This is a genomic window from Micromonospora sp. MGP-C2, assembly GCF_057766525.1.
Window position 1 is genome coordinate 1,017,434 of record NZ_JBYMEN010000002.1, and the last position, 115,343, is coordinate 1,132,776.

Here is a 115,343-nt window from a genome sequence, read left to right on the forward strand (position 1 = left end):
GTCGAGGTGGTGCTGGTCCCGTACGTGCCGCCGACGGCCCGCCCCGGTGGCCGGCTGCCGGTGGCGGTGCTGCGTGAGCACGAGGTGCCCGAGGCGCGGCGTCGGGTCGAGGCGGACCTGGAGGAACGCCGGATGGTCGGGATCCGGTCCCGGGCGACCTGGGCGCGCTTCAAGGCCGTGTCGGTACGGGCCCGGGTGGTGGTCCGGCGCGAGGAGGACGTGGACGCGGTCCGCAGCCGGATCCACGACCGGCTGCACCAGACGTTGAGCCCGCTGCCGACCGCGCTCAACCCGACCGGCTGGCCGTTCGGGGAGCCGCTGCGGGCGTCCAACGTCTACCGGCTGTTGGAGCACGCCGAGCCGGGCGTGCGCTACGTCGAGTCGGTGCGGTTCGTGGTCGACGAGGCGCCCGACGCGGAGGTGCGCGCCCTCGCCGTCGACCAGTACCAGCCCCGCACCTGGTACGCCGGTCGCGGCCCGGTGCTGTTCCGTTCCAGCAACGGCGGCGCGGGGTGGGAGCCGGCCGGCCGCTTCGACGGCGAGACGGTGCTGCGGGTGGCGCCCGCGCCCGCGCCGGTGCGGCCGGGCATCGTCGCGCGCCCCGGCTCGGTGGCCGTGGTGACGCTGCGCGCGTCCGGTGGCTCCCGGGTGCACCTGAGCACCGATCTGGGCGAGACCTGGTCGCTGCTCACCGACCTGGACTCGCGGATCTCCGACGTGGCCTGGCTGGACCGCGACGGCGCGGGCGCGCTGCTGGTGGCCACCGACACCGGCCTGTACGAGGTGTCGTTGCTGCCCGGCGCGGTGCCGTTGCAGATCCTGGTCGACCCGTCGGACGCCGACCGGGGGTTCTACGCGGTGCGCGCGTTCGTCTCGGAGCGCGGCGCGCCGGGTGTGGCGGTGGCGGCGCAGGCCAGTTTCGGGGTCTACCTGTCGACAGCGGGTGGCCGACCCGGCAGCTTCACCCACGTCGGTCTGTCCAACGTGGACAACCGGGTCCTCGCCGTGCAGTACGACGGCCCGGCGACCCTGCTGTGGAGCGGCGCCGGCGAGCCGGACCCGAAGAAGCCCGGCCAGGGCTGCCACCGCACCCGGCTGTTCGAGTCCGACGTGAAGTGGCAGAGCATGCAGGCCGGCTGGATCGGCGGCACCTGCCGGGACCTGGCGTTCGCCGGGCCACTGGCGGTGGCGGCCACGCAGAGCGGCGGGGTGCTGCGGTTGGACACCCTGGCCGCGCAGCCGCAGTGGCAGTCGGTGTCGGTCAACTGCGGGCTGCCGCTGCGCGACCGGACCCGCTTCGTACCCGTCGACGCCATCGCCGTGAGCGGTCCGACGGCCGGCGGCGCGGCCGGCGGGCCCGGTGCGGCGGAACGGCTGATCCTGGCCGGCGGCGAACGCGGCGTCTATCGCAGCGCCGGGGCCGTCGACTGGACGCCCAGCGCCAACCAGGCCACCGCCGACGTGGTGACCGTCCCGGATACCTGGCTGCTCTGCTCCGGCGAGCACGACATCGAGGTGGTGCGCCAGGATGCGACGCTCGGCGATTGAACGGCTGCTGCCCGCCGCCTACCAGCGGGCCTGTGTGCCCGGCAGCGTGCTCTGGACGCTGCTGGACGTGATGGAGGCGCTGCACGCCCCGGACGAGGCGATCCTCGCCGAGGTGGACGCCCTGTTCGACCCGTACCGGGCGCCGGACGGGCTGGTCGTGCGCCTGACGCGGTGGGTGGCGATGGACCACGTGGTGGCCTCGCCCCGGCCGGACACCCCCCTGCCGCTGCCCGTGGGTCGGCTGCGTGACCTGGTGGCCAACGCCGCTCTGCTGGCCCGGTGGCGCGGCACCCCGTACGGAATGCGCAGAGCCCTCGAGCTGGCCACCGGGTTGCCGGGCTTCGCGATCGACGAACCCGACGAGCAGCCCTTCCACGTCGTGGTGCGGGTGCCGGCGGCCGCCGCCGGCCAGCTCACCGTGATCACCCGCATCGTCGAGGCGGAGAAGCCCGCCTCGACCACCGTCGAGATCGTTCTCGAAGAGGAGTCGTCATGACCACCGAGTGGGCGGTCGTCGCCGCCGCCGAGCAGTTCACCCTCGACCCGCGCAACAGCGGCGAGCTGACATTCACCGTCTCCAACCCGGGCACCGCACCGGACACAGTGGTGTTCGACGTGGCCCCCGGCGACGGCTCCCAGCGGGCGTGGTTCACCGTCGCCGAGCCGCAGCGGGTGGTCCCCGGGCAGGGTTCGGTGTCGTTCCTGGTCAAGCTCGCCGTGCCCACCGGCACCCCACCCCGGCGCTACGACATGACCGGCTTCGCGTACTCGGCGAACACCGCGCCGGAGGAGAGCTCCCGCTCCAGCGGTCGGGTCACCTACGAAGTGCGGGCGGTCGCGCCGCCACGGCGTACCCCGTGGTTGTGGATCGTCGCGGCGGTGGCGCTGGTGCTGGTGGTGGTGACAGTGGGGGTCGTCCTGCTGACCCGTGACGGCGAGCCGGCCCCCGGCGAGCCGCGGGTGGTCACCGTCGAGGCGGAGAGCCTGGTGGACGCCGCGGTGCTCAAGTCGCCGCAGAACAGCAAGGCGGCAGTGGGCGCGCAGCCCAACTGCTGCGGGGTGACCTGGTCCGGCGACAAGCAGCTGTTCTTCACGGGGCTGGCGATCGGCGATCAGGTCACCGTGACGGTGCAGATCCCGGCCGACGGCACCTGGCGGTTCGCGACGGTACGGACAACTGCCCCCGATTACGCCAACACCGTCTTCACCATCGACGGCAACCAGGTCGGCGACACGTTCCTCGGCTTCACACCGAAGGTGCAGAAGACGGAGTTCCTGGACGTCGGAACGGTCCGGCTGGCCAGGGGGCCGCACCAGGTCACGCTGCTGGTGGTCGGCAAGACACAGGGCACGAACTTCTACTTCGCCGGGGTGGACACGATCCGGTTCACCGAGGTCGTGGCGCAGGCCGTGACGCGATGAGCGGCCGGCAGAAGGCGCTGCTGGCGCTGTTCGCCGTCCTGCTGGTGGCGTTGTTCGTGGTCGCGGTCGGCGCGGGCGGTGGCGACCGGGGTGACCCGGGCGCCCGGCACGGGTTGGTCGACCGGTTGGGTGCGCTGGGCGCCGAGCGTGCCTCGGTGGACCCGGCCACGGTCAGCGCCGACTGTCTTGCCGAGGTTGGCCGGCTGGTCTTCTCCGGCGGTTGCGTGCTGCGGGTCGCCGACCCGGGCGGGTTACGCACCCTGGTGCTGCGTAGCGCGGCGCGGTTCACTGTCGTCGCGCCCGCACCCGGCGACGCCGACCTGACCATCCGCGACGAGGTGGAGCCGGCACCGGACGGCACCGGTGCGGTGGCGAAGGTCGCCGTGGACCAGGCCACCGAGGTCGGTGTGCGCTGTCCCGGCCTGGGTTCCTGCACGGTCGTCGTGGCCGCATCCTGACCGGCTCGTTCCGATTCGAGAGGAGGCCGCCGTGGGTGACCTGCGCAAGCCGTTCCTGCTGCTGGCCATGCTCGCCATCGTCCTGGCGATCGGCGTGGAGCTGGGCGCCGGGCTGCTGCTCGGCGGCGCCGACGCCGGCGCGGCCCTCGCGGACAGCGCCGGAGCGTTGGACGTCGAACTCGACGACGTGTCCGGGGTCAGCGAGCCGTCCGGTCGGGGCACCGGCTATCTCGCGTTGATCGACGCGGTGGCGGTCTGGAGCACCGGGCTGTTCTGCCTGGCGCTGCTTCTGCCCGAACGCGTCCAGGGCCGGGTGCAGGGCGTCGCCGGCCTGATCTTCTCGATCATCCTGATCATCGTCGGGCTGGTCGCGCTGGTCATCGCGTTCGTCGAGCTGACGATCATGGTGTCGCTGTTCCTGGCCGCTCCGTTCGGCACACTGGCGTACCTGGCCCTGTGGGGGTTCTTCCCGGTCGGCGAGGCGTCGGTGCTGCTCGGGCTGGTGCTGCTGCTCAAGCTCGTCTGGGCCGGGCTGCTGGTGGCAGCCCAGCCGCGATTCCTGCAGAACATGGGTCTCGTCCTGCTGATCCTCACCACACTGCTGTGCACTGTCGTGCTGGAGTTCCTGCACAACCTGGTGCCGGTGATCCTGGTCAGCATCGTCGACGACGTGGCGGCACTGGTCTTCGCGATCATCGCGATCATCTGGGGGCTGGTGCTGCTGATCGGCTCGATCCCGGCGATCGTCAAGGCCATCCGGGTCACCGCCGCCCTGCCAGCCCGCGCCGCCACCGCCCGCCCCTCGCCCCGTTGATCATGAAGTTGTTGCCCTGACACGCCGGGCGGAGTGGCAACAACTTCATGGTCAACGCGCGGTGTTGGCGAGGGCCGCGGCCTGGGCGCGGTTGAGGAGGCCGTCGGCGACCACCACCGCGTGCCGGCCTCGACGGTCGGTGCCGGCCGCGACGGTGACCGGCTCGTCGAACGCGAACGCCACCCCCACACCCGGGTACATGGCGGTCCGCGTGAACCACCGGTCGCCGTCGCCGAGACCGGTGAAGACCAGGGTGTACGCCCCACCGTCCGGCCCGGTGCCGAACAGCGCGACCCAGGGCTCGGCGGAGCCGTTGACCGCCTCCTCCCCCGTCGCCGTGGCGCTGAACACCGACGCCGGGGCGGCCGAGACCGCCCGCCAGAAGAACCCGCCGTATCCGGCCCCGCCGGGGCGGCCGTTGGTGGCCGGGCTACCCAGTCGCACGTCCTGCCACGCCGGGGCACTCAGCGTGTAGTCCACCTCCAGCCGCCAAGCCGACACACCGTCGCTCGGGCCACCGGTGCTCGGCCCGTCGCCGCTCGGGTCAGCGCCGCTCGGCCCCTCGCTGGTCAGCGGGATGGCACCGGTCAGCGCTACCGCGGTGAGCTGGCGGTGTTCGGTGAGCAGCACCGCGCCGTGCGGGTCGCGCCACTCCAGCCGGTGGGCCAGCCGGTCGGCGGCCCGCTCCGACCAGCGGACGTGCGCGATCCGCCCGTGGTCGTCGCGCCAGGTGTAGCCGACGTCGCGCATGTAGGTGCGTCCACCCCAGAGGTTGGTGCCGTTGACGTCCTGCACGGCCAGGGAGGCCCCGAGGTGCCACACGTGGTCGGCGGGCAGCGCGTCGGTGACCACCGTGCCGCCCAGGGTGCGTACCGGGTGCAGGTACGGCCGGGGCCCGTGCCGCGCGTCCAACGCCGGGTCGAGCACGTACCGGGCCACCTCCGTCCCACCGACCAGCAGCCCGATCTGCTCGTCGGTCGTGGTGGCGTCGGCGGGCCCGGTGGCCCGGGCCGGACGATCGGCGGTCATGGCAGCTCCGGGTGGGCGGGAACCGGTGCGGCGCCCGTCGCGAACCGCTGGCGGCCGGCGACGGCGTGCAGGGCGGCCACTGTGTAACCGGCGAGGATCGGCACCGCGACCGGGGTGACCAGCACCGCGAGCAACCCGGCCAACGCGGTGACGCCGGTGAGCGCGGCCCAGCGGGTGGGCGCGTCGAGGCAGGCGCGGGCGGCGGACCGGGCCGCCGCCCGCCACCGCCCGCCCCCGTTGCCGCCCACCTCGACCACGACCAACCCGGCGTACCCGGCCAGGCCGGCCGCGACCAGTGCCGTCACCAGCAGCGCCACCGGGCCGCCCGGCACCCGACCGGTGGCCAGTGCCGCCAGGTCGGCGGCGAGGAGCCCGGCCACGGTGAGCGCGAGCAGACTGACCGGCGCGCCGGGCAGCACCGAGCGCCCGAACCGACGCACTGTCGTCCGCGCCGACGGCCAACTGCCGGTACGCGTCCAGTCGTGCACCGCCGCGCTGGCCGTGCCGACCGCCGCCGCGGCGGTGACCAGTGGAACCGCCGCCAGCACCAGCAGGATGCCGAGCAGCGCCAGGTCGGCGGCGTCGCGGGCGACGTCGCGCCAGTCCCGCCGCTCGCCGGCCTCCTCGGGTTCAGCCCTTGATGCCACTGGTGTTGATCCCCTCGACGAGCATTCGCTGGAACGCGACGAAGAACAGGAAGACCGGCAGCAGCGACAGCACCGACATGGCGAACATCGGCCCCACCGCGCTCTGGCTGGTCGAGTCGATGAACAGCGTCAACGCGACCGGCACCGTGTAGTCCTCCAGTTGGGACAGGAAGACCAACTGCCGGAAGAAGTCGTTCCAGGTCCAGATGAACGAGAAGATCGCCGTGGTGACCAGCGCCGGGCGGCTCAGCGGCAGGATGATGTGCCGGAAGATGCCGTACGGGCCGGCGCCGTCGATCCGGGCCGCCTCGTCCAACTCGCGCGGGACACCGCGCATGAACTGCACCATCAGGAAGACGAAGAACGCCTCGGTGGCCAGGAACTGCGGGATGAGCAGTGGCAGGTAGGGCCAGTCGCCGCCGACCAGTCCCAACGTCCGGAACAGGATGTACTGCGGCACGATCAGGACGTGCTGCGGCAGCAGCAGCGTGCCGATCATCACGGCGAACCACATGCCGCGCAGTCGGAACCGCAGCCGCGCGAAGGCGTACGCGGCCAGCAGGCAGGAGAGCCCGTTGCCGACCACGGTGAGCAGGCTGACCATCACGCTGTTGAGGAAGAACCGGCCGAAGCTGACGTCGAAGTTGGACCACCCGGCGGTGTAGTTGCCCGGGGTGAACCGCTCGGGCAGCAGCCCGAGGTTGTTGACGATCTCCTCCTGGGACTTCACCGAGGTCCCGATCATCCAGAACAGCGGGTAGAGCACCACGGCGACGATCGCCACCAGGATGAGCAGCCGCAGCACCGGCCGGCCGCCAGGCTTTCGGCGCGCGTTCGGCGGCGTTGTGGTCGGCGCCGCGCTCGTCGGGGTCACCGTCACCATCACCGGTCCTCGCCGTCGGAGTAGTGCACCCAGAACCGTCCGGTGCTGAAGAAGATCGCGGTGATCACCGCGATGGCGAGCAGGAACACCCAGGCCATCGCCGAGGCGTAGCCCATGTCGAGCTCGGTGAAGCCGGTGATGTAGAGGTTGAGCGTGTACATCAGGGTGGAGTCGACCGGGCCGCCGGTGCCGTTGCTGAGCACGAACGCCGCGGTGAAGCCCTGGAAGCCGTTGATGGTCTCCAGCACCAGGTTGAAGAAGATCACCGGGGAGAGCATCGGCAGGGTGACGTTGCGGAACTGGCGGAACCGGCCGGCGCCGTCGACGGAGGCAGCCTCGTACAGCTCGGTGGGCACCTGCTTGAGCCCGGCCAGGAAGATCACCATCGGTGCGCCGAACTGCCAGATGGCCAGCACCATCAACGTCTCAAGGGCCCAGTCCGGGTCGTTGACCCACGGCTTGCCCTGGATGCCGAAGAGGCTCAGCAGCGAGTTGAACGCGCCGTCGCGGTTGAACATGTTGACCCAGACGATGGCCAACGCGACGCTGCCGCCGAGCAGCGACGGCAGGTAGAACAGCCCGCGGAACAGGCCCACGCCGCGCCAGGCGCGGTTGAGCAGCAGCGCCACACCGAGCGCCGCGGCCAGCTTCAGCGGCACGGCGATCAGCGCGAAGGTCAGTGTCACCCGCACCGCGTGCCAGTACGACGGGTCGGCGGTGAACATCCGTTCGTAGTTGGCCAGCCCCACCCACTGGACCTCGGAGAAGGGGGTGAGGATGTCGTAGTTGGTGAAGCTCAGGTACAGCGACAGCAGCATGGGGACCGCCGTGACACCCATCAAGCCGATGAGCCACGGCGACAGGAAGACGTACCCCGCCAGACCTTCGCTGTGCCGGAAGCGCCCGGGCCCACGCCTTGCGGTGTGGGCCCGAACGGATCCGGGGCCGCGTCGGGTCGGGTCGGGCGCCGTGGTCAACGCCACGAACAGCTCCTCTCCTAGCCTGGTGAGGCGGTCAGGCGATGGCGGACTTGCACGCCTCGATGAACTGGGCGGCGGCCTCGGCGGGGGTGGCCCGGCCGTACTGTGCGTTCTCGGCGGCCTTGATCAGCTCGGACTTGACCTTGCTGTGCCCCTTGATCGGCACCTGCGGCGACTTGCCGAACTTCTGGGTCAGCTCCGCCTCCACGGCGATCGACTGCTTCATCGCCGGGTCGGTGGTGTCGTCGCTGACCACCCGGCGCAGGTCCAGGTTGGACGGCAGGCCGCGGTCGGTGCCGAGCAGCTTGACCGCCTCCTGGTCGTTGTTCAGGAAGTTGATCACGTCGACCGCGACGTCCTTGTTCTTGCTGCCCTTGAACACCGACCAGTACATCGAGGCCCGGGCCCACTGCGCGCTGGGGTCACCGGGGTAGGCGATCACGCCCAGCTCGTCCTTGGTGTTCTTCTTCAGGTCCGGCATCTGGTTGGCCCACACCCAGGAGGTGGCCGACTTGCCGGTGACCACCAACTGCTTGGTGACATCGCTGGAGTTGCCCTCGTGGATGACGTCGGCGCTCGGCGTGGCCTTGCGGTCCCGGGCGCCCTTCCACAGGTCGAACCACCTGGTCACGTCCTCGGCGGTGAAGCCCAGCTCGGAGCCCTTGTAGAGGTCCTTGCCCTGCTGCCGGAGCCAGACCCAGAACGCCTTGTAGTCGGCGCTCGGGTCCTGCGTGCCGGGCACCTTGGTCTTGGCGGTGACCTGCTCGGCCCAGGCGATGTGCTCCTCCCACGACATTCCGGTGGTGGGCTCGGGCAGGTTGTTCCTGGTCAGCAGCGTCTTGTTGTAGACCAGGCCCTGGGTGTTCTCCCCGGCGGCCAGACCGGCGAGCTTGCCGTCGACCACGCCGTACTGCCAGAGGCTCTCGGGGAACTTGGAGGTGTCCAGCTTTCCGGACTTCTGGTACGAGGTCAGGTCGAGCGTGGTGTTGCGGGACGCGTACTCGGCCAGGTAGTTGTCGTCGATCTGGAACAGGTCCGGCGGGTTGCCGCCGGCGGTGAGTGTGGCCAGCTTGTCGAAGTAGCCCTGGTTGGCCTGCCAGGTCTTCTCGAACGTCACGTTCGGGTGCTTCCTGGTGTAGAGCGCGAGGGCGTCCTCGGTCAGCTTGGCCCGGGCGTCGCCGCCCCACCAGAAGATGGAGAGCTTGACCGGGGCGTTCGGGTCGGCCGCGCCGCCGCCGTCGTCGTCTCCGCAGGCGGCGGCTCCGAACATCAGCGGCGCGGCGACAGTCACGGCGAGCAGGCCGCGCAGCAGGCGCCGCCGAGGCAGCGCGGTACGGTGATTGCGCCCGGCAGGCGCGTTAGTGGTGGGGGGCGTTGCGGGGTGCATGTGCGCTCACTCCTCGGCATTAGGAGGCGACGGCGTCACCGGTGGCCGCGGTCGGGATGCCCGGGCCCGCAGGGCAATGCGGGTCCGGGCCAGGCGGCGCGGCCAGGGGACGTGCCGGCCGGGCGTACGGGCCCGGGCCGGTCGAGTCGCGGATGACCAGGTCGGTCTGGAGCATTACCTGTGCGGTGGTACGACGGACGCCGAGCGCCGTGCCGGCACCGAGCCCCCGCGCGCCGCGCGGTGATTCGGTGTCCTGTTGCAGCAGCATGTCGACGGCCGTCCGGCCGGCGGCCCCGGTGGGTGTGGCCACCGTCGTCAGTTTGGGGCGGGTGAGCCGGCTCAGGGCGATGTCGTCGACCCCGACGACGCTCACCTCCTGCGGCACCCGCACCCCGAGCGCGTCCAGCCCCTCGATGAGGCCGATCGCCATCAGGTCGTTGTAGGCGAGCACGGCCGACACACCGCTGCGCCGCACCTGCTCGGCGATGGCGGAGCCGCCGGTCTCGGTGGGCGCGTTCGGGCCGAGCACTGTCAGCTCCGCACCACCCGCCCGGGCGGCCGTGCCGGCGGCGCGGCGCATCTCCCGGTTGGTCCACGAGCTGCGCGGGCCACCGAGCAACGCGATGCTGCGGTGCCCCAGGCCGATCAGGTGCTCGATCGCCGCCCGGGCACCCTGGCCGACGTCCATCAGCACGCAGGGCAGACCGGTCACCTGTCGGTTGACGACCACCAGCGGCACCTCACGGCTGAGCTGTTCGATCAGGCTGTTGCTCATCCGAGGACTGCACAGCAGCACCCCGTCCACCTGCTTGGCAAGCGCGTGGACCAGCTCCTCCTCGACGGTCGGATCCTCGTTGGTGTCGGCCACGAAGACGTGGTAGTCGCGGTGCCGGGCCTGGCTCTCCGCCGCCTTGATCAGTGGCGGGAAGAACGGGTTCGCGATGTCCGCGATGATCAGCCCGATGTTGTGCGTACGCCCGGTGATCAGCGCCCGGGCGGCCCGGTTGGGCCGGTAGCCCAGATCCTCCGCGCAGGCCAGCACCCGGACCCGGGTCTCCGGGTTGACCAGGTGCGGAGCGGAGAAGGTGCGGGACACGGTGGAGATGTGCACACCGGACGCCCGAGCGACGTCCCGGATGGTGACTGGCACGGCGGCCCCTTCGTCCGATGTGGTGGTGGTCACGTGGGTGTGGCCATTAATGCAAACGGTTGCGCCAGTGTCAACGGTGGATGGTTACGGCTTTGTTGCACCCACACTCCCCTTGGTGACTTGCTGCCCCGCAAACACGGATATTTGCCGCCGATTGCGTCACCCTCGTTGACGCAATCGGATCGATCGTGATTACTTCACTGCAAACGTTTGCAGGATCACCGGGGAGGCGACCGCATGTCACCGAGAGTCGACGGCCGGGTCCGGTACGCCGTCGTGGGCACCGGCGCCCGGGCGGAGATGTTCGTCCGCGCCCTGGTGCTCGACCACGCCGACACCACCGAGCTGGTCGCGTTCGCCGACGTCAACCAGGCCCGGATGGACGCGCACAACCGCTGGCTGGCCGAGCTGAGCCACCGCCCGGTGCCCACGTACCCGGCCGGTGACTTCGCGGCCATGCTGGACTCCGAGCGCGTCGACGTCGTCCTGGTCACCAGCGTGGACGTCACCCACGACGAGTACGTGGTGACCGCGCTGCGCGCCGGGCGGGAGGTCGTCACCGAGAAGCCGATGACCGTGGACGCGCCGCGCTGCCGGCGCATCCTGGACGCGGTCACCGAGACCGGCGGTCGGGTGACTGTCGCGTTCAACTACCGCTACAACCCGCTGCACGAACAGGTCCGCCGGCTGCTCGCCGAGGGCGCGGTCGGCGAGATCGGCTCGGTGCACTTCGAGTGGCTGCTCGACGTACGCCACGGCGCCGACTACTTCCGCCGCTGGCACCGCGACAAGGCCACCTCCGGCGGGCTGATGGTGCACAAGGCCAGCCACCACTTCGACCTGGTCAACTGGTGGCTGGCCGCCACCCCCGTCGAGGTGTATGCGGCCGGCCGGCTGTTCTTCTACGGCGAGGACGGCCGCCGGCACGGCTACGCCCGCGACTACGACCGGGCACACGGCTCCCCCGCCGCCGTCGACGACCCGTTCGCGCTGCGACTCGACGCCCACCCCCGGCTGCGTGAGCTGTACCTCGACGCCGAGGCCGAGGACGGCTACCAGCGCGACCGCAACGTCTTCGCCCCCGGAGTCAGCATCGAGGACGACATGGCGGTGCTCGCCCGCTACTCCACCGGCGCCACGATGACCTACCACCTCACCGCCTACGCGCCCTGGGAGGGTTACCGGGTGATGGTCAACGGCAGCCGGGGCCGGCTGGAGCTGGAGGTCACCGAGAACGACTTCGTCGACCGGGGCACCGCCGGTGCCGTGAAGGGCGCCGCCCTGCACGGCACCGAGGCGCCGGCCGAGGGCGGTGGTGCGACCCTCACCCTGCGCCCGTTCTGGCAACCGCCCCGACAGATCCCCGTCGAGGGTCGCAGCCGGCACGGCCACGGTGGCGCGGACGCCCGGATGACCGCTGTGCTCTTCGGGGGTCAACCCGACCCCCTGGAGCGCGCCGCGACCGCCGACGACGGCGCGTTGGCCCTGCTCACCGGCCTGGCGGCCAACCGGTCCTTCGAGACCGGTCAGCCGGTCCGGGTCGCCGACCTGCTCACCCCCCGCTGACCTGGAGACGAGGAGCCCTTCCCCGTGCCGACGTTCGACCACAACGACCTGCTCCTGCCGCCCGAACCGGGCCAGCGCGCGCTGGCCCGGGAGCTGTACGCCCTCGCAGCGGAGCAGCCCATCATCTCGCCGCACGGGCACGTCGACCCGGCCCTGCTGGCCGAGGACCGACCCTTCCCGGACCCGGCGCAGCTGCTCATCGTGCCCGACCACTACCTGACCCGGATGCTGCTCAGTCAGGGCGTACCCCCGTCGGACCTGGGTGTGCCCACCCGGGACGGCAGCCCGGTGGAGACCGACGGGCGGGTGATCTGGCGACGCTTCGCCGCGCACTGGCACCTGTTCCGGGGCACCCCCTCGCGGCTCTGGCTGGAGCAGACCTTCCGCACCGTGTTCGGGGTGCACACCCCGCTCGGCCCGGCCACCGCCGACACCCTCTACGACGAGATCGCGGCCCGGCTCGCCGAACCGGACTTCCGGCCCCGGGCGCTGTTCGAGCGGTTCAACATCGAGGTGCTCGCCACCACCGAGTCGCCGCTGGACGACCTCGGCCAGCACGCCAAGCTCGCCGCCGACGGCTGGGGCGGGCCGGGCGGCCGGGTCGTCACCACCTTCCGCCCGGACGACGTGGTGGACATGGAGTTCGACGGGTGGTCGACCAACGTGGAACGGCTCGGTGAGCGGGCCGGCGAGGACACCGGCACGTACGCCGGTTACCTGGCCGCGCTGCGCGCCCGGCGCGCCGCGTTCATCGCCGCCGGCGCGACGTCCTCCGACCACGGCCATCCCACCGCGCGGACGCTGGACCTGACGCCGGCCGAGGCCGAGCGGCTGTACGACCGGGGCCGGCGCGGCGAGGCCGACGCCGCCGACGCCGAGGCGTTCCGGGCGCACATGCTTGTGGAGTTCGCCCGGATGTCACTCGACGACGGCCTGGTCATGCAGCTGCACCCCGGCGCGGTGCGCAACCACAACCGTTGGCTGCACGCCCGGCACGGCCGCGACGTCGGCGGCGACATCCCGCAGGCCACCGAGTACGTACACGCGCTCGCCCCGCTGCTGGAGCGCTACGGCAACGACCCGCGGCTGCGGGTGGTGCTCTACACCCTCGACGAGGACACCTTCACCCGGGAGCTGGCGCCCCTCGCGGGCGGGTATGCCGCGCTGCTGCTCGGCGCGCCCTGGTGGTTCCTGGACTCCCCCGAGGTGCTGCGCCGGTTCCGGGAGACGGTCACCGAAACCGCGGGCTTCTACAACACCACCGGGTTCGTCGACGACACCCGGGCGTTCTGCTCCATCCCGGTACGCCACGACGTCGCACGTCGGGTCGACGCCGGCTTCCTGGCCCGGCTGGTCGCCGAGCACCGGCTGCCGATGGACGAGGCCGCCGAGACCATCGTCGACCTGGCGTACCGGCTGCCCAAGCGGGTCTTCAACTTCGGAAAGGCCGACCAGTGACGGTGACCATCACCTCCGTCGAGGTGCACGACGTGCGGTTCCCGACCGCCGCTCGGGGCGACGGCTCCGACGCGATCAACCGGGGCGACTACTCGGCGACGTACGTGGAGCTGGGCACCGACGCCGGCCCGACAGGCGCGGGGTTCACCTTCACCAACGGCCGGGGCAACGAGATCACCTGCGCGGCGGTCCGCGCGCTCGCCCACCACGTGCGGGGGCGCACGATCGAGGAGATCACGGCCGAGCCGGTCGCGTTCTGGCGCTCGCTCAGCGCCGACGTGCAGCTGCGCTGGCTGGGCCCGGAGAAGGGCGTCATCCACATGGCGACCGGGGCGCTGGTCAACGCGGTGTGGGACCTGCGGGCCACGTTGGCCGGCAAGCCGATGTGGCGGTTCCTCGCCGAGCTGCCCACCGACGAGCTCGTGGCCAGCGTCGACTTCCGGCACATCACCGACGCGATCACCCCGGACGAGGCGGCGGCCATCCTCGACAAGGGATTAATCGGAGGGGATGGCCGGCTCGCGGAACTCAAGCAGAGTGGTTTCGCTTCGTATACCACTTCGGTCGGCTGGCTCGGCTACCCCGACGACAAGGTGCGGGCGCTGACCCGGCAGGCGTACCAGGACGGCTGGCGGGCGATGAAGATGAAGGTCGGCGGCCCGCTCGCCGACGACCTGCGGCGGGCCCGGATCATCCGGGAGGAGATCGGCCCGGACGCGCTGCTGATGATGGACGCCAACCAGGTCTGGGACGTCGACGAGGCGATCACCGCGATGGCCACGCTGGCCGAGGTCGACCCGTACTGGATCGAGGAGCCCACCCACGCCGACGACATCCTCGGCCATGCCCGGATCGCCCGGGCGGTGACCGAGCTGACCGGCGGCCGGTGCCGGGTGGCCACCGGTGAGGTGGCCGCCAACCGGGTGATCTTCAAGCAGTTGTTGCAGGCCGACGCGATCGGCGTGATGCAGATCGACGCCTGCCGGGTCGGCGGCGTCAACGAGGTCCTCGCCGAGCTGCTGCTGGCGGCGAAGTTCGGGGTGCCGGTCTGCCCGCACGCCGGCGGTGTGGGCCTCTGCGAGTACGTCCAGCACCTGGCGATCTTCGACTACCTGCGGGTGGGCACCGGCCTGGACGGTCGGATGGTCGAGTACGTCGACCACCTGCACGAGCACTTCGTCGATCCGGTCCGGACCCGCGGTGGCCGCTACCTGCTGCCCGAGCGACCGGGATACAGCGCCACCATGAAGCCGGCCTCGATCGCCGAGTTCCGCTTCCCGGACGGCCCGGCATGGCGGTGACCGTCGGCGCCTCCCGGCTCGGCCTGGGCATGCTGCGCCACCTGCCCGCCGAGGCCCGCCCCCTGATCCGGCCGGGCACCGTGCCGACAGGCATCGTGCACCTGGGCCTGGGGGCGTTCCACCGGGCACACCAGGCCGTCTTCACCGAGGCGGCGGTCGGCGCGGCCGGCGGCGACTGGGGCATCATGGCCGTCGCCCCCCGCAGCACCGCGATGGTCGAGGCGATCGCCGCCCAGGACAACCTGTTCAGCGTCAGCACCCTCTCCGCCGCAGGCAGCGCCACCCGGGTGGTGGGCGCCCTGAGCGGCGTACGGCACGCTCCCCGCGACCCGGACGCCGTGGTGGCGTTGCTCGCCGACCCGGCGGTACGCGTGGTGACCCTGACCGTCACCGAGAAGGCGTACCAACTCGACCCGGTGACCGGCGAGCTGTCCCCGGACCCGGCGCTCGCCGCGGACCTGGCCGGCGGCCGACCACCGACCACGGTGCCGGGGCTGCTGCTGCGCGGGCTGGCCGCGCGGGCCGCCGCGGACGCCGGGCCGGTGGCACTGGTGAGCTGCGACAACCTCCCGGCCAACGGCCGGCGACTGCGCGGAATGCTCGACCAGGCGGTCGGGCGTGCCGACGGGTTGCCCGCCGGGCTGGTCGAGTGGGTGGCCGCGAACGTCACCTGCCCGGGGACGATGGTTGACCGGATCGTGCCGGCCAGCACCCCGGAGACGATCGAGGCGGCACGCCGGGTGCTTGGCGTGACCGACCTGGCCGCGGTCGCCGCCGAACCGTACGCGCAGTGGGTGATCGAGGACGACTTCCCCGGCGGACGGCCCGGCTGGGAGCACGCCGGGGCGGTGCTCACCGACGACGCCGGCCCGTGGGAGCGGCTGAAGCTGCGCACCCTCAACGGCGTGCACTCGGCCATCGCGTACCTGGGTGCGCTGGCCGGTCGGGAGACCATCGCCGAGGCGCTGGAGATCCCGCACCTGGCCGACGTGCTGCGCCGGCTGATCGCCGAGGACGTCGCGGCCAGCTTCACGCCGCCGGACGGGGTCCGGGTGGTCGACTACGGCGAGCAGGTCCTCGCCCGGTTCGGCAACCCGGCAATCCACCACCGCACCCTCCAGGTCGCGTTGGACGGCTCGCAGAAGCTGCCGCAACGCGTCCTGCACACCATCGCCGACCTGCGCGCGGCCGGCCGGTCCGCGCGCTGGGGCGCGCTGGTCGTGGCGTCCTGGTTGCGCTTCGCGCTGGGGTACGCCGACGACGGGCACCCGTTGCCGTTCCAGGACCCCCTCGCCGGGCCGATCCGCGCCGCGCTGGACGCCGGTGCGCAGAGCCCGGCGGGTGCCGTCGACGCGCTCTTCGCGCTGCGCGAGGTCATCCCGGTCGAGGTAGCCGAGGACGACGAGGTCCGCGCCGACGTGATCGCCTGGTTGACCGCGCTGGAACGACACGGCGTCGAGGCCACACTGGCCGGTGCCCGGTGAACGGGCCGACACCGGCCGGTCGGTGGTGAGCGCTGTGACGCCGCCCCGGGTGGCGGTGATCGGGGCGAACGGGCACGGTCGGTGGCACCGGCGGGTGATCGCCCCGCTGCACGCCGCCGGCCGGTTGCGGCTGGTCGCCCTGGTCGACGTCCGACCGGTGGAGGACGACCCGGCGGCGCCGGTGCCGCCCGGGGTCGAGGTGTTCACCGACCACCGGGCGATGCTCGCCGCCACCCGGCCGGAGGTGGTGGTGATCTGCACGCCGCCGCACACCCACCTGGCGATCGCCCGGGACGCCCTGGCCACCGGCGCGGACCTGCTGTTGGAGAAACCGCCGGTGTTGTCGCTGGCCGAGCACGAGGAGCTGACCTGGGCGCTGACCGCCGCCGGCCGGGTGGCGCAGGTCGGCTTCCAGGCGCTCGGCTCGGCGGCCCTGACCGCGCTGACCGACGCGCTGGCGGCGGGCCGGCTGGGCACGGTCACCGGCATCTCCACCGTCGCCGCGTGGCAACGGCCGGACGCCTACTACGCCCGCTCCTCGTGGGCCGGTCGGCGAAGCCTCGACGGCCGGCCGGTGCTGGACGGCGCGCTGGCCAATCCGCTCGCGCACGCGGTGATGCAGTGCCTGGCGGTCGCCGAGGCGCTCGGTGGGGCGACGCCCTGGCCGGTGGCGATCGAGGTGGAACGCTACCGGGTCCGCCCGATCGAGGTGGAGGACACCGCCGTGCTGCGGGTCCTGTTCCGCGCCGGTCCGCCGGTGCTGGTGGCGGTGACCCTGGCCGCCGAGGAGTTCGTGGCGGGTGAGGTGGTGGTGACCGGCACGGCGGGTCAGGCGGTGCTGGAGTACCCGACGGACCGCTTGCGGCTGCCCGGGGACGTGGTGACCCGCCGCGTCCCGGGGCGGGTGGGGTTGCTGGAGAACCTGCTGGCGCACCGGGACGACCCGGCGGCGGTGCCGCTTATCGCGCCGCTGGCCCGCACCGCGCCGTTCACCGCGCTGCTGGACGCGCTGCGGGTCGCCCCCGAGCCCCGGCTGCTCGACGGCGACCTGGTGACCGTCGTCGGTGAGGGCGGGGACCGGGTACGCCACCTGCGGGGCGTGGTCGACGTGCTGCGTCGGGCGGCCGAGCGGGGGGCGCTTCCGAGCGAACTGGCGGTGCCGTGGGCGGCGGCGGCGTACCGCGCCGAGTTGACCGGATAGGGGGCCCACGGCAACCGGAGTGCAGACATCGCCCGCACGCGGGGCGGTCACATCGGACACATCCCCGAATATCCGACTGCCCACCACCACCACCAGCGAATGGGAAGAGTCGATGCGCAGAATCCTCACCGGCGTTACGGTGATCGCCCTCCTGCTCGGTCCCAGCCCGGCCGCCGCCGCTGCGCGCCCCGACACCCCGGCCACCGACGGGCTCTCCTGGCTGGCCGGCCATCTCGGACGGCAGACCCTGCCCGAGCGGGACGGCTGGGCGGCCGAGGGCACCGGCACCACCGGCGGTTCGACGGCCGCTCCCGACCGGACCCGGGTGGTGCACAGCCGGGCCGAGCTGGTCGCCGCCCTGGGCGGTGACAACGCCAGCAACGCCACCGACGCCACGCCGAAGCTCATCTACGTCGACGGCGCCATCGACGGTTTCGAAGGGCCGGAGGGCACCGCGCTGAGCTGCGCCGACCTGGCCGACCCGGCGTACCGGTTGGACGCCTACCTGGCCGCGTACGACCCGGCGGTGTGGGGACGGGTGCCCCCGAGCGGGCCACTGGAAGAGGCCCGGGTGCGTTCGGTGACCAACCAGACCCGGCAGACCCAGATCAACGTCGGCCCGAACACGACGATCGTCGGGCTGCGCGGCGCCCGCCTGACCGGGCTCACCCTCATGATCGACCGGGCGTCGAACGTCATCGTCCGCAACCTGACCCTCGTCGACGCCCGGGACTGCTTCCCCGCCTGGTCACCGACCGACGGCGAGGCCGGCAACTGGAACAGCCAGTACGACCAGATCTCGGTACGCCGCAGCGAGAACGTCTGGGTCGACCACAACACCTTCACCGACGGCGACAACCCGGACAGCGCCCAACCCGTCTACTTCGGACGGCCCTACCAGGTGCACGACGGGTCACTGGACGTCACGCACACCGCCAGCCTCGTCACCGCCTCGTGGAACCGCTTCACCGGGCGGGACAAGCTGCTGCTGATCGGCTCGTCCAACACTGTCGGCCCGGACGTGGGCCGGTTGAAGGTCACTCTGCACCACAACCTCTTCGACGGCGTCCTGCAACGGCTGCCCCGGGTGCGCTTCGGTCAGGTCGACATCTACAACAACCACTACCGGCTCGGCGGGGACGACTTCCAGTACGCGCTGGGCGTCGGTGTCCAGTCGGCGATCTACGCGCAGAACAACTTCTTCACACTGGACGCGCCGGTCGACCCGGCCGACCTGCTCTACGACTGGGGCGGCACCGCGCTGACCGAGCGGGGTTCCTGGGTGCGCCAGAGCGGCAGCCCGGCCCGGCCGGTCGACCTGCTGGCGGCGTACAACGCGACCCATGACCCGGACCTGGCCGCCGACGCGGGCTGGACGCCCACCCTGCGCCGCGACCCCGTCCTGCCGGCACCACTGGTCCCCCTCCTGGTGGGCCCCCTCGCCGGTGCCGACCGGCTGCCGATCTGACGGGCTCGGCGCGCCCGCAACTCGCGGTCGGGTCGGCGACGTAGGGGCCCATCGATGTGGTGAAGATCGGCTATAAGTGACGCATGGACTTCCCGCCGCACCTGGGCAGCATGCCGATGCACGCGATCACCGAGATCCACGGCGAACCGGGCCTGCTGGAACGCTTCCGGTTGGAGGTCCAGCAGTTCGACGACGACGACCGGGAGCGGCTGAACGCCGCGCTGGACCTCGCCGCCGAGTTGCACCGCGACGACCGGCGGGTCCGCGAGCCGTACCTGAATCACCTGCTGCGGGTGGCGATCCGGTTGATGCACCACTACCAGGTGCGCGACGTGGAGGTGATCGTCGCCGGCCTGCTGCACGACGCGGTGGAGGACCACCCGGCCGAGCTGGCCGGCGGTGAGCCGGGAGCCGACCCGACCGCTGCGGCGCTGGTCGCGCTCGCCGCGCGGTTCGGGCCGCGGGTGGCCACCCTGGTCGCCGCCGTCACCAACCCGGGGTACGACCCGGAGCGGGACCGCAACGCGCAGTACCGGGAGCACCTGGCGGTCAGCCTGGACCGGGAGCCCTGGGCCCGGGTGATCAAGGTGTCGGACTTCACCGACAACGGCGTGGGGGTGATCCACACGGTCGGGCCGAAGGTCGTCTCGTCGGCCCGGAAGTACCGGCCGCTGGTGCCGCTCTTCCGGGACCTTATCGGCCGGCCGGACACCCCGTTGTCGCCGGCGGTGAAGCGGCACATCTTCGGCCAGCTCGACCTTGCCGAGGAGCGGTTCAGCGCCATCCTCGACCAGCCCGCCCCGAACTGACGGCCCGCTCCCGAGCTGACCGCCGCCTCTGAGCTGACGGTTGCCGCATCACCCGACCGGGTTCCGCGACAAGTTCTCGGATCTTCGGCGAACCTCTCGCATTACGGTGAGTTTGCACCAGATGAGAGGCATCAGCCCTCTTGGTCCCGATTTCTGGTGTGACCCCGATCGAGAGGATTCGGACCATGCGCGACCTTTCTCGTCGTGATCTGCTCAAGGCGACGGCCGTCGGCGCCGGAGCGGTCGCTCTTCCAAGCGTGATCGCCGGCAGCTCGGCGATCGCGGCCGACGGTCCCGGGTCGTCTCCCGGCGCCACGTACCCGCCGGCGGAACTGACCGGGCGCATCGTCCGCCCCCAGAACCCGAACTACGCGGAGGCCAGCCTCGGCTGGGACGAGCTGTTCGTGCGCTACCCCCTGGTCATCGTGTTCGCCCAGGAGACCCACGACGTGGTCAACGCCCTCACCTGGGCGCGGCAACACGACGTCGCACTGCGGGTACGCAGCGGTCGCCACAGCCTCGAAGGCTGGTCGAACGTCGACAACGGCATCGTGATCGACGTCAGCGAGCTGAAGGACGTCCACATCGACGCCGCCGCTCGCGTGGCGAAGCTCGGCGCGGGGCTCAACCAGTCGGAGGCGATCACCGCACTCGGGGAGTACGACTTCGCGGCGACGACCGGAACGGAGGGGACCGTCGGCCTGTCCGGCGCGACCCTCGGCGGTGGCTTCGGGTTCCTCACCCGCTATCTCGGCATGGCCTGCGACAACCTGATCGGCGCGGAGATCGTCGTCGCGGCCGGCGCCAACGGCGCGAAGGTGCTCGAGGTGGACCCGTGGAATTACCCGGACCTGCTCTGGGCCCTGCGCGGCGCCGGAAACGGCAACTTCGGGATCGTCACGTCGCTGACCTACAAGGTGGCCCCGCTGAAGAGCGTCGCCTACCTTCAGGCGACCTGGCCGGGCCTCGACAACCTGCACGAGGTCTTCGAAAACTGGCAGCGCACCGCGCCCTTCAGCGACCCCCGCCTCGGCACCCAGGTCGAGGTGCACCCGAACGAGATCCTGCTGTTCGCGGTGCTCGCCGAGGGATCGGAGGCCGAGACGAGGAAACTGCTGGAGCCCATCCTCTCGATCGGCGACCCCGAGGTCACAGTCCAGATCGGCGGCTGGAGCGAGACCTACTCCGGCTTCCAGATCCCGAGCGACGAAGAGCCGGCGAAGTGGAAGTTCTTCTCGCAGTTCACCAGGGAGCCCTTCCCGGCGAAGGCGATCAGTATCGTCCGCGAGTTCATGGAGAACTCCCCGTCGCCGGACAGCAACTTCTTCACCCAGGCCTTCGGGTCCGGAGCCCAACGACAGGAACCCTTCGGCGGCGCGGCCTTCCCGCACCGCGACGCGCTCTTCTACTCCGAGCCCGGCGCGGGCTGGGGCACCCGCGGCGAGCCCGACAGCGATGACGCCATCACCCCGATCGCCCAGACCTGGATCGCCGAGTTCAGCCAGGCGCTGCGGCCCTACGTGGACGGCGCCTACGTCAACGTGCCGAACATCGGCATGGCGGAGTGGGAGGAGGCCTACTGGGGCCGCAACTTCCCACGGCTGCGCAAGATCAAGGCAAAGTACGACCCGCACAACGTCTTCCAGTACGAGCAGAGCATCCCGCCCGCGACGCACTGACCAACCTGACCGGTCAGACCAGCCGGACTGGTAAGACCAGCCGGACTGGCCTGACCAGCGACGCGCGAGGCACACCACCCGCTCGGCTGGATCTCCTCCCACCCCACCCACCCCAGCCGCCCCCTTTGCTCTGCACCCATGGACGCACCACTTACAGACCGTGAGCGTCGCCTCCGTGGGTGCAGAGCAAAGGACGGATGTCCGGGGCGCCGGGAGGCCGGCGTGGGCGGAGTCTGGGCTGGTGGGACGCCGGCATGGGCCCTGCGGCCGGCCGGTCACGGAAAGGGGACGGTCACCCTGGGTGCAGGCCGGCGCGAACAAGACGCTCGAGCCACGGGGTCGGTGCGACCCCCAACTCGCGGCCCAGGTCGGCGCGGAACAGCTCGAACCGCCGTACCGCCTCGTTGATGTTGCGCTCCGCCAGGTGCACCGCGATCAGCGTGCGGGTGGCGCTCTCCCGCAGCGGTTCCAACTGCACAGCGGTCAACGCCACCTGCACCGCCTCGCTGTACCGGCCCTGCGAGGTGAGCCGCTCGGCGAGCGCCTCCAACGCGTACAGCTGGGTCTGGCGCAACCGTTCCCGCTCGGTCAGCACCCAGTCGTCGTACCAGCCGGGCAGCAGCTCACCGGTCGCCAGCGCCGGCACACCGGGGCCGACGTCGACAGGTGACCCGCCGGCCAGCAGGGCGGTGGCCGCCGCACCCAGGGTGGCCACGTCGCTGGTCACCCCGGCGGCCAGGGCCAGCCGGTCGTCCTCGTCCACCAGGGGGTCGGGAGTCACCCGGTGCAGCCGCCAGAGCATCGTGCGCAGGTTGGCCCGGGCCCGGTCCTCGTGCGAGCCGGGCCAGAGCGTGCCGGCGGCCTCCGAGCGGGCACACCGCTGGCGTACGCCGAGGTAGGCCAGCAGCCGGCGGGCGCCCTGCGGCACCGTCACCACCCGCCCGTCGCGTTCCAACCCGAACCCACCGAGCAGCCGCAACGCGTACCGGGGAGGCCGCCCCGCCTCGATCTCGGGTGCCGCGGTGCGAAGGTCGTGCGTAACCTCGTGAACAGCCATTCCTGCGCCTCTCGCACCCGATCGCCCCGTGGGACTTCACGGTCGGGTGTGGACGATCGCCGCGCCAGCGCAGTGTCGTCACACCGACCCGGCGAGCGGCGTGGATCAACCGTTCGCCGGATCCGGCACCGACCGTTCAGCGCAGCTTGCTCAGCGTCCGGGCGTACCCGGTCCACTCCGCGGCGTCGCCGACGTTCGCGCGCACCTGTGCCTCCTTCATGATGGCGAGCACCTGCTCGGTCGGAGCCTCGGCCAACTTGCCGAGCGTGCTGATCCCGGCGCGGGCCAGCGCCGCCCGGGCCTTGGTCGGCACCCCGCTGAGCATGGCGATGTCGGCGTCGCCGACGTTCTCCAACTCACCCTCGATGCCGAGCGCGGCGGCGACCGCCGACTGGGCGCCAACGGTGGTCCGGACGATCACCGCCTCCCGCTCGCTCACCTCGCCGAGCATCGCGTCCACGCTCGGGTAGCTGGTGTCCGCCGGCAGCACCTTGAGCACGTCGCGGATCAGCCGACCGTCGGCCACCTCCTCCTCGCCGAACGCGCGGATGAACTCCGACAACTTCACCTCACGCGGGAAGCGCTGCCGGACGTCACCGTTCTCGGCGGCGTACCGCTGCAGGTAGGCCGCGCCCCGGACCTTCGGCCCGACGACCACGTCGACGCCGAGGGTCTCCACGGCGGGCAGCACGATGGTGCCGGCCTTGGTCTGCCAGATGCTGACCTTCTTGTCCATGAACATCGTGGTGCCCATGTACTTGCCGAAGTCCAGCGCGCCGATGTAGTTGGGGATCTGCTCGATCGCGTACGGGCCCGGGCTGACCTTGTTCTCGTGCACCGTCGAGTGCAGCCGGTTGATCTCCGCGCGGATCTCGTCGAGCAGCCGCCGCAGGCTGACCCGCATCGCCGCCATGCAGGAAAACGCCTTGGCCAGGTCGGTGCCCAGATGGTCCAGGTCGTGTTCGATGCGGTGGAACCGCTCGTTGAAGCCCTGCTCCCCCGGGGTCTGCCCGGCCTGCACCACGTCCTCGCCGTCGACCCAGTCGCTGTGGGCGAAGGTGCGCGCGAACGGCGGCGGCGCGCAGCCCGGCTCCACGGCGGGGAACGACTCGGCGTAGCTGAACACCCGCTTCGCGGTGCCCACGTTCTCGTAGATCCAGGATGAGACCAGCACACTGGCGTCCGAGGCCGGAATGCCGTGCTTGGTGAACGCCTCGTACAGCTCGGTGACGGTCACCCCGTCGTAATTGATCTCGCTCGCCATTGTGGTGTCCCTCTCAGAGCTGGTCGTACACGCCGCGGTGCCGGCGCTGCTGGAAGGTGCGGAAGGTCCGGGCCACCGTCGGGCGCAGCGGCTCGGCGGTGCCGTCGGCGTCGAGGTCGACGTGGTCGCGGCGGATGCCGAACGTGTTGATCTCCACGCCGAGCGGGCAGACCCGGGTCAGCGCGTTCATCAGGCGCTCGTACTGCGCCAGGGTCAACGTCACCCCGTCGGGCAGCTCCACCCGGAACTCGTACGGGTCGGTTCGGCCGGTCCGCACGTAGGAGAGCGCCACCACGGCGACCAACCCGGCGTGGGTGGGCCGCAGCGCGGTCCGCGCGCCGACCGCCTTGATCTCCGCGGTGCCGCCGCCGAGCCCCACGGTGTACCAGCGGAACCCGGTGGCCCGGCGCTCGGCCAGGTTCAGCCCGGCCTGCGGCAGCCCGATCACGCTGCACACCAGCAGGATCCGGTTGCCCGTCTCGACCAGCGGCAGCGCGGCGGCGAGGTGCTGCTCGCGCAGCAGCCCGACCAGGCGGGCCAGCCGGTCGCCGGCAGCCGGCTGGCCGGCGATCAGCGCGCTGGCCAGCGCGGCCGGCAGCTCGATGGTCTCCACCAGCTCGTCGGGGAGGCGGTTCAGCGCGGCGACCACCGGGGCCGGGTCCCGTACCGCGGGAAGACCCGCGGCGGCCAGCACCTGGTCCACCGGCTGCCCGGCCGGCCGGATCGGCACCGCCGCCCACCGGGTCCGGGCCGCCGCGTCGGTCAGCGGCGTCCACGCCGGCTCCCCCGCGCCGGTCCAGGCCGACGCGGCGGCGACCAGACCGGCGAGGAGCAGCGCGTTGCCGCCCGGGTCGCCCGGCGCGTGGAACTGCGCCTCGACCGGCGTGTCGGCCCCGACCGCGGCGCTCAGCGGCGCGGTCACCGCCAGCCCTCGGGTGGGCAGGTGCGACAGATACATCCTGGTGGTGCTGACCCGGTGCGTCGTCGGCAACCCGCACACCCGCCACAACCAGGCCAGCTCCCCGTCGGCTGCCACAGTGGGCACGCCCTGCGCACGGGCGGCGGCGATCAGCGCCTCGGCGGTCCGGTCGGCGGTGACCGCCCGACCGGTGTCCAGCACCCGGTTGCGCAGGTCGGTGGCCTGCGCGGGGGTCGGCCAGCTCACGTCGACGCCGAGGCCCAGCTCGTAGCGGCTGCCACCGGCGTCGTCCTGGGCCCGGGTCACCTGCCAGACGATGGACGAGCCGAGCGCCCGGCAGACCCGACCGGCCCGGTCCAGGGCGGCGGCCAGCGGCGGTGCGACGCCGTGCGCGCTGTCGAAGGCGTACGACTGGCGCAGGCTGGCCCGCAGCGCGGTGACCTCGGCCAGCCGACTGGCCGGCAACGCCCGGCCGGCGTGCACTGTGTTGTTCGGCGGGGTGTTCGCGGGCAGCACCAGCCGGTCGCGGCGCAGTTGCGCGAGGAAGTTCGTGCGGTGCTGCGGATCGCCGGCGGCCACCAGGCGGATCGCCACCGCGAACCGGTCGTCGTCCTCGCGCACTGTGAACCGCGCGCCGCCGGGCAGGTCGGCGAAGAGCCCGGTGTTCGGGTCGGTGTCCGTGCCGGGCCCGTTGAGCAGCCGGCGCACCGCACCAGGGGTGGGCAGCAGGAACCGCCGGTAGAGACCGAGCCGATGGGCGTACGCGGCGTCCGGCTCGCGGGCCGGCGGGGCCAGCCGGCGGGCGTACACCTCACCGGAGGCCGGCTCGTGCACCAGCTCGTCGACGAAGCGGGCCACCCCGACGTCCGCGCCGATCCGGTCCAGCGCGTCGCGCCGGGCGTGCGCGAGGGTCCGGTACGCGTGCACCTCCCGGGCCGCGCGGCGCAGCCGGTGCTTCTCGTACGACATCAGGTAGAGCAGCCGGCCCAGGTTGCCCTCCAGCACGGCCAGCTCGACCAGCCCGGTGAGCGCGGCACCGGTGACCGCCGTGGTGGCGGCGCCGTCGATGGCCCGCTCGGCCGTCACGGCGACGGGGAACGACGCGACCAACGGCTCGTCGGCGGTGTCCGGGGCGTACGCCGGCACCGACGCCCCGGCGGCCGACCAGGGCGCGAAGACCACCGGCGGCAGCACCCGCTGGCCCGCGCCGCCCTGGTCCACAGTGACGGTCACCCGTACGGTCTCCTCGGCCAGGTCGCGGCGCAGCACGACGGTGAGCAGCGGGTGGCGGCTGGTCCAGTCCACGACGGCGGCGCCGGTGCCGGCCAGTGGCACCACGACCCGCCGGACGGTGCCCGGGTACGGGCCTTCCAGCTGGTCGACGAGGTTACGTTCGACGGACGGGTCGGCGCCGTCCACGGGTACCCGGATGTCGGTCATCGGTCCCCCGCTCAGACGATCCGGAACGGCCGGGGGTCGTCCCGGTCGACGTAGACGGGCACCTGGTTCGCGGCGAGCACCGCGTTGTCGCCGACCGGCAGGCGCTGCACCCCGTCGCCGGTGGGCGCGCTGCCGGTCACCACCACCGCCGAGTCGGCCGGGAAGCGGACCAGCCGCAGTGCGCGGACGTCCGCGACGCCCGGCTCGTTCATCAGCGTCCAGATCACCTCGGCGGCGCGGACCGGCTCGCCGAAGGGCAGCTCGTCGACGTAGCGGCGCAACCGGGCGTGCAGGCGGGCCCGCAGTTCGGTGGCCGCTGTGGACGCGTTCACCGTCTCCTTCGAGCCGGTGGGCAGGGGCAGGCCCCGGATCACCAGGTCGGCCTCGACACCGATGCCCACCTCGTCGGCACGGTCCACGGAGGCGAAGATGCCCACCGGGCGCAGGTCCTCGATGACCGACTCGACGGCGGCGTGCAGCCCGTCGGGGCCGTCCCAGATGGCCGCGGCGGTGGGCGCGACCAGCACCGTGACGTAGTACGGGTTGCCGAGGTCGCGTTCGGTGCTGAAGACCCGCTCGATGAAGTTGAAGTTGCCGAAGATGGACTGGTTGAGGTCCAGCCCGCCCCGACCGTCGAAGACCTGCACCTGACGTACGCCGGGCACTGTCGCCACGGCCAGACCGATCGCCTCGGCCGTCCAGATGGAGCGGGGCGCGGCCAGCAGCAGCTGCCGGTAGCGCGCGTCGGGGACCTGCTGTTCGCCCCCGGTCAGCGCGACGGTGTGGGTGATCTCCACCAGTTCCTTGCCGGCGGCCTGCTCGGCGTCGTCCAGGTCGGCCAGCAGGGTGTCGGCCCGGTTCCAGCGGTCGATCTTCTGGCTGGATTGCGCGGGGTCGAGGTTGTGCGCCGGGCCGGGGTAGAACGCGGCGACGGCCGGCACCCGTTCGCCCACGGCGGCGGAGAGCACCACCGTCTCGTCCAGTGCCACGTGGTGCCCGCCGGGTGTGGACAGCCGCGCTCCCCGGGGCAGTGTGAGCTGGGTGCGCCCGGTGGGCAGGGCGGCCTTCAGCTTCAGCTTCACCGTGCCCTTCGCCGGCAGGTACGGGCGGGGTATGCCGAGTTCCTCGCCGAGGCGGGTCAACGCGTCGGCGGTCGCCGACACCACGTACGAGTTGTCGTAGACGGCACCGAGCGCCGCCCACAGCCGGGCGTCCTCCAGCGCGGCCAGTTCCAGGACCTTTCGGAGCACCGCTCCGCTGGTCAGGTCGATGTCGTCGCCGAAGAGCAGCCGGGCGGTGGCCAGCTTCTCGGCGAGCAACCGGGCGAAGGACTTCGGCACGAAGCCGCTCTCGACGATGCCGAAGCCGGTCGAGCCGGTGGCCCGCAGCGCGGCGGCGTCGACGGCCAGGACGTCGGCCAGCTCGGCCGGGAGGGTGGGATCAGACACTGGGCAGCTCCCCGAGATGCACCGAGAGCCGGTCGTCGGTGATGGTTTCGAACTGGACCTGCACCTGGAGGGTGCGGGACGCGCGCAGCGCGGCCTTCGCCGCGTCGTCGGTGCCGTTCGCGCCGAGTCGACCGTCGTCGAGGTTCACGTCGACGATCTTGCGGACGCGGGGGTCTCGGTCGAGCAGCGTGATGATGCCGATGCGCACCTGCTCGCGGATCAGGTTCGGCTCGATCTGCTCGGCGAGGGCGTTGAGACCGTCGAAGCCGAAGGTGGCGTCGAAGACGTTCGAGCCGCGCAGGGTGGTCAGGGCCACCGCGAGGCTCTGGGCCACGTTGTCGGTGCCGGCGACGAGGGCCAGCACCCGGCCGTCCGGGCCGTCGTCGAAGACGATGTCGCGGGCCAGATCCACGCCGGGCATGGTGGGTTCGAAGGTGAGGCCCCAGCCGAGGTAGCGGCGCTGGGCGGCCTGCCGTTCCCGCTCGGTCCGGTCCATCTCAGACCGCCTTCAGCTTGCTCTGCCCGGCGCTGGCGGACAGCCCGGGGCTGGAGCCGTCGGTGGCGCCGCTGAGTGAGTCCAGGGCCACTGCGAGGTTGCCGACCTTGAGCTTGCCGGCGGCTCCGGTCGCCGAGGTCACCGTGCTGCACGGCTTGGTGGAGTTGCTGGTGGTGATGGTGCACCCTGACACCGACTTGCCACTGATGCCGTCCAGCCGGACCACCGGCGCGTGGCTGACAGTCAGCTTGCCCTGCCCGGCCGGGGTGACCTTCCCCTGGTTGGGGCAGTGCACGTTGCTCGACGTGGTGAGCACGAAAGCCATGTCGCTCTCCTCAGTGGACGTTCATCGCGTTGCTGACCTGGACGTCGACGTCGTCGGCGGCGATGTTGACGGTGCCGCCGCTGATGTTCACCGCGCCGTTGCCGGCGTCCAGGTCGATCTGGGTGGCGGTGATGGTGATGGAGCCGTCCTGCTTCATCACGATCGACGACCCGCCGGCGGCGTGCTCGATGGTGATGCTGTCGGCCTCGTCGGCGCGGGCCGGGCGCTGGCCGCGCCCCTGGAGTTGGGCCCGGCCCACCCGCACGGTCAGCTCACCCAGCTCGATGACCCGGTTGCCGTCGCCGTCGGTGAGGTCGTGCGCCACCTTGCCGTCGTGGTCGGCCGGCACCACCGTGTCGCCGACCGACGAGCGACTGTTGGTGGCCACCCCGACCGGCAGGGACAGCCACCAGTCCCCCGGCTGGGAGACCGGGGCGTGCCCGGTGGGCCAGAGCGCGCCCACCTCCACCGGGTCGTCCGGAGCGCCGTTGCGGTAGGCCAGCGCCACCCGGGTGCCCGGGTAGCGGGGCAGGATGAGCCCGCAGCCACCCCAGGCGAACGGGGTCAGGTAGGTCACCCCGGGCAGCGGCGCGGGCTGTTCCCGGCGTACCGGAAGGCGGCGGGCGCCGTTGGGGCGGCCGTCCGGGCGGGCCAGCCCCTCCCACACCGTCTCGGTCTGCGCCGGCGGTTCGACCGCGCCGGTGGCGTTGGTGGCCGCCGCGCGTACCTCGCCGATCTCCAGGCCACGCGTCTCGCCCCGGGCCGCGCGGGCCGCCCGTCGCACCGCCTCGGCGGCGGCCACCCCGGGCGACGACGCCGGGCCCGCCGGCTCGGCCGCGCCCACTCCGGAGGCGTCACTCCAGCTGTCCCAGGCCTGGGCGCCCGAGGTGACCTCGACGCCCTGCACCACGGTGACGAAACCGGCGGTACGCGACAGGGTGTGCCGCGCCGCGCTGAGGTAGAGCAGCTTCGCCCCAGCGCCCAACTCCCCGGTCGACGGGGCGAACGGGGCCGCGAACGAGCCGAGCAGTGCCGCTCCGACGCTGCCCAGCGTGGTGGCCTCGTCCACCGCCGGCGGGTCGAAGCGCACCAGGTCGCCGGGCTTCAGGTCGGGGCGGCCCTTGAGGGTCAGCGTCCACGCCCGACGGCGCGGCGCGGCGGTGCCGCCGGCCTCGGTGGCCGCGTACGGGTCGGTGTCCTGGCTGCCGTTCTCGGTGCAGGCGAGGAGGCCGGTGGCGAGGGTGAGCGGCTTGGGCTCCCCCTCCGGGTAGGGGATCGGCCGCTTGCCGACGTGCACGGTGCCGTCCCGGATCAGCAGCATCCCCCGCCCGTACGCGTTGAGCGACTGCTGCAACGCGCCGCCGATCCGCTCCAGCGCGGCGCGGTGGAGCAGCCCGGCGCCGAAGGCGACCCGCTCGTCGCCGGCCGCCTCGGTGGCGCCCCTGGTCATCGTGCCGTCCGGGTTCGCGCCCCAGGTGGCGATGTCCACTCTGGTCCGCTCGGCGACGGCCCGGATCGCGGCGCTGAAGTTCGCCGCCTCGAACCGCTCGGCGACCCGCTGACCCAGCCGGGCGTACGCCTGCTCGACGAGGGTCAGCTCGGTGTCGTACGTCCGCTCGCCGGTGAGCCGGCGTACCTTCGTCACCCGCAGCACGGCGACCAGCGCCTGGGTCAGCTCGGCCGGGGTCGGCCCGGCGTTGACGCCGACCAGGTTGGTGAAGAAGGCGCCGACCGAGGTGTTGGCGTCGCGCCAGTACAGGTGCAGTTTCGCCACCAGCGGTGGTTGGCCCTCGGCGGTGCGCAACAGGGCGAAGTGCTCGTCGATCAGCCCCTGCACGGTGATCGTGTACGCGCCGGGGCCCAGCCCGTCGGGCAGCGCGGCGTCGATGGCCGCGTAGTAGTCGGCGCTGGACAGTGTGAGCGCCGCGTCCTGGCTCAGCCCGGTCGGGGTCTCCCGGTGGAAGGTCAGGGTCCAACCGGCGTCGTTGCCGACCGCGCCTTGGCGGACCTGACCGGTCTGGAACGGCGTGAGCGTCATCGCAGCACCCTCCGCAGCTTCTTGTCGAGCAGATAGCGGTAGCGCAGCCGGCCGGGGCCCAGCTCGGATTCGACGCGCTGGGCGGGTGGGCGGCGACGCCAGACGAACTCGTTGATCGGTGGCGGCCCGAACTGGTCCGCCGCGCGGTCGGCGCGCCGCCAGGCCAGCGCGATGGACGAGCCGTAGTCGCCGGAGCCGCGTACCGTCCCGGCGTGCAGCAGCCAGCCGAGCACCACCACCTCGACGACGATCGGGGTGGACCCGGCGGCGACCGCCGGGCCGGCGTCGGGGCAGACCCGGCGCAGACCGGCGGCGAGCGGCACCGAGCCGAGGATCCGGGTGCCCTGACGGACCACCAGTCGCAGCGGCACCCGCCCGACCAGCGCCGGTGGCGGGGGCACGGCCGGGGGCGCGGGCCGGGGCGCCAGGTCGTCGGCGGAGGTGCTGACCACCGCGAGGGGGTCGGTGTTCAGCCACTGCCGGGCCAGGCCCGTGGGCAGGATCAGCACCGCGTGGACACCGGCGCCCAGCTCGACGCGGTGCGGGAGGCCGGCGGTGAGGCTCTGCCGCACCTCGGTGAACCCGTCGGGCACCTCGACAGGTGTCTCCGGCAGCAGATAGCGGTCGATCGGGAACGGTGGCATCAGTTGCCCAACCCGTCGGCGAGCGCGCCGACTCCGATGCTGGCCACGTCGAGCAGCTTGCCGAGCAGGCTGGGACGGGGCACGTGGACGAGGGTGATGGTGGTGTCCAGGACGTCGCGGCGGGCGGCGGACGCGTTGAAGGTCAGCGACTGCACCTGCATGTCGGTGCGGATGGTCATCGAGGTGACCAGGATCAGTCCACCGAACTTCCCCCCGGAGTACGCGGCGAGGGCGGTGCCGCGTTTGCTCGCCTCGGCCATCGTCTCCAGGGCGAACTTCCAGGCGTAGCGTTCCGCGCCGACGAGGACCCCGGTCAGGGTGATGGTGTCGTCGTGGGTGGCCACGATGGCCTTGTGCGCGGTGGAGCCGATCGGCGGCAGGTGGTAGGTCTGCGCGAGGGAGATGGCGGTGACGGCCCAGAGCGGGATCGGCAGCACCCCGTCGCTGATGATCGCCGACGGCACCGTGCCGTACCGCATGAAGCTGCTGGTGATGGCCATGCTCAGCGCCCTCCGATGGGTGGCAGCGGCACCGGCGTACCGGTGGGTTCGACGGCCAGGCCCAGGGCGCGCAGCGCCTGGGTGATCTCGCGGACCTCGCCGGCGGCGCTGGTGACGCGCAGCCGCAGCCGGCGGTCCTCCAGTGCCCGGCTGATCCGCGCGGGCCGGGTGGACGCGGAGCCGCGCCGGTTGATCCGGTCGATCTCGGCTGCGGCGTCCTCCATCCGGGAGATCGCGTCGAGGATCCGCGGGTCGGGGGTGAAACCGGGGTCGTCGCGTTGCAGCCGGGCGATGGCGTCGCGGAAGTCGGAGGCGTCGCGGCGCAGGTTGGTGACGAGGTTGTCGGTGAGCGCGCTGACTCCGCTGACACTCCTGGCCCGGTGCGACTTGTCGTCGATCAGCCACACCCAGCCGTCGTGGCCGATGCCGACCAGGTCGGTGCCGGCGACCTTGACGTTGGCGTCGGGGCCCTTGAGGAACAGCTCGATGCTGCTCAGCGAGAACGCGGCGCCGTACTCGCCGAGCACGCCCCGCCCGTAGGTGACCATGTCGTGGCGCAGGTAGGCGCGGAAGCCGGGGCCGTCGTCGGGGCGGCCGCCCCGGTCGCGGAAGCGTCGCCACAGGGTCGCCAGGGCCTCCGGGTTGTGCACGGCCAACTGCTGGGTGAGCCAGATGTCGCCGCTGGCCACCACCGCGCGCAGCTCCGGGTCGGCGATGCGGGCCAGGGCCTCGGTGAGCCGGGCGTCGTTCATGTGCAGGCCCTTGGAGCGGGCCTTGCCGAGTTCACCCACTGCGGTCCGCAGTCGGGCGACGTCGTCGGGGGTGAACCGGCCGCCGAGCCGGGTCTCCAGGTCCGTGACGGCGGCCCGGCTGCCGCTCTCGGTTTCGGCGGCCACCGCCCGCCACAGCGCCTCCGGTTCCAGCTCGGCGGCGCGGCGCAACGCGGCCTGCTGGTCCGCCGGCATGGCCCGGAACGCGTCCTGGACCACTGCGGCGGGCTCGACGTGCCAGCCGGCCGCACTGGTACCGCCGGCGACCTCGAACTCGCGCAGCAGCGAGTCGGCGTACTGGGCTGCGTCGTCGGCCAGCCGCAGCGGCGCGTCCCCGACGATGCCCTCGCGCGGGCGGCTCAGTTCGCGCATCTCGGTGTTGAGCTGGTCGAAGCGCTCGCCGAGCGTCTCCAGCCGCACCCCCTCGGGCAGGGTGCCGCCCTCCAGCACGTGGTCGAGGATCGCGGCGATGTTGTCGCGCAGCACGGCGATGCGTTCCAGCCGGTTGAGCGCGTTGTTCAGGTGCAGGTCGCCGACGTCGTCGACGACGCGGCGGATGAGGTGCTCCAGCAGCCGCCGGGAACGCACGTCGCCGGCCTCGCTGTGCGCGGCGATGGTTCGCATGAAGCGTTGCAGTCGTGGGTTGGCGTCGGCGGCGGCGTGCACGGCGGCGGCGTCGAGGAACCGGCCGGCACGGAACCGGCGTGGCCCGGTCACGGCCGCACCACCGGGACGCGCGGACCCGCGGCGGTGCCACCGGGCTGTGAGTCCAACACCATGAGGATGAACCGGGCGCCCTCCGGGCCACCGACAGCGCCGCTGAGCATCGCCTCGCGCTCCACGTACGCGAGCACCGGCTCCATCAGCTTCTGCACCACCCGTTCCAGCACCTCGTTGAGCAGGATCTCGGTGAGGAACCCCTGAAGCAGGTCACGGGACGCGGCTTCGACGATCTGCCGGGTGACCCGGCGTACCACGTACCCTCGGGCGGTGCGCAGCCCGGCGCGGACACCGAAGCGCAGGGCGACCCGGCCTCCGCGCACGGCCGCGCCGCCGATGGTGCCGGCCTCCGGGATCAGCGACAACGCCATTCCGAGGTACGCGGCGAACAGCTCGACCTCAACCTCGGTGCGGGTGAGCACCAGCTCCGGGTCGAGCATCGAGGAGTAGAGGCGCTCGCGCTGGTGTGCGTGTGCCACGTCGACGGCGGCGACGGCCACCCCGACCACGAAGCCCAGCGGCGGGCAGAGCAGCGACAGCGCGATGATCCCCACCATGACGCCGAACGCGCTCAGCGCCTCCCGGCCCAGCTCGGTGTGGAACAGGCTGTCGACACCGGTGGCGTAGTAGAGGTTGCCGCCGAAGAACTCGCCGATCTGCTGGTGGGTGACCAGGTGGATGCCCTGCAGCGCGAACTGTCCTCCGGGGATGGTGGCCGACGGGATGTGCTCGCTGATCCGGCTGGACCGGAACGCGAAGCGGGCGTCGGTGCGGGCACGGCCGAGCATCTCGGTGTTGTTGCGCCGCATGTCCTGCAGCACCCGCCACAGCTCGTCGCGGATCGCCGACCGGTTGCCGGCGAAGCGGGCCAGCACGTCGGGCAGGTCGGTGATCTGCTTGACCAGCGGGTCGATGCCCTCGGCCTCGCCGCGTTGGATGACCAGCGCCTGCTCGATCTCGGCGAGGGTCCAGAGCACCGCGTGCGAGTCGCGGATCCGGGTGGTGCCGTCACGTTCGACGATCTCGCCGGCCGCGCCGGGACTGCTCAGCGCGGCCTCGGTGGCGAGGAACGCGCTGGAGATGGCGCGGGCGGCCCCGTACCAGGCGGTGGACGGGTTGGCCATGGACACCGTGGCGAGGGTGCCGCCGCCGAGGTCGGTGTGTTCGGCCGTCCACCGGGCGGCCTCGTGGCGGCGCAGCCGCTCGCGCAGGCCCTGGAGTTCGGCGTAGTCGGTGAGCTGGGAGACGATCAACCGCTCGAAGATCGGCGCGTACCTGTCGAAGTGGGTGATCCGCGCCTCGATGCCAGTACGCGAGCTGAGCAGCAGTTGCACGAGCATCGCCTGGCTGCCGACGACGAAGAGCTGCCCGACGGCGTCCTTGACCGCGCCGCTGAGCGCCTGGACGAAGTGCAGGTTCCAGGACGCGGACGTGTCGATCCAGCCGCCCTGGATGCGGGCGAAGTGCTCGGGTTGGCTGTAGCGGCGCATCACCAATTGGGCGAGGTGATCCAGGCGGGGCACGACCCCGGCCAGGTGGCGAAGGAACTGCACGGCGGGCGAGGCGACCGGCCGGAAGTCCAGCGGGCCGAGCCCTCCGGAGCCCTGTGGCACGGGTCGGGTGAACGCCTCGCGCTCCGAGGCGCCGACCAGCTGGCTGATCGCCGCGGCCCGGCCGCGCAGCACGGCGGCGGCCTGGAGGCAGAAGTTCGCCGGGTAGCGGCAGGCCTCGCCCATCTGGAGCCGGAACGCGATGTCGTCCATCAGCCGGCGCAGTTCGTCGCCGTCCGGGCCGAGCGCGGCCAGCTCCGGTTCGCCGTTGAACGGGGCGCAGGCCCGCATCTCGGAGTGTTCGCCGGTGACGGCCGGAAACCGTCGACCCTCGGCGCCGGGCGGGGCGCTGGGGCTGCTCGGGTCGAAGACGAACCCGCCCCGGCGGGCCCCGCCGCTGCCGTCCCCACCAGTGCCACCGCCGTCCGGCCCGGTGCCGGTGCCGGTGGGATCGCCCGGGCCACTGCCGGTTCCCGCGCCGGTGCCACCGCCCGCGCCCGTTGCGCCGCCCACGCCGGAGCCGCTACCGGTGCCCGTCCCCGAGCCGGTGCCGTCGCCGATGCCGCCACCGGGGGGTGCCTTCGGATCCGGTGGCGCCGCCGGTCGCTGCTCGACACTGATCGGCAGGAGGTTGGCGGTGCCGGTCCAGTGCAGCGTCTTGTCGGTCTCCTCGGTGCCCACCAGCAGCAGCGAGACCCCACCGATACTGATCACCACGAGGCAGGTGGGCACCGCGCCGCCCACCGAGGCGAGGATCGCGTCGACCCGCCGGGTCACCTCGGCGTCGACGGCTCGCTCGATCTGCGCCTGGTACTCGTCCACACTGGTGGTTTCGCCGCGCGGCTGGGCGGTCCGCAACCGCTGCCGGATGTCGGCACTGAGCTCCTCGTCCACCATCGCGACCAGGGCGCTCCGGTCGGCGACCAGCCGCCGCTGCACCGTGCCGGGCTGCGGGCTGGGCACCCGCTCCTCCACCTCGAAGTGCGGCTGCGGAGCGGCCCGGAACACCGTCTCGCCGAACCGCTCGAACGTGAGGACCGACCACGGGGTGGTGTTCACCATGACGACCCAGACCGGGCGACCGTCCGAGCCGACCACCCGGGCGATCACACCCTGCGGTGTGCCCGACGGCAGGCCGCCGTGCTGACGTACCGCCTCACGGCCCAGCTCGGCGAAGTGGCTGGCCAGGTACGTGACCGGCCGTAGCAGCCACTGGTAGGTCACCGACGGCGGCTCGTCGCCGTCCACCGGCACCTCGGCGGCGTCCCCACCGTCGTCGTAGGACGGCACCCGGTAGACGGCCAGCAGGTGACGCATCCGCTGCGGGTCGAACACCTCGGCTGCCGGTCGGCTCAGCGGCGCGGCCACCCCGGCCGGAAGCCCCGGATCCAGCCGCGCCGCCGTGATCACCTCGTCGATGCGCCGGCGCAGCCGGGCCTCGAAGGCCCGCCGGTCGTCCGGGGACACCCGCTCGCCGCCCGCGCCGGTCCAGCGGAACTCCGGCGCGTTGGGGCGTACCTCCAGGTAGCCGCCGCGGGGCGCGACCACCTCGCGGCGGGAGCGTTCCAGCGCGCGGGCCAGGGCCGCGCCGAGCGCGTCGGTCACCGCCGCCGGCCGCTCGGTCACCGACCGGGCGTCCAGCCGGATCCGCACCGGGACGTGCACCGAGATGGCCACCGTCAGACCTGCCCGTCCAAGTGGTCGGCGAGGCGGGCCAGCGCGAGGTCGGCGAGCGCGTCGGCGTCGACCGCGCCGCCGGCCACGACCACCTCGATCTCCACCGGGAAGTGGTACGCGATGACAGCGCGGTCGTCCTCGGCCACCTGCGCGGCCTCCGCCTCGCTGCCGGCCGCCGGCAGCACCAACTCACCCGCGTGCACCAGGGCCAGCCCGGTACGGGTGACCCGGGCGGCACGGCCAGCACCGGTCGTCATCTGCTACCTCCGGTTGATCGTTGGCGGGCTGTCACGTCCTGCCCGGTCAGGGCAGCACGGACTGGTCGCCGGTCTTCGGGTCGACGGTGGCGGCCAGGCTGAAGCCACTGAAGGTCGCGGCCGGGGCGCCGGAGATGGTGGCGGTGGTCGGCGTGGCGCTGGTGATCATGCAGTCGCGCAGGACGAAGGACGAGAACGCCCAGTCGTCGCCGGTGTGCTCCAGCAGCGCGATGTCGAACAGGTCACCGTCGAGGGCCAGCTTGGTGAGCCGGCCGGCGACGTCCCCGATCGCCTTGACGGTCATCGTGAAGTTCATCGACACCGGCGCGTGGATGACACCCATGTGGGTGACCTCGCACGAGTGCAGGGCCTCGACGTTGAGCGAGAAGGATGGGCTGAACGAGTCGATGGGGCTGATCAGCACCGTCTCGGTGCCCTTGGTGTACTGCACCGCGAGGCGGGTCTTCCACTCCATGGTCTGGTTCCTCCGGGTCAGAACTTGGCCACGAGCGTGACCAGCAGGCGGCTCACGGCCGGGCCGTACGTGACGGTGACGACCAGGTCGACGGTGCGGTCGGCCCGGGCGGCGGTGACGATCGAGGTGTCGGTGGCGGTACGCGCGACCTCGGGGATGGTGAGGATGTCCAGCACCGGGATCTCGATGCGGTAGTCGTCGATCACCGACTGCCGCTTGAGTGGGCCGAGGATGCCGTCGACCTGGGTCTTCAGCAGCGTCATGCCCGGCTTGGTGATCCGTGCGTCGCCGACCAGCCCGATCAGGCCGGCGCGCAGCATGAACTCGATCGCATCGAGGGTGCGCACCAGGTCGACGTGCAGCAGGCTCGCGTCGGAGGTGAACAGGCGCCCGTCGGCGAAGTGCAGGCTCTCCCCGGTGATCAGCGTCGGGTCGATGATCGGCGTGAGGTTGGCCTCGGACAGGCCCTTGATCTCAGCCGGGCTGTACTGCTTGGCCACCGGGATGGCGACCCCGCGGATCTTCTTCAGCACGATGCTGTGGTGCACGGGCAGCCCGGCCACGGCGGCCATCGCGGCGGTGGCCGCGTCACCGTCCGCGCCCCGGGCGGCGATCATCACCATCCGGCTGGTGCTGCTCTTGAGCGGGTTCGCGGCTGTCGTGATGTCCGCGACGTAGGTGGGGCCCTTCTCGGTGGCCGGGTTGACCATGGCGAACCCGAGCCGCCGTTGTCCGGCCGCGGACATCGTCTCCACGTGCGCCTTGAGCGCGTGCAACCCGGTGGGGGCGCCCGCACCGGCGGGGTTGCCGACGCCCGACTCGTTGGCCAGCGACACCATGGTCACGTCGTCGGCGGCCTCCAGACCTCCGAGCGCGGCGGCGTAGTCGTCGCCGGCGACCTTGACGCCGTACACCTTGGCCGGGCGCGGGTCCTGCAGGAACGCCAACTCCAGGGAGTTGTAGAGGGCGTTGCGCACCACGTTGCCGGCCTGCCGGCGGGCGAAGTTGGTGACCGCGTCGTCGAGAGTCTCGATCCGGACCGGCGTGTTCGCCGGCGCCGAGCCGCCGTCGGCCGTGGCCGGCGCCTTACCCACCACGGCGATGACGCCCGGTGAGCGCTGGGCCAGCGGCGCCGGTGGCGGCACGATCCGGACCTCGATGAACGGGAATGCTGCTGTCGGTGCCACGGGTCCTCCCGGACGAAGTTGCTGCTGCGGTCTGGGGTCTCAGGTCGTCACGGCGGCGAGGCCGATGCCGCTGCGGGCGAGCCACTGGCCGGCCCGGGCGAACCGGGCGGCCCGCTTCTGTGCGTCGGTGCCGGTGTCGCCGCCGGGCCAGCCGTCGTCGTCGAACGTCTCGACGGGGACCACCCAGACGGCGACCACCCGATGTCGTCGCCGGACGTCGTCCGGTGCGGGCACGTCCAGGCCCAGCTCCTCGGCGCGGGCCCGCACCAGGCGGGTCTCGACGAGCAGGTCGGCCAGGGAGAAGCCCTGGTCGCGGATCAGCACGGCGGCGGCGAACGGCAGCGGACGCGGGGTCGGTGGGGCGGCTGGCGGCGCCGCGTAGCGCAGCTTCACCGTGGCCCCCGCGGCCTGCCCGCGCATCCGCGTCACCAGGTCGCCGGCGTTCGCCGCGCCGACACCCGCGAGCAACCGGTCCAGGTGCGCGTCGGTGAACGCGGCCGGCTGATGCAACCCGGCCCGAAGGCGGGCCACCAGCCGGCTCCGGCGCTCGGTCTCCAGTTGCGCCGGGTCGGCCGGCAACGCGCCCAGGTCGGCGACGATCTGCGGATCCACGTCGAAGGCGGGCACCGCCACGTCGAGGTCCTCGACCCGGTCCCGGGCGGCGCTGGTCCGCACCACCAGGCTGCCCCGCCACAACGCGTCGATCCGCAGCGCCGCACCGCCGAGCCCGTGCAGGCGCACCCGCAGCTCGGTGCGGGTGGTGCCACCGGAGCCCAGCCACTCCCCCTCGGCCACCGTGACGGGAGCGGCGGCGAAGCCGAGGGTCAGCTCGTCGAAGACCGCCGCGTACGGTGGCGCGACCGGCATCGCCTCGGTGTCGTACGCGGCCTCGACCAGGTGAGCCAGCGACGCGTCATCGAAGAGCGCGGCGCGCGTGCCCGGATCGGCCAACCGCACCAGCACCCCGTCGACGAAGTCCACCGCACGGCCTCCCCGCTGCCCGCGCCGGTGCACAGTGCCCGGCTCGGCACGAGGATCGCGAAGGGCCCGTCACCGGACCGTCACCGCCACCGTCACCGTTGCCCGCCGCCGCCGCGACTGTCGGAAACTGAGCACCCGCACAGCTCTCCGCAGCCCCTGCCGCCCGTCCTCAACGGCGGCAGGGCGCGGCGCGGCCGGAGGCGGTCCTGCTCATGAGCGTGATACCTCACAGTCATATTGATGCCTCACAGTCATCACGCTCACCCGCGCATGCGCCTCCGACTGCCCTCACCCACCGAGAGACACCCTCCGCGCGGGCCGGCTAGCGGTCGGCGGGCGAAGCTCCGTGCAGGACCACACGGAGAGGATGTGGGGCGCTGGTGGCGAGATCGCCGAACACGGCGAGCAGCAGGGCGTACTGACCGGCCGGCTCGTCGACGAGCAACTCTCCGGCGTCAACGACCAGCAGGGTGAGCGGGCCGGCGTCCAGCCGGTCCCGGAGCACGTCGGAGAGGGCGTCCCAGGTGCTCCCCAGGTACGCCGGTAGGCCCAGCGCAACGGCCAACGCGGCGAAGAGCGCGGGCCGGGTTCGAGCTGCTCCACCGGACAGCACCACCGCGCCGGGCAGCTCCGGGACGGCGCCGCGGCAGACGGTCAACCAGTCGGGCAGCCGACCGTCGTCCTCGTCGTACATCAGGTTTCTCCTGGTCTGGCTTGTGCGACGACGCCGGGGGCCGGCCGGACGCAGCCGGCCGGCCCCCGGTCGGTCAGAGCCGGTAGAAGTCGGTGTAGTGGTTGGGTGAGAACCAGGTGACCCCGGTGCTGCGGTTCACCACGATCCGGTACGCGTCCCGGGCGGCGCCCTGGGTACGCGGGTAGACGTCGTACTCGTAGTAGGTGGCGTTGGTCGGCAGTTGACCCTCGTAGTTGTAGAACCGGCCGCCGGCGAAGTTGGATTTGCCGGCGCTCCAGGAATACCAGCCGCGGCTGGTCGGGAAGCCCTTGGCGGACCAACCCGAACGGGCGGCCCGGGCGTCCGCGCAGCGGCTGACGGTGCAGGAGCTGTAGACCGCCGCCGAGGCGGAGTCGGTCGACCGCGGGGCCACCACGGACGGGCCGACCAGCGCGGCGGCGACCATGGCGAGGAGCAGGGCGAGAGTGGTGGTACGCCGGCGGATCGCGCCGAGCGTGGCCAACGGGGACACGAGGGTGGACACAGGCTGCCTCCAGAACCATCCGATCCATCGATTCTTGTCATTGGCGAATCCGAACCAGTCTCACCGATGCCGGCCCTGGGCGACAGCCCTCACCACCCCAACTGCTCCCCAATGCTCGGTGAACCCCGGACGATCCACTGCCCCGCCGAGCGGGAGCGACGCGAGCATCCCGATGCCGACCCGGCACCTGGTCCTCGGCGCGGCGACGGGCATTTCGGTCATCGGTTGTTAGCGTGACATGCGGACCCGTGACCGTGGAGGGGTGCCATGACGGACGCTCCCGAGCAGAGGCCGAGGCCCGCGGATCTGTGGCGGCAGCGGGGCGTCCGTGGGCTGACCATCGCCAGGGACGTGAGTGTCGGGGGCTGGCGGTGGTGGGCGCGGACGTGGGATCGGCTGGTGGCCGCGCTCCGGGACGAGGCACCTGTCGGGGCCGGGGCCGGACCGTCCCCGCCAGGCCCGCTCATCGAACAGCGCGACGCGCCCCGGCTGATCGCGGTCCCCGCTCGGGGGTACGTGTACTCGTTCTACGTCCGCGCCACCTTCGCCTGGTCGTCCCCGGCGAGCCTCCGGGCCGAGGTGCTGAGCTGGTACGTGCGGTACTTCGAGCCGAACGCGATCCAGCGGCTGACCCGTCTCGCCGCCGATGCCGCCCGGAACCTGCCGCCGAACCGGGCAGCGGACCTGGAGGTGGCGTTGCAGCGGGCGCTCGCCGACGACCCCGTCTGGAGCTACAGGCGGGGCGAGGTCGTCATCACCTGCCGACCCGACGCCGCCGTCCGGCTCGACGAGCGGATCCTGCCGGCGCTCAAGCCGCATATCGACCGGCTGGTCAAGCTGGAGTACCAGTTCGACGAACAGCTCCGGCAGGCCAGGTACGCCGAGGAGCTGAGCCGTCGGTGGACAGCGATCCTGAACGAACACGTCGATGAGACAGCTGACCAGGACGTCACCGACGCCCGCGACCACATGCTCACCGCCCAGCAGGACGCCGCACGCTGGATCAACGAACTCCTCAGCCACCACCCCGACCACCCCACCGACCCGGCCCCCTCCCCCTCCATCCCACCCCAACAGACTCGCTCGGCCCCTGATTCATCCCCTTCATGATCACTTGATGGTGGGTGGTGGGTTGCGGCGTTCCTGGGTCAGGTAGCGGGGAGGTATGTCACTCGGGCGGGTTCGGCGAGCACCGCCCGTGCCGCGGGGACATCCGCCAATCGGGCGGCAAGAGTAGCGACAGCGAGGCGCTGCGGCAGGGCAGCACTGAATTTGAGACCGGCAATTGCCTTGTCGGTGACGTCCGGTAGACAGATCCGCTCCACCGCATCTGTCATTGCCGCCCGTATCGTCCGACTGTCGAGGTCCGCCCGCAGCCGGATCGACGCGTCGTCATATCGTTGGGTCGGGTCGGCGAGCTCGCTGAGCGTGGCGATCAACGTGGCATTGGCACGGAAGCCGGCCCAAGTCCACCACCGCACCTCACCGTCATTTTCCCTGGCAACCACCGTGCCTGCGGGATGGATGACAGACATCGCGTCCTCCCGCAGATCGGTCAGTCTCGTCTTCGCCCGGCCGGTCAGGGCAACCGGCGGGTCGGCGCCGAGCAGCACATCACGCATCGCCCGGACCATCCGGTACGACAGCCCCTGGGGGGAACCGCCGGTCATCCAGAGCGCCTTTCCCCCACCCTCGGCCGGCTCGACGAAGCAACGGCGGCGCTTCCAGTCGATGTAGGTGACCCGCCAGCTTCGGCCGGCGAGCAGCAGCAGCCGGGGACCGAGCACCTTTGCGGTCAGCAGCGCGGGATCGGTACGACCGATCTCGGTCCGACCGGAGAGCACGGTGAACTGCGGCGCAGCGGTGAACACCGCCAGCATGTCCATGAAGTGCCGGCGCCCGAAGCGCAGTTCCGCTTCGGGTCCGATAAAAAGCATCCCAGAGTCGGTATCGAGGTAGCCCTGTTCGACGAGATGGCGCACGATCACGTCGGCGGTCTTGTCGAAGGGCGCCAGCCCGTTCCACTCCTGCGGCCAGAGGTGGTCACCGACCCGATGTTGTTGCACCGACAGCGCGAGCATCTGCTGGGCGACGATGTGTCGTGGCTCGGGCGGCGGGACGACGGCTTCGACCCAGCCCTGCGCCCAGAGGTGCAGCAGCCCGGCGGCGTGCAGCAGTCCTTCACCGTCCAATGCGAGGAATAGACAGTTGCGGCTGCTGCCGGGCCGTCGACCAGTCCGGCCGATGCGCTGGAGAAACGCGGCGACGCTGCGCGGCGCATTGATTTGGATGACCCGGTCAAGGTCGCCCACGTCGATGCCGAGTTCGAGGGTGCTGGTGGCGACGATGACGCAGTCCCGCTCCTGCACGAACGCCTCTTCAGCTCGCCGCCGCTCGTCGACCGAGAGTGACGCGTGGGAGAGGAACGTCGTCACGTTGAGCGCACGCAGTCGTTGGCCGAGGTCCTCGACCAGCGCTCGGGAATCGCAGAAGACCAGGCGCTTCTGTCCCTGGTGCAGCGACGCGATGACCTTGGCCGCGTTGTGCACCGATCCCACGTAGTCCAGCTCGACCTCGCCGGCCGGCACGGCCGGCGGCCCGGTGCTCAGCGTCGCGCCCAGGTCGGGCGCGACGACCCGCGCCGCCCGCTGACCCCGGCCCGAGCCCTGCAACCAGCTCAACAGCTCGTCCGGGTTACCGACGGTCGCGGAGAGACCGATTCGCTGTATCGGCCGTCCCGCCACGCGGCCGAGACGTTCGAGAACGGCCAGCAGGTGCCAGCCTCGGTCGTCGCCGGCGAACGCGTGCACCTCGTCCACCACGACCGCCCGGAGCTGGCCGAAGAACGAGTCATGGTCGACCGCGGCGCTGACCAGCATCGACTCCAGCGACTCCGGGGTGGTCAGCAGGACGTCGGGCCGGTCACGGAGGATCGCCCGCCGCCGTCCCATCGTCACGTCGCCGTGCCAGAGCGCCGTCCGGCGGCCGAGCCAGCCGGTGTAGGTCTCCAGTCGAGGCAGCAGATTGTTGAGCAGGGCCTTCAGCGGACAGACGTAGATGAGCGAGGTGCCCGACCAGTTCTCCTGCGCCATCCGGGACAACAGCGGGAACACCGCCGCTTCGGTCTTACCTCCTGCGGTAGGCGCCAGCAGCAGGGCGTCCTCCCCGTCGAGCAGCGGACGCACGGCCGCTTCCTGCAGCGGTCGCAGCGCCGGCCACTGCAGGGAGTTCACCACGTGGTGCAGCACAACCGGATGCAGCAGCTCCGCACCACTCGTCATGATTCGACAAGCCCCTACAGCTCGAGCGCGATCTCGTCGGCGCTGTTCGCGTTGCGCTCGACGTCGGTCATCTCGGTCGTCGACAGGGTCGGGGCGTAGTGCTGCCGGGGATCGAACTCGGGGAACTGGTCCACCCGGTCGAGCACCTCCCCCACCAGTTTCTTGAGGAACAGGCGCGGTGCCACCCCCACCTTGCCGCCCAACCCGCCGGCGACCGCACGGGCCAGGGCATCGAGGTACGCATCGTCGACCAGCGCGGACACCCGCTCCGGCGCTGCCGATCCGTCCGCGTACAGGTCGCGGACCCGACCGCCCAACTCGACGAGCGAGTCGACGGTGAAACCCGGCAGGCGAATCTGCACCGCGCGCGGGTTGTCGAAGCGCGGATCGGTGGTGAAGTCGACGGCGAGCCGTTGGGCAAGCGGTGCGAGCCGCTGCACGCCCTGCGGGCCGTCGTAGAAGGCCGGGGTGCCCGTGATGATCAGATACAGCCCGGGGAACCGCCCCGAGTGCACCTCGTCGATGAGCTGCCTCAGCGCGTTCAGCGCCTTGTCGCGGGCATCCGACCGGACCCGTTGCAGCGTCTCCACCTCGTCGAGCACCAGCAACAACCCGGGATGCCCGCTGTCACGCAGCACCGCGAGCAGGCCCTGCAGGAAGCTCAGTGCCGCGAAGTGGTCGAGGTCGCCACGGACGCCGGCGACCCGCCGAGCGGCGGCGGCAACGTGCGGCTGTCCGCCGAGCCAGGCGAGCACAGCGTCAGCGGTGGCCGAGTCGCCCAGTGCGGTGGCGGCGCGGTAGCCGCGAAGCGCCGCGGCGAAGGCGGGGGCGCTTCGGCTGACCGTTGCGAGGCGCTGGTCGAGCAGGCCCTCAACCGCTCGGTCGAGGGCGGAGGTGTCATCGGGCGCGACGTCCCCCGCTGCCAGGACGTCTTCTTCCAACGCGTAGAACCATCCGTCCACCACCGGTCGCAGGGCACTGGCCGAGAACGTCGAGGTGGTGAGCCGCTCGGTGAGTCGGCGGTAGACCGTCTCGAGCTTGTGCAGCGGCGTCTCGTTCTCCGAGACCTGCACCTCCGCGGTCGCGAGGTTGGCGCGTTTCGCCCGCTCGGTGATCCACCGGGTGAAGAACGTCTTTCCGGATCCGTACTCACCACGGACCGCCTTGAAGACGGAGCCGCCGGCGGCGACGGTGTCCAGGTCCGCCCCGATCGCGGCGCCGAACCGGTCCAGCCCCACGGCGAAGAGATCCAGTCCGGCCGACGGCACCGCACCTCGCCGTAGTGCGTCGACCACCTCACGCCGGCGGGCCGGGCTCACCGCACTCACGAAGACCCTCCGGGCAGCCGAAACTGCTCCCGCAGCAGGGGGATGTCCAGCCGGACGGTCCGGTTGTTGTCGGTCAGGGACAGCACCGGGTAGTTATCCACGTTGAAGATCCGCTGCAGGGTGGTGGCGAATCCGGTGGCGCGAGCCGGCACCTCGCCGGCCCGCTGGGCCAGCACGGCCACCGGCAGCACGCCCTTGGCGTCCAGCAGCGCCCGCAGCGCCGCCTGAATCTTCTTGACCTCCAACCGGCGCGGGGTCAGGCCGTGCTGCGCCTCGAACAGCTCGGTGGCGAGCAACGCGTCCACCAGGTCACCGTCGCCAGCAGCCGGTGCCGCTGCGGACGCCGTGGTGCTTTCGGGTACGTCGAACAGCGCCTCGCCTGCGGCTGCGGGCGCCTTCCGGCGTGCCTTCGGTACGGGCGTCTGCCGCGCCGGAGCCACCGGCACCGGCGCGGCAGTCGTCGGCTCCCACCAGTCCGGCCGGCGCTCCTCGACGGCTGCCCAGCCGACCGGCGGCTCGGTCACGTTGGGCAGCAGGTAGGCCAGCAACGGAATGGTCACCTCGGCGAGCGAGGCGCCGCCGTGGTAGCCGGCCTTGCTCGGGCGGTACCGCAGCAGTGGATCCCACAACGCGATGATGCGGTTGCCGTCCGCGACGACGCGGGGGCCGGTCAGCTCGATCTCGCCCGGACCGGCGGGCCCTGGGCCGGTGCGGTGCCGCGCGGAGACGGCGTCGAGCGCCTTGACGTGCTCGCCGCCCCGCTCAAGCACGTGGCCGTGGTCGCTGGTGATGACGACCGCCCGCCCGGAGGAACGGGCTTGGTCGAGCAGGCTCCGCAGGAAGCCGAGGTCGTCGAGCTGCCAACCGGCCTCGTTGCCCTCCCGACCGTACGCCAGGGAGTCGTCCACTGTGTTGATCACGACGGCGACGACGGGCGCCGAACCAGACACCGCCTCAGCCAGTCCGCCGGCCAGCACCTCCCCCGCTCCGCCGCGCGCCGGGCCCTTGTGGAAGATCCGGGAGTCCCTGCCCCACCGGCCGTCGGCGAAGAGCCTGATCTCGTGCTCCTGCTTGCCGGCTCGCAGCGCGCCGGCGAAGAGCGACGTACGGGAAACCGCAGTCAGCGTGGGCAGGGCGGCCACGATCCCTCGCCGCCGGCCCGCGCCGGACCCGGCGAGCGGGTCGTACTCCACCCAGTGCGGGGACAGCTGATCGGCCAGTTGCACGGCGACCGCGGCGCTCATGCCGTCGAGCACGACGAGCAGCACCGGCCGGTCCGCGCGGATCAGCGGGTCGATCACCCGCGGAAGCAGGTTCTCCACCGTCAGCAGGCCACCGTCGTTGCCGGGGCCCGCGGTGGCCCAGGCAGCCAGCCGGCCGGCGAAGGCGCCGTCGAGGTCGCGGCGACGTTGCTGCGCCCGCTCATGGATCTCCCGGAACGCGTGCTGCAGCTGCGGGTGGGCCTCCTCGCCGGCCCAGACGTGGTTGAGTGCGAGGTCCACCCAGCCCCATTCGGCGATCTGCCGGTCCACGCCGTCCGCGACACTCTGCGGCGCTGCCACCGCCGTGCCCAACCAGCGGACGAGCCGCTGCGCCATCCTGATGCGGCGGACCCGCTCGGCCTCGGCGTCGGCGAGCCGGTGCCCGGCGAGGTGCTCGACGGCCTGGTCGAGGGCCGGGTCCGCCGGGTCCCGCAAACCGGCGAGCAGCGCCTGGGCGGCGGCGGCGATCCGCCGGGTGAACCCGGTCCGCAGGATCGGGCTGTGGCCGGCGCTGCTGACCGCGTTGAACTGGATGAGCAGTTGCTCGGCGCGGTCGAGGACGGCGTGCCCCTGTCGCTGCACCTCCGGCACCGGTGCGCTGAGCAGCGCGCTGACCACCTGCACGGCGGCCAACGCGAATCCGCGCACGGTAGCATCGTCGTTGAGGTTGCCGAAGTACTGGTCGACGCGCCCCTGGGCGCGTACCGCGTCGGCGCTGTCAGTGCTCCAGAGCGCGTCGCAGACCAGACCCAGGGGCAGGGCTTCCGCGCCATGTCCGGCCGCGATGAGCGCGAACAACGCCTTGGCCGGTCGGCCGAACTGTTCCACCAGCCAACGGCCGAGCCCGTCCCGTTCGGCCTCCCGCAGCAACCCGTACGCCTCGACGGCGCCCGGTTCCGCGCTCCAGCGCAGCAGGGTCGTCACGTCGAGGTCGTCCGGGGCCTCGCCCCGATGATCGAGGCCGAGACGCACCGCGGCGAGGTGCCGCAGGGCGACGTCCCGGGTCAGCACGGAGGTGGTGAGCTTCGGCCAGCCCGCCGGCGGCATCGCGTCGAGCAGCGCCACACCGGCCCACGATTCGCGTTCCAGCGCGCTGTCCGGCACTTGCGCGCCGAACGCGTCGACGACCAGGTCCCACGGCTCGACGGTGATGACCCGCTGCCGGAAGATCCGGCTCCGCACGCCGTGGTGCAGGACTGACTCCGGGACATCGGTGAGCAGGACCAGCACCTCGTCGCCCCGCTCGGCGACGAGGTGCTCCCAGACGGCGAGCGGCGACACGCACGGCACGACCCGGACCGGACGTCCATCGGGCAGCAGCACCATGGGGTCGTGCGGCCACGCCGGTTCGGCCCGCACGACCAGCACCGGGTACGCGTCGCCGTTGCGGTGCCGTTCGAGCTGCTGCGCCACCTTCTGCCGCAGCGCCACCGGGTTGATCCGCAGCGCCTGAGCGGCGGCAGGTGCCTGAGTCACGACACGATTCTCCAGGTCACCTCGATAGTCGCGTCACCCTGGTCAGCGGCGAAGGCGCGCAGTTGCTCCACGGCTCGGTCGAGGTCGCCGGCCGCCACCGAGACACGACCGCTCGGCTTGTCGATCTCGCCCTCTGGAATCCGAGGCGTCTCCTCGTCGAGCGGGCGGCGCGGTTGGACGATTTCGTCCTTGCCCTCGTCACGTCCGGGCACGTAGACGATTTCCGGCTTGCGGGTGGCGCGACGCAACAGTGCGGTCGCGTCGCCCTGGGCGCGGCGCAGGGCCGGGGCGAGTGGCGCGGTCAGCTCGTCAGCCTGCGCCACCCGGCGCAGCTCGGCGAAGATCGCAGCCGCTTCGGCCGCGTGCGGCTCAGGCAGACCAGCCACGATCTCGAAGGTGTCCCAGGGCGCGGCGGCCAACGCCGCCGACACCTGCGAAGCACTGCTGATGCTCCGACCGGTGCGGTCGGCGGGGCCGGCGAGTTCCGCGCGGGCGAGCCGTTCGACCGCCTCCACCGCCGACCGTCCGTTGACCAGCGTCTCCAACAGGTCAGCGGCGGCCCTGGCCGTGGCGAGCCGGCCGGACTCCTGATCGATCTTCAGCCAGCTTGCGTGCTGTTGTAGACGAGCGACCAAGCCGTGAGCGGCTTCACGATGACGAGTCGCACTGGTGACCAGGTCCCGGCCGAACATCGCCACCAGCCGACCCCGCCGCAGGGCGAGCGGCTGAACTCCGAAAACCGCGGCGGACCGGGCACGGGCGATGTCCCAGTCCTCCTCGCCGGGCAGACGCTGCTCGCGCAGCGTGTGATCGGCGGTGATCCTGCCGAGTTCCGGAGCGGGGATCACCTCGCTGCCGTGCAGGTGGAACGCACGGTCGGTCTGCTCGGCGAAGGTCGCCACCACCAGCTGCGCGACGATCGGGTCGAGACCCCGTGGGCTCGGGTCGTCGATCCAGCGCAGGAGGTCGGCCACCCGCAGGTCGCCCGTGATGCCCTCGGCGGCGGCCCGGCGGTGGAAGTGCTGGGTCCACTGCCCCTCGATGACGAACGCCGCCTCGTGCATGGTGCCGAGCTGAAGCGGGTTGGCGATCCGGCGCAGGGTCTGCCGGTTTGCCCGCTCGACCTCGACGCGTCCCTCCGGTGACTCGACGGCCCGCCGGACGTGGTCGAGGACGACCTTGACGTCAGGCAGGCGTACGGCCTCGCCCTTGCGGTCGGGGTCGAAGTCAGGGTGGGCCGGGAACTGCTGGCCGAGCATCTGGTCGCCGATGCTGCGCAGCGCGTCGTTGAAGGTGGCGCCCATGGGCAGCTTCGGCTCCAGGGCGCGGGTGAGCGACTGGAGGTGGTCGTCGAATCCGAGCTGCACGTCGGTGGGCTGCTTGCCGGCCAGCCCGTACGCCTGGCGCAGCACGGCCTGCATCTTGGCCAGCAGCGCGCTGCGCTGGTTGGTCAGCGCGGCGTGCGCCCGGCGCCGGTCGTCGGGGTTGAGGTGCTCGGCGTGGCTGTCGAAGCGCTGCCCTTCGAGCAGCTTGTCGATGATGACGAGCTTGCCCAGCTCGGTGCGGCGTTCGATGGTCAGCGCGGCCGGGATCCAGCAAACGGTGCGAGGGCTCATCCGGCTGGTCAGCTCCTGCACCCGCTGCCGGTCGTCGGCCGGGCCGTGGCTGCCGTCGTCGAACGGGTAGTCGATGATCATCCGCCAGCCGGCCGGGTCGTTCGGGTGGAACGCCTCGTCCCGGATGTCGTGCGGGTCGCGGACGTTGCCGTAGACCAGCTCGACCGTGCGGCGACTCCCCCGCCAGGTCAGCCCCGCCTCGGCGAAGAACGAGTCGCTCCACGGCACGCCGAGCTGCTGCCAGAGCAGCCGCTGGACGATGTGCTTGCGGGCGCCCTCGTTGTCGTAGTGCTTGGCGGTGGCGAGGACGCTGTCGACGTCCACGCCGACCAGCTCCAGCGACACGATCGGGTCGTCGCCCTCGCCGATGCGGATCTCGGCGAACCGGCCGGCCCAGTCGGCGAGCTTCCGGTTGACCTGGGCGACCTCGCCCCCGGGGATCGGGCTGGTGATGCTGCCGTGGTTGAGCGCCGAGAGGCGTCGGGCGGTGAGGTTGCGCAGCGCCGGAACGCTGGGGGCCAAGGCGGCGAGAAGCAGCGTCTTGATCAGCCGGTCGTCGCCGGTGAAGGCCCGAATGCGCCCGGCCATCTCGGTGGGCTGCGCGTCGCCGCGGCGGGCTGCGTCCAGGTCGTCGTCGGTGAGGTCGTACTGGCCGAGCAGGTAGGGGCGGAGCTTCAGGTCGTACAGCTTCTGAGCCATCTCGAACTCGGCCTTGAGCTTCTCGGTGAAGGGCTGGTCGCCGCCGCCGCTGATCACGTCATAAAGGTCGCCGAGCGGGACGAGCTGACCGAGGCGCAGGGTGTCGCGGCGGTCGACCAGCAGCTGCCGCATCAGCTTGAGCGCGGTGCGGGAGCGCTGCAGCGCGCTGGAGACGTGCACCAGCGTGGAGAGGAACGCCGGGCTGAACGGGTACGTCGAGCGGAAGGCGTCGATGTCGGCGCCGCTGCCCGAGTCGGTGCCGAGCAGGGTGTCGAACACCTCCCGGCGTACCTTTGTGGTGGCGTCGAAGGCCCTGCCGATCGCCTCGCCCGCCGTGATGTCGCGGGGTTTGAGCAGCCGGCGGCGGGCGATCTCGGGAAGGTTGCGGTCCTCCAACTTGATCACGTCGAAGCGGCCGCTGGCCAGGTTGAGGGTGTCCTGGTAGCTCAGCTCGTTGGCGCCGGTGACCTCCTCGCCGACAAGTTCGCGCAGGTCGCGCTGCCGGGCGATGAAGCTGACCACCGGGATCGGCCGACGGGTGTCGCCGCCCTCGACGAAGTTGGTGATCTTCTGGATCTCGCGGGAGACGAACTGCTGGTCGCCGATGGAGTTGGCCAACCAGAGGATCAGCTCGTCGAGGAAGAGAATCAGGCCGTGGTAGCCGAGCTCCTTGGCGTGCCGGCTGATCTCGGTCAAACCCCGGTCGAGCGAGACGAACGCCTCAGCGTCCTCCCGGGCGTTGCTGAAGAAGCCCTTGTTCCAGCTGGTCAGCAGGTCGTTTACGAGCTTGCGGCGCAGCTCGTCGGAGTACGCGCCGGCGAACGCCTGGTCCAACCGCTCGGACGTCCAGAAGGTCTCGCTCTCGCCCCACTCGTCCTCGACGTCCCCGCCGGGCAGGCCGTCGATGAACTGCTTGTCACCGATCTTCTCCCGCAGCGAGGCGGCCTGCTCCAGCAGCGAGTCGGTGCGGTGCACGGCCGGGATGGACGCGTCGGGGTGCAGGGCACGCACCCGGTCGACGTAGCCGCCGAGCACCCGCTGCTCGAGCGAGCGGGCGTCGAGGAGGTGGTACGGGACCAGCAGGAACTTGCGGCCGTCCAGCCACACGCTGTGCTTGGCGACCAGCGGGGCCAACTCGTCCCGGCCCCGGGCGGCGGCCTCGCCTCGCAGCAGCGCATGCAGCACCGCCATGAAGTGCGACTTGCCGGAGCCGAAGGAGCCGTGCAGGTAGGCGGCCTTCGACGCGTGTCCCTCGACCGCGGAGCGGATCAACCCGAGCGCCTCGTCGAAGTTGCCGACCAGCCGGTCCGTGACGACGTAGTCACGAAGGGTGGCGTCGGCGTCGGCGACACTGTCGGCGAGCTTGAGCACGAAGTCGCTCGTGCTCGTGCGCTCCGGGATGTCGATGAACTCCCGGAGCAGCGGCGCGGGGCTGGGCGAAGACATGCTGCATACCGTACCGATCCAGCCGTCACGCGTAGGACCCGCGCGCCCGACGCCGCGTCGGCATTGCGACGCGGCTGCCAGAACCTGGTGGTGATTGAGTCGCAGCGAGCCTTCGTGGGACCCTTCACTCATGCTGACGTCGCATCTGCTTTCAGAAGCTGCGGTATGAGACTGTTCCGAACGAAGAGCCACCTCGACCGTGAGGAATGCAGGGCGACCATCGCGGCGGTGTCAGCGTTCTCGTCGATGTCGCACATCGCGTGGGAGGTGAACGATTGTGCGGCGGGTCAACCCCTGCCGACGCTTGCCGAAAGCCTGATCCAAGCTCGTCGCGACGGGCGCGCGCTCCACCTGCCCAAGGATTCCCGGCACTGGCTGGATCTGAGATACCAGTATCCCGACACCGGGTACTCCCTGGCCCTAGTGCTCGTCTGGTCATTCGCCGTAACTCGACTGCCGGATGACGGCCCGGGCTCAGGGGACTACGTGCGGATCGCGACGTGGCATCTGCGCCAATTTTTGCCGCACTCCGCGCTCAGCGCCCTCCCGGCCGTCGAGGGCGCCTTCGACCGGCATCGTCAGTCGATGAAGGCACTGGCCGGCTGAGCGAGCATGACCGGAGCGGTGGTGATTACGGGAACCGCTGCCGGGCCGCCCGTTCGAGGTGCATCAGCAGCAGGAAGGGCTTCGCCCTCTGCACCGCCTTTCGCCAAGTGAGCGCGCGGAGACCGTACTTGAAGACGACGGTTGACGGCACGGTGGCGGCCAGGACGTCCCATACCACTTCCTGCGCCACCTGACCGGCGATCTGGGGCCGGGCGAACTCCGCGACGGTCTCGCGGTAGCGGCGGGCCAGCTCGCGCGCCGTTGCTTCGGGGGTGAGGACAGGGTCGTAGCCCCGCGAGACCGCTAGCAGCGATTCGTCAAGCAAGCTTCGGAAGTCGGCGTTGTATCGTCGCGACTCGATGATCTGGTCGACGCTCAGCTGGTCCAGGGGGCCGATCTGAAGTTGCCCCAGCACGTCTCGAACGACCGCCGCATCGAAGCGTTCCGACGGCGGCCGTCCGAGGCTCTTGGCGAGTTGGGCCTTCACCGCGGGATTGGACAACATGCCGTCCTGCTTGAGTTCCGAGGAGATGACGAGGGAAGCCATGTGGTTGCGCAGGCTGACGATCTCCGCCGGCCCCTGCCGGAGGGCAGGGGCCCCAACCTCGGACTGCCGGTACGCCTCTTCCCGGATCGCCCGCATCACTTCGTCCATGCGGGTCAGGCTCTCCCGCATCTGCCGCTGCGGGATCACCAGGTCGGCGCGGCGTCCTGGGCCCGCGCCCCGCCCGAACCTCACCCTGCCGCCGTCATTGACCTCGTACTCGTGACCCCAGAGCCTCAGCAGTCCGGCTTCGTGCAGCTCGTCGATGCGTCGGTTAATCTCGGAAGCGCGTCCGCGGTATGCGGCGGCGACCTCGAAGGAGGCCCGCAGGACGATGCGGTCGGAGAAGAACACGACCGCCTGCAGGACCTTGTCGATGGTGTGCGTGTCGACCAGACCGCTGTCCAGCAGCGTGAGCGATCGTGTCACTGCGCCCCCGCGAGGTAGGTGAGGTAGTCGACCTCGTACAGGTGAGTGCTGAACGAGTGGTAGCAGACCTTGCTGCCGCCCAGCCCCAGAGCGAGCGTGGCGTCCGATGCCAGCTGGGCGAAGGTGAGCAGCTCCGGAACAAAGCCGACCCATACATCGACACTCCGCGCTGTCAGGAAGAGGACCAGGTCACCGCCGACGATCCTCAGGGCACCGCCGACCGGCGAAACCGGGAAGCGGCCTCCGAGGTCCTCGTCCGGCCGCCACATGGAGAACACGGCCGAGCGGCTGTGCTCGTCCTGTCGGAGCATGGCGACGGCCTGCTCGAACTGGTCGACCGGCGATCCATCGGCCGTGGGCCACCTGCGCAACCGTTGATGGAGCAGCGACGACTCGCGCTGATCGCCGAAGATTCGGTCCCGGTAATCCTTGATCAGTTCCGGATACAGGTAACCGGGCGGGGGTGTCAGGTCTGCCGGGTTCTGCAGCCATACCGTCAGCCCCGGGATGTCGAAACAGATGCCGTGCCGTGTCGCGACCCGGGTCGGCAGGTGACGCGAGAACACCGAGATGACGTCGTGCCAGCCGGACGAGACGGTTGCCACCTCAAGCTCCACCGGTAGGTCCTCCTGGCGGTCTCAACATCACGCACCTCACCCCTTTATTCCGTCACCGGCAAGCGGCGGGCCGGACAACGTCTGCAGATACTTGTTCGACTGGTAGAACGCCTCGATACTGTCGGTGTCCCACCACCCGGTGAGAACGGGCTGAACGATCAGGTCGGGCCGGTGGAATCTCACGGCTCCGGAATCAAGGCAGGCGCCCGGCGAGAGGTCATTGGTGTCCCGGCGCCGCAGGCGGACCAGGTCCACTCCCTCGAACCAGATGCCGAGCCGCACGAGCACCCGCCGCACCGCGATGTCCTGGAGGTGCTGTGCGCCCGGCCGTTGGCAGGTGTAGTCCAATCCCGACTCGACGTCGTCGACGCTGACGTCGTAGACGTTGCGTGCCCTGGTCAGCAACGTCCTGCGAAGCTCCGGATCGGCGACGAGCCGCCGGAAATAGGCGTCCTCGTAGAGTGCGAGTGCTCCTGGCCACGGATGCGACACCGGCCCGATGCGCCAAGCAAGGCGCCAGCGGCCCGGTCCGAACTGCTCGTCCCATTGCGCCACCAGCGTCGGCCGGCGAGATCCCAGGTGGCCCGGCCGCTCGACGTCGACCCAACTCCACCTCACGGGTCTTTTCCCCAGCCTCGGCTCACGCGACACGTTCCGGCTGTGGCGCGCTGTCGCAGAAGCCAGGGATGCCCAACACCGGCAGAGCGTCCAGATCGATCAGCCTCTGCCCGCGGGGCGGCGACGTACGGGTCACAACGCACATGTCCGTGGCGAGAAGAGGCACTTCCACATCCAGCCCGTTCGCCGCCAGGGTCTCACCCGACGTCACGAGAAGCACACCGGCACCGTGGGGGTCAGCGCGGATGACGCCTTCGGTTGATCCATGCAGTTGAACGATCCTGACCGGTCGCGCCTCGGCCCGCGCGGCCAGCCACGCACGCGTGATGGCCGGGTACTCCGTGTAGATCGTGTCGATCTCTCGGCCCGCGACGGTGCAATAGGTGACAAAAGACGTGCGGACTGCCGGCAGCGCGTACATGCGGAGCGCCCGGCCGTGGGCGAGCCACCACTCGACACAGACGTCGTAACCCGTGATGCCCACGTCGACAGCCTCAGACGCCACCAGTTCGGGTACGTCGAAACCGCGGCAGAAGACGAGCGTGTCGTCACCTGACCGGTGCCACAGCGACCTTGGATGCGCCTCACCCAGACCGGCGAAGAGACTGCCGACGACGTCCCGGACCGGGCCGTACAGTCGGCTGGACGAGCCAGGCGCCGCGACAATCACAATGGCGTCCTCGCCGCAGCCCTGTTCAGCGACCGCACCTCCGCGTCGATGTGGTCGACCGGAACCACCGCGTCGACCAATGCCCGGAGCGCGAACTCGGCCGGCTGCTCGGAAAAGAGGATGGCCCTGCCCTGCCCGACTGCGTAGCCGACCTCAATACACACGCTGACGCCCGCGTAGCCACCGTTGGCGACGACAAAGATCGCGTCGGACTTGGAGATCTTCGCGAGAAATTCGCGGGTGAGCTGGACCTTGTCCGACTCGTGGACGGTCACCCGTTGCTCGTTGTAGTCATAACGGGGGGTGTAGACGGTCATTCCCAGAGCACGGAACGCCGCCTCCGCGCGCTGCGCGGTGTCGTAGAACTTTGAGCTGCTGCAAATTGTGATGGCCTCGATCACCGACGTCGTTCCTCCATGTGCGGGTCAGCATTTCCTCAGGTGAGCGATATCAGATGTCGAGGGCGTTCTAGGTAATCCACACCAAGTCGCCGGCGGAGAATTTTCTCCCAGACCGCCGAGGGCGCTTCGGACTCGGCCGGTCGAGGCAGCCGCCGACGGTCGGCGAGCGCGGGATAGTCCAGATGGAACGGCCGTACCGCGAGCCGTCGCGGAAGCCCTGTGCTGATTCTGGTCAACTCGTCGAAGAGCGTCTCGAGTTGGAGTGGGGTCCAGTCGGTGGCACCGACCGCCGGGAACACGTCGAAGCCCAGTTCGAGCGCGAAGGCGATCCCGTCCCTGATCGCCGGCCAGTTACCGCTGCCGGGTGGATGGTGCAGGGTGGTGTGCAGCTTGATTCGACGCAGCCAGTCGCGTTCCGGTACGGCGAGTCGCACGCTGCCCTGCCCCCAGGCGTAAGGGAGGGCCGAGAGGTTCGACTCCACCTTGAGGACGACGGACGGGAGCAGTCCACGTTCGACCAGGACGCGGTAGATCTCGATGACGAGGGACGGGGCGAGCAGGGGCTCGCCGCCGCTCACCCGCAGCAGGCTGAGCTTGCGGCCCGTCTCAAGCGCCATCCCGCGGAGCGCGACGAAGTCGTCCACCACGGCGTCCGCGGCGGCGACAAAGCTGTCGCGGCCGGCCAGATGGCGGTAGTCGACGTAGCAGTAGGAACACCGGAAGTTGCACGCGGCAACGTGGGTGATGGCCGCCAGGTTGTGCTCGGTCCAGTGCCCGCCAATAGCCGCAGCGACCGTCACCGGGCTGTCGGAGAGGTTGGCCACGTGGCGCAGTTCGGCGAACTCGGGAAGCGACGTGGGCAGCCGCATCCGCTCCCGTTTTACCGGAGTGAAGAAGCGGAACTGCCGGGTCTGCACACCGCCGAGGGACGTCTCGCGGAGATCGGTGAAGGCGTATTCGCCCCCGCCGACATTCACGAGCCGATAGGCCCTGGCCAGTAGGGGTCTGTCATTCGGTCCGGACACCGACACACTGCTGACCACTCGGACCTCCGCCCGGGAAGTGATGCGACAGCCGCTACACCGACGCCGGTCGATGACCCGATCCTCTCGTTCTCATGACGACCGGTCAAGCGTCCTGGGCGGCCGTCAACTTGCCGGCGCCCCCTCCGCACCCGACCATGTCGTGCCGAGGAGCTCAGCCAACCGACGACCGAGGAGGTGGTGACGCTGTTCGCACCATCCGAGGTAATCGTCCAGCGACGTCGGTAGCCCGGGCAGGGCGTTTAGCTGGAGGTAGCTGGCGTAGGCCTCGTCGGTCATGGTGGCCCGCGCCCACTTTTCGGGCAAGCGGTCCTTCTTCGCGATGTTCTCCGCGCCCTCGATCAGCTGGAGGTTGGCGAGACTGTCCCGGTACCAGATGGCGTCGTCCAGTTGCTCCTCCGTGAAGGAGCGGTGCTTCTTGAGCTTCGGCGTGGTCAGCAGCGATCGCGGAAAAACGTGGTCGACGTGATGGTTGTTCCTCGTGTTGACGTGCGGGAACAGCATCGCCAGGACGGGGAAGGTACCCACGCCCCCGTACTGCCACTGCATGAGGTCCTCGACCTCCTCGGGAGTGAAGGCGAGGGCCTTACCACGGGCTGCCATGCGCGCCTCGAGTTGCGCGACGGGAAAGGAGTCCGCGCCGTGTTTGTTGATCACCTCGCGCAACTCCCGGAGCAGCGTGTCGAGACCGGACCCCCAGACACCGGACTTCAGGAGACTCCGAATCACCCAGGAGCGAATCGCCGCCCGATCGTTGCGCTCTGCTGGACGCTCACGGTAACGCTCGTCGAGACCACGCCGATGGACGTAGTACGCGATCGGTATGAGGACGCTGTTTGCGGTCAGCGTGGTCGAGGACAAGCCGAAGTCCCCGAGCAGGCCGGCGGCGACAGTCAGCGCGGAGCTGACGTCGTCCCACTGCTCCTCCAACCGGGCCATGTTGTCCCGGTTGAAGTTGCGAACCTTGAAGCCGACGTCAGCCACGCCGGTCAACATCAGGCCGCTCTTGAGCACCACGTCCTTGCTGAACCAAAAACGCTGGTCGGGGCCGTTGAGCGTGTCCACCAGCGACTGGATCTCCTTGCGCGCGTCGCGCTTGTCCCACTGCGCTGTGGCGATGCTGAGGAGGAGGTCGCTCTGCGACAGGACGGTGCCGCCGGAGTTGACCCGGATGAAGATGTCGAGGACCTTGTCGATGTCCTGGCTCGACTCCTCGTAGAAGTGCAGCGTGTGCTCGCTGTGGATGGCGTTGAACAGGTCGCCGATGACCGTCGCGGCATGTGCGTTGTTGCCCAGTCCGTGCGAGGCCAGAACGCCCATAAGCGCCCCGAAGTTCGTCATCTCGAACAGGCGGTAGACCGGGAACCAGTACGCTGAACCATCCGACGGTTGCGTCACGGGTTCGGCGAGCATCCGGAAGTCATACGTCATCCCCGGTCGTTCTCTCCCGCGTTCTTCAGCACGTTGAGGTGAAGGCGACGGGCGGGGAATGACTTGGCCTGGTTGTGACGGCCGTAGCGGACGCGACTCGCGTACGAGCCGCGCAAGGCAACGTTCAATGACGTCAGCCGCTGCTGCCCGTCGAGGAGAGCGGTGACCGCCTGGCCCGGAGGCAGGTCCAGCTCGCGGCTGTGCCGGTTGTCCTTCTCGTGGTACTCCCGCATGAACTCGTAGAACCTGAACTGGCCCGACGTCTCCGGCTGCACGCGCCAGGACAGGAACGACCCGATCGGATAACCCCGCAAGATGCTGTCGAAGAGGCGGCACATCTGGTCGTCGTTCCAGACGAACGAACGTTGAATAGCGGGAAGCACCAACTCACGACGCTGGATCTTCTTCACCGCCTCGGCGATCGTTATCGCGTTCTGGAAGCCCATGAGGAGTCCTTCGGGTCGACGGGTGGGGACAGAGCGGGATAGGGCCTACGTCCGAGCAGTCAGCGGCAACCACGCCGCATCCGCGTCACCGGCGAGGAGGGCGACGCCGTTCGCCGCGCAGACCTGCTGCCAACTGGGGTCGGAAACGCGGCTCACCAGCAGGACGACGGTGACCGGCATGCCGAGCGCCGCCAGTCGGTGCCGATATTCGAGGACCTGGCCGAGTCCGAGCCGGAGCTGCTCGACCTCGTTGCCGTCGACCACGCTCTTCACCTCGGCGATGAACTGCCGCCCGCTGGTGTCGCGCCAGGCCAGGTCGACGTTCACCCCGGCGAGTCCGGCGCCGGCCGGTATCCCTGACGCAGTTAGGTGGTCGACCAGCGCTCGGCAGAGTCGGTCGTGCTCGCTCACCCCGGCCCGGTAGGCCGCTGCGTCGAACGACCGCTGAGGGGGCAGTTCGACGGGTACCGACGAGCCGGCGTACGGCCGGTCGAAGCCCCAGCCACCGATGGAGGGCGCCGCCTGCGACTCAGCATCGAGCAGCGTCTCGGCGGCCAGCCAGGCGCGTGCCGCGGTTTCCGGCCGGTATCTGCTCGCGAAAGGGAATGGCCCGGCGGCCACCCACCCGTTGAGCATCCGCGCGCCGGCCAAGGCCGGCGGCTGCCGCAGCAACCACTGAGCGGTACGGATGTCTGGGCAACGCAGCAGATACTTGTCGTTAGCGAGGGTCTTGGTGCCGTCCCGTAGGAGTTCGACACCGCGCCGTTCCCACTCGTCCGCGTCGAGCGCGCCGCCATCGGCGGCGCTGTGGAGCGGCACCGCGAAGACCCGCAGCCACACCTCCGCGCCGTCCTCCAGGACACCGAAGGTTTCCAGGACGCCCACCGTCAGCCGCAGCAGTGACCCGCCACCATGATGGATCCGGGACAGCAGCCAATGCCTGCCGGCGGTGGCTGCGGCTTCCGGCACGGTCATCCGAGTAACCCAGCCGGCGAGCGCCCACGCAGCCTGCCGGCTTCCGTCGAGGCCATCCGTCCAGTCACCGTCGAAAGCGGCCGGCCCCGGGTCGAGCGGCGCCGGCTCCGGTTCGGCGAGCGCCCAGGCAGCCAACTCGCCCGGGCTGGTGACCTGCCAAAGGCGAGACTGCCGCTGCGCCAGGGCGTCGGCCAGCTCGCCGACGTCGTCCGGCGGCCCGGGGGTGGGCGAAGACATGCGGGATACCGTACCGACCAACCCCCCGGTCGCGTCGCCCGCGCGGAACCGGACTGACGGACACGCACCTGATGTGCTAGTTGCTGGCGCCCCTGCTGTCGGATACCTGACGGCTCACTGCCGGCTGCGGCGCGGCGAGCAGTTCGGCCGCGAGCTCTCTCTTCAGCATCGCCGACTGCGCGACTGAGCCACCCCGCACACCGAGACTCGACCGAGCCGCACGGTAGAAACCGTCTCGCGCCTCATCAGCGCGGTTGAGCAGGCTCGCGACATCGCCCGGCTGGTCGGCGAACCCTCGCGCACGGTGCTCCACCTGCCAGACGGCATCTCGCCAGGTCCGAGCCGCAGCCACCGTCCGCTCATCACCGAGCAGGAGCATGCTTTCCCACACCAGAGTCCGGCGGACGTCTGCCTCGGCCAGCATCGCGATGCCCGCCTCTCGATCGATGCGATGGCTACGCGAGGCCGGCCGGTCAGCAGCGGTCATTCGCAACGCGATCGCATGGATCTCCTTGATCGCCCGGGCGTACTCGACGTAGGCCTCGAGCCGCCGCTCGTCCCAGCGGACGTCCTGGCTTCGCTTCCATCGTGCACGGTCGGCGAGCGTGGTAGCCAGGATCGTTCCAAGTGTTCCGACCAGTACGCCGACGAGGGCCGGAAGCTGCGCGCCGAAGGTTTCCACGGTCATCAGGTTGCCACGGCGGGGCTAGGGTCCCTATACGGTCTGGACGAGACAACCGAGCGGCCGACAGTGGGGACATCCCCGACCGGTCCTCCTCCTGCTCCTGAGAATCGACGAATGGCTCAGGGTTGACGACTGCCCAGGGATTCTTGCGTCCACTCTAGAACGGAGGGGCGGACACGCAACCTGGCAGCCGCCGGACGTGTCTGGCGGGGCGCCTCTACCGTCGCCTACCGTCCCCGGTATGGAGAGCGTACGCGAGGAACAAGCCGATCGCCGCGCCGATCGCCATAGGAATCTTCTCACTCCAAGACGAGCTACCGGTGCAGATTCCCCATCCACAGAATCCACCTATTATCAGTACGATAACGCCGGGGAACGGCGCGGAGGTCCTAGTTCTGCGGGCCACGGCAACCTTTCATCGTAGTCCAATATTCGCCTCTAATTGTTCGGACATCGCGGCCACCGGGATCCACATACAAATAGCCGATGTCGCGGCGGAAGGGTGACGACATCAATTCGCATCCTTCCTGCCGCAGGTCGCCTTGGCCGGTCGCCAGGAGGTCATCGCCTCTCCGGTGTGGTGCAGCCAGTTGGTGGTCTCGGCGAGGAAGCCGTCATAGATGTCGGCCGGCGACGAACCCCACCTCCGGGTCGAACTCGCCGTGCCACTGGCGTACCCAGGGCAGGAGCTCTCGCAACCCCGCGACCAGCGGCACCAGCCGGTCGGCGGCCCAGCCGTCCTCCTGCTCGCGGGCGACGATCAAAGTGGCCAGGGCCTGGGCCTGCTCGCGGTGATCCCAGCCCGCCCAACCGACCAGCAGCGACGGATCACCGTCGCCCCTGGCACCCGGGTACGACACGAACCGCTCCTTGGGCACGTCGAACTGAAGTCCGCCGAGGTGTACTTCGGCGGCACACGGATCTGCTTGCGGAACTACCGCTTCGCCGCCTCGTCGGGCAGCGTGTCCTCCTGCCGTTGCAGGTCCCACATCGCGCTTACCGCAAGCGATGGCGCGGGCGGAGCCTGCAGTCCCATCGGAGAGCCCACGTGGCTGACGGCCGGCGCCCACTCAGCCTTCCTCGTCGCGTTCCTCGTCGTTCCCGCGCCGACGGAGTGTTCGCTCAGCGATCCGGCTGGAGAGCTTGCCCGTCGCCCACTTGGCCCGGCCGAGGGTCTCGTTGCCAAGGCGCTTGGCGGCACCAACGCCGTCTGCTCCCGTGTCGAGCGCCTGGTCCCTCACCTCCTTGGCCGCGTCCGTCCATCGCCTCGCCTCCGATGACTGGCGAGCGCCCTCGATCCCGAGCCGTCCGTGGAACTCGACGATGGCGATCGAGACATGGTTGCTCGACTTCACCACAGCCGGGGAGTCCATCGGATTCAGCAGCACCTTGGCATTGGCTCTGCCCGCAGCCGCGTCCATCCGGGCCAGCAGGCGTTCGGTGCACCGGGAGATGAGTTCCAGCCGGTTCTGCCGGGCAGTCCTCAGCCCGAGGCGATGCCCGTCCAACTCCCCCGGCGACGCGTCCAGCACCCGGTCGAGCTCAAGCACGGCGATCGCGTCCTGCAGCTGGAAGCAGCGAGCCAAGACGACGAGCCACTCCTGCCCCTTGGACTCTGCTTCCTTGGCCGCCTTGGCGAGATCACCGATGGTGGTCTTGCGCTCCAGCTTCTCCGCGAGTGCGTCGAGTTGACGCAACGCGTACGCCTGGGTTTCTGCAATCGTCGCCGGCGCCCCCTGCACCTTCGACCAGGTGACCTCGTCGACCCGGCCCCTCGCCTCTCGGATGGTCATGGCCTCCTCGATGACGAAGCCGACTCCGGTCATGCGGGCCAACACGGCGTCCTTCTGGGCGCGGAGCACATCGTCGACCTTCTCGTCGATCGTGGCGAGATAGTCGGTGATCTCCTTCATGCTCTGTTGCATCGCAAGCTGCGCCATGATCCCCGCCGCACCGGCCAGGAGCGCAGGGTTGGTCAGCTGCGATCCCTTCACGAACTGGAGGTTCTTGACGAATTGGCCATTCTGCGCCCTCAGAGTGGCATGGGCGTTGCCGGAGACCGAGTTCGTGACCATCGGGAACTTGTCCGCGACCTTCGCGGACTCCGCAGTCAATTTCATCCAGCGACCCGAGTTGGCGGCGATCTCGGAACCTGCCTGTGCGACTCCCGCCGCCTTACCAAGGGCAGGTCCGAGCCGATGTAGTCCGAGGTCCTTCGACTGCAGCCCCTCGGAGACGAGGAAGAGTTCCACCGCCGCCGGGTCACCGATGACAGCCAGGCCATCGCCGTCGCTGATCAGCTGAATCTCGTTATCCATTGTCGGCTCCTGACGGCTGGGAAGCGTACACAGCGACGATTTCTGCTCTGTTCACTGCTTGGCCTTGCGGCCGCGGGTGGCCTTGGCCGGCCGCCACGACGTCAGCGCCTCGTCGGTGAGGTGGAGGCGGTTGGTGGTCTCGGCGAGGAAGCCGGCGTAGATGTCGGCCGGCGAGGCGCCCCACTCCGGGTCGAACTCGCCGTGCCACTGGCGTACCCAGGGAAGGATCTCGCGCAACCCTGCGACCAGCGGCAACAGCCGGTCGTCAGCCCAGCCGTCCTCCTGCTCGCGGGCCACGATCAGGGTGGCCAGGGTCTGGGCCTGCTCGCGGTGGTCCCAGCCGGCCCAACCGACCAGCAGCGACGGGTCACCGTCGCGGCTGGCACCGGGGTACGAGACGAACCTCTCCTTGGGTACGTCGAGCTTGCCCCGATGCTTCCAGTAGCTGCTCTTGAGGAAGTCCGCCGAGGTGTACTTCGGCGGCACCGGGATGCCCTTGCGGAACTCCCGCTTCGCCGCCTCGTCGGGCAGCGCGTCCTCCTGCCGCTGCAGGTCCCACACCTGCTCCCAGTCGGCGCGCTTGGCCAGCCCGGTGTCCTTGTAGCGCAGCGCGGCCAGGTGCGGCACGTGCTCGTCGGCGACCAGGCCGGCGATCACCTTGCCGAGATCCTGACCGGGCGCGTAGAGGTTGGCGACGGTGAGCACGTCGGCGTCGCGGCGCAGCTCGTCGGCGAGCTGCGCGGTGGTCAGCGGGCGCGGCTGTTCGAGGCCATCGACGTGCTGGTACCACAACTCCCGCGCCTCGCACCGGTCCAGCAGCCAGTCGCGCAGCGCCTTCTGCTGCATGACGTCCCAGCCGTCGGTGGCCCAACGCCGCTTGCACTCCGGCCGTTCGATCAGCCCGATGTTGCGGTTGCCCTCAATGACCGCGATCCGCCGCTCCACAACCGCCCGGTACTCATCCGACCAGTGCGCCGGCAGCTCCGTGATCGGCGTCGACCCGTGCCGCGCGAACCACTGCGTCTCCGCCTCGCCGGCGGCTACCTTGCGGGCGAGCACGACCTCGAACGCCCGCTCCCCCAGCTTCAACTCCGGCACCGAGCCGACCGGTGCGGTCAACTCCTCGTCCAGCAGCCCGTAGAGCGAGTAGACCTGCCAGTCCAACTCCTCCTGCAACGCGATCATCCGCGCCCGGATCGAATGCCACTCGTCGCGAGCGGCGGCCAGCCGCTCGCGGGCGGGCACGCCAGAGACCCCGACCGCCGCCGGGGTCACCGTAGCGAGCCGCTGCGCCAGGCCGTCAATCTCCCGGCTCAGTTCTAGCGGGTACGCAGGCGGTAGCGGAAACTCCTGCAGCTTGGTCCCAGTAAACTCGTAGAACCGTTCCCAATCCTCGCTAGCAATTCCGCCACCAATACCACCGTTACCCTTGTCGTGGCTGACCTGCTTGAGCCAGAAGCAGGCGGTCGAGCTGTTGAGCAGCCCAAGTAGCCGCAGGTGCTCCTCTTCTGACGCCCCCTCCGGCAACTTGATCACAGGCGCCGAACGGTTGAAGACCTTTCCACCCCGATCCAAGACGAGATGGTTGTGCGTGGCCACAAACGCAAATGCAATCGACAACGGGGTCCGATACCGCTCGGGGACCCAGCGGTACCAGGTCCACCACAGGGCGTCCGATTCCGCGCGGGTCTGACCGCCGAACCCCGTGGTCGAACCCAGGAGTCGACGTAAAGACCACAAGTGCCTACCCCAGGCCGCCCTGATATCGAAAGACACAGGTTTGAAATCGGCCTTGTAGGGCACCAGCGCATGCTCTTCAGCAACGCTGTCCCAGTCACGGACGACTTCGCCGATTACGAGAGGGCGCCGAAGAGAGTCCGTTCCGGTGCGGCGGAACCAGGCCGCTGGCGCAAAGAATGCCTCGTCTTGGCCGGGGAAGCTCGCGAACCCGACCGCGCCGCTGATATTGCGCTGGAGCGGTCTCCGGTCGCCTGCTTCCAACGCCACCATCAACCCAGCTGCGCCGCCTCCACTCAGGCTCCACGGAAAGGTTGCAAGATCCGAACGCTGAGTATCGGCGGCGCTTACCCACTGGCTCTCCGAACCAGGGTGGCTGACCTGGCCGACGATGGCCTGCCACACGAAGCCATCACGCGGGTTGTCCGGAGCGCTCGGCTCACCCCGGATGCCCATGACTGTGCGGATAGTGCCAGCCCGACCACGGTTGGTATTGCGGCCGACGAGAATCACGGTTGGTGTGCCATGGCCGGGGATATGTGCACCGGAAGTGTCGATGACATGGGTCAGGTTGACGTCGACCGCGAACAGCTTTTCGATCATCTTCTTGCCGAACTCGCGCTTCATGAACGAGTTGGCGGTGATCTGCCCGACGCGCCCCGCGCCCTTACCGTCGCCGTCTCCGGGCTTGGCGAGTTGGAAGAATCGCTGGGCGAACGGCACCGACAGGGCGTACTTGCCGGAGCAGGCGTCGTACATCTCGCGGTAGGCCTCGTTGAGGCCCTTGTCCTTGACAGTGATGTAGGGCGGGTTGCCCACCACGACGTGATAGCGGCCGGGGCTGAGGATGCCAGAGTGCTCGTGCACGTCCTCGGTCGCGTAGGCGAACTCGGTCATCGGGTCCTCGCCGAACAGCATGGCCTGCCGCCGCTTAATCAAGGAGTCGCCCACCGCGAGGTGCATCGGGAAGACGTACCCCGCCGAGTCGGTGAGGGTCTTGACGTTGCAGGCGCGGAGGGCGGCGACTAGGAGGCGGAAGCGGGCGATGGCCACGGCGAAGGGGTTGATGTCCACGCCGTGGACGGCGTCGAGGGCGAGACGTACCCGCTCGTGGGGGTCGCGGTTGGGGGCGTGCTGCTCCCACTCCTTCAGCAGCCGGTCGAAGGCGCCGAGGACGAAGTGACCCGAACCGCAGGTCGGGTCGATCATCTTGACCACGTCGTGGCCGAATTCGGCGATCGCCGGGGTGAGAGTCAGGTCGAGGATGAACTCCTCGACGAACTCCGGCGTCTGAAGCAGCGCGTAGGTCTTGCGGGCCGCCTCGGAGAGGTCCTGGTAGAGGTCGCCGAGGAAGCGGGTGTCCCACTCCGGGTCGGTGAAGTCGTGGACCAGGCCGCCAACCTCGCCCCGTCGACGCCAGAAGGCGATCAGGTCCTTGGCCGCGTCGTGGGAAAGCGGGATCTGGTAGAGCGGGTTGTGCCGCTCGTCAAACAGTGACTTACCGGCCTGAGTGCCGGCGATCGCAGCGAAGCCCTGTTTCAGCCAACCACGGAGCGTCTCGCCGGGCCGGTCGCGGAAGAACTGCGCTTCGGCCTCCTCGGCGAGGACCAGTCGGTCCCCCGGGCCGGCCAGGTAGGGGTCGGGCAGCAGGCCGTTGTCCTCGCAGAAGCGTACGAAGACGGTGCCGAGCACCCAGGCGACGGCGACCTGCGTCACCCGGTCGTCCCGCCAGGCCGCCCAGGTGGCGGCGGTACGCCCGACCTTGAACGCGTGGTCGTACTCGCCACGCAGCCGGAGGCGTACCTCCTCGACCGACTCGGCCTGCTCACGCAGGTCCTTTTCCAGGTTCTTGACCTGCTTCTGCAGGTCGGACAAGAGCAGCTTCCGGTCGATCACGCGACGACTCTAGTCGCAGGGCTGTCACCAGGGAGTTACCCGTAAGGCCCGTTCTGGCCGACGGGTCGCTACCTACGGCTCCCGCATCCAGGTCCTTGGATCGGTGACGAAGACACCCTTGCCCTGCTGCCGACGGATCACTCGCAGCGCTTCGAGCCGGGCGTAGGCCATCTGTACGGTCCCGTGGCTGACGTCGTAACGAGCGCGCAGCTCAATGATCGAGGGCAGCCTGTCCCCCGGCTTCAACTTCTTTGACCTGACGTCGGCGATCACATCATCGGCGATGCGCCAGTAGTCCGGCACTTCTCGCATGGCACTCCTCGCGTGGCAATCCGATTCGATCACAACGCGACGCGCCTAACAAGCAGCGTTGACTCATCTGACATGTCTAGATATGTTGGAAAGGAGCCGGTCCTCGCGTGGCAACGAGTTCGGCTCATCCCCTGGTCGGGGCGGGTGCGTGCGCCCGTCCCGACCCGTTGGACTGCTCTGCTGTCGTACCGCTGAATCGAGCTGCGGCGGCCGAGGGGGCGGGTCGTCCGCGGCCCCCGCGCGGACGGCCCGCCCTTCCACACCCCCCGACCGGGAGCTTCCGCGCTCCCGCCTGCCCGCAGAGAGGATCGTCGTGGCTCAGGTGTATCGAGGTGGCCAGCCCTACCCGGCCGGTTACCCGGGCCGGTTGACGCCGCACGAGGTGCGGACCCGCGAGTTCGCCGCGAGCCGGCGCGGCGTCGACCCCGATGAGGTACGCGAGTTCCAGGCCCGGGTGGCCGACGAGCTGGCCATGCTCAACGAGGCGGTACGGCTGCTCAGCCAGGAGAACGACCGGATCAAGCGGGCGCTGCGTGACTGGCAGGCCATGCACGCCCGCGAGTGCCCTCCGGCGCAGGAGCAGCGCCACAACTCCGGCCACTGGTGACCGCGCGTCCCTCCCCCGGCGACCTGCTCGTCATCGACGGCCGGGCCTCGGTGCAGTTCGCCGGCGACCGCGCCCTGACCTTCCGCGTCGTCTCGGTCTCGGACCAGCCGACGTACCACGGCTGGATCTGGCTGACCGGCTACGTGATCAACCGTCGTGGCGACGCAACCCTGAGACGAGAGATTTACGTCCAAACCGCTGGTCTCCGTGCACTCCGTCGAGCCGGCAACCAGCACCCGGAGTGAGGGCACGCAGGGAGAGCTGGTCGTCACTGAGCCTCACAACATCGCGTCGGCTATACGACAACCCGCTGGCACAGATTCTGACTCGACACTAGCTTCCGGCGGAACGGCTTCACGCCGCTAGAGCGCCCCTGACGAATGCGTGCCGTTGAGCACCAGATAAACATGAGGGAGTCCGGGTGGATTTCGATTTCGACCCTTCCCGAATGCCGACCCGAGCGCCGGCCGCAATTTGGCGGGCAGTTCGCTTCCTTAAATGGCGCAAGGCGCGACGCCAGATAGTAAAGACAATCATGGAGGAGTCCCTCCAGATTGCGATATACCCGCATGCCCACGAGTCCCGGGACGCTCAGTTAGCCGCGTGCGAACTCTGGGAGATCATGCAGGAGACTCGCGTACCGGGTGAAGCCTCGGCGAAAGGACTTTTTTCAAGCAGCAGCGCCAGGACGGAAGACTTCATATACGGCAAGTTTCCGAGATTCGGAATATCCTCGGTCGACATCAAGACGCGTATAGCGCATTGGGTTCGCAAGGCGGCGCTTTCAGAGCGAGGTCGTGAACTCTTCGAGACGTTAGAGGCAGATGAACTCAAACCTCTAGACGCAAAGCACCTCGGATTAATGGTAGCGGAGCTATTTCTGCAGAGACTGGAGGTGAGTCGATCCCGGGAGAGGGATCTTGAGTCGGCGCGACTGTGGCTCAGGGAGGAAATCAGAAAGCACGAGGAAAACGCCCTCGATCTTCATCGACGAGGTGTGGAGACCGAGGCAGCGCGCGCCATCGAGGTATCGAGCGCTCTAGCGCTCGGCGGTACAGTCTCTTACTTGCTTGACAACGTCGGCGTGCACGGCATACCTACGGTGGTCGCAGGCTACAGTACAGCCATCGTGGTTGCACTTGGAAGTAGGTACGTCGTACGACGAAGGCCACTGTTACCACGCCAGGTTGAGTATCGCCTATATGTGCTGGAAGTACTCTGCGCCTTTTTGCAAGGAATCTTCCGCATGCCCGTAATGCGGTCGGTTCCGGCGGCTAGGTCGATCGTGCAGCAAGCCCTTTATTTCCAGGCCGTGGACAGGTCTGCCATACCAGCACTAGAGGGTTCCAGGATCCCGGATAGTCGGGGTTCGCCAGATCTCTACAGTGCGAAAGAAAGCCTTGTCTGGCAGGGAGACCTGATTGTGAACGAACAACCATCGACCACAGCGTTCTCTGATGCCTTGACTCAATTGCGCACCGACGCCAGTCGCCTGAATGATCTCGGTGCAGCTGTTACTGACCCTCTCGTGCAGGCCGCTGTCATGCGACTGGAAAAAGTTGCCGCAACCGCGACGCAACCAGAGGACGTATACGGTGCGGTAATCCACGTTCTAGACGCGCTATCGCGTTGATCAAGACACCGGGAAGCCAACGAGGTTCAAAAGCTGACGGCGGCGCTGCGGTGGGCGTTGGCGACCCAGGCGTCCGGCAGCGCGATCCACTCGTTGTCGCCCACCCGCACCACCGCACCGTCCAGCTTGGGCAGCAGCGCCGGGTCCTCCATCGGGCAGAGCACCCACACGCCCCCCGCCCCACCGCGCGCCGCGTCGGCCAGCTCGTAGAGCCGGTCCATTGCCCGGTACCGCGCCAGCACCGCCGCGTCGTGCAGCAACACCGGCCCAGTCGCGGCCGACAGCGAGGCGTGCAGCGCCGGTGCGCTAAGCTGCCACGCCTGCTCGACGTACTCCCCCAGCTTGATCGCCGCCCTCGAACCCTCCTCGGCGACGTCCGCACCGAGCACCGTTTCCCAGGTCGGCTTCGGCCTGGCGTCGACCAGCGCGTGCAGGTGGTCGAGGAAGCGGGCCGCCACGTTGACCGGCCGGGCGTCGAAGCGCCGGGCCAGCTCCTCGCGCGCCAGCCCGTACCGGGACAGTCGTACCGTCAGCGCCCGGAACCCGCCGGCGGACCTCGCGCCGGTCAGCCGCTCCTCGGCCCGCATCGCCGCCGCCAGCTCCGGCGACTCGGCCGTCCACCGGCTCGGCGCGGCGGTCACCGACGGACGCCGCTGCAGGATCGACATCGACGACGAAGCGGCTCGCGGCGGCGGCGGCACGTACCTGTCGCGGTCCCAGCGCAGCTCGAAGCCCGCCTCCGCGAGCAGCCGGTCCAGCTTCGGATGCGGGGGCAGCGGATCCAGCTCCGGGAAGCGGGCGCTCACCCGGTCGGCGACCTGCATCGGGGTGAGGCCGCGCCGCCCCTCGCTGGCCGGGGGCACCACGCCGGCCTGCGCCAGCCGCAGTGCCCGTACCGGATCGAGGTCGCGCGGGTAGAGCTCCAGTCGCGCGGTCGCGGCGGCCCGCTCCGAGGCCACCGCGGCGAGCAGGACCCTCCGCCGCTCGTCGAAGGCATCGGCCGCCCCGCCGGGCGCGGTCACCGCCGCGAGGGTACGAAGCACCGTCGCCGGGCTGGGCAGCACCTCGCTGGCGGCGAGTCTGTCGGCGGCCTTGCCGAGCGCGTCGGCGTAGTCCAGCAGGGCCGGCGCGGCCGGGGTGTCCGGCGCGTCGTCCTCGCCGGCCTCCAGCGCGACCAGCAGTCGGTCGCCGCGCGGGTGCGGCTTGCCGTTGATATCGGCGCGGGCGTGCCGGCGCAGCAGCAGGCGCGGCTCCTCGGCGAGCGCGTCGACCTCCACGGCGGCCCGCACCGCGGCGACCGCCACCGCGAGACGCAGCGCATCCCCGGTGCGCACGGAGCCGCGGCTGCTCAGCAGGGCCGCGGCCAGCTCGGCGACGCCCATCACCCGGCCGCCGTCGCGCAACAACTCGATGATCTGAGTACGCACGCTGCCGACCACCGGGATCTCGTCCCAGCGTTTGCGCTGCTTGCCGAGAATCTGTGCGACCCGGGCAGGGGTGACACCCAGCGGCTTCGCCACCTGCGGGTGTTGCGGCCACAACGGCAGGTCCGGCAGGGCGCCGGCAGCGTCGGGCAGGTGCAGCGCCAGCCTGGTGGCCTCGACGTCGTTGGGGTTACGGCTGGCCGGGACGAGCAGCGTGGCGATCGCGTCCAGGCCGACGCGTACCAGATCGGGATCACCGTCCCCGGCTACGGCCTCGGCGGCGACCTCCTCCGTCGCGGCCTTGCGGGCGGCGGGCGTGGTGGGAATGGTCTCCCGCTCCCCCAGCCGGCCGCGCCACTCCTTGACCCGGCGCTGCAGCTCCTGCCGGGTCTTCGCGCCGAGGCCGGGCAGGTGCGCGAGCTTGTTGGCCACGGCGAGCAGGTCGCCGACGGTGGTGGCCTCCAGCCGGTGCGCGGCGGAGACCGCGCGCGGGGTGAGGCCGGCGGCCTCCAGCGCGGTGGCCCGGGTGGCCCTCGTGGCCGCCTCGTCGCGGGCCGCTTCGGCGCCCTCGACGTCCGGCCCGTCGGGAGCGATCTCCGGATGGTCGGTGCCGACCGGGGCGCTGGCGTCGGAGCGGCGGAAGACCTGCTGCCAGGCGTCGCGCAGGTCCTTCAGCGAGGCGTACCGCTGGCGATGATCACGGTGCAGGGCGCGCTGGAAGAATTCCACCAGCTCATCGCGGATCGCCGGGTCGAACGCCTCGGCGGCCAGCACCGGCGGGCCCTCGGTGAGCTGCGGCTCGGTGCCGCCGTCGCCCCAGACCGGCAGCTCGCCGGAGGCCATCTCGTGCAGGGTGACCGCGAGGGCGTACCACTCGGCGTGCTTGTCGTAGACCTGCCGGGTGGCGGTACCGAGGAAGGGGTCGAGGTAACGCGGCGTGCCGGCGTTGATTTCCTTGACCGAGACCCCGGCCAGGGAGAAGTCGAAGAGCACCAGCTGCCGGGTGCGGTTGGGGCGGATCCGGATGGCGATGTTGTCGGGCTTGATGTCGCGGTGGTAGACGCCCTCACCCTCGAGATAGTCGAGGGCGCCGAAGAGGTAGTCGCTGTAGGTCTCCAGCTCGTCGACGGTGAGTCGGCCGTCGTCGCGCAGTTTGCGGGCCAGGGTGTGGTCGCCGGCGTGCTCCAGCACCACGACAGTCCGGTTGCCGAGTTGCAACGGCTCGGGCCGGGCCAGCCGAATCACCCGGGAGTCGGTGAGCGGGCCCAGCACCCGGGCCTCGTGAGCCAGTCGAGCACCCTTCTCGTCGGAGAGCCCGACCTTGAGCACCTCCTCCCGCCGGGTGCGCTCGTTGAAGCCGAGGAATGCCCGGCACGTCGAGCCGGTGCCGAGGCTGCGAACGATCTTCCACTCGCCTACCCGGTCGCCGCCACGCGCTTCGAGAGGGTCGACCTGCTCGGGCTCCGGCTCCTCGGGGTGCACCGAGGGGGCGGGCGGGGCGGTCAGCTCGTCCTCGACGACCTGGAGCATCTCCACGAAGTCGGCGACAGTGGTGAGCCGTTGGGTGGGCACCGGGGCGGTAGCGGCCTGGATCAGCTCATCGGCGAACTCGCTGATGCCGTCGGCGACCGCAGCGGCCCGCAGGCCGTTGTCCCGGGCCAGCCGGGCGAGCAGCTCCGGGCGCTTGGCCGCCGGCGGCTGGCCGGTCAGGATCAGGTACGCCAGCGCGCCGAGGCCGAAGACGTCCATCGCGACCGCGTCGGGCTTCGGCGCGGTCAGCTCGGGCGCGAGGTACGCCTCCGCCGAGCGCTCGATGTGCGAGGCCGCGTGCGAAGAGAGGGTGACCGGGTCACCGCTGCTTCCACCGCTGGAATCTGCGCCGCGGGTCGCCGCCTGCCAGTCGCTGATCTGCAGCTGGGGCATCAGCCATGCTTCGTCCTCGCTGCCACCTCTCCTGGCGCGCCCCGGGCTGACCAGCACGCTGCGGGCCGACAGGGCCCGGTGGTGCAGCCGCCGGCGATGCGCGTACGCCACGGTCTCGGCGAGCTGGCGGATCATCGCCAGCCGGCTCAGCGCGTCCAGGCGGTCGCCGTACTGGGCCATGTAGTGGTCCAGGCGCACCGAGCGGGGGTCGAACCGGAAGATCAGCGCGGGGCCGGCCTCGTGCGACTCCATCGAGTCGACCTGCACGATGCCCGGGTGGTTGATGCCGTGCAACGCGAGCATCTCGCGCTTCGCGGCGCGTTCGATGCTGGCCCGCTCGGTCTGCACGGCGTTGCGTTCGACCAGGTAGATGCGCACCCGGCGGCGCTCCCGCTCCAGGTCACGATGCCGGGCCTGGTGGTCCTGCCACGTCGGGCCGACGTCGAACGGACGGGTCTCCAGATCCCACGCGCCAATCTGGTAGTGCCGGCGGCTACGGGCGATGCCAACCGCCTTGAGGAGCTCCGGTAGCGCCGCCGACATCTCCTTGGTGACCCGCTGGCGCTCGTCCTGTGGGGGCCGCTGCAGCAGCGAACCGATCGTCGGCAGCGAGCCAGGCTGGTGGCCGGGTGCCGGCTCCGGGCCAAAGATGCCGTGCAGGTGGTGCTCGGAAAGGCCGACGTGCAGGCCGGGCTTCGACAGGAAGACCGCCGCCTGCACGAAGGGGATCCTGACCGGCGGCCCCTTGCGCTGGCTCGCGGCGACCTGAAGCAGGGACTTGAGCTTCTTGGCCTTCATGTCCGCCAGGTGCAGCGGGTTGTCGAAGGTACGGGTGGCGCTCCCCGACGGTCCCTGCAGGATCCAGTTGGAGCCGCTGGAGATCAGTCGACCGTTCAGGCTCTTGATCTCGATGAGGTAGAGCCCGCCCGGGGCGGCGACCAGCAGGTCAACCTCGTAGGGGTGCCCGGTCTGGGCGGTGAAGGTGAAGTTCGACCAGGCGCGGTAGGGCTCGGTGTCCGGTAGCAGAGCCTGGACGTGGGCCAGCGCCTCCCGCTCGTGCGCGAACTGCGACGGCGTGATCGTCGTCCACCGGCCCTCCTGCATGCCAGAGATCCTAGGGCCAGGCGACCAGGGGCCGTCGCCCGGCGCTATCCCATCGGTCAGCGTCATTAGGGGTCAGCGGCCAAGTTCGCGATACGCCCGCGGGAGATCGTCCACGGCGAGCACCTGCACCGGTGCCCTGTTGGCCTTATCCGTCACCAGTACCAGCGGGTAACCGCCGTCGGCGTCGTGGGGCAGGTGCAGGGCCGACTCGAGCGCAACCACGGCGCTCGCGAGGGTGGCCGAGGGATCGAGTTGAGTCGGCCGCACCGGACCGACCTCTGGGTGATCCGCGAGTTCCGACACCGCTGCCCTCAGATCGAGCAGCACCATTCCGTCGGCTTCAGCCTTGGCCTCTGCCCATCGGCCGACCTGTTCCCGGGTCACGAGGAGCCAGCCGCGCCGCTCGTCCCGGTAGGGCAGTTGGGAGAAGTCGCCCCGGTGCATCGTCTGTAGGGCCTCGCGCAGTGGCGTGGTCGGGAGACAGGTGCTGGCCTTGGTGGCGATGTCCCCGACCGTCTGCGGATGCCGCAGGCCGCCGAGAATCTTTTCCAGGCGCTCCACGATCTCTCGCGGTGGGGACGCGATCGGCCCCGAGTAGCCCTCGAACGACACGTGCGTGTAGGCGTTGCGGACGCTGCGGCAGCGGTCCAGGAATCGCTCCTGATCGGTGGTGAGCAGCTTCTGGTCCCGGGCCCAGGTCAGCATGCTGAATGCGGTTTGCTGCTGCCCGGAGCCGCCTCCGGTCCGCTCCCTCCAACGATGCTTCAGTTCCGATTCGAGCGCCTTCCAGGCCGCGTCGAAGCGACTGGCCATTGATTCCCTGTCGTGCTTCGCCATCAGCCAACCCTTCATCCGCGCTGGCCGTCCGGGGCCAGCCCGGTGCCGCAGCGGATGATCATAGGGCCATGATCAGCTCAGGTCGCAGCCTGCGCCAATGGCGGACGGTAGGCGCGCCCCACCCAGGAGGTCGGGACGTACCAACAGGTGCAGTCGCAGTAGTCGCATGCGCCACTCACCGGAAGCTAGATGCCGCAGGTGGGGCGGCGAGGTCACGAATCGCTCCGGTGGTGGCGCCGGCTGGTCTCCTCAAGCTTCGGTGGGGAGGGCTGCCTGGCCGCCGTCCGCCGGAAGTCCTGACGGGGCCAGCATCTCATCAGCTCGGATCGTCGCGCCCGCCTTACGGGTCGCCAGGATAGCCAGTGTTTCCCGACGCACCGCGTCGATGTCGTTGACCAGACGACGGTGGGCGAAGCGGACCACAACGATCCCGACGGTCGCCAGCAGCGCGTCCCGGCGCAGGTCGATCTCCCGTTGGCGCGGGTCACCGTGGGTGGTGGCCCCGTCGAGTTCGATGTTGACCCGTTCCCGCTGGGCGAACATGTCGAGGTACACGGTGGTGCGCCCTACGCGCACAGGCACCTGCCGGCGGAACCTCGGCATGCCCGGTCCAGTGAAGACCTGTTCGTGTCCCCAGATCTCCAGCGGGCTGCGGCAGCCGTCGGCGAGCCTGGTCAGCAGCGTTCGGAACGTTGCCCGGTCGGTCAGCTTCGGCGCGCGTTGCAGGGCTACCGACAGCCGCTCGGGTGTGGTCAGCCAGTCGTTGACCGCCCGGATCACGGGTCCCCGCCGCTCGCCGGGCGGCAAGGTCTGCCACGAGTCGACAAGGGTCTGCTCAAGACGGGTGACCGTCAGGCCCCTCCGGACGACCACCTGCGGCGGTTCGACGACGAGCCCTCGACGTCGGTGCACGACCAGGCCAGGTCGGGTGCGCAGGCTGGCGCTCGACGCCGTGCTCAGGTGCACCAGGTCACCGACCGCCTGCGTGCGCAGCCCCCAGACGCTGAGCGCACTCAGGTGGCTGAGCGCGCCGCAGCCCTCGGCCCAGGCGAGGGCCGCGCGATGACCCAGAACCGGGTCGAGCCGACTGAGGGCTGGGGCGCCGGGCTGGCCGCCGACGAGTTGCGTCGCCACGAACACCTCGGGCAGCACCCGCACCAACTCGCCGTTACGGCAAGCCGACTCCAACGTCCACGATGGCACCACCTGCCGGGCAGCTCCGAGCGTCACCAGCCCGCCGCCAAGCTCCACCAGATCCCGAAGCACCGAGTTCACACCACGGACCGTTCAGCCTCACCCCAACCCGAGGCAACCACACATCCAGCCCTCTGTGGACAGCAGGCGATCTGTGGACGGCGACCGGACGCGCCCGATCTGTGCTAGCCAAGATGATCGGTGGCAGTTCAGCAGTCTGGTGCGCGGCGTGTCGAACTGCTCAGCTGCCAACGATCAAGGCGAGCAGGCTCAGCTCGGCACGTCACGACGGCGGAAGCCCGCGAGGCCGACGGCGAGCAGGGCCGCGGCCACCGCCGTCAGCACCACCAGCGGCGCCACCGCCGGGTCGACCGCGGGCACGGACGGCACATGGGTGTACGGCGAGACGTTGAGCGCGGCCTGGGGCAGCTTGAGCACCGCGCCGAGTTGCCCGAGGAGCAGGAAGATCAGCAGGGCTGTCCAGGAGAGCACCACGGACCAGCGGGGCAGCAGCCCGAACAGGGTGGTCACCACCCCGGCGACCACGAGCAGGGCGGGCAGTCGCAGCAGCGCGGCGCCGCCCAGCTCGACAGCCTTGCCGAGCGGGTCGTCGGTGACGAGGCCGTAGCCGAGGCCGGTGGTCACGCCGGCGAGCAGCAGCAACGCGACCGCGCCGAGCGCCGCGGCGAGGACCTGGGTGCCGAGCCAGCGGGTACGGCTGACCGCCGTGGCGAGGGCGGCTTCCAGGACGCCGTCGGTTTCGTCGCCGCGTACCCGGAGCAGGGCCTGCACCACGTACGCGCCGATGGTCAGCGCGAAGAGGCCGAGCATCGCGGCCAGGTACGCGTCGAGGAGGTTGGCTCCGCCGCCCATCGCGTTGATCGCCTCGGCGGCGGCCGGATTCTGGTCGATCATGGCGTTGAACTCGTCGCCGGCGATGCCCATGGAGAAGCCGAGTACGGCCACCCCGACCGCCCAGCCGAGGAGCGTGCCGCGTTGCATCCGCCAGGCCAGCCCGGCGGGGCTGAGCAGCCGTGGCGTGCCGCTCGCCGGTCCGCGTCGGGGCGCGATCAGCCCGGCGCCCAGGTCGCGGCGCTCCGCGAGGGCGTACGCGAGTGCCACACCGGCGAGCAGCAGCGCGACGGGTAGGGCGAGGACCCACCAGCGTTCGCCCTCGAAGGCCCGCACCTGGTTGCCCCAGCCGAGCGGGGAAATCCATGAGGGCCAGGCGCTCTGCACCCGCGTGCCGTCGGCGCTCTGCTCGCCGAGCACGTCGCCGGCGGCGCGCAGCACGAAGGAGAGCCCGACGGTGGCGGCGGCGAGCGCGTTGGCGCCCCGGGAGGTGACGGAGAGCTGGGCGGTCACGGCGGCGATCGCCGTGAAGGCGACCCCGACGCCGCCGATCGCGGCGGCTGCGGCGAGGGAGCCGGCCAGCGGTAGGCCGGCGCCGATGAGGGCGAGCGCGAGCAGCCCGGCGGCCAGCACGTTGGCGGCGACGATGACGAGCAGTGCGGCGGTCAGCGGCGCGTACCGGCCGACCACGGAGGCGCCGAGCAGCTCCGCCCGGCCGGTCTCCTCGTTCTGGCGGGTGTGCCGGGTCATGGCGAAGGTGCTCAGCAGGGCGACGATCAGGGCCAGCGTCACGTACGTCTCGGCGACCACCACCGCGCCGAGCTCGGTGCCGGCGATGGGGCCGTTGAAGGCGCGGGCGACCAGGCTGGACGCCGAGGTGCTGGCGTATCCCTGGCGGGCCGCCTGGTCCGGGTAGATGCCGGCGACGCTGGCCGCGAGGGCGTAGCCGAGCAGGGGTGTGCCGAGGACCCAGATCGCGAGGCGGATCCGGTCGCGGCGCAGCACGAGCCGGGCCAGCAGCGCGGTGTTGGTCAGCGCGCTCACCGGGCACCGGCCTGCGGGGCACCGGCATCCGAGGCGGCACCGGCATCCGAAACGGCGGGAGCACCGGCGCCGGCGGCGGGGTCGTCGCCGTAGTGGCGCAGGAAGAGCTGCTCCAGGGTCGGTGGGGTGCTGGTGAGGGCGCGGACGCCGAAGCGGATGAGCTGGCCGAGCAGCGCGTCGAGGTGCGCGGGGTCGACCTCCAGGTGGGTACGCCCGTCGACCTCGTGCACGTCGTGCACGCCGGGCAGCGTGTCCAGGCCGGTGACCGGCCGGGCGGTCTCGACGGTCACCGCCGTGCGGGTGAGGTGGCGCAGCTCGGTGAGGGTGCCGGACTCGACGGTGCGGCCCTCGCGGATGATGCTGACCCGGTCGCACAGGGCCTCGACCTCGGCGAGCACGTGGCTGGAGAGCAGCACTGTGGCGCCGGCCTGCTTGACCCGCCGGACCTCGTCCTGGAACACCGCCTCCATCAGCGGGTCGAGGCCGGAGGTCGGCTCGTCGAGCACGTACAGCTCCACGTTGGAGGCGAAGGCGGCGACGATGGCGACTTTCTGCCGGTTGCCCTTGGAGTATGTGCGGCAGCGGCGGGTCGGGTCGAGGTCGAAGCGGTGCAGCAGCTCGTCGCGACGACGCCGGTCGAGGCCGCCGCGCAGCTGACCGAGCAGGTCGATGGCCTCCCCGCCGGTGAGGTTGGGCCAGAGGTTGACGTCGCCGGGCACGTACGCCAGCCGGCGGTGCAGGCGGACCGCGTCGCGCCACGGGTCGGCGCCGAGCACCTGGGCGTCGCCGGAGTCACGGTGGAGCAACCCGAGCAGGATCCGGATGGTGGTGGACTTTCCGGAGCCGTTGGGCCCGAGGAAGCCGTGCACCTCCCCCTGCTCGACCCGCAGGTCCAGCCCGTCGAGTGCCCGGATCGCGCCGAACGTCTTGACCAGGTTGCCGATCGAGATGACGGGCATCGCCCCTCCTGCCGTTGGCTGCGTCGACCGGTTCTCACTGTACTGACCAACGGTCAGCCGAATCAACGGTGATCGTGCCCACCGGTCAGGGCGTCGCTAGGCTGGCCGGCATGACCGCCGATCCCGCGGACGACACCCGCACCCGGATCCTGCGCGCCGCGCTCGACCTGTTCGCCGAGCACGGCTACCAGCGGACCTCGCTGCGCCAGATCGGCGAGCGGCTGCGGCTGACCAAGACCGCGATCCTGTACCACTTCCCGGCCAAGGAGCACCTGCTCGCCGCCCTGGTCGAGCCACTGCTGGCCGACCTGGAGAGGCTGCTCGACGCCGCGCAGACGCAACCCACCGAGCGGGCCCGGTGGACGGTGCTGGAGGGCTGGGTGGACGTCATACTCGCTCATCGTCGACCGCTCGGCATGCTCTACCACGACATCGCATTGGTCGGTCGGGGCGACACGTACCATCGGTTGATCACGATCGCGATGCGGGCCAACGACATCATCGCGGGGCCGGATGCCGGACGTCGGGAGCGGGTCCGGGCGGTGCAGGCGGTCGCCGCGTGCAGCGATCCGGTCGTCTTCTTCACCGACGTGTCCGACGAGGTGCTGCGCGCCGACATGCTCGACGGCGTACGCCGACTGCTGACCGCACCGACAGCGGACGCCGCAGGTCCGACGGAAGCCGACCCGGCGGGCGCGGACGCGGGCCCCACGCACCCGCCGAGCCTGGCCCTCGCGAGCCGTGCGGACGCGGCGCCGGGCGGCGGGGCGGCTGCCCGTCGGCGGCGGCCCGGTCGGCCGCGGGCGCTGGGTCGGGAGCAGGTCGAGGCGGCCCGGCGGATGCACGCGGCGGGCACCCACTCGGTGGACGCCATCGCCGCCACGTTGGGTGTCTCGCGGGCCACCGTCTACCGCCACCTGGACGGACAATAATGAGACAGTTTTAGCGACGGTTTCGAGACGGTTGTGAGCGGATGCTCAGGCCGCCAGGGTGGCGTAGCGGCCGTTGCGGTCCAGCAGACTGTCGTGGGTGCCGGCCTCGACGATCCGGCCGTGGTCGAGCACCGCGATCTGGTCGGCGTGGCGCACTGTGGAGAGCCGGTGCGCGATGGTGATGGTCGTCCGCCCCTCGGCCAGCACGTCGAACGCGCGTTGCACGGCACGCTCGGTCTCGGTGTCCAGTGCGCTGGTGGCCTCGTCGAGGACCAGGATGCGCGGGTCGCGCAGCAGCGTGCGGGCGATGGCGAGCCGCTGCTTCTCGCCGCCGGAGAAGCGGTGGCCACGGGAGCCGACAGTGGTGTCGTACCCGTCGGGCAGCCCGGCGATCAGGTCGTGGATCTGGGCGGCGCGGGCGGCGTCCTCGATCTCGGCGTCGGTGGCGTCCGGTCGGGCATAGCGCAGGTTCTCCCGGACGCTGGTGTGCAGCAGGTACGTCTCCTGGCTGACCACGCCGACGATCGCGGCCAGGTCGGCCAGTCGCAGGTCGCGCAGGTCGACGCCGTCTATGGTGACCCGGCCGGCGGTCGGGTCGTGCAGTCGGCTGACCAGTCCGGCGAGGGTGCTCTTGCCGGAGCCGGTCTCACCGACCAGGGCGAGGCTGGTGCCTGCGGGCACGTCCAGGGTGATCCCGGCGAGCGCCGCGGTGTCGCTGCCCGGGTAGCCGAAGGTGACGTCCTCCAGGCGCAGGTGGCCGCGCACCCGAGCCGGGTCGAGGCGGACCGGCTCGGTGGGGTCGGCCACGTCGACGGGCAGGTCCAGGTATTCGAAGATCCGGGCGAACAGCGCCAGCGACGCGGTGAGCGAGACGCCCACGTTGAGCAGACCCATCAGCGGTCGGAACAGGCCGCCCTGCAGGGCGGTGAACGCCACCAGGGTGCCGATGCTCAGCGTGCCGGCGGCGCCGGGCAGGCCCGCGGCGAGGTAGATGACCGCCGGTACGGCGGCGAAGATGATGCTCATCGAGGCCATCCGCCAACGGCCGGCCAACTCGCTACGCAGTTCCAGGTCGACCAGGCGGGCCGACGAGGCGGTGAACCGGTCGACCAGAGCGGGGCCGGTGCCGAGGGTCTTGGCCAGTTGCACGCCGCTGATCGAGAGCCCCTCCTCGACGGTGACGTTGAGGTCGGCGAGTTCGCGTTGCCGTTCGGCGGTGATCTCGCGGCGCATCCGGGCGACGCGGCGGGTCAGCCAGACGGCGGGCGGCAGCACCACGAGCGAGACCAGGGAGAGCTGCCAGGAGAGCGCGACCATGGCGACCGCTGTGGCGACCACAGTGGTGAGGTTGGACGCGACGGCGGTGGCGGTGGACGTGACCACCGACTGCATGCCGCCGATGTCGTTGGTGATCCGGGACTGCACCTCGCCGGTGCGGGTGCGGGTGAAGAAGCCGAGCGACTGGCGCTGGAGGTGACTGAAGACGTCGGTGCGCAGCCGGTGCATGACCTGCTGGCCGACCTGGGTGGAGATCCAGGTCTGTACGACGCCGAGGGCGGAGGTCACCGCGGCCACGGCGACCATGCCGACGACCAGCCAGACCAGCAGGGTCACGTCGCCCTGGGGTAGGGCGCTGTCGATCACGGCACGCAGCAGGAACGGGCTGGCCATCGCGATGATCGAGGAGAGGACGATGATCGCGGTGACGGCGGCCAGCGCGGGACGGTGGGGGGTGAACAGGCGGCCGATGCGACGCAGCGACACCTGGCGGGCCTGCGTCTTCTCTTCGGCGCTGACAGTGTGGTGGCCGCGGTCGCGGCCCATGGGGGTGCGTTCCAAGGGGCACTACCTTCCGGTCAGGGAAACATTACTGAGGTTACCTCAACATGAGGGAACAACCGCATCGGCTGCTACGGTATTCCGGTGATCGAGCACACGTCCGACGGCGCGGACGACGAGAGCCTGGCCGAGACGTTCTGGGCGGTGGCGTCCCGTCTGCGCCGGCAGACCCGGGAGTCGTTGGCGCCCTGGGACATCACCCCGAGCCAGTCCCGGGCGCTCGGTGTCCTGGGCCGGCACGGCGAGGTCCGCCCCGGCACGCTCGCCGAGCACCTGCACATCGCGCCCCGCTCGGCGACCGAGGTCGTCGACGACCTCCAGGTTCGTGGGCTCGTCGAGCGCCGGCCCGACCCGGCCGACCGACGGGCGACCCTGGTCGCGCTCACCGAGGAGGGCAACCGGGTCAGCGCCGCCATCCGGGCCGCCCGCCGGGCCGAGGCGGACCGCTTCTTCGGCCACCTGGACGACGCCGACCGGGCCGAGCTGTCCCGCATCCTGCGCACCCTGCGCGCCTGACACCACGGGTTTACCCACACCGGGCGGGGGTAGCCAGCGGCCCCGTTCGGGGACGAGGTGACAGGAGGACGCTGTGTCGCTGGTGCCACACCTGATCCACCGCCCCGCCTGATGTGCGGGATCAGCGGGGAGGCCCGATTCGACGGTCGCTCCCCCGACGCGGCGGCGGTCACCCGGATGACCGAGGCGATGCGCTCGCGCGGCCCGGACGACGAGGGCCTGTTCGCCGACGGATGGGTGACCCTCGGGCACCGCCGGCTGACCATCATCGACCTGTCCGACGCGGGCGGGCAGCCGATGGTCCGCGACGACCTGGGCCTGGCGCTGGTCTTCAACGGCTGCATCTACAACTACCCCGAGCTGCGCGAGGAACTGCGGAACGCCGGGTACGCCTTCCACTCCACCAGCGACACCGAGGTCATCCTGGTCGCGTACGCGCACTGGGGTGAACGGTTCGTCGACCACCTGGTCGGCATGTTCGCGATCGGCCTGGTCGACCGGCCGCGGCGGCGGCTGATCCTGGCCCGCGACCGGCTCGGCATCAAACCGCTCTACCTGGCCGAGACACCTGGGCGGCTGCGGTTCGCCTCCACCCTGCCCGCGCTGCTGCGGGCCGGCGACGTCGACACCAGCATCGACCCGGTGGCGCTGCACCACTACCTGTCCTGGCACTCCATCGTGCCCGCGCCACGGACGGTGCTGCGCGGTGTGCGCAAGCTGCCGCCGGCCACCCTGCGGGTGATCGAGGCGGACGGGCGCAGCCGCGAGGAGGTGTACTGGCGACCCGACTACGTGCGGGAGCCCGCCGACGCGGGGATGGACGCCGCCGACTGGAAGGCCGCCATCGGGGACGCGCTGCGCGCGGCGGTACGCCGACGGCTGGTCGCCGACGTGCCGGTCGGCGTGCTGCTCTCCGGTGGACTGGACTCCAGCCTCATCGTGGCGCTGCTCGCCGAGGCCGGGCAGCAGCACCTGCGGACGTTCAGCATCGGCTTCGACAGCCGCGACGGCGAGTCCGGCGACGAGTTCCACTACTCCGACCTGGTGGCCCGCGCGTACGACACCGACCACCACCGGATCCGGCTGGCCGACGACGACCTGGTGCCGGCCGTACGGCGTGCCGTGCTGGCGATGACCGAGCCGATGGGCAGTCACGACGTGGTCGCCTTCCATCTGCTGTCCGAGCAGGTGGCGCAGCATGTGAAGGTGGCGCAGTCCGGGCAGGGCGCCGACGAGGTGTTCGCCGGCTACGGCTACCACCAGCCACTGGTGGAGGCACCCCGGCACAGCGCTGCCGAGACGTTCGCCGCCGCGTTCTTCGACCGCGACCACGACGAGCTGCGGGGCATCGTCGGCCCGGCGTACGCGCTTGAGCACGACGCCAGCCGGGAGTTGCTCACCGAACACCTCGCCGCGCCCGGGGCACAGACCGCGCTGGACGCCGTGCTGCGCCTGGACACCCACCTGATGCTCCCCGACGACCCGGTCAAACGGGTGGACAGCATGAGCATGGCGTGGGGGTTGGAGGTGCGTACGCCCTTCCTCGACCAGGACCTGGTCACCCTGGCCGCGCACTGCCCGCCGGAGCACAAGGTCGCCCAGAACGGCAAGGGCGTGCTCAAGGAGGTCGCCCGGGAGGTGCTGCCGGCCGAGGTGATCGACCGTCGCAAGGGCTACTTCCCGGTGCCGGCGCTGCGCAACGTGGACGGCCCGGTGCGGCACCTGGTCGCCGAGGCGTTGCAGGCGCCGGCCGCGCGCGAGCGGGGGCTGTTCCGCCCGGAGTACGTGGCACAGCTGCTCGCCGAGCCGGACCGGGCCGAGGCGGCGGCCGGCAGCAACAAGCTGTGGCAGCTCGGCCTGCTGGAGCTGTGGCTACAGACCCACGACATCCGCTGAACGCCGCCGATCAGCCGGCAGTCGTGCGGGCGGCCAGGTCGTCGACGACGGCGCGCAGGTCACCGGTGCGCTCCAGCACCCGACGCTGACGGGTCGCGCCGGTGCCGTCGCGGCGCAGCCGGGCCAGTTGCGCCAACACGTACCCCAGGTCGCCGTGGCGCAGCAGGGCCGGGGCGATCACCGCCATCAACTCGTCGACGAGCGCCCAGGCGGGGCGGGTGCCGCCGGCGCGCAGGTCGATCAGTTCGCCGTCGAGGCCGTCGTGGGCGGCCCGCCAGTGGGCGGCGGCGACCAGACAGTCGCGCACGGGCGGCGCGGTCACCCCGGCGCGTACGTCGTCGGCGAGGGTGGCGACCAGTGACCGGACCAGCGCGGCGACCAGCACCGCGTCGTCCACGTCCGGGCAGACGTCGCCCACCCGGATCTCCACCGTCGGGTAGGCCGACGACGGTCGGGCGTACCAGTAGACCATCGCGGCGTCGAGCATGATGCCGGCGGCGATCAGCTCGTCGACGGTCCGGTCGTAGTCGGCTGCGGAGTCGAAGTACGGCGTCGGGCCGATGCTGGGCCAGCGTTCCAGCTGCATGGACCGCCAGCTGGCGTGGCCAGTGTCGTGCCCGTCGTGCAGCGGCGAGTTGGTGGTGATCGCCTGCACCACCGGCAGCCACGTCCGCAGGTGGTTGCAGACCTGCACGGCCAGTTCCCGGTCGGGCAGCCCGACGTGGACGTGACAGCCGCACACCGCCGGGTCGTGCGCCACCGGGCCGTAGCGGCGCGACATCGCGTGGTAGCGCGGTTCGTCGGGGACCGTCCGGTGCGGCTCGGCCACCGGGGTGGCGCCGATCGCCACCAGCCGTGCCCCCGCCGCCCTGGCGGCCTCGGCGGCGGAGTGGCGCAGCGCCACCAGGTGCGCGCGCAGCTCGCTGAGGTCGGCGCAGACCGGGGTGACCATCTCCACCATGCTGTGCCGGAACTCCTGGCGGCTCTGGTCCCGGGCGGACCCGCGCAGCGCGGACAGCACCTGGTCGGCCACCGGCAGGTTGCGCCCGCTGTCTGGGTCGAGCAGCAGGAACTCCTCCTCGACGCCGAGCGTGAGGGTGGACAGGTCGGGCACGGTGCCGGCGGTCGCCGAACGGTACTTCATGGTTTCTCGCCCTCCACTGCTGCGGCCGGCGCCTCGGTTTCCCGGCCCGGCCCGACGGCAAACGCCCGCTCAGGAGGCCGCCAGGGCCGCCGCGCGGGCGGTGAGGAAGGCCCGTTCGGCCGCGTTGTCCGTCAGGGCGACGGCTGTCCGGTACGCCTCGACGGCCTCCGCCTCCCGGCCGAGGCGGGCGAGCAGGTCGGCGCGGACCGCGTGGTGCACGTGGTAGCTGTCCAGGTCGAGCCGATCCACCTCGGCCAGCCCCGCGGCCGGCCCGGCCACCTCGGCGAGCGCGACGGCCCGGTTCAGCGCGACCACCGGGCTGGGGGCGACGACCGTCAGGTGGTCGTACAGCTGGAGGATCTGACCCCAGTCGGTGTCGGCGCTTCGCGGCGCGGCGCTGTGCACGGCGGCGATCGCGGCCTGGATCTGGTACGGCCCGGGCCGGTCGCGGCGCAGGCAGCGGCGCACCAGCGCCTGACCCTCGGTGATCAGCTCGGCGTCCCACCGGGCCCGGTCCTGGTTGGGCAGCGCCACCAGCTCACCTGCGGCGTTGGTCCGCGCGTTGCGGCGGGACTCGGTGAGCAGCATCAACGCGAGCAGACCGAGCGCCTCCGGCTCGTCCGGCATCAGCTCGACCAGCAGCCGGGTCAGCCGGATCGCCTCGACGCACAGCTCGGCGCGGACCAGCTGTCGCCCGGCGCTCGCCGTGTACCCCTCGTTGAAGATCAGGTAGAGCACCGCGAGCACCGCGTGCAGCCGGTCGGGCAGGTCGGCGTCGCGGGGCACGCGGTACGGGATCCGGGCGTTGCGGATCTTCGACTTGGCACGGACCAGCCGTTGCGCCATGGTCGCCTCGGGCACCAGGAAGGCCCGGGCGATCTCGGTGGTGCTCAGCCCACCGAGCAGGCGCAGGGTGAGCGCGACCCGGGCCGCCGGGGCGAGCGCCGGATGGCAACAGGTGAAGATCAGACGGAGTCGGTCGTCGCGCACGGGTCCCTCCTCGACGGGTCCGTCGGCGGCGAACAACAGGGCGGCCTGGGCGTGCCGGTCGACCCGGGACGCGTCGCGGCGCAGCCGGTCGATCGCCCGGTTCCGGGCCGTGGTGATGATCCAGCCGGCCGGGCTGGGCGGCAGGCCGGTCGTCGGCCAGCGCGCCACGGCGACGACGAAAGCCTCCTGCACAGCCTCCTCGGCGAGGTCGATGTCGCCGAGGAGGCGAACCAGAACGGCGACCGCGCGCCCGTACTCCGCGCGGAACACCGCCTCCACATCCGGCACGGTCAGTCTCCGGCCCCCGCCTGGAAGGGGCGGACCTCGATCGGCAGCGTCGTGGCCAACGCGTAACGGCGGCCCACGTCCAGGGCGGCGTCCAGGTCGGGCACGTCGATGATCGTGATGCCGCCCAGGTACTCCTTGCCCTCGGCGAACGGGCCGTCGGTGACCAGGACGTCGCCGTCGCGGGCGCGCAGCACGGTGGCGGTCTCCGGGCCGTGCAGTCCCTGGCCGAAGACCCACGAGCCGGTGGAGACCAACTCGGCGCGCAGCTCACCGAGCTGGCGCATCACCCCGGCCAGAAACTCCGGGTCCGGGGGCAGCTCGCCCTGCGGCTGGTGAAGGCTGAGCAGGTACAGCGTCATCGTTCCTCCTCGCGGGGGGCCGGCCCGTCGCCGACTTCTCATCCTCCACACGATCGGCCGGGGCCCGGATCGACAGGCCGACGGAAAGTTTCTCGGAGGCCGGCCCGGCCCCGGGGTCGGCGTGCCCTTTGCTCTGCACCCCCGGATGCGACAGTCGGCGGCCCACCGAGGCGTCGCCTCGGTGGGTGCAGAGCAAAGGACGAAGGACAGGGGGTACGGTCCGCCCAGGTGCGGGTGCTGGAGGCCCCCGACCGGGTGGGCGGTGCCGGCGAGCGGGTGGCCGCCGAGGTGCTGGGCCGGTTGACCGGCACGACCGGAGCCGGCCCGGTCTCGGCGGGACCGGGCCGGCCACGGCCCTGGGTGCTACCCGGGCCGACCCGGTCACGGAGAACCGGGCCGGCGCGGGCGCCCCGGTCAGGGGTAGGTGGTCAGGTACACCTGCTGGTTGGCCGCGTTCGCGGTGCCACCGGCGTTGTTGATCACCCGGTTGATGGTGCCGACGCCACCGAGCGAGACGGTGACCATGTTGGTGAAGCGCACGTTCGGGTTGTTGGGCACCTCGAAGGCCCGCTCCTCCACGACGGCGGGGTTCACGTTGAAGTAGCTGTAGCTGCCCAGCCCCCACGCCTGGTGGCTGGTCACCGAATCGGCGACCTTGTACGCGGCGTAGCCCCGGGTCGACCCGTTCATCCAGGCCGCCTGGTTGGGCGGGTCGTACGGCAGCTCGTTCTGGTAGAAGTACGTCCGGCCGCCGTTGCCGTTCCAGATGGTCTGGTACTTCTGGTAGTGCTCGACGAAGAGGCCGTACATGGTGACGTTGTCGCCGTTGACCGTGAGCCCGGTGTCGGCGGTGTTCAGCGTCCACCCGGTGGGTACGCCGCTGGCCGCGTGGTCGGCCCGCCACAGCCACATGTGGTCACCGATCACGTTGTCGCTGTTGACGGTCAACGTGTTGGTGGCCTTGCCGACGTGTGGGCCGCCGATGCGGAAGAACACGTCGTGCAGCGAGGTCGGGTTGCTGGCGTGGCTCGCGGACGAGCCGGACGGCCCGACCTCCATCAGCACCGGCGAGTTCGTGGTGCCGGCCTCGAACATCAGGCCGGCCACCTTGACGCCGTCCACATCGGCCACCCGCATCCCCACGCTGCCGTTGTCGGCCTGGATGGTGGCCAGACCGAGGCCGAGGACGACAGTGTCGGCGCGGTTGACCTGGATCGGTTCGGTGACGTGGTGCACGCCCGGGGTGAAGAGCAGGTGCCGGCCCTGGGCGAGGGCCGCGTTGATGGTGGCCGCGCTGGTGCCCGGCTGGACGACGTAGAACTGCGACAGCGAGATGGACGAGCCGGCCGGGGTCTTGTTGTACCAGCTGGTGCCGGTCGAGTTGGTGCGCAGCGCCGGCACGAAGACCCGGTACTCACCGGTGCCGTCGACGTAGAGGAACGGCTTCTCCCGCACCTGCGGGGTCTGGCTGATGACGGTGTGCGACGGGTTGGGGAAGCTCGGCGCGGGAGCGCCGTTGACGCCCTGGAAGACCATGTTCCACACCGAGCCGGTCCAGCCGTTGCCGAACTCGCTGTTGCGCGAGTACCACTGCTGCTGCGAGCCGGAGACGACCAGGCCGTCGACGCGGGTGTCGGCCATCAGGCCGCCGCTGGACCAGCCGTCTCCGCCGTTCCAGAGCTGGATCTGGTTCTGCGCGCCGCGCAGGTGCATCCGCCGGTACGGCGCCGCCTGGGACACCGCCCAGCGCTCCACGGTCTGCCCGGCGGGCAGGGTGACCGACAGGTTCTCGGCGGCCCGCCAGAAGTTCTGGGTGGCGTTGCCGCCGAACCAGAACGCCTCGGTGCGCACGTGACCGTTGAGGTTGACGTCGTCCGGGCTCATGCCGAGGCCGGCGACCTGGGTGAAGAAGCCGAGGTTGACGTCGGCGGTGTAGGTGCCGGGCTTGAACAGCACCGCGTAGCGCTGCGGGCCGAACTGGTTGGTCTCCTGCTGGGTGAAGAGGGTGTTCAGTCGACTCTGGATCGTCGAGGTCGGGGTGCTCGGGTCGAAGACGAACGTGTTCGGCCCGAGGTTCGGGTTGCGCGGGTCGGTCGTGTCGACCGGTGGCTCGCCGGTCCCGCCGCCGGTGGTGTTCACCGCCAGCTCCCACAGCGAGTAGCCGTACGCGGTGCCCCGGGCGGTGCCGTACATCCGCAGGTACCGGCCGCTGCCGCTGACGGTCAGCGACTGCGTGCCGCCGGTGCCCGTGGTGGTCGAGTAGATGGTGGTCCAGGTGGCACCGTCGGCCGAGGTCTGGAGCTGGAACGCCCGGGCGTACGCGGCCTCCCAGGTGAGCACCACCCGGCAGATCGTGCGGGTGCTGCCCAGGTCGACGCGCAGCCACTGCGGGTCACTGGCGGCGCTGGCCCACCGGGTGCCGGTGTTGCCGTCGACCGCGGCGGATGCCGCGAGGCCGGCGTCCTGCGTGGACGACGCGGTCGCCGGGCTGCCCTGCGCGACGTTGGTGCTGCCGCAGGTGGGCGTGCTGCCGCCGGTCTCGCCGTAGACCTGGAACTCCCAGAGCGAGTAGCCGTAGCCGGTCCCCCGGGCGGTGCCGTTCATCCGCACGTAGCGGCCGGCGCCGGTGACGGTGAGGTTCTGGGTGCCGCCGGTGCCGGCGGTGGTCGAGTAGATCGTTGTCCAGGTGGCGCCGTCGTCGGAGGTCTGGAGCTGGAAGGCGCGTCCGTAGGCGCCCTCCCAGAGCAGGTTCACCTGGCTGATGGTTGCCCGGGCGCCCAGGTCGACCTGGAGCCACTGCGGGTCGCTGAACGCGCTGGCCCAGCGGGTGCCGGTGTTGCCGTCGACCGCGGCGGAGGCCGGGGTGCCGGCGTTCTCGGTGGACGACGCGGTGGCGGGGCGGCCCTGGGAGAGCAGGGTGGGTGCGGCCTGCGCGGGTGTGGTGGCACCGGCCGGGGTGAGCGCCGCGACCAGGGCCACGGTGAGCCCGACGATCAGGTGCCGGACGGCCCGTCGGGGACGCGGGCGTGCGGATATTGCACGAGATGTCATGACATCGCCTGTCGATAGGGGGTTACGGATGCCGGACGGGTGGGATCGGGTTGGGCCCCGTGGCGCCGTGGGTGGTGCCAGCGATGGGCGGCGCCGCGGACCGGAGAGCGCTCTCGAGTGAGTGTTGCGGCGAGATTGCGACGGCGTCAAGACATCGATCTATAACACCGTTATTTATCCCGAGCTTCGGGTTTTGTGTAATTTGCCGTCGCCGGCGCCGTCGTTCCGCCTCAGCGGCGGATGCCGCCCTCGGTGAGGAAGCGGGCGATCGGCAGGGTGGCGGCGCCCAGCGCCACGGCGTCCACGCCGAGCCGGCACAACTCGATCGACGCCTGCTCGTACGGCTGGCGCAGCGCCTGCCGGCCGGCGGCCTCCCGGACGGCCGGCAGCAGGTCGCCCAGCGCCATCGCCGCCCATCCGCCGAGCACCACCCGCTCCGGGTTGAACAGGTTGATCAGGTTGGCCACCCCGGCGCCGAGGTAGCCGGCGGTGTCGTCCAGCACCCGCCGGGCGGTGGCCGAGGTCTCGGCGGCGGCGACCAGCGCGGCGATCTGGGACTCCTCGTCCTCGCCGGGCACCGGTCGACCCCGGCGCGCCTCCCGGTAGCGGTCGATGATCGCCTCGGCGCCCACGTACGCCTCCAGGCAGCCGCGCGCGCCGCACCGGCAGGCCCGGCCGCCGTACACGAGGGTGGTGTGCCCCCACTCCCCCGCGCTGCTGGACGCACCCCGGTAGGTGGCGCCGTTGGTCACCACCGACGCGCCGACCCCGGAGCCGACAAGAGCGAAGACGGCGTGCCGGGCGCCCCGGCCGGCGCCGAACCACATCTCGGCCTGGCCGAGGGTCTTGGCGCCGTTGTCGATGTGCAGCGGCAGATCGGTGCCGACGCCGATCAGACGCTCCAGCGGCACCCGGTCCCAGCCGAGGGCCTGGGCGTGCACGACCGCCTCGGCGCCCTGCTCGACAACGCCCGAGACGCCGATGCCGACGCCGAGCACGTCGCCGGGGGCCACCTGCGCCTGGGCGGTCACCGCGTCGATGCCGGCCACCACGTGCCCGGCCACCAGGTCCGGCTCGGTCCGGGCCGGGTCGAGCGGGTACTCGATGCTGGCCAGCAGGGTCATCGCGAAGTCGAACAACTCCACCCGGACCCGGGTCTCGCCGACGTCCACGCCGACCACGAAGGCGAACCGGGGTGCGATCCGCAGCAGCATGCTGGGCCGACCGCCGTCGGACTCGGCGGCGCCGGCCTCGGCGACCAGCCCCTCGTCGATCATGTCGGCCACCACGTTGCTGACCGCCGGCTGACTCAGGCCCGTGCTGCGCACCAGGTCCTGCCGGGTGAGCGGGCCGTCGAGGAAGAGCTTGGTCAGCAGGGCAGACCGGTTGCGCAGCCGCACACTGCGGTTGGTGGCACGCGCCAGCTCCACTCGTCACCTCGTTTCCCGTCGGCCGTTCGAGGCGACTGTAACCGCCTCGTGCTTGACGACCCACCGGCCAGCAACTTTAATGACGACATAATTTAAGCCGTGATGTAACTCCCGGGAAACGCCGACGGACCCCGACGGCGCACCCCCGAACCCTGTCCGCAGCCGACCGCCCGTCGTCCCGACCCCTATCGGCGACGGAGGTCGGCGGACCCCCACCACGCACCGGAAGGGCTGACCCGTGTCGAGACGACACCTCGGGATATTCACCGCCGCCGTACTGGCCGCCGCCTCGCTGACCGCCTGCGGTGGCTCCGGCGACGACTCCGCCGCATCACCCAAGACCCTCACCTACTGGGCCAGCAACCAGGGCGCCAGCCTGGAGGCCGACAAGACGATCCTCCAGCCCGAGCTGGACAAGTTCGAGAAGCAGACCGGGATCAAGGTCACCGTCGAGGTGGTCCCGTGGTCGGACCTGCTCAACCGCCTGCTCGCGGCCGCCGCCTCCGGCAAGGGCCCGGACGTGGTCAACATCGGCAACACCTGGTCGGCCTCGTTGCAGGCCACCGGCGCGTTGGTCGAGTTCGACGACGCCGCCCTGCAGGCCGTCGGCGGCAAGGACCGGATCGTGCCGGCCGCGCTCGCCGCCGCGGGCGCCCCGGCAAGCCGCCGGCCGCCGTGCCGCTCTACAGCATGGCGTACAGCCTGTACTACAACAAGAAGTCGTTCGCCGACGCCGGCATCACCGCACCGCCGACCACGTGGGAGCAGCTCGCCGAGTACGGCAAGAAGCTGAGCACCGGCGGCAAGTGGGGCCTGGCGATCGAGGGGGCCAACCCGTCGGAGAACGCCCACCACGCGTTCACCTTCAGCCAGCAGTACGGCGGTGAGTGGTTCGACTCGGCCGGCAAGCCGACCTTCGACACCCCGCAGAATGTCTCGGCGATCAAGCGCTACATCGACTTCATGGCCGCCGACAAGATCACCAACCCGAGCAACGCCGAGTACGCGCAGAACCAGTCGGTCTCCGACTTCGCCAACGGCAAGGCCGCCATGCTGCTGTGGCAGTCCGCGGGCTCGAACCTGAAGACGCAGAACATGCCGGCCGACGCGTACGGAGTGGCCCCGGTGCCGTTCCTGGCCAGCCCGCCGCCCGGCGGCAAGAAGGTCAACAGCATGGTTGCCGGGATCAACATGGCGGTCTTCAAGCACACCAAGAACAAGGACGGCGCGCTGAGCTTCGTCAAGTTCATGACCAGCGACGAGGAGCAGACGCTCCTCAACAAGACGTACGGCTCGCTGCCGGCGGTGAAGACGGCGGGCTCCGACCCGGCGTTCAGCGCCACGGAGCAGAAGACCATCCAGGAGACCCTGGTCACCACCGCGGCCCCGCTCCCGCAGGTGCCCGAGGAGAGCACCTTCGAGACCCTGGTCGGCACCGCGATGAAGGAGCTGTTCGCGGACGCGGCCAGCGGCAAGCCGGTCACCGAGGCGTCGGTGAAGGCGAAGCTGACCGACGCGCAGCAGAAGATGCGCTGACCCAGGCGTCACCGGTGGCCGTGGTCGGGCGCTGAGCCCGGCCACGGCCACCGCCTCCGAGAGGACCCCGATGGCAACCAGCACCACCGCGCCGGACGCCGACCGGCGCGAACCCCGGGCCGGGTCACCGGCCCGGAGGCCGGCCCGCCGGCCCCGCGGCCCTCGCCGCTCACTCCTGCCGTACCTGCTGCTCGCACCGGCCATCGTGCTGGAACTCGCCATCCACGTCATCCCGATGGTGGTCGGCGTCTGGATGAGTATGCTGGAGCTGACCCAGTTCCACATTCGCGACTGGTCCACCGCACCCTTCATCGGGTTCGAGAACTACCGGGCGACGCTCGACCTGAACAGCGCCGCCGGCAAGGAACTGCTGCACTCGTTCTGGGTCACCCTGGCCTACAGCGTGCTCTCGGTCGGGTTCGCCTGGCTGCTGGGCATCTCGGCGGCCGTCGTGCTGCAACGGCCCTTCCGGGGGCGGGCGATCCTGCGTGCGCTGTTCCTCACCCCGTACGCCCTGCCGGTCTACGCCGCGGTGATCACCTGGAGCTTCCTGCTGCAGCGCGACACCGGCCTGGTCAACCACGTCCTCGTCGACCAGCTCGGGCTGCTGGGCGAGCGGCCGTTCTGGTTGATCGGCGACAACAGCTTCTGGTCGCTGCTGGTGGTGTCGGTGTGGCGCAACTGGCCGTTCGCGTTCCTCTGCCTGATGGCGGGTCTGCAGAACGTGCCGGGCGAGATGTACGAGGCCGCCGCCATCGACGGCGCCGGGTTCTGGCGCCGGCTGCGCTCGGTCACCCTGCCGATGCTGCGGCCGGTGAACCTCGTGCTGCTGCTGGTGCTGTTTCTGTGGACGTTCAACGACTTCAACACCCCGTTCGTGCTCTTCGGCGGCTCCGCGCCGGAGCAGGCCGACCTCATCTCCATCCACATCTACCGCAGCTCCTTCAAGACCTGGGACTTCGGCTCCGGCTCGGCGATGTCCGTGGCGCTGCTGCTGTTCCTGCTGGTCGTCTCGGCCGTGTACCTGCTGATCACCAACCGTCGGAGGGACGACCATGCGTGAGACCGCCGGTGAGCGCTGGGGCCGGCGCATCGTGCTGACCCTGCTCACCCTCTTCGTCGTCATCCCGCTCTACGTGATGGTCACCTCCGCGGCGAAACCGTTGCAGGACGTGCAGAACGGCTTCACCTGGTGGCCCAGCCGGCCGACGCTGCAACCGTTCGTGGACATGTGGAGCACCGTCCCGCTGGCCCGGTACCTGGTGAACAGCCTGGTGGTGTCGACCATCGCGGCGGTCTGCTCGGTGGTGGTGGCCATCTTCGCCGCGTTCGCGGTGAGCCGGTACCGGTTCCGCGGCCGGGGAGTCTTCTCGGTGACGGTGCTGTCCACCCAGATGTTCCCCGGCATCCTGTTCCTGCTGCCGCTGTTCCTCATCTACGTCAACCTGGGCAACGCGACCGGCATCGAGCTGTACGCCAGCCGTACCGGCCTGGTGATCACGTACCTGACCTTCTCGTTGCCGTTCTCGATCTGGATGCTGGTCGGCTACTTCGACTCGATCCCTCGCGGGCTGGACGAGGCGGCGCAGGTCGACGGCGCAGGTCCGCTGCGCACCCTGTTCCAGGTGATCCTGCCGGCCGCAGTGCCCGGCGTCGTCGCGGTCACCGTGTACGCGTTCATGACCGCCTGGGGTGAGGTGCTCTTCGCGTCGGTGATGACCGACGAGGGCAGCCGCACCCTGGCCGTCGGCCTCCAGGGCTACTCCACCCAGTTCAACGTCTACTGGAACCAGATCATGGCCGCCTCGCTGGTGGTCAGCATCCCGGTCGTCGTCGGCTTCCTGGCCCTGCAGCGCTACTTCGTCGCCGGCCTCACCGCCGGCGCGGTCAAGTGAGTCATCCAAACCCAGAGGAGATCCGTCCCGTGCCCGACCTGTCCAAGCTGCCACCCGACTTCCTCTGGGGCGTCGCCACGGCGGCGTACCAGATCGAGGGGGCCGTCGACGTCGACGGCCGGGCACCGTCCATCTGGGACACCTTCTCGGCGACCCCCGGCAACGTCGACAACGGCGACACCGGCGCGGTGGCCTGCGACCACTACCACCGGTGGCCCGAGGACTTCGCGTTGCTGCGCCGGCTCGGCGTGGACGCGTACCGTTTCTCGGTGGCCTGGCCCCGGGTGATGCCCGACGGTGTCGGGCGGGTCAACCCCGCCGGGCTGGACTTCTACGACCGGCTCGTCGACACGCTGCTCGCCGACGGGATCCGACCGTTCGTCACCCTCTACCACTGGGATCTGCCGCAGGCGTTGCAGGACCGGGGCGGTTGGCCGGAGCGGTCCACCGCCGAGGCGTTCGCCGACTACGCGGCGGTGGTGGCCGCCCGCCTCGGTGACCGGGTCGGCGACTGGAACACGGTCAACGAGCCGCTCTGCGTGTGCTGGATCGGGCACCTGGAGGGGCGGATGGCCCCCGGCGAGCGGGACCTCACCCGCGCGGTGCACGCCTCGCACCACGTGCTGCTCGGGCACGGGCTGGCCACTCAGGCGATCCGCGCCAACGCCGCCCGGCCGGCCTCGGTGGGCCTGGTGCTCAACCTCAGCCCGATCGAGGCGGCCACCGACCGACCCGAGGACGTCGCGGCTGCCCGCCGGGCGGACGGGCACGTCAACCGGTGGTGGCTGGACCCGATCCACGGGCGGGGCTACCCCGCCGACATGATCGCCACCTACGGCGTCGAGCCACCGGTACGCGGCGACGACCTCGCGGTGATCGCCACGCCCACCGACTTCCTCGGGGTGAACTACTACTTCCGTCAACTGGTGGTCGACGACCCGACCGGCGCGGCACCGTACGCCCGGCAGGTGCCGGTGCCCGGCTCGGTGGAGACCGCGATGGGCTGGGAGATGTACCCGGCGGGGCTGGAGCGGCTGCTGGTCGACGTGCACGAGGAATACCAGCCCGGTCGGATCATCGTCACCGAGAGCGGTTCGGCCTGGCCGGACGAGGTCACCGCGGACGGCAGGGTGGAGGACAAGGAGCGCACCGACCACCTGGAGCAGCACCTGGCGGCGTGCGCGTCGGCGGTGGCCCGGGGTGTGCCGCTGGACGGCTACTTCGTCTGGTCGCTGCTGGACAACTTCGAGTGGGCGTACGGCTATGACAAGCGCTTCGGGTTGGTGCACGTCGACTACCCGACCCAGACCCGGACGATGAAGGCGAGCGGCCTGCGTTACGCCGAGCTGATCCGCGCCCACCAGCGTCTCGCCCGCACGACCGGGACGGCCGCACCGGTGGCCTGATCGGGGGCGGTGCGGTCGGCCGCCCGGGGGTAACCCGGGCGGCCGTTCCCGTTCTAATCGGACGAAACCGCCACCTGCCGCCACGCCCGGTGGCTAGCCTGCGGCAATGTCCGCAGCGCCCGACGAGGCCGAGCAGCCCGACGCCGGAGCGCAGGTGTCCGGCATCGACCGGATGACGGCATTCAGCGACGGCGTCTTCGCCATCGTCATCACCCTGCTGGTCATCGAGTTGCGGGTGCCGGAATACCACGAGGGCGAGCTGCTGACCGGCCTGCTCGGCGAGGGTGCCTCCTACCTGGCCTTCGTGGTGTCCTTCGTCTACGTCGGGGTGCTCTGGCTCAACCACCACGCGCTACTGCGGTTGATCCGTGGCACCACGCTCACACTGAGCTGGATCAACCTCGGCGTGCTCTTCGGCGCGGTGATCATTCCGTTCCCCACCGCGGTGCTGGCGTCGGCGTTCACCCACGGCGACACCGACGACCAGCGCGCGGCCGTCGCCCTGTACGCGCTGTCCGCCGCGCTGATGTCGGCCCCCTGGCTGGTGTTCTTCGGCTACCTGCACCGGCACCCGGCGCTGCTGAGGCGTGGGGTCAGCCCCGAGTACGCGCGCACGCAGCGGCTGCGACCGGTCACCGGCCTGGTGCTCTACGGGCTCAGTGGTCTGCTCGGCTGGTTCGTCAACCCGCTGCTGGGCCTGATCGGCGTCATCGTCATGATCACCTATCACGCGGTGACCAGCGAGGGGTTGCCCCGCTGGCTCACCCGTCGCTGAGGGCGCGCAGCCGCAGCAGGTCGGCCGGGGTGTCCACGTCGAGCGGTGCGCCGACGTCGTCGCAGGGCACCTCGACCACCAGGTCCGGCCGGTCGCGCAGCAGGTCGCGGGCACCCCGGTCGCCGACTGCGTACCGGTCCAGCAGCGGCCAGGTCTCCCGAGTCAGGAGCACCGGGTGCCCCGGCCGACCGGCGTAGGTGGCGACCGCGACGAGCGCACCGCCGGCATACGCGGCCCGCACCCGGCGGACCGCGACCGGGCTGAGCAGCGGCTGGTCGACGAGGACCACGACCGCGGCCGGTACGTCGGCCGGCAGGGAGGCCAGGCCCCTGCGCAGCGACGATCCCAGCCCTTCGGGCCAGCCGTCGTGTCGGACCGGCACCGCGCCGGGTAGATCGGGCACGTCGTCGGCGCCGGCGCCGAGCACCACGTGCACGGGTGTGCAACCGCCGTCGCGGAGCAGCGTGATCCCGCGCCGCACCAGCGGCACCCCGTCCAGCTCGACCAGCGCCTTCGGACGGCCGTACCGCCGCCCCGCGCCGGCGGCCAGCAGCAGCCCTGCGGTCACCGGCATCACCCCCGTACGAACGGCTTTGCGTTATTCGCCCTCAGATGTACCGACAAAGCTAGTCTGGGCCGGTGCAGGGCGGACCCGAGAACGCGACGACGACCGACGAGCGGCACTCGTCCCGGGTGACGTTCGAGGTCAACGGCTCGTCCCGCGAGGTGACGCTGGACAACCGCACCACGCTGCTGGACGCGCTGCGCGAGCACCTCGACCTGACCGGGGCGAAGAAGGGCTGCGACCACGGCCAGTGCGGCTCCTGCACGGTGCTGCTGGACGGTCGCCGGGTGAAGAGCTGTCTGGTCTTCGCGGTCACACTGGACGGCCGTTCGGTGATCAGCGTCGAAGGGCTGGCCGGGCCCGACGAGCTGTCGCCGTTGCAGGCCGCGTTCATCGCCCACGACGCGTTCCAGTGCGGCTACTGCACACCCGGGCAGCTCTGCTCCGCCCGCGGCATGCTCGACGAGGTCGCCCGAGGCTGGCCCAGCGCCGTCACCGACGACCTGAGCGCACCGGCCGAGCTGACCGACGCGGAGATCCGCGAACGGATGGCCGGCAACCTGTGCCGCTGTGCCGCGTACCCGCACATCGTCGCGGCCGTGCGCGAGACGGCGGCGTCCTCGTGAGGGCGTTCCGCTACCACCGGCCCGCCGACGTGGCGGAGGCGGTCGCCGTGCTGGCGGCCGAGCCGCAGGCCGCGTACCTGGGCGGCGGCACGAACCTGGTGGACCTGATGAAACTCGGGGTGCAACGCCCCGACGTGCTGGTCGACGTGACCCGGCTCCCGCTGGACACCGTCGAGGAGTTGCCCGACGGCGGGCTGCGGATCGGCGCGACCGTCCGCAACAGCGACCTCGCGGCCCACCCGGTGGTCCGCCAGAACTACCCGGTGCTGGCCCGCGCCCTGCTCGCCGCCGCCTCCGGACAGCTGCGCAACATGGCCACCACCGGCGGCAACCTGTTGCAGCGCACCCGCTGCGTCTACTTCCAGGACACCGGCAAGGCGTGCAACAAGCGTGAACCGGGCAGCGGTTGCGCCGCCCTGCACGGCCAGAACCGCGACCTGGCGGTGCTGGACTGGTCCGAGCAGTGCGTGGCCACCCACCCGTCCGACCTGGCCGTGGCGCTGGCCGCACTCGACACGGTGGTGGAGGTGCACGAGGCCGACGGGCCCCGCGACGTCCCGCTCACCGCCCTGTACCGCTCCCCCGGCACCCACCCGGAACGGGAGACCACCCTGGCCCGGGGCACGCTGATCACCGCCGTCCGGTTGCCACCGCTGCCGGCCGCGCGCCGCTCGACGTACCTCAAGGTGCGCGACCGGGCCTCGTTCGCCTTCGCCGCCGGCTCGGTGGCCGCTGTGCTGGACCTCGACGGCGACGTGGTCCGCGACGTCCGACTGGCGTACGGGGCGGTGGCGCACCGACCGTGGCGGGCGTACCGGGCCGAGGAGGAGCTGCGGGGTCGACCGTTCAGCCCCGAGCTGGCCGCCCGGGCCGCCGACGCGGAGCTGGCCGAGGCCCGCCCGCTGCGGCACAACGGTTTCAAGGTGCCGCTGACCCGGGCCATCACGGTGCGGGCGCTCAGCGAGCTGGCGTCGTCGTGAGCACCGACGCGGTCGGCCACGCGTACCCCCGGTTGGAGGGCCGCGAGAAGGTCACCGGCACGGCCCGCTACGCCGTGGAGTACCCGGTGGACGGGATCACCTACGGCTGGGCGGTGCCGTCGGCGGTGGTACGGGGCCGGATCACCCGGGTCGACACGTCGGAGGCCCTCGCGTCCCCGGGCGTGCTGGCCGTCCTGCACCACGGCAACGCGCCCCGCCTCGCGGCCGGCCCCGAGCCGGAGCTGTGGCTGTTGCAGGATCCGGCGGTGCACTACCGGGGGCAGTTCGTCGCCGTGGTGGTGGCCACCAGCCTGGAGGCGGCCCGCGAGGGCGCCCGGCTGGTCCGGATCGACTACGACGCCGCCCCGCACAGCACGGTGCTCACCGACGACCACCCCGGCCTGTACCAGCCGGACCACGTCAACCCCAGCTATCCGACGGACACCGCCGAGGGTGACTTCGACGCCGGGTACGCGGCAGCCCCGGTGCGGGTGGACGCCACGTACCGCACCCCGGCGTACCACAACAACCCGATGGAGCCGCACGCCACGACGGCGCAGTGGCGCGACGGACGGCTGCTGGTGCACGACTCCAACCAGGGCGCGTCGTCGGTACGGGGCACCCTCGCCGAGCTGTTCGAGGTGTCCCCGGAGTCGGTGCGGGTCGTCACCGAACACGTCGGTGGCGGTTTCGGCAGCAAGGGGTACGCCAAGGCCGCTGTGGTGCTGACCGCCCTCGCGGCCCGGCACGTGGACCGTCCGGTCAAACTGGCGCTGACCCGCCAACAGCTCTTCGGGCCGGTCGGCTACCGCACCCCCACCATCCAGCGGGTCCGCCTCGCCGCCGACGCCGACGGGCGACTCACCGCCATCTGCCATGACGCGATCAGCCAGACCTCGACCATCCGCGAGTTCGCCGAGCAGACGGCCGTCTACACCCGCAGTATGTACGCCGCACCCCACCGCCGCACGACCCACCGGCTGGTCCGCCTCGACGTGCCCACGCCGTTCTGGATGCGCGCCCCCGGCGAGTGTCCCGGCGCGTACGCCCTGGAGTCGGCGATGGACGAGCTGGCCATCGCCGTCGGCATCGACCCGGTGGAGCTGCGCATCCGCAACGACACGGAGGTCGACCCCGACCAGGGGCGGCCGTTCACCAGCCGCAACCTGGTGGCCTGCCTGCGCGAGGGTGCGCAGCGGTTCGGCTGGACGGACCGGGACCCGACGCCCCGCGCCCGGCGCGACGGTCGGTGGCTGATCGGCACGGGGGTGGCCGGGTCGAGCTACCCGGCCCGCGCCAGGCCCTCGTCAGCCAGGGCCACCGCCCGGCCCGACGGGAGCTTCCTGGTCCAGATCAACGCCACGGACATCGGCACCGGCGCCCGGACGGCGATCTGGCAGGTGGCCGCCGACGCGCTCGGGGTGCCTCCGGAGCGGGTGGAGATCCAGATCGGCGACACCGCCCTGCCGACTGCGCCGGTGGCCGGGGGCTCGATGGGCACCGCCAGTTGGAGCTGGGCGGTGATCCGGGCCGGTCAGGCGCTGCGTGAGAAGCTGCGGGACACCCCGGGCGGCGTGCCGACGGACGAGGTGTCCGCCGATGCCGACACCACCGACGAGGTGGGCGGGCAGCCGGCGCTCCCCCGGTACGCGTACGGGGCGCAGTTCGCTGAGGTGAGGGTGGACGCGGACACCGGCGAGGTACGGCTGAACCGGATGCTCGGCGTGTTCGCGGCCGGCCGGGTGGTGAACCCGACGACGGCGCGCAGCCAACTCATCGGCGGCATGACGATGGGGCTGTCGATGGCCCTGCACGAGGAGGGACTGCTCGACGAGCGGTACGGCGACTGGGTCAACCACGACCTGGCCACGTATCACATCACCGGCTGCGCGGACGTGGAGTCCATCGAGGCGTACTGGCTCGACGAGCACGACGACGAACTGAACCCGGCTGGCGTGAAGGGCATCGGTGAGATCGGCATCGTCGGGGCGGCGGCGGCGATCGCCAACGCGGTGCACCACGCCACCGGCGTACGGGTCCGGGATCTGCCGATCCGGTTGGACAAACTCGTAGGCGCATCAGCCTAGGCTTAAATAAGCCGGTGGTGATATAAAGGTTGTCGTGCACGCCTTCGACGTGCTGGGCGATCCGGTCCGGCGCCGCATCCTGGAGCTGCTCGCCGACGGCGAGCAGACCGCCGGCACGGTCAGCGCGGTCATCCGCGACGAGTTCGGCATCTCCCAACCTGCCGTGTCCCAGCACCTCAAGGTGTTACGGGACAACGGCTTCGCCACCGTGCGGCCGGAGGGCACCCGGCGGTTGTACGCGGTCGACCCGCGCCCGCTGCGCGAGGTCGACGGCTGGCTGGAGCACTTCCGCCGGTTCTGGACCCCACCCCTGGCGGCACTCGCCACCGAGCTGGCCCGGGGCCGACGCGAGCGTCGGCTGCGTGGGCCCGCCGACCCACCCGACGAGAGGAACACCTGATGTTCGACGCGACCGAGCAGATCAACGCCGTGCAGCGGAAGGTCGGCAGCCGCACCCTGGAGGCCGGTGAGGCGCGGGTGACCACGATCAGCCAGACCTACCAGGCGACCGCCGAGGACCTGTGGGACGCCTGTACCAGCGCCGAGCGCATCCCGCGCTGGTTCCTGCCGATCACCGGTGACCTGCGGCTGGGCGGCACGTACCAGCTCCAGGGCAACGCCGGCGGCACCGTGGAGAGCTGCGAGCCGCCGCGCCGCTTCACCGCCACCTGGGAGATGGGCGGCGAGGTGAGCTGGATCGAGGTGCGGGTCACCCCGGTCGGCGACGAGCGGGCCCGCCTCGACCTGGACCACATCGCGCACGTCGACCAGGACCGGTGGGCCCAGTTCGGGCCGGGCGCTGTCGGCGTCGGCTGGGATCTGGGGCTGCTCGGTCTCGCCTCGCACCTGGCCGGCGACGGCAGCGGGATCACCCCGGAGCAGGGCGCTGAGTGGACCGCCTCCGCCGAGGGACGGCGGGCCATGGAGTTGAGCAGCCAGCTGTGGTGCGAGGCGAGCATCGCCGCCGGCACCGACGCCGACGAGGCGAAGGCCGCCGCCGAGCGCACCACCGCCTTCTACACCGGCGCCCCGGAGGCCTGAGCGCGGGCGGCGGCGCGGCGGCCTGAGCGGCGACCGGGGTAACGTGCTGCGGATGACCGGCACGCCGTACTCGCACTGCTCCTACTGCGGCGCCGCCTACCCGCCGGCCGCCGGATGGCCGCGGGTCTGCGTGGCCTGCGGTGAGACCGTCTGGCGCAACCCCCTGCCCGTGGCGGTCGCGGTGCTGCCGGTCCGCACGGCCGAGGGCCTGGGCGTGGTGGTCGTCCGCCGGGACATCGAGCCGGCCCGCGGCCTGCTCGCGCTGCCGGGCGGCTTCATCGAGTACGGCGAGGAGTGGTCCGACGCCCTCGTCCGTGAGCTGCGGGAGGAAACCGGCCTGGTCGCCGCGGCCGAGGACGCGCGACTGTTCGCGGTGCACGGCGCCCCGGCGGGCGGCACGATGATGATTTTCGGGGTGCTGCCCGAGCGAGCGGCCGAGGATCTGCCACCGTCGACGCCGACCGAGGAGGCGACCGAGTGGCTGGTGCTCACCGACCCGGTCGAGCTGGCGTTCTCCACCCACACACGGGTCCTGGCCGAGTTCCTGACCGGCACCCCCTGAGTCACCGACGCTGCGCCGGGTCGTCCGACACGTTCGTGGGGGATGATGAGGACATGGTGCAGGCGTTCGCAGCCCACCCGCCCTGCGCGGTGTGCGGCCGACCCGCGACACACGTCGAACTCGTCGCCCCCGGTGCCAAGCCCGCCGACTGGGCCGACCGCTCACCGCAGGAACGCGACGTGTTCGACGCCGCCCGACAGCGTCATGGCGACCAGCAGTGGTGGCTGATCTTCTCCGGCATCGAGGCCGGCAATGGCACCGGCGACCCGGTCGATCTGGCGAGAGCGACGCGGATCGCCGCCGCCTTCACCGAGCCGTACCGGTTCGCCGCCGTGACGACTGCCGGCTTCTACGATGACGCTGGCTTCTGCGGCCCCTGCGACGCACCGTACTGCCACCGCCACTGGAACGTCTCCAGCACCGGATACGGCACCTGCCCACACGGCCACGGCAAGAGCCTCGATCCATTCTGGTGGCCCGACGACCTCTGACCGTGGCCGTTGCCGCCATCAAGGGTTACGTCGATCCGCAGTATCAGCGAGCGTCGCCGCGCCGCTAGGCTACGGCCTCGACATCGCATGGCTGGTAAGGGGAGACGGACATGTCGCAGGACCAAACTGAGCAGTCCGTGGGAGGCTCGGCCGCCAAGATGGACATCACCGTGCCGCACTCGGCACGGGTATGGAACTACTGGCTCGGCGGTAAAGACAACTTCGCCCCGGATCGCGAGGTCGGCCAACAGGTACGGGCGGTCTTCCCGGAAATCGTCGAGGCGGCACGGTATTCGCGCGCGTTTCTCGGACGAGCGGTAACCTATCTCGCCGCCGAGGCGGGGATCCGCCAGTTCCTCGACGTCGGTACCGGCCTACCCACGGCCGACAACACCCACGAGGTCGCCCAACGGATCACGCCGCAGGCGCGCGTCGTCTACGTCGACAACGACCCGATGGTTCTCGCACACGCCCGGGTGCTCCTGACCAGCAGCCAGGAGGGTGCCACCCAGTATGTCGACGCCGACCTGCGCGACCCGGAGAGGATCGTCCAGGACGCCCGCGAGACACTGGACTTCAGTGAGCCGATCGCGCTGATGATGCTGGGCGTCATGGGTCACATCGAGAAGCCGGCCGAGGCGCGGGCCATCGTCAACACTCTGGTCTCGTCCCTACCATCGGGCAGCTTTCTGGCGATGTCCGACGGTACGGCTACCAGCGAGCGGGTCATCGAGTCGCATCGGCAGTACAACGAAAGCGGCGCTCTGCCGTACCACCTGCGTGAGGTCGCGGACTTCACAGCGTTCTTCGACGGCCTCGACCTCGTCAAGCCGGGTGTCGTGCCGCTGGGGCACTGGCGGACTGACAGCAGGCCCCCGGCCATGGTGGACGGCTACTGCGGGGTCGCCCGCGTGCTCTGACGCGGGAACTGCCTGGCCGATCCGCACGGCATAGACTTCGCCGATGCCTGAGGTGTCGGGGGATTGCGGAGCGGCCGACCGTGGGCGGCTGCCGCTGACGTCTGGTCTTCACCCCGTACGCCGTTCGGCGGGTCGCTTGATGGTTGGTTGCTGGCGTCGGCCATGACCAGTTCCCCGACGCGCCTCTAGGTAGCCTGCGCGTCGCCCGGCACCTCGGTGATCGGCAGCAGGACCCGGAACGTGGTTCGTCCGGGCTCGGTCTCCACCCGAATGTCGCCGTGGTGCTTGTGCACCACGATCCGGTACGAGATGTCCAGCCCCAGGCCCGTGCCCGCGCCGACCGGCTTGGTGGTGAAGAACGGCTCGAAGATGCGCGGACGCACCTCGGGCGGGATACCCGGGCCGGTGTCGGTGACCTCCACCGCCAGCGAGTCACCGACACGTCCGGTGTGGACGGTCAGCACCCCCTTCTCCCCCATCGCGCCCAACGCGTTGTCGATCAGGTTGGTCCACACCTGGTTCAGCTCGGCCGCGTACGCCGGGATGGGCGGGATGCTGCGGTCGTACTCGCGGACCAGCTTGACCTCGGCGGGGATCTTGCCCTTGAACATCACCAGCGTGGCGTCGAGCAGGTCGTGCACGTCCACCACCCGGTGCGGCGCGCGGTCCAGCTGCGAGTACTGCTTGGCGGCGCCCACCAGGCCGGAGATCCGGGTGACCGCGTCACCGATCTCGCGCATCAGCAGCTCGGTGTCCACTGTGTAGGTGAGCCACCGCACCGCCGCCTCCAGATCGGCGGATCCGACCGCAGCCTTCACCTCCGTCAGCCAGGCCGTGTCGAGCCCGCCCCCGACCAGGATCGGCGCCAGGTCCCAGGCGCCGCCGACGCCGTGCTCCTCCAGCCAGTCGGTCAGGGTGTCCTCGGCGTCGGCCGTGGCCATCGGGGTCAACTTCGGCGCGGTGGCGACCCGGGCGACAGCCTCCTCCTGCAACGCGACGAGACCGTGCAGGGCCCTGCCGTCGAGCCGGCCGTCGGCGATCATGGCGAGCTTGTGCCGCATCCCGGCGACCCGGTCGCGCAGCACCGAGGTGGCCCGCACCGCCGCCGCGGCCGGGTTGTTCAGCTCGTGGGTCAGACCCGCCGAGAGCGAACCGAGGGCCAGCAGCCGCTCCCGTTCACCGACGATCGTCTGGGAGTCCCGCATACCGAAGAACAACCCCTCCAACAGGTGCATCGGCATCGGGAACCAGGACCGCAGGGCGTGCGCGAAATCCTCCGCCGGCAACACGAAAAAGTCCGCGTCGGTCACCGCCCGCAGGCTGTTGCGGTAGACCTGGTCGACCTGGTCACCGAGGTACGCCTGGACAGCTCCGCCGTACACGCCGCGCTGGTCGGTGCGGCTGACCTCGACGTCGTCACCACGCACCTGCCGACTCAGCGCCACCGCACCGCGCACCAACACGAAGAAGCAGGTCGCGGGCTCGCCCTCGGCGTACACGAGGGTGCCCCCGGCACGCTGCTCGACCCGGCCGCGCTCGGCCAACCAGTCGAGCTGGCCGTCGTCCAGGGCCTCGAACAGGAACAGGGTACGCAGCTGCGCGGGTGTCAGCCGATCAGACTCCATGGTCATTGGGCCTCCAGGTAGCGGTGCACGAGCGAGACGGCCATCGCACCCTCGCCGACGGCCGAGGCGACCCGCTTGACCGACTCGGCGCGCACGTCACCAGCGGCGAACACCCCCGGCACGCTGGTCTCCAGGTGGTACGGGTCGCGCGACAACGACCAGCCCGCCGGCCGTCGTCCGCCGGCGAGCAGATCCGGGCCGGTGACGATGAAGCCGCGCGGGTCGCGGACCAGCACCCCGTCCAGCCAGTCGGTGCGCGGCTCCGCTCCGATGAAGATGAACAGCCAGGACGTGTCGACCGAACGGGACTCCCCGGTCCGCGTGTCGCAGAGGGTGAGCCGTTCCAGGTGGTCCTGCCCGGACCCACCGACCACGGCGGTGTGCGGGTGCACGAAGATCCGGTCGATCCGTTCCAACTGGTCGATCAGGTAACGCGACATCGAGGCGGTCAGGTCCGCGCCGCGGATCAGCAGGTGCACCTTCGACGCGTACCGGGAGAAGTGCACCGCCGCCTGCCCGGCGGAGTTGGCCCCGCCGACGATGTAGACCTCCTGCTCGACGCAGCTCGGCGCCTCGGTGGCGGCGGCACCGTAGAACACCCCCCGGCCGGTGAAGTCGGCCAGCCCGGGGGCGTCGAGCACCCGGTACGACACGCCGGTGGCCAGCACCACGGTGTGCGCCGCGATCTCGGTGCCGTCGCCGAAGCGCAGCAGCCGGGCTCCCCCAGCCTCACTGAGACCGACGACCTCCCGGGCACTGAGCAGCTCGGCGCCGAACTTCACCGCCTGCCGCCGGGCCCGGTCGGTCAACTGCGCGCCGGAGACGCCGTCCGGGAAGCCCAGGTAGTTCTCGATCCGGCTGCTCTGCCCGGCCTGACCACCGGTGGCCCGCCGCTCGACGAGCACGGTCCGCAGCCCCTCCGACGCGCCGTACACCGCCGAGCCGAGGCCGGCCGGACCACCGCCGATCACCACCAGGTCGTAGAAGTCGCACGCCGGCACCACTGTCAACCCGGCCAGCGCGGCCAGCTCGGTCTCGTTGGGGGCGATCAGCGCCTTGCCCTCGGGGGTCACCACCAGCGGTACGTCCGCCTCGGTGGCACCGGCCGCGTCGAGCAGCCGGACGCCCTCCGGGTCGTCCGACAGCAGCCAGCGGTACGGCACCAGGTTGCGGGCGAGGAAGTCGCGGACCTTGAACGACGGCGCCGACCAGCGGTGCCCGACGACCCGGATCTCGGCGCTGGCCGCGTCCGGGGTGACCGCCCACGCCTCCAACAGCCCGTCCACCACCGGGTACAGCTTCTCCTCCGGCGGATGCCACGGCTTGAGCAGGTAGTGGTCCAGGTCGACCACGTTGATGGCCTCGATCGCGGCGTCGGTGTCCGCGTACGCGGTGAGCAGCACCCGGCGGGCGGCCGGGAAGATGTCCATGGCCGCCTCGAGGAACTCCACCCCGGTCATCTCCGGCATCCGGTGGTCGGCCAGCAGCAGCGCCACCTGTTCGCCGCGCAGTTTGACCTCTCGCAGCGCGTCCAGCGCCTCCGGCCCGGAGGAGGCCCGCAGCACCCGGTAGCGGTCGCCGTAGCGGCGCCGGACGTCCCGGGCCACCGCCCGGGACACCACGGGGTCGTCGTCGACGGTCAGGATCACCGGGTTCGCCATGGCGCCATGAAACCACCTGGCACGGGTCGACCGCACCAATGCGTGAGCTCCACCGCACGGTTGACCGGCCCGGGACCGGGTAAGCCGGTGAGCCGCACGGGCGCCCGAACACCGGCGACCCGCCCGGTTGCCGTGCACACCTCGGGGGGCCCATGGCGGACGCGACACCGACCGGACCGACGATGTCGGGCGCGATCGTGGAGCTGCGGGTGCACGGCGTCTCCGGCGCGGGGGCGGACCAGGTGCTGGACCGGCCGTACGTGCACCAGGTCGCCGGGGACCGCAGCGGAGGGTTCTACCGACCGCGCCCCGGTTATCCGGACTCGACGGGGACGGACGGGGTGACGCTGGAGGCGTACCGCTGGAGCGACCTGCCGTCCGGCACGGCCGTGCGGACGCTGTCGTTGGTGTTCCTGTTGCCGTTCATGCTCTGCAACGTGGCGCTCTGGATGCGCCCGGCGAACACCGCTTCGAAGCTCGGCTTCATGGCGCTGTGCCGGGTGCTCGCCCTCACCCTCACCATGCTCTACGTGCTCTCCATCGTCGGGGTGGCGTTGGACCTGGTCGCCTGGCGCTGCATGGACACCCCGTCGTGCCTGGCCGGGCGGAGCTGGCTGTCCTGGCTCGGCGGACGCCCGACCGGGCTGCGCCTGGGAGTGCTGGCGTTGGTGCCGGTCGCCGCCATCGGGTTGGTCTGGTGGCTCGGCGCCCGCCCGGGCCACTCGTTCGACGCGTTCCGGACCCCGTCGACCCCGACCTCGAAGCACCAGTTGAGTGCGGTCGGCCAGTGGGACGGTGAGCCACTGGTGGGTCGGCTGCGCTCGGTCCACGTCGCGGCGGCGTTCGCCACCCTCGACGGCAGCCTGCTGGCCGCCCGTGCCAGCCAGCACCGCTCGTGGGTGATGGTGATCCTGCTGGCGGCCACCGGGGCGGTGCTGCTGACCTGCCTGGTCCTGCTCACCGTGGTGCCGAGCATCGACCGGACCGACCCGGCGCCCCGGGTGGACGCCTTCTTCCGCGGGCTGCGCACGATCGCCTGCGGTGTGACGATGTTGGTTATCGTGCACGTCGTCATCAGTCCGGCCCCGTGGCCGCAGGGCCGCGCGCTGCCGGGTTACGGCGCGATGGTGGCCTGGCTGTTCGTCAGCCAGATGATGCTGATGACCGCCCTCGCCGCGCTGGTGATCTGGCGGCGGGGTGGCGGGCAGCGCGGGGCGCCGCTGCGTTCGTTGGGTGCGCCGGTCTTCGTCACGATCGCGGCCGGACTCGCCGTGGCGTTCTCCGCCGAGCTGGTCTACCGGGTGGCGGACCTGCTTGATCGCGAAGGGACGACCGCGGACGGCCTGGAGACCAGCCCTCCCCTGCCGTACAAGTGGGCGATTTTCGGGTTTTTCATGGCGGTGGTGACCGCCCTGCTGGTGGCGGCTCTGGTCACCAGGCTGACCCGGCGCGGGCGGCGGCGGGCCGCCCAGGCGATCGTGGCCGCCGACTTTCCGCACGCGCCCGCGTCGGCGGCGGACCGGCTGCGTCGGGTCGAGCGGGCGATAGCCCGGGCCCGGTTCACCGAGCGGCTGGAACCGCTCTCCGTGGTGTACGCCGGGCTGGCGGCCCTCGGCCTGTCCACCAGCGTTCTCGGCCTGTTCCAGCTCATGCCGGGCGAGCTGGCTCAGCGCTACGTCGGGGTGCCCGAGGGCATGGTCAACTTCCTGATCGGGTCGGGCAGCTACGCGATCGCCGCGATCCTGCTCGGCCTGGTGATCGGCGGCCTCTTCGCCTACCGCACGGCCGGGTTCCGTCGCTACGTGGGTGTGCTCTGGGACCTGGGCACGTTCTGGCCCCGGGCGGCACACCCGTTCGCACCGCCCTGCTATGCCGAGCGGGCCGTGCCGGAGTTGGCCAAGCGGATCTCCTACCTGGTGGAACAGGGTCACGGCGTGCTGCTGGCCGGGCACAGCCACGGCTCGGTGCTGCTCGCCGCCACCGTGCTGCAACTGCCCACCCGGATCACCGACCGGGTCGCCCTGCTGACCTACGGGTCGCCACTGGGTCGGTTGTACTCGCGGCTGTTCCCGGCGTACGCCGACGAGCCGGCGCTGCGGGAGATCGGCGAGCGGGTCGGCTGGCGCTGGATCAACCTGTGGCGCGACACCGACCCGATCGGCGGGTGGATCTTCGCCTCCCACCGGCCCGGGGAGGCGGAGACGCTGACCGGGCCGGCGGCGATGGTGGATCGCCGGTTGGTCGACCCGGAGGATGTGGTGCCGGCGCCCAGCGACAGCGTTCCCCCACCGATCCTGGGGCACTGGCCGTGTGAGTCGCAGGATGAGTTCGCCGAGTCGGTGCGGGAGCTGACCGGGCGACTGCTTCCGGGGCGGCAGGCGACCGGCGGAGCCGGCCGGCCCGGCTGAGGCAGCGGCCGGATATCGTCGCGGGGTGAGCCCCTCCAAGCAGCCCGAACGCCGGTTGATCGCCTCGAACAAGAAGGCCCGGCACGAGTACACAGTGCTGCGGACGTACGAGGCGGGGATCGTGCTGGTCGGGACCGAGGTGAAGTCGCTGCGCGAGGGGCGGGCTTCGCTGGTGGACGCGTTCGCGCACGAACGCGACGGTGAGATCGTGCTGTACGGCCTGCACATCGCCGAGTACACCTACGGCACCTGGACCAACCACGCTCCTCGCCGCAATCGCAAGCTGCTGCTGCACCGGGCCGAGATCGACCGGATCCTGGACAAGGTCCGCGAGGGTGGGGTGACCATGGTCCCGCTGTCGATGTACTTCGAGAACGGCTACGCCAAGGTCGAGCTGGCCCTGGCCAAGGGCAAGCGCTCCTACGACAAGCGGCAGACGCTGGCCGAGCGCGACGCCAACCGCGAGATCGCCCGCGAGCTGGGCCGGCACCTCAAGGGCCATCCCCGCCGGCCCTGACGTCCACCCTTCTCGCTAGCGGCCGATCTTGTCCAACTCGGCGAGGTCGTCGTCGGAGAGGGGCAGTGCGGCGCCCGCGATGTTCTCGCGCAGGTGTGTCGTGGACGAGGTGCCCGGGATCAGCAGGATGTTCGGCGAACGCCGCAGCAGCCAGGCCAGGGCGACCGACATCGGTGCCGCCTCCAGCCGAGCCGCCACGGTCGAGAGCACCGAGGACTGCAGGGGGCTGAAGCCGCCGAGAGGAAAGAACGGCACATAGGCGATGCCCTGCTCGGCGAGCGCGTCGATCAGCTCGTCGTCCTGGCGGTGCGCGAGGTTGTACATGTTCTGCACGCACACGATCGGCGCGATGGCCTGCGCCTCGGCGACCTGTTCCGGCGTCGCGTTGCTCACTCCGAGGTGCCGGATCAGGCCCTGCTGCTGAAGGCCGACGAGTGTCTCGAACGCCTCGGCGACCGAACCGGGCTGCGGGCCCGCGGCATCGCCGAGCCGGAGGTTGACAAGGTCGAGCACGTCGAGGCCGAGTGTCTCGAGGTTCTCGTGCACGGACCGGCGCAGGCTCTCCGGGTCACGGGCCGGTGGCCAGCCGCCCTGCTGGTCGCGGTTCGCGCCGACCTTGGTCACGATGTTCAGCGAATCGGGGTACGGGTGCAGCGCTTCCCGGATCAGCTGGTTGGTGACATGCGGCCCGTAGGCCTCGGAGGTGTCGATGTGGGTGATGCCCAACTCGACGGCCGCGCGAAGGACGGCGAGTGCGCCGCCGCGGTCGGCCGGCGGTCCCATGACCCACGGGCCGGCCAGCTGCATGGCGCCGTAGCCGAACCGGGTGACCGGCAGGTCTCCCAGCGTCCAGGTGCCGCCGGGAAGGGAGGTGGAGACCATGTTCGTACCTCTGGCTTTCGTGTCGCACTGAGCGGTGCTGGTGCATCGTCTACCTGCTCCACTATCGGGGTGTAACTTCATGATGGGAAGTAGGCACCTGAAGGTGCGTAACGCCCCCAACGGCGGGAGGAGCGGTCCGATGACAACGACGACGGCGGCGCGGAAGAGGGTTCAGGCCAAGGCGGAATATGACGCCTTCCTGGCGCAGTGTCCGAGCCGCAAGCTGCTCGACCGCATCGCGGACAAGTGGGTCACGTTGGTTCTGGCCGCGCTCCGCAGCGACGGTTCGCACCAGTTCGGCGCCGACTGTGCCGGCGAACCGCGGCCGATGCGGTACTCGGAGCTGTCGCGCCTCCTGGCCGGGGTCAGTCAGAAGATGCTGACCCAGACGCTGCGCTCCCTGGAACGCGACGGTCTGGTCACCCGCACCGTGGTGCCGACCGTGCCCGTCACCGTCACCTACGAGCTGACCGACCTCGGTGTCTCCCTGCACGAGGTGATACGCGGCCTGAAGGGCTGGGCCGAGACGCACATGGACGACGTGCTCGCCAACCGCGCGACGTACGACAACCAGGTCGCCTGAGCCGCTCCGCCTCCCAACGACGGAACCACGCAACACCCGGTCGCGCACCTACGGCCGGACAAGCCCACAGGAGTACGCAGAAACAGCACAGTCCGGCCTTTCGTGCTCGCAGATGCGGCAGCTAGGGTGAGCCGGTGACGATGTTCCGGATCGGTGAGGCGGCCGACCTGCTCGGCGTCAGCAGCGACACCATTCGCCGCTGGGTCGATGCCGGGCGGCTGACGGCCGGGCGCGACGAGCACGGCCACCGGGTGATCGACGGTGTCGACCTGGCCGCGTTCGCCCGCGCCCAGGCCGCCGACCCGGACGCGGGCGCCGAGTTCTCCTCGGCCCGCAACCGGCTGCGCGGCATCGTCGTCGACGTCCGCAAGGACACGGTGATGGCCCAGGTCGACATCCAGGCCGGCCCGTTCCGCGTCGTGTCGCTGATGAGCCGGGAGGCGGTCGACGAGCTCGATCTGCGGGTCGGCTCGATGGCCGTCGCGGTGATCAAGTCGACCACGGTCGTGGTGGAGCGGGCCGCACCCGCCCCGAGCAGGGGAAGGTCGGGCGGATGAGCGCGCGGGCGACGCGTACGGCGATGGCCGTGGTCATGGCGTTGACCGTCGCCGGCTGCGGCGCGGGCGACGACCGAGCCTCCGGCGGCGCCGCGGACGGCCGGGGCACCGGCGCGGTGACGGTGTTCGCGGCCGCCTCGCTGACCGAGTCGTTCCGCCGGATCGGCAAGGACTTCGAGGCCGTCAACCCCGGCAGCACCGTGACCCTGAATGTCGCGGGCAGCTCGGCCCTGGCCAACCAGATCAACCAGGGCGCGCCGGCGGACGTGTTCGCCTCCGCTGCCCGGGCGAACATGGCCACGGTCACCGAGGCGGGCAACGCCGACGGCACACCGACCACCTTCGCCCGCAACCAGTTGGTCATCGCGGTGCCCCGGGGCAACCCGGGAGGCGTGACCGGGCTGGCCGACCTGAGCAGGCCCGGCGTGAAGGTGGCGCTCTGCGCCGACCAGGTGCCCTGTGGCGCGGCGGCCCGCACCGCCCTGGACACGGCCGGCGTCGCGCTGACGCCGGTCACCCTGGAGCAGGACGTCAAGGGTGCGCTCGCCAAGGTGAAGCTCGGTGAGGTCGACGCGGCCCTGGTCTACCGCACCGACGCGCGAGCGGCGAGCGCCGACGTGACCGGGGTGGAGTTTCCCGAGTCGGCGCGGGCGGTCAACGACTACCCGATCGTCGCGCTGAAGGACGCGCCGAATCCGGCCGGCGCGAGGGCCTTCGTCACGTACATCCGCTCGGCGCCGGCGCAGGCGGTCCTCGCCGAGGCCGGTTTCCAGGCGCCATGAGCCAGCTCCTTGAGCACGCAGCGCCCCGACGGCGGGGGCGGGTGCCGATCGCGCTGCTGATCCCCGCCGGGTTGGGGCTGCTCTTCCTCGTCCTGCCGTTGGCTGGGCTGGTGATCCGGGCGCCGTGGACCACGCTGCCGCAGCGGCTCACCGAGCCGGGCGCGCTGACCGCTCTGCGGCTGTCGGTGCAGACCGCGACCCTGGCCACCGTGCTCTGCCTGCTGCTCGGGGTGCCCCTCGCCTGGGTGCTGGCCCGGGTCGAGTTCCCCGGCCGTCGACTGGTCCGCGCGCTGGTCACCGTGCCGCTGGTGCTGCCGCCGGTGGTCGGTGGGGTGGCGCTGTTGCTGGTCTTCGGTCGGCGTGGGCTGCTCGGCGGCTGGCTCGACGCCACGTTCGGCATCACCCTGCCGTTCACCACCGCGGGTGTCGTGTTGGCCGAGTCGTTCGTGGCCATGCCGTTCCTGGTCATCGCCGTGGAGGGTGCGCTGCGCGCCGCCGACCACCGCTTCGAGGAGGCCGCCGCGACGCTGGGCGCGAGCCGATGGACCACCTTCACCCATGTCACGCTGCCCCTGGTGGCGCCCGGGTTGGCCGCCGGCGCGGTGCTCTGCTGGGCCCGGGCCCTCGGCGAGTTCGGCGCCACCATCACCTTCGCGGGCAACTATCCCGGGCGTACGCAGACCATGCCGCTGGCCGTCTACCTGGCGTTGGAGACCGACCTGGAGTCCGCGATCGTGCTCAGTCTGGTGCTGCTCGTCGTGTCGGTGGGCATCCTGGTGGCGTTGCGCGACCGGTGGATGAGCAGCGCATGAGCGGTGCACTGCTGGACGCCCGGCTCGTCGTCGACCGGGGCGCCTTCCGGCTCGACGTGCCGCTGCGGGTCGCGCCCGGCGAGGTGGTCGCGGTGCTCGGCCCGAACGGCGCCGGCAAGACCACCGCGCTGCGCGCGCTGGCGGGGCTGCATCCGCTCACCGCCGGTCACGTCACCCTCGGCGCCATCGACCTGGACCGCCCGGCGACGCGCGGCTGGGTGCCCACCGAGCGCCGGCCGATCGGTGTGGTCTTCCAGGACTACCTGCTGTTTCCGCATCTCAGCGCACTGGACAACGTGGCCTTCGGGCCTCGCCGGCACGGCGTCGACCGGAAGACCGCTCGCGCCACGGCCCGGCACTGGCTCGACCGGGTGGGGCTGGACGCCCAGGCGCACCGCCGCCCCCGGCAGCTCTCCGGTGGTCAGGCGCAGCGGGTGGCGTTGGCTCGCGCGCTGGCCGTCGCGCCGTCGCTGCTGCTGCTGGACGAGCCACTCGCCGCGTTGGACGCCCGCACCCGACTGGACACCCGCGCGGAGCTGCACCGCCACCTGTCCGCGCACCCGGGCGCGACGGTGCTGGTCACCCACGACCCGCTGGACGCCCTCGCGCTGGCCGACCGACTGGTCATCGTCGAGGGTGGTCGCGTGGTGCAGGAGGGTGACGGGCCGAGCGTCACCGCCCGCCCGCGCACCGACTACGTCGCCCGGCTGGTCGGGCTCAACCTGTACCGGGGCAGGGCCGAAGGGCACGGGGTACGCGTCGCACCGGACCTGACCCTCACCGTCGCCGACCGGTTGGACGGCGAGGCCTTCGTGGCGTTCCGTCCGGCGGCGGTGGCCCTGCACCCGTCCCGACCGGAGGGCAGCCCACGCAACACCTGGGCGGGGACGGTGGCCGGCGTCCAGCGGCACGGCGACAACCTCCGGGTGCAGCTGGACGGGCCGATCGGGGTGGCCGCCGACGTCACGCCGGCCGCCGCCGCCCAGCTGCGACTGATTCCCGGTCAGCGGGTCTGGGTGGCGGTCAAGGCGGCCGAGACGCACGCCTACCCGGCCACCGGCTGACTGCCGGGCCACCAGCCCGCCCAGCTCATGAGGACACGGACGAGGAGCCAGCCGCGACGGTGGTGGGCCCGCTGTCGTTTCGTCCAGGACGGCCACCGCGGTCGCCATCTAGCCTGGACCCGGCAGCTCACCCGAGCATGAGGAGACAGCACAATGCGCAACCTGGTCTACACCGGTTTCATGTCGCTCGACGGCGTCGTGGACTCGCCCGGCGGCGGGCCGTCAGAGGAGCACCGCAGCGGTGGGTGGGTGTTCAAGGACCTCGAGTTCGTCCCGGAAGCCTGGTCGCTGAAGGGCGAGGAGCTCGCGGACACGACGGCGTTGATGTTCGGCCGTCGCAGCTACGAGGCGTTCGCGGCGGTCTGGCCCGGCTCCGAGGACCACGCCGACTACAAGGACCTGCCCAAGTACGTGGTGTCGACCTCGCTGTCCGACGACGCCATCGTCGACGGTTGGGGGCCGACCACGATCCTGCGCTCGACGGAGGACGTCGCCGCGCTCAAGGAGGGCGAAGGCGGCGCGATCTTCATCCACGGGAGCGCCGAGCTGGCTCGGCGGCTGTCCGACGCGGGCCTGATCGACCAGTACAACCTGCTCGTCTTCCCCGTGCTGCTCGGTGCCGGCAAGAGCCTGTTCGGCCGGGCCGACCGGGACAAGCACATGCTGACGCTGCGGGAATCGGAGAGCTACCCGAACGGCATCCTCAAGCTGGTCTACGACGTCAAGCGGTGATCCAGGTCGAGGGCGATCGCGCCGCCGGCCCGGTCGCGCAGCTGCCGGTGCGGTCGACGGAGGAGCGCTGTGATGGAGCAGGGCACGCGCGAGGAGGTGCTCGGCCGGCTGGCCGAGGCCGTCGGGTCCGTGACGGTCGCACACCCGACGCGGGTGGCCGTCGACGGACCGCCCGCGGCCGGCAAGACCACCCTCGCCGACGAACTGGCCGTCGTCCTGCGAGCACAGGGTCGCGACGTCATCCGGGCGACGATCGACGACTTCCTCTTTCCCCGGGCACAGCGCTATCCGCGTGGCGAGTATTCGGCCGAAGGCTGCTACTTCGACACGCACGATCACGGCGCGCTGAACCGGGTTCTGCTGGATCCGCTCGGGCCGAACGGAGATCGACGCTTCCAACCCGCGGTCTACGACCACGCCACGGACACTGTGCTGGCCCCGCCGGTCACGACTGCCGCAGCCGACGCCGTGCTGCTCTTCGACGGCGTCTTT

At 71.1% G+C, this 115,343-nt stretch carries 100 protein-coding genes (2 of these 100 running past the window's edge); 44 read left to right on the top strand and 56 right to left on the bottom strand.

Annotated features, from left to right (window positions below; all coding sequences use genetic code 11):
- The 5 genes in view from AC3CF1_RS04395 to AC3CF1_RS04415 are tightly spaced (at most 31 nt apart) and all read left to right on the top strand, a layout consistent with a single transcriptional unit that may run on beyond the window.
- Positions 1-1,548 carry the 3' portion of a putative baseplate assembly protein gene (locus tag AC3CF1_RS04395; protein ID WP_488449592.1) on the top strand. Its footprint begins 1,095 nt before the window's first position, so only the last 1,548 of its 2,643 coding nucleotides appear in the window; the start codon falls outside the window, past its left edge; the stop codon is at positions 1,546-1,548.
- Positions 1,529-2,044, top strand: coding sequence for a phage tail protein (locus AC3CF1_RS04400; RefSeq protein ID WP_088948417.1), 516 nt, complete (start codon positions 1,529-1,531; stop codon positions 2,042-2,044). Before AC3CF1_RS04395 ends, AC3CF1_RS04400 begins: the two co-directional genes overlap by 20 nt.
- Entirely contained in the window at positions 2,041-2,970 is a 930-nt protein-coding gene (locus AC3CF1_RS04405) for a carbohydrate-binding protein (RefSeq protein WP_488449593.1), read from the top strand. The genes AC3CF1_RS04400 and AC3CF1_RS04405 overlap by 4 nt, the downstream gene beginning before the upstream one ends.
- Complete coding sequence (locus tag AC3CF1_RS04410; RefSeq protein WP_355162399.1) at positions 2,967-3,428, top strand: hypothetical protein; 462 nt, start codon at positions 2,967-2,969, stop codon at positions 3,426-3,428. Before AC3CF1_RS04405 ends, AC3CF1_RS04410 begins: the two co-directional genes overlap by 4 nt.
- A gap of 31 nt (positions 3,429-3,459) precedes the next feature.
- Complete coding sequence (locus tag AC3CF1_RS04415) at positions 3,460-4,242, top strand: hypothetical protein (protein WP_488449594.1); 783 nt, start codon at positions 3,460-3,462, stop codon at positions 4,240-4,242.
- Between the two features lie 51 nt (positions 4,243-4,293).
- Here the strand turns inward: AC3CF1_RS04415 and AC3CF1_RS04420 are convergent, their stop codons facing one another.
- The 6 genes from AC3CF1_RS04420 to AC3CF1_RS04445 are packed head-to-tail and all read right to left on the bottom strand — an operon-like array spanning position 4,294 to position 10,318.
- On the bottom strand, positions 4,294-5,271 hold the full coding sequence (locus AC3CF1_RS04420) for a DUF6807 domain-containing protein (RefSeq protein WP_488449595.1): 978 nt from the start codon (positions 5,269-5,271) through the stop codon (positions 4,294-4,296).
- A complete protein-coding gene (locus AC3CF1_RS04425; RefSeq protein ID WP_088948422.1) occupies positions 5,268-5,918 on the bottom strand; it encodes a hypothetical protein in 651 nt (216 codons plus the stop codon). The genes AC3CF1_RS04420 and AC3CF1_RS04425 overlap by 4 nt, the downstream gene beginning before the upstream one ends.
- The gene (locus AC3CF1_RS04430; protein WP_354983973.1) at positions 5,902-6,801 is read right to left on the bottom strand and encodes a carbohydrate ABC transporter permease; all 900 of its coding nucleotides are present in this window, start codon (positions 6,799-6,801) and stop codon (positions 5,902-5,904) included. The genes AC3CF1_RS04425 and AC3CF1_RS04430 overlap by 17 nt, the downstream gene beginning before the upstream one ends.
- Entirely contained in the window at positions 6,801-7,784 is a 984-nt protein-coding gene (locus AC3CF1_RS04435) for a carbohydrate ABC transporter permease (protein WP_141909619.1), read from the bottom strand. Before AC3CF1_RS04435 ends, AC3CF1_RS04430 begins: the two co-directional genes overlap by 1 nt.
- Before the next feature lie 31 nt (positions 7,785-7,815).
- Positions 7,816-9,168, bottom strand: a complete 1,353-nt coding sequence (locus tag AC3CF1_RS04440) for an ABC transporter substrate-binding protein (protein ID WP_488449596.1) — start codon at positions 9,166-9,168, stop codon at positions 7,816-7,818.
- Between the two features lie 19 nt (positions 9,169-9,187).
- On the bottom strand, positions 9,188-10,318 hold the full coding sequence (locus AC3CF1_RS04445) for a LacI family DNA-binding transcriptional regulator (RefSeq protein ID WP_210928673.1): 1,131 nt from the start codon (positions 10,316-10,318) through the stop codon (positions 9,188-9,190).
- A 237-nt stretch (positions 10,319-10,555) separates the two neighbouring features.
- Between AC3CF1_RS04445 and AC3CF1_RS04450 the strand changes: the two genes are divergently transcribed.
- From AC3CF1_RS04450 to AC3CF1_RS04485, 8 genes are all read left to right on the top strand, one after another.
- Positions 10,556-11,884, top strand: coding sequence for a Gfo/Idh/MocA family protein (locus AC3CF1_RS04450; protein ID WP_488449597.1), 1,329 nt, complete (start codon positions 10,556-10,558; stop codon positions 11,882-11,884).
- A 24-nt stretch (positions 11,885-11,908) separates the two neighbouring features.
- A complete protein-coding gene (gene uxaC, locus AC3CF1_RS04455; RefSeq protein WP_328374400.1) occupies positions 11,909-13,342 on the top strand; it encodes a glucuronate isomerase in 1,434 nt (477 codons plus the stop codon).
- Positions 13,339-14,643: an enolase C-terminal domain-like protein gene (locus tag AC3CF1_RS04460; RefSeq protein WP_210789694.1), complete on the top strand. Its 1,305-nt coding sequence runs from the start codon at positions 13,339-13,341 to the stop codon at positions 14,641-14,643. Before uxaC ends, AC3CF1_RS04460 begins: the two co-directional genes overlap by 4 nt.
- A complete protein-coding gene (locus AC3CF1_RS04465; protein ID WP_488449598.1) occupies positions 14,634-16,127 on the top strand; it encodes a mannitol dehydrogenase family protein in 1,494 nt (497 codons plus the stop codon). The genes AC3CF1_RS04460 and AC3CF1_RS04465 overlap by 10 nt, the downstream gene beginning before the upstream one ends.
- Entirely contained in the window at positions 16,117-17,328 is a 1,212-nt protein-coding gene (locus tag AC3CF1_RS04470) for a Gfo/Idh/MocA family protein (protein WP_488449599.1), read from the top strand. The genes AC3CF1_RS04465 and AC3CF1_RS04470 overlap by 11 nt, the downstream gene beginning before the upstream one ends.
- Before the next feature lie 112 nt (positions 17,329-17,440).
- Positions 17,441-18,796 carry a pectate lyase family protein gene (locus tag AC3CF1_RS04475; protein ID WP_488449600.1) on the top strand — a complete coding sequence of 452 codons (1,356 nt, stop codon included), beginning with the start codon at positions 17,441-17,443 and terminating at the stop codon, positions 18,794-18,796.
- An 83-nt stretch (positions 18,797-18,879) separates the two neighbouring features.
- Positions 18,880-19,605, top strand: a complete 726-nt coding sequence (locus AC3CF1_RS04480; RefSeq protein ID WP_210789702.1) for an HD domain-containing protein — start codon at positions 18,880-18,882, stop codon at positions 19,603-19,605.
- A 185-nt stretch (positions 19,606-19,790) separates the two neighbouring features.
- Positions 19,791-21,284, top strand: a complete 1,494-nt coding sequence (locus AC3CF1_RS04485; protein WP_488449601.1) for an FAD-binding oxidoreductase — start codon at positions 19,791-19,793, stop codon at positions 21,282-21,284.
- 292 nt (positions 21,285-21,576) lie between these two features.
- Here the strand turns inward: AC3CF1_RS04485 and AC3CF1_RS04490 are convergent, their stop codons facing one another.
- From AC3CF1_RS04490 to AC3CF1_RS04570, 17 genes are all read right to left on the bottom strand, one after another.
- Positions 21,577-22,341, bottom strand: coding sequence for an AfsR/SARP family transcriptional regulator (locus AC3CF1_RS04490; RefSeq protein ID WP_327644336.1), 765 nt, complete (start codon positions 22,339-22,341; stop codon positions 21,577-21,579).
- A gap of 136 nt (positions 22,342-22,477) precedes the next feature.
- Positions 22,478-23,605 (bottom strand): hypothetical protein, encoded by a 1,128-nt coding sequence (locus AC3CF1_RS04495; protein WP_088948433.1) that lies wholly within the window; start codon positions 23,603-23,605, stop codon positions 22,478-22,480.
- 13 nt (positions 23,606-23,618) lie between these two features.
- Complete coding sequence (locus tag AC3CF1_RS04500) at positions 23,619-25,964, bottom strand: hypothetical protein (RefSeq protein ID WP_488449602.1); 2,346 nt, start codon at positions 25,962-25,964, stop codon at positions 23,619-23,621.
- Positions 25,965-25,975: 11 nt separating this feature from the next.
- Positions 25,976-27,412, bottom strand: a complete 1,437-nt coding sequence (locus AC3CF1_RS04505; protein WP_488449603.1) for a hypothetical protein — start codon at positions 27,410-27,412, stop codon at positions 25,976-25,978.
- On the bottom strand, positions 27,405-27,908 hold the full coding sequence (locus AC3CF1_RS04510) for a GPW/gp25 family protein (protein WP_488449604.1): 504 nt from the start codon (positions 27,906-27,908) through the stop codon (positions 27,405-27,407). The genes AC3CF1_RS04505 and AC3CF1_RS04510 overlap by 8 nt, the downstream gene beginning before the upstream one ends.
- Position 27,909: 1 nt before the next feature.
- Positions 27,910-28,233, bottom strand: coding sequence for a hypothetical protein (locus AC3CF1_RS04515; RefSeq protein WP_354983983.1), 324 nt, complete (start codon positions 28,231-28,233; stop codon positions 27,910-27,912).
- A gap of 10 nt (positions 28,234-28,243) precedes the next feature.
- Positions 28,244-30,271 (bottom strand): hypothetical protein, encoded by a 2,028-nt coding sequence (locus tag AC3CF1_RS04520; RefSeq protein ID WP_488449605.1) that lies wholly within the window; start codon positions 30,269-30,271, stop codon positions 28,244-28,246.
- Complete coding sequence (locus AC3CF1_RS04525; RefSeq protein WP_210789716.1) at positions 30,268-30,915, bottom strand: hypothetical protein; 648 nt, start codon at positions 30,913-30,915, stop codon at positions 30,268-30,270. The genes AC3CF1_RS04520 and AC3CF1_RS04525 overlap by 4 nt, the downstream gene beginning before the upstream one ends.
- Positions 30,915-31,415: a hypothetical protein gene (locus tag AC3CF1_RS04530; protein WP_053659787.1), complete on the bottom strand. Its 501-nt coding sequence runs from the start codon at positions 31,413-31,415 to the stop codon at positions 30,915-30,917. The genes AC3CF1_RS04525 and AC3CF1_RS04530 overlap by 1 nt, the downstream gene beginning before the upstream one ends.
- 2 nt (positions 31,416-31,417) lie before the next feature.
- The gene (locus tag AC3CF1_RS04535) at positions 31,418-32,902 is read right to left on the bottom strand and encodes a hypothetical protein (protein WP_488449606.1); all 1,485 of its coding nucleotides are present in this window, start codon (positions 32,900-32,902) and stop codon (positions 31,418-31,420) included.
- On the bottom strand, positions 32,899-36,132 hold the full coding sequence (locus tag AC3CF1_RS04540; protein WP_488449607.1) for a hypothetical protein: 3,234 nt from the start codon (positions 36,130-36,132) through the stop codon (positions 32,899-32,901). The genes AC3CF1_RS04535 and AC3CF1_RS04540 overlap by 4 nt, the downstream gene beginning before the upstream one ends.
- Positions 36,133-36,134: 2 nt before the next feature.
- Positions 36,135-36,389 carry a hypothetical protein gene (locus AC3CF1_RS04545; protein WP_088948443.1) on the bottom strand — a complete coding sequence of 85 codons (255 nt, stop codon included), beginning with the start codon at positions 36,387-36,389 and terminating at the stop codon, positions 36,135-36,137.
- 46 nt (positions 36,390-36,435) lie between these two features.
- Positions 36,436-36,864 (bottom strand): hypothetical protein, encoded by a 429-nt coding sequence (locus tag AC3CF1_RS04550; RefSeq protein ID WP_354974907.1) that lies wholly within the window; start codon positions 36,862-36,864, stop codon positions 36,436-36,438.
- A gap of 17 nt (positions 36,865-36,881) precedes the next feature.
- Positions 36,882-38,051, bottom strand: a complete 1,170-nt coding sequence (locus tag AC3CF1_RS04555; protein WP_088948445.1) for a hypothetical protein — start codon at positions 38,049-38,051, stop codon at positions 36,882-36,884.
- Between the two features lie 39 nt (positions 38,052-38,090).
- On the bottom strand, positions 38,091-39,032 hold the full coding sequence (locus AC3CF1_RS04560; protein WP_210926826.1) for a hypothetical protein: 942 nt from the start codon (positions 39,030-39,032) through the stop codon (positions 38,091-38,093).
- 322 nt (positions 39,033-39,354) lie between these two features.
- Positions 39,355-39,726 carry a barstar family protein gene (locus AC3CF1_RS04565; RefSeq protein WP_488449608.1) on the bottom strand — a complete coding sequence of 124 codons (372 nt, stop codon included), beginning with the start codon at positions 39,724-39,726 and terminating at the stop codon, positions 39,355-39,357.
- Between the two features lie 73 nt (positions 39,727-39,799).
- Positions 39,800-40,249, bottom strand: coding sequence for a ribonuclease domain-containing protein (locus tag AC3CF1_RS04570; RefSeq protein WP_488449609.1), 450 nt, complete (start codon positions 40,247-40,249; stop codon positions 39,800-39,802).
- A gap of 267 nt (positions 40,250-40,516) precedes the next feature.
- On the opposite strand from AC3CF1_RS04570, the gene AC3CF1_RS04575 reads away from it, so the two are divergent.
- On the top strand, positions 40,517-41,359 hold the full coding sequence (locus AC3CF1_RS04575) for a hypothetical protein (RefSeq protein ID WP_488449610.1): 843 nt from the start codon (positions 40,517-40,519) through the stop codon (positions 41,357-41,359).
- A 38-nt stretch (positions 41,360-41,397) separates the two neighbouring features.
- Here AC3CF1_RS04575 and AC3CF1_RS04580 read toward each other — a convergent pair whose 3' ends face one another.
- Genes AC3CF1_RS04580 through pglY form a run of 4 tightly spaced genes read right to left on the bottom strand, consistent with a single transcriptional unit; the run spans position 41,398 to position 51,357 of the window.
- Positions 41,398-43,530, bottom strand: coding sequence for a DEAD/DEAH box helicase (locus AC3CF1_RS04580; RefSeq protein WP_488449611.1), 2,133 nt, complete (start codon positions 43,528-43,530; stop codon positions 41,398-41,400).
- 14 nt (positions 43,531-43,544) lie between these two features.
- Positions 43,545-44,858, bottom strand: a complete 1,314-nt coding sequence (gene brxD / locus AC3CF1_RS04585; RefSeq protein ID WP_488449612.1) for a BREX system ATP-binding protein BrxD — start codon at positions 44,856-44,858, stop codon at positions 43,545-43,547.
- The gene (gene pglZ / locus AC3CF1_RS04590; RefSeq protein ID WP_488449613.1) at positions 44,855-47,596 is read right to left on the bottom strand and encodes a BREX-2 system phosphatase PglZ; all 2,742 of its coding nucleotides are present in this window, start codon (positions 47,594-47,596) and stop codon (positions 44,855-44,857) included. Before pglZ ends, brxD begins: the two co-directional genes overlap by 4 nt.
- Positions 47,593-51,357: a BREX-2 system ATPase PglY gene (gene pglY / locus AC3CF1_RS04595; protein ID WP_488449614.1), complete on the bottom strand. Its 3,765-nt coding sequence runs from the start codon at positions 51,355-51,357 to the stop codon at positions 47,593-47,595. Before pglY ends, pglZ begins: the two co-directional genes overlap by 4 nt.
- Positions 51,358-51,585: 228 nt before the next feature.
- On the opposite strand from pglY, the gene AC3CF1_RS04600 reads away from it, so the two are divergent.
- Positions 51,586-51,963: a hypothetical protein gene (locus tag AC3CF1_RS04600; RefSeq protein WP_488449615.1), complete on the top strand. Its 378-nt coding sequence runs from the start codon at positions 51,586-51,588 to the stop codon at positions 51,961-51,963.
- Between the two features lie 25 nt (positions 51,964-51,988).
- On the opposite strand, the gene AC3CF1_RS04605 is transcribed toward AC3CF1_RS04600, so the two are convergent.
- The 14 genes from AC3CF1_RS04605 to AC3CF1_RS04670 form a co-directional block, all read right to left on the bottom strand.
- Positions 51,989-52,936, bottom strand: a complete 948-nt coding sequence (locus AC3CF1_RS04605; RefSeq protein WP_488449616.1) for a hypothetical protein — start codon at positions 52,934-52,936, stop codon at positions 51,989-51,991.
- Complete coding sequence (locus AC3CF1_RS04610) at positions 52,933-53,553, bottom strand: thymidylate synthase (RefSeq protein ID WP_488449617.1); 621 nt, start codon at positions 53,551-53,553, stop codon at positions 52,933-52,935. Before AC3CF1_RS04610 ends, AC3CF1_RS04605 begins: the two co-directional genes overlap by 4 nt.
- Before the next feature lie 36 nt (positions 53,554-53,589).
- Complete coding sequence (locus AC3CF1_RS04615) at positions 53,590-54,108, bottom strand: hypothetical protein (protein ID WP_488449618.1); 519 nt, start codon at positions 54,106-54,108, stop codon at positions 53,590-53,592.
- Between the two features lie 85 nt (positions 54,109-54,193).
- Positions 54,194-54,841, bottom strand: a complete 648-nt coding sequence (locus AC3CF1_RS04620; RefSeq protein ID WP_488449619.1) for a hypothetical protein — start codon at positions 54,839-54,841, stop codon at positions 54,194-54,196.
- Positions 54,838-55,242 (bottom strand): hypothetical protein, encoded by a 405-nt coding sequence (locus AC3CF1_RS04625; protein ID WP_488449620.1) that lies wholly within the window; start codon positions 55,240-55,242, stop codon positions 54,838-54,840. Before AC3CF1_RS04625 ends, AC3CF1_RS04620 begins: the two co-directional genes overlap by 4 nt.
- 35 nt (positions 55,243-55,277) lie before the next feature.
- Positions 55,278-56,219: a hypothetical protein gene (locus tag AC3CF1_RS04630; protein WP_488449621.1), complete on the bottom strand. Its 942-nt coding sequence runs from the start codon at positions 56,217-56,219 to the stop codon at positions 55,278-55,280.
- 171 nt (positions 56,220-56,390) lie between these two features.
- The gene (locus AC3CF1_RS04635) at positions 56,391-57,716 is read right to left on the bottom strand and encodes a hypothetical protein (protein ID WP_488449622.1); all 1,326 of its coding nucleotides are present in this window, start codon (positions 57,714-57,716) and stop codon (positions 56,391-56,393) included.
- On the bottom strand, positions 57,713-58,162 hold the full coding sequence (locus AC3CF1_RS04640; RefSeq protein WP_488449623.1) for a DUF262 domain-containing protein: 450 nt from the start codon (positions 58,160-58,162) through the stop codon (positions 57,713-57,715). The genes AC3CF1_RS04635 and AC3CF1_RS04640 overlap by 4 nt, the downstream gene beginning before the upstream one ends.
- A 45-nt stretch (positions 58,163-58,207) precedes the next feature.
- Positions 58,208-59,374 carry a hypothetical protein gene (locus AC3CF1_RS04645; RefSeq protein WP_488449624.1) on the bottom strand — a complete coding sequence of 389 codons (1,167 nt, stop codon included), beginning with the start codon at positions 59,372-59,374 and terminating at the stop codon, positions 58,208-58,210.
- A 76-nt stretch (positions 59,375-59,450) separates the two neighbouring features.
- Entirely contained in the window at positions 59,451-60,062 is a 612-nt protein-coding gene (locus tag AC3CF1_RS04650; protein ID WP_387179604.1) for a hypothetical protein, read from the bottom strand.
- Between the two features lie 611 nt (positions 60,063-60,673).
- Positions 60,674-60,919, bottom strand: a complete 246-nt coding sequence (locus AC3CF1_RS04655; protein ID WP_488449625.1) for a DUF7008 domain-containing protein — start codon at positions 60,917-60,919, stop codon at positions 60,674-60,676.
- Positions 60,920-61,129: 210 nt separating this feature from the next.
- The gene (locus AC3CF1_RS04660) at positions 61,130-62,377 is read right to left on the bottom strand and encodes a hypothetical protein (protein ID WP_488449626.1); all 1,248 of its coding nucleotides are present in this window, start codon (positions 62,375-62,377) and stop codon (positions 61,130-61,132) included.
- Between the two features lie 51 nt (positions 62,378-62,428).
- Positions 62,429-66,010, bottom strand: coding sequence for a BREX-2 system adenine-specific DNA-methyltransferase PglX (gene pglX, locus AC3CF1_RS04665; RefSeq protein WP_488449627.1), 3,582 nt, complete (start codon positions 66,008-66,010; stop codon positions 62,429-62,431).
- Positions 66,011-66,082: 72 nt separating this feature from the next.
- Entirely contained in the window at positions 66,083-66,322 is a 240-nt protein-coding gene (locus AC3CF1_RS04670; RefSeq protein WP_488449628.1) for a winged helix-turn-helix domain-containing protein, read from the bottom strand.
- A 313-nt stretch (positions 66,323-66,635) separates the two neighbouring features.
- On the opposite strand from AC3CF1_RS04670, the gene AC3CF1_RS04675 reads away from it, so the two are divergent.
- From AC3CF1_RS04675 to AC3CF1_RS04685, 3 genes are all read left to right on the top strand, one after another.
- Positions 66,636-66,929 carry a DivIVA domain-containing protein gene (locus AC3CF1_RS04675; protein WP_488449629.1) on the top strand — a complete coding sequence of 98 codons (294 nt, stop codon included), beginning with the start codon at positions 66,636-66,638 and terminating at the stop codon, positions 66,927-66,929.
- A complete protein-coding gene (locus AC3CF1_RS04680) occupies positions 66,926-67,174 on the top strand; it encodes a hypothetical protein (RefSeq protein ID WP_488449630.1) in 249 nt (82 codons plus the stop codon). Before AC3CF1_RS04675 ends, AC3CF1_RS04680 begins: the two co-directional genes overlap by 4 nt.
- A gap of 176 nt (positions 67,175-67,350) precedes the next feature.
- Positions 67,351-68,562 (top strand): hypothetical protein, encoded by a 1,212-nt coding sequence (locus AC3CF1_RS04685; protein WP_488449631.1) that lies wholly within the window; start codon positions 67,351-67,353, stop codon positions 68,560-68,562.
- Between the two features lie 26 nt (positions 68,563-68,588).
- On the opposite strand, the gene pglW is transcribed toward AC3CF1_RS04685, so the two are convergent.
- From pglW to AC3CF1_RS04710, 5 genes are all read right to left on the bottom strand, one after another.
- Positions 68,589-73,013, bottom strand: a complete 4,425-nt coding sequence (gene pglW / locus AC3CF1_RS04690; RefSeq protein WP_488449632.1) for a BREX system serine/threonine kinase PglW — start codon at positions 73,011-73,013, stop codon at positions 68,589-68,591.
- Positions 73,014-73,085: 72 nt separating this feature from the next.
- Positions 73,086-73,850, bottom strand: a complete 765-nt coding sequence (locus AC3CF1_RS04695; protein WP_488449633.1) for a hypothetical protein — start codon at positions 73,848-73,850, stop codon at positions 73,086-73,088.
- Positions 73,851-74,099: 249 nt separating this feature from the next.
- Complete coding sequence (locus tag AC3CF1_RS04700; protein ID WP_488449634.1) at positions 74,100-75,125, bottom strand: DUF559 domain-containing protein; 1,026 nt, start codon at positions 75,123-75,125, stop codon at positions 74,100-74,102.
- A 189-nt stretch (positions 75,126-75,314) separates the two neighbouring features.
- Entirely contained in the window at positions 75,315-76,940 is a 1,626-nt protein-coding gene (locus AC3CF1_RS04705; RefSeq protein ID WP_488449635.1) for an ABC transporter permease, read from the bottom strand.
- Positions 76,937-77,899, bottom strand: coding sequence for an ABC transporter ATP-binding protein (locus AC3CF1_RS04710; RefSeq protein WP_488449636.1), 963 nt, complete (start codon positions 77,897-77,899; stop codon positions 76,937-76,939). Before AC3CF1_RS04710 ends, AC3CF1_RS04705 begins: the two co-directional genes overlap by 4 nt.
- A gap of 110 nt (positions 77,900-78,009) precedes the next feature.
- Here AC3CF1_RS04710 and AC3CF1_RS04715 point away from each other — a divergent pair, with 110 nt between their 5' ends.
- Positions 78,010-78,831: a TetR family transcriptional regulator gene (locus AC3CF1_RS04715; protein ID WP_488449637.1), complete on the top strand. Its 822-nt coding sequence runs from the start codon at positions 78,010-78,012 to the stop codon at positions 78,829-78,831.
- Between the two features lie 45 nt (positions 78,832-78,876).
- On the opposite strand, the gene AC3CF1_RS04720 is transcribed toward AC3CF1_RS04715, so the two are convergent.
- Entirely contained in the window at positions 78,877-80,655 is a 1,779-nt protein-coding gene (locus tag AC3CF1_RS04720) for an ABC transporter ATP-binding protein (RefSeq protein ID WP_488452040.1), read from the bottom strand.
- A gap of 99 nt (positions 80,656-80,754) precedes the next feature.
- Between AC3CF1_RS04720 and AC3CF1_RS04725 the strand changes: the two genes are divergently transcribed.
- Together AC3CF1_RS04725 and AC3CF1_RS04730 are read left to right on the top strand one after the other, a co-directional pair.
- Positions 80,755-81,186: a MarR family winged helix-turn-helix transcriptional regulator gene (locus AC3CF1_RS04725; protein ID WP_330466942.1), complete on the top strand. Its 432-nt coding sequence runs from the start codon at positions 80,755-80,757 to the stop codon at positions 81,184-81,186.
- A 111-nt stretch (positions 81,187-81,297) separates the two neighbouring features.
- Complete coding sequence (locus AC3CF1_RS04730; RefSeq protein ID WP_488449638.1) at positions 81,298-83,082, top strand: N-acetylglutaminylglutamine amidotransferase; 1,785 nt, start codon at positions 81,298-81,300, stop codon at positions 83,080-83,082.
- A 10-nt stretch (positions 83,083-83,092) separates the two neighbouring features.
- Here the strand turns inward: AC3CF1_RS04730 and AC3CF1_RS04735 are convergent, their stop codons facing one another.
- The 5 genes from AC3CF1_RS04735 to AC3CF1_RS04755 all read right to left on the bottom strand — a co-directional run bounded on the left by AC3CF1_RS04735 (position 83,093) and on the right by AC3CF1_RS04755 (position 90,344).
- Complete coding sequence (locus AC3CF1_RS04735; protein ID WP_488449639.1) at positions 83,093-84,226, bottom strand: carboxylate-amine ligase; 1,134 nt, start codon at positions 84,224-84,226, stop codon at positions 83,093-83,095.
- A gap of 69 nt (positions 84,227-84,295) precedes the next feature.
- A complete protein-coding gene (locus AC3CF1_RS04740; protein WP_488449640.1) occupies positions 84,296-85,504 on the bottom strand; it encodes an RNA polymerase sigma factor in 1,209 nt (402 codons plus the stop codon).
- A 2-nt stretch (positions 85,505-85,506) separates the two neighbouring features.
- Positions 85,507-85,863 carry a YciI family protein gene (locus AC3CF1_RS04745; RefSeq protein ID WP_488449641.1) on the bottom strand — a complete coding sequence of 119 codons (357 nt, stop codon included), beginning with the start codon at positions 85,861-85,863 and terminating at the stop codon, positions 85,507-85,509.
- 414 nt (positions 85,864-86,277) lie between these two features.
- The gene (locus AC3CF1_RS04750) at positions 86,278-88,914 is read right to left on the bottom strand and encodes a discoidin domain-containing protein (RefSeq protein ID WP_488449642.1); all 2,637 of its coding nucleotides are present in this window, start codon (positions 88,912-88,914) and stop codon (positions 86,278-86,280) included.
- Between the two features lie 230 nt (positions 88,915-89,144).
- Entirely contained in the window at positions 89,145-90,344 is a 1,200-nt protein-coding gene (locus AC3CF1_RS04755; protein ID WP_488449643.1) for an ROK family transcriptional regulator, read from the bottom strand.
- A 238-nt stretch (positions 90,345-90,582) separates the two neighbouring features.
- On the opposite strand from AC3CF1_RS04755, the gene AC3CF1_RS04760 reads away from it, so the two are divergent.
- The 6 genes from AC3CF1_RS04760 (at position 90,583) to AC3CF1_RS04785 (ending at position 95,956) form a co-directional block, all read left to right on the top strand.
- Positions 90,583-91,137, top strand: coding sequence for an extracellular solute-binding protein (locus AC3CF1_RS04760; protein ID WP_488449644.1), 555 nt, complete (start codon positions 90,583-90,585; stop codon positions 91,135-91,137).
- A complete protein-coding gene (locus tag AC3CF1_RS04765) occupies positions 91,035-91,880 on the top strand; it encodes an extracellular solute-binding protein (protein ID WP_488449645.1) in 846 nt (281 codons plus the stop codon). The genes AC3CF1_RS04760 and AC3CF1_RS04765 overlap by 103 nt, the downstream gene beginning before the upstream one ends.
- Before the next feature lie 70 nt (positions 91,881-91,950).
- Positions 91,951-92,943, top strand: coding sequence for a carbohydrate ABC transporter permease (locus AC3CF1_RS04770; protein ID WP_088948468.1), 993 nt, complete (start codon positions 91,951-91,953; stop codon positions 92,941-92,943).
- Positions 92,936-93,775, top strand: a complete 840-nt coding sequence (locus tag AC3CF1_RS04775) for a carbohydrate ABC transporter permease (RefSeq protein WP_088948469.1) — start codon at positions 92,936-92,938, stop codon at positions 93,773-93,775. The genes AC3CF1_RS04770 and AC3CF1_RS04775 overlap by 8 nt, the downstream gene beginning before the upstream one ends.
- 29 nt (positions 93,776-93,804) lie before the next feature.
- Positions 93,805-95,181, top strand: a complete 1,377-nt coding sequence (locus AC3CF1_RS04780) for a GH1 family beta-glucosidase (RefSeq protein ID WP_141909656.1) — start codon at positions 93,805-93,807, stop codon at positions 95,179-95,181.
- A 106-nt stretch (positions 95,182-95,287) separates the two neighbouring features.
- On the top strand, positions 95,288-95,956 hold the full coding sequence (locus AC3CF1_RS04785) for a TMEM175 family protein (protein WP_088948471.1): 669 nt from the start codon (positions 95,288-95,290) through the stop codon (positions 95,954-95,956).
- Here the strand turns inward: AC3CF1_RS04785 and AC3CF1_RS04790 are convergent.
- On the bottom strand, positions 95,943-96,530 hold the full coding sequence (locus tag AC3CF1_RS04790; RefSeq protein WP_357847412.1) for a nucleotidyltransferase family protein: 588 nt from the start codon (positions 96,528-96,530) through the stop codon (positions 95,943-95,945). The two genes, AC3CF1_RS04785 and AC3CF1_RS04790, sit on opposite strands and share 14 nt — an antisense overlap.
- 119 nt (positions 96,531-96,649) lie before the next feature.
- Between AC3CF1_RS04790 and AC3CF1_RS04795 the strand changes: the two genes are divergently transcribed.
- The 8 genes from AC3CF1_RS04795 to AC3CF1_RS04830 all read left to right on the top strand — a co-directional run bounded on the left by AC3CF1_RS04795 (position 96,650) and on the right by AC3CF1_RS04830 (position 103,228).
- Positions 96,650-97,147, top strand: coding sequence for a 2Fe-2S iron-sulfur cluster-binding protein (locus tag AC3CF1_RS04795; protein WP_327650570.1), 498 nt, complete (start codon positions 96,650-96,652; stop codon positions 97,145-97,147).
- A complete protein-coding gene (locus AC3CF1_RS04800) occupies positions 97,144-98,127 on the top strand; it encodes an FAD binding domain-containing protein (RefSeq protein WP_099854095.1) in 984 nt (327 codons plus the stop codon). The genes AC3CF1_RS04795 and AC3CF1_RS04800 overlap by 4 nt, the downstream gene beginning before the upstream one ends.
- Positions 98,124-100,214, top strand: coding sequence for a xanthine dehydrogenase family protein molybdopterin-binding subunit (locus tag AC3CF1_RS04805; protein WP_488449646.1), 2,091 nt, complete (start codon positions 98,124-98,126; stop codon positions 100,212-100,214). The genes AC3CF1_RS04800 and AC3CF1_RS04805 overlap by 4 nt, the downstream gene beginning before the upstream one ends.
- A 34-nt stretch (positions 100,215-100,248) precedes the next feature.
- The gene (locus AC3CF1_RS04810) at positions 100,249-100,614 is read left to right on the top strand and encodes an ArsR/SmtB family transcription factor (protein ID WP_488449647.1); all 366 of its coding nucleotides are present in this window, start codon (positions 100,249-100,251) and stop codon (positions 100,612-100,614) included.
- Complete coding sequence (locus AC3CF1_RS04815; RefSeq protein ID WP_488449648.1) at positions 100,614-101,255, top strand: SRPBCC family protein; 642 nt, start codon at positions 100,614-100,616, stop codon at positions 101,253-101,255. Before AC3CF1_RS04810 ends, AC3CF1_RS04815 begins: the two co-directional genes overlap by 1 nt.
- A 52-nt stretch (positions 101,256-101,307) precedes the next feature.
- A complete protein-coding gene (locus tag AC3CF1_RS04820) occupies positions 101,308-101,817 on the top strand; it encodes an NUDIX domain-containing protein (RefSeq protein ID WP_488449649.1) in 510 nt (169 codons plus the stop codon).
- Between the two features lie 53 nt (positions 101,818-101,870).
- Positions 101,871-102,308 (top strand): Rossmann-fold NAD(P)-binding domain-containing protein, encoded by a 438-nt coding sequence (locus tag AC3CF1_RS04825; RefSeq protein WP_099854105.1) that lies wholly within the window; start codon positions 101,871-101,873, stop codon positions 102,306-102,308.
- A 110-nt stretch (positions 102,309-102,418) separates the two neighbouring features.
- Positions 102,419-103,228, top strand: coding sequence for an SAM-dependent methyltransferase (locus AC3CF1_RS04830; RefSeq protein ID WP_488449650.1), 810 nt, complete (start codon positions 102,419-102,421; stop codon positions 103,226-103,228).
- Positions 103,229-103,413: 185 nt separating this feature from the next.
- On the opposite strand, the gene AC3CF1_RS04835 is transcribed toward AC3CF1_RS04830, so the two are convergent.
- The gene (locus AC3CF1_RS04835) at positions 103,414-104,859 is read right to left on the bottom strand and encodes an ATP-binding protein (RefSeq protein WP_488449651.1); all 1,446 of its coding nucleotides are present in this window, start codon (positions 104,857-104,859) and stop codon (positions 103,414-103,416) included.
- Positions 104,856-106,514: an NAD(P)/FAD-dependent oxidoreductase gene (locus tag AC3CF1_RS04840; protein WP_328374330.1), complete on the bottom strand. Its 1,659-nt coding sequence runs from the start codon at positions 106,512-106,514 to the stop codon at positions 104,856-104,858. The genes AC3CF1_RS04835 and AC3CF1_RS04840 overlap by 4 nt, the downstream gene beginning before the upstream one ends.
- Positions 106,515-106,696: 182 nt before the next feature.
- Between AC3CF1_RS04840 and AC3CF1_RS04845 the strand changes: the two genes are divergently transcribed.
- Both AC3CF1_RS04845 and smpB read left to right on the top strand, forming a co-directional pair.
- Positions 106,697-108,922, top strand: coding sequence for a hypothetical protein (locus tag AC3CF1_RS04845; protein ID WP_355162588.1), 2,226 nt, complete (start codon positions 106,697-106,699; stop codon positions 108,920-108,922).
- 25 nt (positions 108,923-108,947) lie between these two features.
- On the top strand, positions 108,948-109,439 hold the full coding sequence (smpB, locus tag AC3CF1_RS04850) for an SsrA-binding protein SmpB (RefSeq protein WP_088948483.1): 492 nt from the start codon (positions 108,948-108,950) through the stop codon (positions 109,437-109,439).
- Between the two features lie 15 nt (positions 109,440-109,454).
- On the opposite strand, the gene AC3CF1_RS04855 is transcribed toward smpB, so the two are convergent.
- A complete protein-coding gene (locus AC3CF1_RS04855; RefSeq protein ID WP_488449652.1) occupies positions 109,455-110,321 on the bottom strand; it encodes an aldo/keto reductase family oxidoreductase in 867 nt (288 codons plus the stop codon).
- 139 nt (positions 110,322-110,460) lie between these two features.
- Between AC3CF1_RS04855 and AC3CF1_RS04860 the strand changes: the two genes are divergently transcribed.
- The 7 genes from AC3CF1_RS04860 to AC3CF1_RS04890 all read left to right on the top strand — a co-directional run.
- A complete protein-coding gene (locus tag AC3CF1_RS04860) occupies positions 110,461-110,904 on the top strand; it encodes a winged helix-turn-helix transcriptional regulator (RefSeq protein ID WP_354983743.1) in 444 nt (147 codons plus the stop codon).
- A gap of 134 nt (positions 110,905-111,038) precedes the next feature.
- A complete protein-coding gene (locus AC3CF1_RS04865; protein WP_088948486.1) occupies positions 111,039-111,461 on the top strand; it encodes a TOBE domain-containing protein in 423 nt (140 codons plus the stop codon).
- A complete protein-coding gene (modA, locus tag AC3CF1_RS04870; protein ID WP_488449653.1) occupies positions 111,458-112,243 on the top strand; it encodes a molybdate ABC transporter substrate-binding protein in 786 nt (261 codons plus the stop codon). Before AC3CF1_RS04865 ends, modA begins: the two co-directional genes overlap by 4 nt.
- Positions 112,240-113,055 carry an ABC transporter permease gene (locus AC3CF1_RS04875; RefSeq protein WP_099854125.1) on the top strand — a complete coding sequence of 272 codons (816 nt, stop codon included), beginning with the start codon at positions 112,240-112,242 and terminating at the stop codon, positions 113,053-113,055. The genes modA and AC3CF1_RS04875 overlap by 4 nt, the downstream gene beginning before the upstream one ends.
- A complete protein-coding gene (locus tag AC3CF1_RS04880) occupies positions 113,052-114,119 on the top strand; it encodes an ABC transporter ATP-binding protein (RefSeq protein ID WP_488449654.1) in 1,068 nt (355 codons plus the stop codon). The genes AC3CF1_RS04875 and AC3CF1_RS04880 overlap by 4 nt, the downstream gene beginning before the upstream one ends.
- Positions 114,120-114,272: 153 nt before the next feature.
- Complete coding sequence (locus AC3CF1_RS04885; RefSeq protein ID WP_488449655.1) at positions 114,273-114,851, top strand: dihydrofolate reductase family protein; 579 nt, start codon at positions 114,273-114,275, stop codon at positions 114,849-114,851.
- Between the two features lie 72 nt (positions 114,852-114,923).
- Positions 114,924-115,343, top strand: the 5' portion of a protein-coding gene (locus AC3CF1_RS04890) for a cytidylate kinase family protein (protein ID WP_488449656.1). 255 nt of this gene lie beyond the right edge of the window; only the first 420 of its 675 coding nucleotides appear in the window; the start codon lies at positions 114,924-114,926; its stop codon lies beyond the right edge, outside the window.

Coding starts and splice junctions, on each gene's coding strand:
- AC3CF1_RS04745 (WP_488449641.1), bottom strand. CDS start 85,863: ATGACGCTGTACCTGCTCAGCCTTCACCAGCCGCAGGGCGAGCTGCCC.
- pglW (WP_488449632.1), bottom strand. CDS start 73,013: ATGCAGGAGGGCCGGTGGACGACGATCACGCCGTCGCAGTTCGCGCAC.
- AC3CF1_RS04735 (WP_488449639.1), bottom strand. CDS start 84,226: ATGAAGTACCGTTCGGCGACCGCCGGCACCGTGCCCGACCTGTCCACC.
- AC3CF1_RS04405 (WP_488449593.1), top strand. CDS start 2,041: ATGACCACCGAGTGGGCGGTCGTCGCCGCCGCCGAGCAGTTCACCCTC.
- AC3CF1_RS04640 (WP_488449623.1), bottom strand. CDS start 58,162: ATGGGCTTCCAGAACGCGATAACGATCGCCGAGGCGGTGAAGAAGATC.
- AC3CF1_RS04835 (WP_488449651.1), bottom strand. CDS start 104,859: ATGACCATGGAGTCTGATCGGCTGACACCCGCGCAGCTGCGTACCCTG.
- AC3CF1_RS04580 (WP_488449611.1), bottom strand. CDS start 43,530: ATGACGAGTGGTGCGGAGCTGCTGCATCCGGTTGTGCTGCACCACGTG.
- AC3CF1_RS04550 (WP_354974907.1), bottom strand. CDS start 36,864: ATGGAGTGGAAGACCCGCCTCGCGGTGCAGTACACCAAGGGCACCGAG.
- modA (WP_488449653.1), top strand. CDS start 111,458: ATGAGCGCGCGGGCGACGCGTACGGCGATGGCCGTGGTCATGGCGTTG.
- AC3CF1_RS04660 (WP_488449626.1), bottom strand. CDS start 62,377: ATGGATAACGAGATTCAGCTGATCAGCGACGGCGATGGCCTGGCTGTC.
- AC3CF1_RS04410 (WP_355162399.1), top strand. CDS start 2,967: ATGAGCGGCCGGCAGAAGGCGCTGCTGGCGCTGTTCGCCGTCCTGCTG.
- AC3CF1_RS04830 (WP_488449650.1), top strand. CDS start 102,419: ATGTCGCAGGACCAAACTGAGCAGTCCGTGGGAGGCTCGGCCGCCAAG.
- AC3CF1_RS04450 (WP_488449597.1), top strand. CDS start 10,556: ATGTCACCGAGAGTCGACGGCCGGGTCCGGTACGCCGTCGTGGGCACC.
- AC3CF1_RS04490 (WP_327644336.1), bottom strand. CDS start 22,341: ATGGCTGTTCACGAGGTTACGCACGACCTTCGCACCGCGGCACCCGAG.
- AC3CF1_RS04855 (WP_488449652.1), bottom strand. CDS start 110,321: ATGGTCTCCACCTCCCTTCCCGGCGGCACCTGGACGCTGGGAGACCTG.
- AC3CF1_RS04475 (WP_488449600.1), top strand. CDS start 17,441: ATGCGCAGAATCCTCACCGGCGTTACGGTGATCGCCCTCCTGCTCGGT.
- pglY (WP_488449614.1), bottom strand. CDS start 51,357: ATGTCTTCGCCCAGCCCCGCGCCGCTGCTCCGGGAGTTCATCGACATC.
- AC3CF1_RS04485 (WP_488449601.1), top strand. CDS start 19,791: ATGCGCGACCTTTCTCGTCGTGATCTGCTCAAGGCGACGGCCGTCGGC.
- AC3CF1_RS04670 (WP_488449628.1), bottom strand. CDS start 66,322: ATGCGAGAAGTGCCGGACTACTGGCGCATCGCCGATGATGTGATCGCC.
- AC3CF1_RS04880 (WP_488449654.1), top strand. CDS start 113,052: ATGAGCGGTGCACTGCTGGACGCCCGGCTCGTCGTCGACCGGGGCGCC.
- AC3CF1_RS04820 (WP_488449649.1), top strand. CDS start 101,308: ATGACCGGCACGCCGTACTCGCACTGCTCCTACTGCGGCGCCGCCTAC.
- AC3CF1_RS04750 (WP_488449642.1), bottom strand. CDS start 88,914: ATGACATCTCGTGCAATATCCGCACGCCCGCGTCCCCGACGGGCCGTC.
- AC3CF1_RS04875 (WP_099854125.1), top strand. CDS start 112,240: ATGAGCCAGCTCCTTGAGCACGCAGCGCCCCGACGGCGGGGGCGGGTG.
- AC3CF1_RS04500 (WP_488449602.1), bottom strand. CDS start 25,964: ATGACCGACATCCGGGTACCCGTGGACGGCGCCGACCCGTCCGTCGAA.
- AC3CF1_RS04825 (WP_099854105.1), top strand. CDS start 101,871: ATGGTGCAGGCGTTCGCAGCCCACCCGCCCTGCGCGGTGTGCGGCCGA.
- AC3CF1_RS04770 (WP_088948468.1), top strand. CDS start 91,951: ATGGCAACCAGCACCACCGCGCCGGACGCCGACCGGCGCGAACCCCGG.
- AC3CF1_RS04775 (WP_088948469.1), top strand. CDS start 92,936: ATGCGTGAGACCGCCGGTGAGCGCTGGGGCCGGCGCATCGTGCTGACC.
- AC3CF1_RS04430 (WP_354983973.1), bottom strand. CDS start 6,801: ATGGTGACGGTGACCCCGACGAGCGCGGCGCCGACCACAACGCCGCCG.
- AC3CF1_RS04400 (WP_088948417.1), top strand. CDS start 1,529: ATGCGACGCTCGGCGATTGAACGGCTGCTGCCCGCCGCCTACCAGCGG.
- AC3CF1_RS04710 (WP_488449636.1), bottom strand. CDS start 77,899: ATGCCCGTCATCTCGATCGGCAACCTGGTCAAGACGTTCGGCGCGATC.
- AC3CF1_RS04715 (WP_488449637.1), top strand. CDS start 78,010: ATGACCGCCGATCCCGCGGACGACACCCGCACCCGGATCCTGCGCGCC.
- AC3CF1_RS04420 (WP_488449595.1), bottom strand. CDS start 5,271: ATGACCGCCGATCGTCCGGCCCGGGCCACCGGGCCCGCCGACGCCACC.
- AC3CF1_RS04480 (WP_210789702.1), top strand. CDS start 18,880: ATGGACTTCCCGCCGCACCTGGGCAGCATGCCGATGCACGCGATCACC.
- AC3CF1_RS04815 (WP_488449648.1), top strand. CDS start 100,614: ATGTTCGACGCGACCGAGCAGATCAACGCCGTGCAGCGGAAGGTCGGC.
- AC3CF1_RS04495 (WP_088948433.1), bottom strand. CDS start 23,605: ATGGCGAGCGAGATCAATTACGACGGGGTGACCGTCACCGAGCTGTAC.
- AC3CF1_RS04575 (WP_488449610.1), top strand. CDS start 40,517: ATGACGGACGCTCCCGAGCAGAGGCCGAGGCCCGCGGATCTGTGGCGG.
- AC3CF1_RS04545 (WP_088948443.1), bottom strand. CDS start 36,389: ATGACGACCGGTGCTGGCCGTGCCGCCCGGGTCACCCGTACCGGGCTG.
- AC3CF1_RS04730 (WP_488449638.1), top strand. CDS start 81,298: ATGTGCGGGATCAGCGGGGAGGCCCGATTCGACGGTCGCTCCCCCGAC.
- AC3CF1_RS04510 (WP_488449604.1), bottom strand. CDS start 27,908: ATGGACCGGACCGAGCGGGAACGGCAGGCCGCCCAGCGCCGCTACCTC.
- AC3CF1_RS04650 (WP_387179604.1), bottom strand. CDS start 60,062: ATGACCGTGGAAACCTTCGGCGCGCAGCTTCCGGCCCTCGTCGGCGTA.
- AC3CF1_RS04790 (WP_357847412.1), bottom strand. CDS start 96,530: ATGCCGGTGACCGCAGGGCTGCTGCTGGCCGCCGGCGCGGGGCGGCGG.
- AC3CF1_RS04885 (WP_488449655.1), top strand. CDS start 114,273: ATGCGCAACCTGGTCTACACCGGTTTCATGTCGCTCGACGGCGTCGTG.
- AC3CF1_RS04635 (WP_488449622.1), bottom strand. CDS start 57,716: ATGACGTATGACTTCCGGATGCTCGCCGAACCCGTGACGCAACCGTCG.
- AC3CF1_RS04515 (WP_354983983.1), bottom strand. CDS start 28,233: ATGGCTTTCGTGCTCACCACGTCGAGCAACGTGCACTGCCCCAACCAG.
- AC3CF1_RS04695 (WP_488449633.1), bottom strand. CDS start 73,850: ATGGCGAAGCACGACAGGGAATCAATGGCCAGTCGCTTCGACGCGGCC.
- AC3CF1_RS04860 (WP_354983743.1), top strand. CDS start 110,461: ATGACAACGACGACGGCGGCGCGGAAGAGGGTTCAGGCCAAGGCGGAA.
- AC3CF1_RS04785 (WP_088948471.1), top strand. CDS start 95,288: ATGTCCGCAGCGCCCGACGAGGCCGAGCAGCCCGACGCCGGAGCGCAG.
- AC3CF1_RS04465 (WP_488449598.1), top strand. CDS start 14,634: ATGGCGGTGACCGTCGGCGCCTCCCGGCTCGGCCTGGGCATGCTGCGC.
- AC3CF1_RS04530 (WP_053659787.1), bottom strand. CDS start 31,415: ATGGCCATCACCAGCAGCTTCATGCGGTACGGCACGGTGCCGTCGGCG.
- AC3CF1_RS04525 (WP_210789716.1), bottom strand. CDS start 30,915: ATGCCACCGTTCCCGATCGACCGCTATCTGCTGCCGGAGACACCTGTC.
- AC3CF1_RS04840 (WP_328374330.1), bottom strand. CDS start 106,514: ATGGCGAACCCGGTGATCCTGACCGTCGACGACGACCCCGTGGTGTCC.
- AC3CF1_RS04720 (WP_488452040.1), bottom strand. CDS start 80,655: ATGGGCCGCGACCGCGGCCACCACACTGTCAGCGCCGAAGAGAAGACG.
- AC3CF1_RS04845 (WP_355162588.1), top strand. CDS start 106,697: ATGTCGGGCGCGATCGTGGAGCTGCGGGTGCACGGCGTCTCCGGCGCG.
- AC3CF1_RS04645 (WP_488449624.1), bottom strand. CDS start 59,374: ATGTCTTCGCCCACCCCCGGGCCGCCGGACGACGTCGGCGAGCTGGCC.
- AC3CF1_RS04565 (WP_488449608.1), bottom strand. CDS start 39,726: ATGTACGACGAGGACGACGGTCGGCTGCCCGACTGGTTGACCGTCTGC.
- AC3CF1_RS04440 (WP_488449596.1), bottom strand. CDS start 9,168: ATGCACCCCGCAACGCCCCCCACCACTAACGCGCCTGCCGGGCGCAAT.
- AC3CF1_RS04765 (WP_488449645.1), top strand. CDS start 91,035: ATGGCGTACAGCCTGTACTACAACAAGAAGTCGTTCGCCGACGCCGGC.
- AC3CF1_RS04520 (WP_488449605.1), bottom strand. CDS start 30,271: ATGACGCTCACGCCGTTCCAGACCGGTCAGGTCCGCCAAGGCGCGGTC.